The 115,343-nt window shown below is 38.9% G+C and carries 106 protein-coding genes and 4 tRNA genes (1 of these 110 running past the window's edge); 101 read left to right on the top strand and 9 right to left on the bottom strand.

The window, feature by feature from the left end:
• From BLP50_RS14435 to BLP50_RS00260, 52 genes are all read left to right on the top strand, one after another.
• The coding region (locus tag BLP50_RS14435) for a hypothetical protein (RefSeq protein WP_207645732.1) at positions 1 to 204 on the top strand (204 nt) is incomplete at its 5' end.
• Positions 205 to 215: 11 nt separating this feature from the next.
• Positions 216 to 584: a DUF5082 family protein gene (locus tag BLP50_RS00010; RefSeq protein WP_090149069.1), complete on the top strand. Its 369-nt coding sequence runs from the start codon at positions 216 to 218 to the stop codon at positions 582 to 584.
• A gap of 128 nt (positions 585 to 712) precedes the next feature.
• The gene (locus BLP50_RS00015) at positions 713 to 2,161 is read left to right on the top strand and encodes an aminotransferase class I/II-fold pyridoxal phosphate-dependent enzyme (RefSeq protein WP_090149072.1); all 1,449 of its coding nucleotides are present in this window, start codon (positions 713 to 715) and stop codon (positions 2,159 to 2,161) included.
• The gene (gene speE / locus BLP50_RS00020; protein WP_090149985.1) at positions 2,161 to 3,033 is read left to right on the top strand and encodes a polyamine aminopropyltransferase; all 873 of its coding nucleotides are present in this window, start codon (positions 2,161 to 2,163) and stop codon (positions 3,031 to 3,033) included. Before BLP50_RS00015 ends, speE begins: the two co-directional genes overlap by 1 nt.
• Before the next feature lie 15 nt (positions 3,034 to 3,048).
• Positions 3,049 to 4,308, top strand: a complete 1,260-nt coding sequence (locus BLP50_RS00025; RefSeq protein ID WP_090149075.1) for a saccharopine dehydrogenase family protein — start codon at positions 3,049 to 3,051, stop codon at positions 4,306 to 4,308.
• 19 nt (positions 4,309 to 4,327) lie between these two features.
• A complete protein-coding gene (gene nspC / locus BLP50_RS00030) occupies positions 4,328 to 5,473 on the top strand; it encodes a carboxynorspermidine decarboxylase (RefSeq protein WP_090149989.1) in 1,146 nt (381 codons plus the stop codon).
• 9 nt (positions 5,474 to 5,482) lie between these two features.
• A complete protein-coding gene (gene aguA, locus BLP50_RS00035) occupies positions 5,483 to 6,586 on the top strand; it encodes an agmatine deiminase (RefSeq protein ID WP_090149079.1) in 1,104 nt (367 codons plus the stop codon).
• Positions 6,587 to 6,606: 20 nt separating this feature from the next.
• Complete coding sequence (gene aguB / locus BLP50_RS00040) at positions 6,607 to 7,482, top strand: N-carbamoylputrescine amidase (RefSeq protein WP_090149083.1); 876 nt, start codon at positions 6,607 to 6,609, stop codon at positions 7,480 to 7,482.
• Positions 7,483 to 7,576: 94 nt separating this feature from the next.
• On the top strand, positions 7,577 to 8,701 hold the full coding sequence (gene hemA, locus BLP50_RS00045; protein ID WP_090149086.1) for a glutamyl-tRNA reductase: 1,125 nt from the start codon (positions 7,577 to 7,579) through the stop codon (positions 8,699 to 8,701).
• Positions 8,688 to 9,659, top strand: a complete 972-nt coding sequence (gene hemB / locus BLP50_RS00050; RefSeq protein WP_090149090.1) for a porphobilinogen synthase — start codon at positions 8,688 to 8,690, stop codon at positions 9,657 to 9,659. The genes hemA and hemB overlap by 14 nt, the downstream gene beginning before the upstream one ends.
• 1 nt (position 9,660) lies before the next feature.
• Complete coding sequence (gene hemL / locus BLP50_RS00055) at positions 9,661 to 10,917, top strand: glutamate-1-semialdehyde 2,1-aminomutase (protein ID WP_090149992.1); 1,257 nt, start codon at positions 9,661 to 9,663, stop codon at positions 10,915 to 10,917.
• Between the two features lie 146 nt (positions 10,918 to 11,063).
• Positions 11,064 to 12,143, top strand: a complete 1,080-nt coding sequence (locus BLP50_RS00060) for a sulfate ABC transporter substrate-binding protein (protein WP_330386028.1) — start codon at positions 11,064 to 11,066, stop codon at positions 12,141 to 12,143.
• A 62-nt stretch (positions 12,144 to 12,205) separates the two neighbouring features.
• Positions 12,206 to 13,039 (top strand): sulfate ABC transporter permease subunit CysT, encoded by an 834-nt coding sequence (gene cysT, locus BLP50_RS00065; protein ID WP_090149095.1) that lies wholly within the window; start codon positions 12,206 to 12,208, stop codon positions 13,037 to 13,039.
• 11 nt (positions 13,040 to 13,050) lie between these two features.
• Positions 13,051 to 13,881 (top strand): sulfate ABC transporter permease subunit CysW, encoded by an 831-nt coding sequence (cysW, locus tag BLP50_RS00070; RefSeq protein WP_090149099.1) that lies wholly within the window; start codon positions 13,051 to 13,053, stop codon positions 13,879 to 13,881.
• A gap of 14 nt (positions 13,882 to 13,895) precedes the next feature.
• Positions 13,896 to 14,957 carry a sulfate/molybdate ABC transporter ATP-binding protein gene (locus tag BLP50_RS00075; protein ID WP_090149101.1) on the top strand — a complete coding sequence of 354 codons (1,062 nt, stop codon included), beginning with the start codon at positions 13,896 to 13,898 and terminating at the stop codon, positions 14,955 to 14,957.
• A gap of 11 nt (positions 14,958 to 14,968) precedes the next feature.
• Positions 14,969 to 16,699 (top strand): adenylyl-sulfate reductase subunit alpha, encoded by a 1,731-nt coding sequence (locus BLP50_RS00080; RefSeq protein ID WP_090149104.1) that lies wholly within the window; start codon positions 14,969 to 14,971, stop codon positions 16,697 to 16,699.
• Positions 16,696 to 17,007 (top strand): indolepyruvate ferredoxin oxidoreductase subunit alpha, encoded by a 312-nt coding sequence (locus BLP50_RS00085; protein ID WP_090149106.1) that lies wholly within the window; start codon positions 16,696 to 16,698, stop codon positions 17,005 to 17,007. Before BLP50_RS00080 ends, BLP50_RS00085 begins: the two co-directional genes overlap by 4 nt.
• 13 nt (positions 17,008 to 17,020) lie before the next feature.
• Positions 17,021 to 17,926, top strand: coding sequence for a sulfate adenylyltransferase subunit CysD (gene cysD / locus BLP50_RS00090; protein ID WP_090149109.1), 906 nt, complete (start codon positions 17,021 to 17,023; stop codon positions 17,924 to 17,926).
• Positions 17,927 to 19,561 carry a sulfate adenylyltransferase subunit 1 gene (locus tag BLP50_RS00095; RefSeq protein WP_090149112.1) on the top strand — a complete coding sequence of 545 codons (1,635 nt, stop codon included), beginning with the start codon at positions 17,927 to 17,929 and terminating at the stop codon, positions 19,559 to 19,561.
• 139 nt (positions 19,562 to 19,700) lie between these two features.
• On the top strand, positions 19,701 to 20,921 hold the full coding sequence (locus tag BLP50_RS00100) for an O-acetylhomoserine aminocarboxypropyltransferase/cysteine synthase family protein (RefSeq protein ID WP_090149115.1): 1,221 nt from the start codon (positions 19,701 to 19,703) through the stop codon (positions 20,919 to 20,921).
• A 44-nt stretch (positions 20,922 to 20,965) separates the two neighbouring features.
• Positions 20,966 to 21,832 (top strand): 4Fe-4S binding protein, encoded by an 867-nt coding sequence (locus BLP50_RS00105; protein WP_090149118.1) that lies wholly within the window; start codon positions 20,966 to 20,968, stop codon positions 21,830 to 21,832.
• A 118-nt stretch (positions 21,833 to 21,950) separates the two neighbouring features.
• Positions 21,951 to 22,199 carry a sulfurtransferase TusA family protein gene (locus tag BLP50_RS00110; RefSeq protein WP_090149121.1) on the top strand — a complete coding sequence of 83 codons (249 nt, stop codon included), beginning with the start codon at positions 21,951 to 21,953 and terminating at the stop codon, positions 22,197 to 22,199.
• A gap of 1 nt (position 22,200) precedes the next feature.
• On the top strand, positions 22,201 to 22,518 hold the full coding sequence (locus BLP50_RS00115; RefSeq protein WP_090149124.1) for a thioredoxin family protein: 318 nt from the start codon (positions 22,201 to 22,203) through the stop codon (positions 22,516 to 22,518).
• 16 nt (positions 22,519 to 22,534) lie between these two features.
• Positions 22,535 to 22,741: a sulfur carrier protein ThiS gene (thiS, locus tag BLP50_RS00120; RefSeq protein ID WP_090149127.1), complete on the top strand. Its 207-nt coding sequence runs from the start codon at positions 22,535 to 22,537 to the stop codon at positions 22,739 to 22,741.
• Positions 22,741 to 23,577, top strand: a complete 837-nt coding sequence (gene thiF, locus BLP50_RS00125; RefSeq protein WP_090149130.1) for a thiazole biosynthesis adenylyltransferase ThiF — start codon at positions 22,741 to 22,743, stop codon at positions 23,575 to 23,577. The genes thiS and thiF overlap by 1 nt, the downstream gene beginning before the upstream one ends.
• Complete coding sequence (locus BLP50_RS00130; protein WP_090149133.1) at positions 23,577 to 24,011, top strand: M67 family metallopeptidase; 435 nt, start codon at positions 23,577 to 23,579, stop codon at positions 24,009 to 24,011. The genes thiF and BLP50_RS00130 overlap by 1 nt, the downstream gene beginning before the upstream one ends.
• A gap of 105 nt (positions 24,012 to 24,116) precedes the next feature.
• Positions 24,117 to 25,022 (top strand): hydroxymethylbilane synthase, encoded by a 906-nt coding sequence (gene hemC, locus BLP50_RS00135; protein WP_090149135.1) that lies wholly within the window; start codon positions 24,117 to 24,119, stop codon positions 25,020 to 25,022.
• A gap of 3 nt (positions 25,023 to 25,025) precedes the next feature.
• Positions 25,026 to 26,552, top strand: coding sequence for a uroporphyrinogen-III C-methyltransferase (cobA, locus tag BLP50_RS00140; protein WP_090149139.1), 1,527 nt, complete (start codon positions 25,026 to 25,028; stop codon positions 26,550 to 26,552).
• A gap of 138 nt (positions 26,553 to 26,690) precedes the next feature.
• Positions 26,691 to 27,620, top strand: a complete 930-nt coding sequence (locus BLP50_RS00145; RefSeq protein ID WP_090149142.1) for an ABC transporter substrate-binding protein — start codon at positions 26,691 to 26,693, stop codon at positions 27,618 to 27,620.
• Between the two features lie 27 nt (positions 27,621 to 27,647).
• Positions 27,648 to 28,409, top strand: coding sequence for an ABC transporter permease (locus BLP50_RS00150; protein ID WP_090149144.1), 762 nt, complete (start codon positions 27,648 to 27,650; stop codon positions 28,407 to 28,409).
• The gene (locus BLP50_RS00155) at positions 28,409 to 29,182 is read left to right on the top strand and encodes an ABC transporter ATP-binding protein (protein WP_090149147.1); all 774 of its coding nucleotides are present in this window, start codon (positions 28,409 to 28,411) and stop codon (positions 29,180 to 29,182) included. Before BLP50_RS00150 ends, BLP50_RS00155 begins: the two co-directional genes overlap by 1 nt.
• Positions 29,183 to 29,214: 32 nt before the next feature.
• Positions 29,215 to 31,344 carry an anaerobic carbon-monoxide dehydrogenase catalytic subunit gene (gene cooS / locus BLP50_RS00160; RefSeq protein ID WP_090149150.1) on the top strand — a complete coding sequence of 710 codons (2,130 nt, stop codon included), beginning with the start codon at positions 29,215 to 29,217 and terminating at the stop codon, positions 31,342 to 31,344.
• Between the two features lie 137 nt (positions 31,345 to 31,481).
• Positions 31,482 to 32,174 carry a DUF975 family protein gene (locus tag BLP50_RS00165; protein WP_176753642.1) on the top strand — a complete coding sequence of 231 codons (693 nt, stop codon included), beginning with the start codon at positions 31,482 to 31,484 and terminating at the stop codon, positions 32,172 to 32,174.
• A 315-nt stretch (positions 32,175 to 32,489) separates the two neighbouring features.
• Positions 32,490 to 33,821: an O-acetylhomoserine aminocarboxypropyltransferase/cysteine synthase family protein gene (locus tag BLP50_RS00170; RefSeq protein ID WP_090149157.1), complete on the top strand. Its 1,332-nt coding sequence runs from the start codon at positions 32,490 to 32,492 to the stop codon at positions 33,819 to 33,821.
• 66 nt (positions 33,822 to 33,887) lie between these two features.
• Positions 33,888 to 34,820, top strand: a complete 933-nt coding sequence (gene cysK / locus BLP50_RS00175; RefSeq protein ID WP_090149160.1) for a cysteine synthase A — start codon at positions 33,888 to 33,890, stop codon at positions 34,818 to 34,820.
• Between the two features lie 288 nt (positions 34,821 to 35,108).
• Positions 35,109 to 37,481 (top strand): ferrous iron transport protein B, encoded by a 2,373-nt coding sequence (gene feoB, locus BLP50_RS00180; protein ID WP_090149163.1) that lies wholly within the window; start codon positions 35,109 to 35,111, stop codon positions 37,479 to 37,481.
• 118 nt (positions 37,482 to 37,599) lie between these two features.
• Positions 37,600 to 38,502, top strand: coding sequence for a LysR family transcriptional regulator (locus BLP50_RS00185; RefSeq protein ID WP_090149166.1), 903 nt, complete (start codon positions 37,600 to 37,602; stop codon positions 38,500 to 38,502).
• A gap of 5 nt (positions 38,503 to 38,507) precedes the next feature.
• The gene (locus BLP50_RS00190) at positions 38,508 to 40,952 is read left to right on the top strand and encodes a homocysteine S-methyltransferase family protein (protein WP_090149168.1); all 2,445 of its coding nucleotides are present in this window, start codon (positions 38,508 to 38,510) and stop codon (positions 40,950 to 40,952) included.
• Positions 40,953 to 40,970: 18 nt separating this feature from the next.
• The gene (gene rsmH / locus BLP50_RS00195) at positions 40,971 to 42,014 is read left to right on the top strand and encodes a 16S rRNA (cytosine(1402)-N(4))-methyltransferase RsmH (protein WP_090149172.1); all 1,044 of its coding nucleotides are present in this window, start codon (positions 40,971 to 40,973) and stop codon (positions 42,012 to 42,014) included.
• 159 nt (positions 42,015 to 42,173) lie between these two features.
• A complete protein-coding gene (locus BLP50_RS00200) occupies positions 42,174 to 43,331 on the top strand; it encodes an SPFH domain-containing protein (RefSeq protein WP_090149174.1) in 1,158 nt (385 codons plus the stop codon).
• A 21-nt stretch (positions 43,332 to 43,352) separates the two neighbouring features.
• Positions 43,353 to 45,020: a hypothetical protein gene (locus BLP50_RS00205; RefSeq protein ID WP_090149176.1), complete on the top strand. Its 1,668-nt coding sequence runs from the start codon at positions 43,353 to 43,355 to the stop codon at positions 45,018 to 45,020.
• On the top strand, positions 45,007 to 45,780 hold the full coding sequence (locus BLP50_RS14245) for a TPM domain-containing protein (RefSeq protein WP_176753643.1): 774 nt from the start codon (positions 45,007 to 45,009) through the stop codon (positions 45,778 to 45,780). Before BLP50_RS00205 ends, BLP50_RS14245 begins: the two co-directional genes overlap by 14 nt.
• 197 nt (positions 45,781 to 45,977) lie before the next feature.
• Positions 45,978 to 46,050 (top strand) — tRNA-Val (locus BLP50_RS00215).
• Between the two features lie 26 nt (positions 46,051 to 46,076).
• Positions 46,077 to 46,150: transfer RNA gene (locus BLP50_RS00220), tRNA-Met, on the top strand.
• 339 nt (positions 46,151 to 46,489) lie between these two features.
• Entirely contained in the window at positions 46,490 to 47,032 is a 543-nt protein-coding gene (locus BLP50_RS00225; RefSeq protein WP_090149181.1) for a GNAT family N-acetyltransferase, read from the top strand.
• 77 nt (positions 47,033 to 47,109) lie between these two features.
• Positions 47,110 to 47,487: a VOC family protein gene (locus tag BLP50_RS00230; protein WP_242869188.1), complete on the top strand. Its 378-nt coding sequence runs from the start codon at positions 47,110 to 47,112 to the stop codon at positions 47,485 to 47,487.
• Positions 47,488 to 47,579: 92 nt separating this feature from the next.
• Positions 47,580 to 48,374, top strand: a complete 795-nt coding sequence (locus tag BLP50_RS00235; RefSeq protein WP_090149187.1) for a hypothetical protein — start codon at positions 47,580 to 47,582, stop codon at positions 48,372 to 48,374.
• Positions 48,375 to 48,386: 12 nt separating this feature from the next.
• Positions 48,387 to 49,133, top strand: coding sequence for a sce7726 family protein (locus BLP50_RS00240; RefSeq protein ID WP_090149193.1), 747 nt, complete (start codon positions 48,387 to 48,389; stop codon positions 49,131 to 49,133).
• A 126-nt stretch (positions 49,134 to 49,259) separates the two neighbouring features.
• On the top strand, positions 49,260 to 50,765 hold the full coding sequence (locus BLP50_RS00245; RefSeq protein ID WP_090149195.1) for an ABC transporter substrate-binding protein/permease: 1,506 nt from the start codon (positions 49,260 to 49,262) through the stop codon (positions 50,763 to 50,765).
• 19 nt (positions 50,766 to 50,784) lie between these two features.
• The gene (locus BLP50_RS00250) at positions 50,785 to 51,522 is read left to right on the top strand and encodes an amino acid ABC transporter ATP-binding protein (protein ID WP_163927162.1); all 738 of its coding nucleotides are present in this window, start codon (positions 50,785 to 50,787) and stop codon (positions 51,520 to 51,522) included.
• A gap of 104 nt (positions 51,523 to 51,626) precedes the next feature.
• Complete coding sequence (gene alr / locus BLP50_RS00255) at positions 51,627 to 52,796, top strand: alanine racemase (protein ID WP_090149198.1); 1,170 nt, start codon at positions 51,627 to 51,629, stop codon at positions 52,794 to 52,796.
• Positions 52,797 to 52,823: 27 nt separating this feature from the next.
• Entirely contained in the window at positions 52,824 to 54,038 is a 1,215-nt protein-coding gene (locus tag BLP50_RS00260; protein WP_090149201.1) for an EAL domain-containing protein, read from the top strand.
• Here the strand turns inward: BLP50_RS00260 and BLP50_RS00265 are convergent.
• Positions 53,982 to 54,494 (bottom strand): YgjV family protein, encoded by a 513-nt coding sequence (locus BLP50_RS00265; protein ID WP_090149204.1) that lies wholly within the window; start codon positions 54,492 to 54,494, stop codon positions 53,982 to 53,984. The genes BLP50_RS00260 and BLP50_RS00265 overlap by 57 nt on opposite strands.
• Positions 54,495 to 54,649: 155 nt before the next feature.
• On the opposite strand from BLP50_RS00265, the gene BLP50_RS00270 reads away from it, so the two are divergent.
• The 4 genes from BLP50_RS00270 to BLP50_RS00285 all read left to right on the top strand — a co-directional run bounded on the left by BLP50_RS00270 (position 54,650) and on the right by BLP50_RS00285 (position 58,253).
• Positions 54,650 to 55,117, top strand: coding sequence for a LeuD/DmdB family oxidoreductase small subunit (locus tag BLP50_RS00270; protein ID WP_090149208.1), 468 nt, complete (start codon positions 54,650 to 54,652; stop codon positions 55,115 to 55,117).
• 154 nt (positions 55,118 to 55,271) lie between these two features.
• Positions 55,272 to 56,516, top strand: a complete 1,245-nt coding sequence (locus BLP50_RS00275; protein WP_090149210.1) for a 3-isopropylmalate dehydratase large subunit — start codon at positions 55,272 to 55,274, stop codon at positions 56,514 to 56,516.
• A gap of 1 nt (position 56,517) precedes the next feature.
• Positions 56,518 to 56,997, top strand: a complete 480-nt coding sequence (locus BLP50_RS00280; RefSeq protein ID WP_090149213.1) for a LeuD/DmdB family oxidoreductase small subunit — start codon at positions 56,518 to 56,520, stop codon at positions 56,995 to 56,997.
• 14 nt (positions 56,998 to 57,011) lie between these two features.
• Positions 57,012 to 58,253 carry an aconitase/3-isopropylmalate dehydratase large subunit family protein gene (locus tag BLP50_RS00285; protein WP_090149216.1) on the top strand — a complete coding sequence of 414 codons (1,242 nt, stop codon included), beginning with the start codon at positions 57,012 to 57,014 and terminating at the stop codon, positions 58,251 to 58,253.
• Positions 58,254 to 58,367: 114 nt separating this feature from the next.
• Here the strand turns inward: BLP50_RS00285 and BLP50_RS00290 are convergent, their stop codons facing one another.
• Positions 58,368 to 59,645 (bottom strand): chloride channel protein, encoded by a 1,278-nt coding sequence (locus tag BLP50_RS00290; RefSeq protein ID WP_090149218.1) that lies wholly within the window; start codon positions 59,643 to 59,645, stop codon positions 58,368 to 58,370.
• A gap of 80 nt (positions 59,646 to 59,725) precedes the next feature.
• Between BLP50_RS00290 and BLP50_RS00295 the strand changes: the two genes are divergently transcribed.
• The 17 genes from BLP50_RS00295 (at position 59,726) to BLP50_RS00370 (ending at position 78,787) form a co-directional block, all read left to right on the top strand.
• The gene (locus tag BLP50_RS00295; protein ID WP_176753644.1) at positions 59,726 to 60,652 is read left to right on the top strand and encodes a diacylglycerol/lipid kinase family protein; all 927 of its coding nucleotides are present in this window, start codon (positions 59,726 to 59,728) and stop codon (positions 60,650 to 60,652) included.
• 143 nt (positions 60,653 to 60,795) lie between these two features.
• Positions 60,796 to 61,908 (top strand): DUF5692 family protein, encoded by a 1,113-nt coding sequence (locus tag BLP50_RS00300; RefSeq protein WP_090149224.1) that lies wholly within the window; start codon positions 60,796 to 60,798, stop codon positions 61,906 to 61,908.
• Positions 61,909 to 62,000: 92 nt separating this feature from the next.
• A complete protein-coding gene (locus BLP50_RS00305; RefSeq protein WP_090149226.1) occupies positions 62,001 to 62,762 on the top strand; it encodes an MBL fold metallo-hydrolase in 762 nt (253 codons plus the stop codon).
• A 1-nt stretch (position 62,763) separates the two neighbouring features.
• On the top strand, positions 62,764 to 63,603 hold the full coding sequence (locus tag BLP50_RS00310; protein ID WP_090149229.1) for a DNA-3-methyladenine glycosylase 2: 840 nt from the start codon (positions 62,764 to 62,766) through the stop codon (positions 63,601 to 63,603).
• Between the two features lie 2 nt (positions 63,604 to 63,605).
• Positions 63,606 to 64,325 (top strand): adenosylcobinamide-GDP ribazoletransferase, encoded by a 720-nt coding sequence (locus tag BLP50_RS00315; RefSeq protein WP_090149232.1) that lies wholly within the window; start codon positions 63,606 to 63,608, stop codon positions 64,323 to 64,325.
• 17 nt (positions 64,326 to 64,342) lie between these two features.
• On the top strand, positions 64,343 to 65,257 hold the full coding sequence (locus BLP50_RS00320; protein ID WP_090149235.1) for a cobalamin biosynthesis protein CobD/CbiB: 915 nt from the start codon (positions 64,343 to 64,345) through the stop codon (positions 65,255 to 65,257).
• A gap of 82 nt (positions 65,258 to 65,339) precedes the next feature.
• Entirely contained in the window at positions 65,340 to 65,495 is a 156-nt protein-coding gene (locus BLP50_RS14250; protein WP_176753645.1) for a hypothetical protein, read from the top strand.
• 19 nt (positions 65,496 to 65,514) lie between these two features.
• Complete coding sequence (gene alaS / locus BLP50_RS00325) at positions 65,515 to 68,166, top strand: alanine--tRNA ligase (RefSeq protein ID WP_090149238.1); 2,652 nt, start codon at positions 65,515 to 65,517, stop codon at positions 68,164 to 68,166.
• A 102-nt stretch (positions 68,167 to 68,268) separates the two neighbouring features.
• Positions 68,269 to 69,081, top strand: a complete 813-nt coding sequence (locus BLP50_RS00330; RefSeq protein WP_090149240.1) for a nitroreductase family protein — start codon at positions 68,269 to 68,271, stop codon at positions 69,079 to 69,081.
• A 107-nt stretch (positions 69,082 to 69,188) separates the two neighbouring features.
• A complete protein-coding gene (gene rpsU / locus BLP50_RS00335) occupies positions 69,189 to 69,362 on the top strand; it encodes a 30S ribosomal protein S21 (protein ID WP_015549455.1) in 174 nt (57 codons plus the stop codon).
• A 224-nt stretch (positions 69,363 to 69,586) separates the two neighbouring features.
• Positions 69,587 to 71,176 carry a peptide chain release factor 3 gene (locus BLP50_RS00340; RefSeq protein WP_090149243.1) on the top strand — a complete coding sequence of 530 codons (1,590 nt, stop codon included), beginning with the start codon at positions 69,587 to 69,589 and terminating at the stop codon, positions 71,174 to 71,176.
• 172 nt (positions 71,177 to 71,348) lie between these two features.
• Positions 71,349 to 72,404 carry a recombinase RecA gene (gene recA / locus BLP50_RS00345; protein ID WP_090149247.1) on the top strand — a complete coding sequence of 352 codons (1,056 nt, stop codon included), beginning with the start codon at positions 71,349 to 71,351 and terminating at the stop codon, positions 72,402 to 72,404.
• Positions 72,405 to 72,406: 2 nt separating this feature from the next.
• The gene (locus BLP50_RS00350) at positions 72,407 to 73,000 is read left to right on the top strand and encodes a regulatory protein RecX (RefSeq protein ID WP_090149249.1); all 594 of its coding nucleotides are present in this window, start codon (positions 72,407 to 72,409) and stop codon (positions 72,998 to 73,000) included.
• Between the two features lie 205 nt (positions 73,001 to 73,205).
• Complete coding sequence (gene rny, locus BLP50_RS00355; protein WP_330386029.1) at positions 73,206 to 74,756, top strand: ribonuclease Y; 1,551 nt, start codon at positions 73,206 to 73,208, stop codon at positions 74,754 to 74,756.
• Positions 74,757 to 75,516: 760 nt separating this feature from the next.
• Positions 75,517 to 77,850 carry a DUF2339 domain-containing protein gene (locus BLP50_RS00360; RefSeq protein ID WP_090149252.1) on the top strand — a complete coding sequence of 778 codons (2,334 nt, stop codon included), beginning with the start codon at positions 75,517 to 75,519 and terminating at the stop codon, positions 77,848 to 77,850.
• Between the two features lie 27 nt (positions 77,851 to 77,877).
• Complete coding sequence (locus tag BLP50_RS00365) at positions 77,878 to 78,414, top strand: NUDIX hydrolase (RefSeq protein ID WP_090149254.1); 537 nt, start codon at positions 77,878 to 77,880, stop codon at positions 78,412 to 78,414.
• Between the two features lie 13 nt (positions 78,415 to 78,427).
• Entirely contained in the window at positions 78,428 to 78,787 is a 360-nt protein-coding gene (locus BLP50_RS00370) for a hypothetical protein (RefSeq protein ID WP_090149257.1), read from the top strand.
• A 103-nt stretch (positions 78,788 to 78,890) separates the two neighbouring features.
• On the opposite strand, the gene BLP50_RS00375 is transcribed toward BLP50_RS00370, so the two are convergent.
• Together BLP50_RS00375 and BLP50_RS00380 are read right to left on the bottom strand one after the other, a co-directional pair.
• Positions 78,891 to 79,922, bottom strand: a complete 1,032-nt coding sequence (locus BLP50_RS00375; RefSeq protein ID WP_090149259.1) for a 3-deoxy-7-phosphoheptulonate synthase — start codon at positions 79,920 to 79,922, stop codon at positions 78,891 to 78,893.
• Position 79,923: 1 nt separating this feature from the next.
• Entirely contained in the window at positions 79,924 to 80,784 is an 861-nt protein-coding gene (locus BLP50_RS00380; RefSeq protein WP_090149262.1) for a shikimate dehydrogenase, read from the bottom strand.
• A 145-nt stretch (positions 80,785 to 80,929) separates the two neighbouring features.
• On the opposite strand from BLP50_RS00380, the gene aroD reads away from it, so the two are divergent.
• From aroD to BLP50_RS00465, 17 genes are all read left to right on the top strand, one after another.
• Positions 80,930 to 81,685: a type I 3-dehydroquinate dehydratase gene (gene aroD, locus BLP50_RS00385; RefSeq protein ID WP_090149264.1), complete on the top strand. Its 756-nt coding sequence runs from the start codon at positions 80,930 to 80,932 to the stop codon at positions 81,683 to 81,685.
• A 12-nt stretch (positions 81,686 to 81,697) separates the two neighbouring features.
• Positions 81,698 to 82,216 carry a shikimate kinase gene (locus tag BLP50_RS00390; RefSeq protein ID WP_090149267.1) on the top strand — a complete coding sequence of 173 codons (519 nt, stop codon included), beginning with the start codon at positions 81,698 to 81,700 and terminating at the stop codon, positions 82,214 to 82,216.
• 43 nt (positions 82,217 to 82,259) lie between these two features.
• Positions 82,260 to 82,333, top strand: a tRNA-Arg gene (locus tag BLP50_RS00395).
• 21 nt (positions 82,334 to 82,354) lie between these two features.
• Positions 82,355 to 83,632 carry an SH3 domain-containing protein gene (locus BLP50_RS00400; protein ID WP_090149269.1) on the top strand — a complete coding sequence of 426 codons (1,278 nt, stop codon included), beginning with the start codon at positions 82,355 to 82,357 and terminating at the stop codon, positions 83,630 to 83,632.
• Positions 83,633 to 83,702: 70 nt separating this feature from the next.
• Positions 83,703 to 84,425, top strand: a complete 723-nt coding sequence (locus BLP50_RS00405) for a pseudouridine synthase (protein WP_090149272.1) — start codon at positions 83,703 to 83,705, stop codon at positions 84,423 to 84,425.
• Positions 84,426 to 84,462: 37 nt separating this feature from the next.
• The gene (gene ligA / locus BLP50_RS00410) at positions 84,463 to 86,466 is read left to right on the top strand and encodes an NAD-dependent DNA ligase LigA (protein ID WP_090149275.1); all 2,004 of its coding nucleotides are present in this window, start codon (positions 84,463 to 84,465) and stop codon (positions 86,464 to 86,466) included.
• A gap of 37 nt (positions 86,467 to 86,503) precedes the next feature.
• Positions 86,504 to 87,427 carry a homoserine O-acetyltransferase MetA gene (gene metA / locus BLP50_RS00415; RefSeq protein ID WP_090149277.1) on the top strand — a complete coding sequence of 308 codons (924 nt, stop codon included), beginning with the start codon at positions 86,504 to 86,506 and terminating at the stop codon, positions 87,425 to 87,427.
• A gap of 123 nt (positions 87,428 to 87,550) precedes the next feature.
• Positions 87,551 to 88,183 (top strand): GyrI-like domain-containing protein, encoded by a 633-nt coding sequence (locus BLP50_RS00420; RefSeq protein WP_090149280.1) that lies wholly within the window; start codon positions 87,551 to 87,553, stop codon positions 88,181 to 88,183.
• A gap of 32 nt (positions 88,184 to 88,215) precedes the next feature.
• Complete coding sequence (locus BLP50_RS00425; protein WP_090149282.1) at positions 88,216 to 88,530, top strand: TfoX/Sxy family protein; 315 nt, start codon at positions 88,216 to 88,218, stop codon at positions 88,528 to 88,530.
• Positions 88,531 to 88,599: 69 nt separating this feature from the next.
• Complete coding sequence (locus BLP50_RS00430) at positions 88,600 to 88,962, top strand: RidA family protein (RefSeq protein ID WP_090149284.1); 363 nt, start codon at positions 88,600 to 88,602, stop codon at positions 88,960 to 88,962.
• Positions 88,963 to 89,240: 278 nt separating this feature from the next.
• Positions 89,241 to 89,867, top strand: coding sequence for a GNAT family N-acetyltransferase (locus BLP50_RS00435; protein WP_090149287.1), 627 nt, complete (start codon positions 89,241 to 89,243; stop codon positions 89,865 to 89,867).
• A gap of 226 nt (positions 89,868 to 90,093) precedes the next feature.
• On the top strand, positions 90,094 to 90,390 hold the full coding sequence (locus BLP50_RS00440; protein WP_090149290.1) for a hypothetical protein: 297 nt from the start codon (positions 90,094 to 90,096) through the stop codon (positions 90,388 to 90,390).
• 175 nt (positions 90,391 to 90,565) lie between these two features.
• Entirely contained in the window at positions 90,566 to 91,288 is a 723-nt protein-coding gene (locus tag BLP50_RS00445) for a hypothetical protein (protein ID WP_090149292.1), read from the top strand.
• Positions 91,289 to 91,339: 51 nt separating this feature from the next.
• Positions 91,340 to 92,122, top strand: a complete 783-nt coding sequence (locus BLP50_RS00450) for an AlkZ-related protein (protein ID WP_090149293.1) — start codon at positions 91,340 to 91,342, stop codon at positions 92,120 to 92,122.
• Positions 92,123 to 92,510: 388 nt separating this feature from the next.
• A complete protein-coding gene (locus tag BLP50_RS00455; RefSeq protein ID WP_090149297.1) occupies positions 92,511 to 93,806 on the top strand; it encodes a hypothetical protein in 1,296 nt (431 codons plus the stop codon).
• A gap of 176 nt (positions 93,807 to 93,982) precedes the next feature.
• Positions 93,983 to 94,165: a hypothetical protein gene (locus BLP50_RS00460; protein ID WP_090149300.1), complete on the top strand. Its 183-nt coding sequence runs from the start codon at positions 93,983 to 93,985 to the stop codon at positions 94,163 to 94,165.
• Positions 94,166 to 94,265: 100 nt separating this feature from the next.
• Positions 94,266 to 94,736, top strand: coding sequence for a flavin reductase family protein (locus BLP50_RS00465; protein WP_090149303.1), 471 nt, complete (start codon positions 94,266 to 94,268; stop codon positions 94,734 to 94,736).
• A 46-nt stretch (positions 94,737 to 94,782) separates the two neighbouring features.
• On the opposite strand, the gene BLP50_RS00470 is transcribed toward BLP50_RS00465, so the two are convergent.
• The 5 genes from BLP50_RS00470 to BLP50_RS00490 all read right to left on the bottom strand — a co-directional run bounded on the left by BLP50_RS00470 (position 94,783) and on the right by BLP50_RS00490 (position 98,655).
• Positions 94,783 to 95,850, bottom strand: a complete 1,068-nt coding sequence (locus tag BLP50_RS00470) for an ABC transporter substrate-binding protein (RefSeq protein WP_090149306.1) — start codon at positions 95,848 to 95,850, stop codon at positions 94,783 to 94,785.
• Positions 95,850 to 96,638, bottom strand: a complete 789-nt coding sequence (locus tag BLP50_RS00475; RefSeq protein WP_090149309.1) for an ABC transporter permease — start codon at positions 96,636 to 96,638, stop codon at positions 95,850 to 95,852. The genes BLP50_RS00470 and BLP50_RS00475 overlap by 1 nt, the downstream gene beginning before the upstream one ends.
• Positions 96,635 to 97,462 carry an ABC transporter permease gene (locus tag BLP50_RS00480; RefSeq protein ID WP_090149313.1) on the bottom strand — a complete coding sequence of 276 codons (828 nt, stop codon included), beginning with the start codon at positions 97,460 to 97,462 and terminating at the stop codon, positions 96,635 to 96,637. The genes BLP50_RS00475 and BLP50_RS00480 overlap by 4 nt, the downstream gene beginning before the upstream one ends.
• On the bottom strand, positions 97,455 to 98,522 hold the full coding sequence (locus BLP50_RS00485; RefSeq protein WP_205467953.1) for an ABC transporter ATP-binding protein: 1,068 nt from the start codon (positions 98,520 to 98,522) through the stop codon (positions 97,455 to 97,457). The genes BLP50_RS00480 and BLP50_RS00485 overlap by 8 nt, the downstream gene beginning before the upstream one ends.
• Positions 98,523 to 98,582: 60 nt before the next feature.
• Positions 98,583 to 98,655 (bottom strand) — tRNA-Thr (locus BLP50_RS00490).
• A gap of 201 nt (positions 98,656 to 98,856) precedes the next feature.
• On the opposite strand from BLP50_RS00490, the gene BLP50_RS00495 reads away from it, so the two are divergent.
• The 11 genes from BLP50_RS00495 to BLP50_RS00545 form a co-directional block, all read left to right on the top strand.
• Positions 98,857 to 99,204, top strand: coding sequence for a hypothetical protein (locus tag BLP50_RS00495; protein ID WP_090149317.1), 348 nt, complete (start codon positions 98,857 to 98,859; stop codon positions 99,202 to 99,204).
• On the top strand, positions 99,204 to 99,848 hold the full coding sequence (locus BLP50_RS00500) for an epoxyqueuosine reductase QueH (RefSeq protein WP_090149320.1): 645 nt from the start codon (positions 99,204 to 99,206) through the stop codon (positions 99,846 to 99,848). The genes BLP50_RS00495 and BLP50_RS00500 overlap by 1 nt, the downstream gene beginning before the upstream one ends.
• Positions 99,849 to 99,850: 2 nt before the next feature.
• Entirely contained in the window at positions 99,851 to 101,224 is a 1,374-nt protein-coding gene (argH, locus tag BLP50_RS00505) for an argininosuccinate lyase (protein WP_090149324.1), read from the top strand.
• A 157-nt stretch (positions 101,225 to 101,381) separates the two neighbouring features.
• Positions 101,382 to 102,467: an aspartate-semialdehyde dehydrogenase gene (gene asd, locus BLP50_RS00510; RefSeq protein ID WP_090149329.1), complete on the top strand. Its 1,086-nt coding sequence runs from the start codon at positions 101,382 to 101,384 to the stop codon at positions 102,465 to 102,467.
• A 116-nt stretch (positions 102,468 to 102,583) separates the two neighbouring features.
• The gene (locus BLP50_RS00515) at positions 102,584 to 105,553 is read left to right on the top strand and encodes a response regulator (protein WP_242869189.1); all 2,970 of its coding nucleotides are present in this window, start codon (positions 102,584 to 102,586) and stop codon (positions 105,551 to 105,553) included.
• Between the two features lie 24 nt (positions 105,554 to 105,577).
• The gene (locus BLP50_RS00520) at positions 105,578 to 106,342 is read left to right on the top strand and encodes a response regulator (protein WP_090149332.1); all 765 of its coding nucleotides are present in this window, start codon (positions 105,578 to 105,580) and stop codon (positions 106,340 to 106,342) included.
• 104 nt (positions 106,343 to 106,446) lie between these two features.
• A complete protein-coding gene (locus BLP50_RS00525; protein WP_090149335.1) occupies positions 106,447 to 107,808 on the top strand; it encodes an ATP-binding protein in 1,362 nt (453 codons plus the stop codon).
• Positions 107,809 to 107,896: 88 nt separating this feature from the next.
• Positions 107,897 to 111,403 (top strand): DNA topoisomerase, encoded by a 3,507-nt coding sequence (locus BLP50_RS00530; RefSeq protein WP_090149338.1) that lies wholly within the window; start codon positions 107,897 to 107,899, stop codon positions 111,401 to 111,403.
• 22 nt (positions 111,404 to 111,425) lie between these two features.
• Entirely contained in the window at positions 111,426 to 112,094 is a 669-nt protein-coding gene (locus tag BLP50_RS00535) for an LbetaH domain-containing protein (RefSeq protein ID WP_090149341.1), read from the top strand.
• Between the two features lie 127 nt (positions 112,095 to 112,221).
• Positions 112,222 to 114,354 (top strand): HD domain-containing phosphohydrolase, encoded by a 2,133-nt coding sequence (locus BLP50_RS00540; protein WP_176753646.1) that lies wholly within the window; start codon positions 112,222 to 112,224, stop codon positions 114,352 to 114,354.
• A 23-nt stretch (positions 114,355 to 114,377) separates the two neighbouring features.
• Positions 114,378 to 115,343, top strand: the 5' portion of a protein-coding gene (locus BLP50_RS00545; protein WP_090149349.1) for a hybrid sensor histidine kinase/response regulator. Its footprint extends 3,264 nt past the window's final position; the window shows 966 of its 4,230 coding nt (coding positions 1-966); its start codon is at positions 114,378 to 114,380; its stop codon lies off the right edge, out of view.

A 115,343-nucleotide genomic window follows, 5' to 3' on the forward strand; every position in this document is an offset into this window, starting at 1 on the left:
GCTGCCGAGGTATCTGAGCCGACATTGAATAAAAGCACAAGTATAATGGAATTATTAGAAGATAATTCTGAAGAGTTAAATCATTTGGTGAATAAACACAGAACACATTCTGGGTGTATTTTGCCGGAGTCGTTAGATAAACTGAAGCAGTCGTTGATAAATGCTGATCAAGCGTCAGCAGATGCATTGCATTATATGCAGTAGGGAGTTGTAGTGTGGGAAGAAAAAGTGATTTAAGAGCAGAAATAGGTAGATTAAGAGGACGAATCAGCGAGTATCAGAGGAATATTTCTGATTTGTTATCTAGGAGTGAACGTATAAGGAGTAAGTATAACGAAATAGATTTCACTAATAGAAGAGAAAGTGTTCATGATTCAGCGGGTTCTGGTGCATGGACAGGACAACTTAATGATGAAATGCAACAGAGGCAGGCGGTAATGGTTCAAAGCACATCAGGTAGATTGAATGAAGTGGTTAGCCTGCAGCAGGATATACAAAATGCTGTTAACAAGTTGAGGCATATGATAGATGAGTGCAACGCACAGATTTCAAACCTAGAAGCGATTATAGCTAGCTTGGATTAATATAGATTTTGAGGGAGGATAGATATATTAAGTGATAATATATTCTAAATATGAACAACAATTGACATGAAACCCCGTGCAAAGTATACTTTTACTTGCATTTTTTAGTGTTAAAAGGGGTCAATTTAGTGAAAAAATATGAACAAAAGGCAGCTCCAATATGCGAGGCATTGGAGCGTTTTAAAAGAAGAAGGGTGGTCCCATTTGATGTACCTGGTCACAAGCGTGGCCGTGGCAACCCGGAGCTCGTAGAATTACTTGGCAAACAGTGTGTTGGCCTGGATGTTAATTCTATGAAACCTCTGGACAATTTGGGACACCCTATTTCTGTTATTAAGGAGGCTGAGGAGCTTACAGCAGATGCTTTTGGAGCGGCTAATGCTTTTCTTATGGTAAATGGAACCACAAGCTCAGTTCAGACAATGATTCTTTCTGTATGTAAGGCTGGGGACAAGATTCTCATTCCAAGAAATGTGCACAAGAGTGTAATCAATGCCTTGGTGCTTTGTGGTGCGGTTCCAGTATATGTTGAGGTAAAAGTTAATCCAGAGATAGGTATTGCTCTAGGAGTTGAGGTGGATGAGGTCAGACGCGTGATGGATGCCAATCCTGATGCCAAGGCTATATTCATTAACAATCCTACATATTATGGAATCTGTTCTAACCTTACAGAGATTGTAAAGCTTGCACATGAGCGAGGCATGAAGGTGCTTGTAGATGAGGCTCATGGAACACATCTTTATTTTAGTGACAAGCTTCCAATTTCTGGTATGGCGGCAGGGGCTGATATGGCGGCAGTTTCCATGCACAAGTCCGGAGGTTCTTTGACACAGAGTTCCATTTTACTTTGCGGGCCAGACATGGATGCAGAATATGTTCGTCAAATTATTAATTTAACTCAGACCACTAGTGCATCTTATTTGCTTTTATCAAGCCTTGATTTGTCTAGAAGAAATCTTGCTCTTAGAGGTCAGGAGTCTTTTGAGAGAGTTGCTCATATGGCAGAGTACGCCAGAAATGAGATAAATGAAATCGGGGGCTTCTATGCATATGGTAAGGAGTTGATTGACGGAGATAGCGTTTACGATTTTGATGTAACAAAACTTTCAATATACACTCAGGGAATTGGTCTTACCGGTATTGAGGTTTACGATTTACTTAGAGATGAATATGACATTCAAATAGAGTTTGGCGACATTGGAAATATCCTAGCTTACATTTCAATAGGAGATAGAATTCAGGATATTGAGCGACTTGTAGGAGCGCTTGAGGATATAAAGCGTCTCTATGAGAAGGATTCTAGCAATTTATATTGCGGAGAATTTATTCAACCGGAGAACGTGATGACTCCTCAGCAGGCATTTTACGCAGATAAAGTACAGCTCCCTCTTGAGCAGACTGACGGAAAAATCTGCGCAGAGCTTGTTATGTGTTATCCACCAGGAATACCTATTCTTACTCCTGGAGAGAGAATCACTACGGAAATTATTGATTATATTGAATTTGCAAAGGAAAAGGGATGTAGCTTACAGGGCACAAAGGACCCTACAGTTGAGCTCATAAGTGTGATTAGATGATGGATTTTTGGTTTTCACAATTAGAGACTGAGGATGTTAAAACTAGCATTCGTGTCAACAAGCAGCTCTATAGTGCACAAAGCGAATATCAGCGTATAGATGTCTTTGAAACCAAGGAGCTTGGAAAGATGATTGTTCTAGATGGTGAAATCATTTTTTCAGATGCAGATGAGTTTATCTATAACGAGATGATTGTTCATGTGCCTATGGCTGTTCATCCAAATGTAAAGAATGTGCTTATCATCGGTGGAGGCGATGGTGGAGTGGCTAGAGTTCTCACAGAGTATCCAGAGATTGAGCACATCGATGTGGTAGAGCAGGATGAGATGTTCCTTGAGATAAGTAAGCAGTTTTTCCCTGAGACAGCTAAGGGCTTTGACGATGAGAGGGTAACTGTTTCTCATATGGATGGTCTGAGGTTTCTTCGTCGATGCACTGACAAATATGACTTGATTATAAATGATACAACTGACCCGTTTGGTTACGCAGAAGGTCTTTTTACAAGAGAATTTTACGGTAGCTGTTACAGAGCCCTAAAGGAGGATGGCATCATGGTTTATCAGCATGGTAGTCCATTCTACGACGAGGATGAGGAAGCTTTTAGAGCCATGCATCGCAAGGCTTATAAGAGTTTTCCAATTAACAGAGTATATCAGGCCCATATTCCAACTTGTCCATCAGGATATTGGATGTTTGGATTTGCCTCTAAGAAATATCATCCACTTAAGGATTTAAATGCTAAGAGGTGGAAGGCCAGAGATATAAAGACATGGTATTACACAACCAATCTCCATAAGGGAGCTTTTATGCTGCCTAAGTATGTGGAGGATTTACTTGTTGAAGAAGAAAAAGCAGCAAAGAAAGAAGTTTAAATAGGAGAGTATAAAATGGCAAGATTATTAATTATTGGATGTGGTGGCGTAGCACAGGTTGCAATTTCAAAGTGCTGCCAGAATAGCGACGTTTTCGAAGAAATCATGATCGCAAGCAGAACGGTCTCTAAGTGTGAGGCAATGAAAGAAAAGCTTCAGGGCACAACAAAGACTGTTATTAAGACAGCTCAGATTGATGCAGATGATGTTGATGCTCTTACAAAGCTTATTAAGGATTATGCTCCTGATGCTGTGCTTAATGTGGCACTTCCTTATCAGGATCTTACAATCATGGATGCATGCCTTGCAGCCGGAGTTGATTATATCGATACTGCAAACTATGAGCCAGAGGATACTGACGACCCTCAGTGGAGAGCAATCTATGAGAAGAGATGCAAGGATTTAGGATTTTCAGCATATTTTGATTACAGCTGGCAGTGGGCTTATGAGGATAAATTTAAAAATGCAGGACTTACTGCGCTTTTAGGAACAGGCTTTGATCCTGGTGTTACATCAGTATTTGCAGCCTATGCTAAGAAGCATTATTTTGATGAGATTCATACAATAGACATTCTGGATTGCAATGGTGGAGACCACGGTTATCCATTTGCAACAAACTTTAACCCAGAGATTAATCTTCGTGAGGTTTCAGCACCTGGTTCATATATGGAAAATGGTAAGTGGGTTGAGATCCCAGCCATGAGCATTAAGAGAGAATACGATTTTGAGGGAGTGGGCAAGAAGGATATGTATCTTCTTCATCATGAGGAAATTGAGGCCCTCGGCCGCAATATGCCAGAGGTTAAGAGAATTCGTTTCTTTATGACCTTTGGTCAGAGCTACCTTACTCATATGAATTGTCTTGAGAATGTTGGTATGCTTTCTACAACTCCAATCAATTTCAATGGGCAGGAAATTGTTCCAATTCAGTTTTTAAAGGCACTTCTTCCAGATCCAGCATCACTTGGTCCTAGAACTGTTGGTAAGACAAATATTGGTTGTATCTTTACAGGTATCAAGGATGGTAAGGAGCGCTCTATTTACATTTATAATGTATGCGATCATCAGGAGTGCTACAAGGAGGTTGGCTCACAGGCAATTTCCTATACAACAGGTGTTCCAGCTATGATTGGTGCAATGATGGTTGTTACAGGACAGTGGAAGAATCCAGGTGTATTTACAACTGATGAGTTCGATCCAGATCCATACATGGAGGCACTTAATAAGTGGGGCTTGCCATGGCAGGTTGTAGAGAATCCAGTGCTTGTTGATTAATTATTTGACTGAGGTAGAGATGTTTATTTCAAAAGTTGAGACTCCATCTTATGTTATAGATGGGGGGAAATTAATTGAAAATCTAAGGGTTTTAGAGCGAGTTCAGACTGAGGCTGGATGCAAGATTTTGCTTGCACAAAAGGCGTTTTCCAATTTTGCTGTATACCCATTGATTGGAAAATTTCTTGCTGGCACTACTGCCAGCGGAATTTACGAAGCCCGCCTTGGCAAGGAGGAGATGGGCAAGGAAAATCATGTTTTTGCTCCTGCTTACAAGGAAGCGGATATGGCAGAGCTTGTTCAGATTTGTGACCATATAATCTTTAATTCTTCGGCTCAGCTTATGAAATATAAAAATCTGTGCCTGGACAATGGGGTGGAGATAGGACTTCGTGTTAATCCTGAGATGTCTACCCAGAAGGACCATGCTATCTATGACCCATGTGCCAAGGGTTCGAGACTTGGTGTTACTGCAGTTAAGCTGAAGGAGGCACTTGAGGCTGATTCTACTGTTTTAGATGGGGTTACAGGACTTCATTTTCACACACTTTGCGAGCAGAATTCCGACGACTTAGAGACCACACTTTCTGCCTTTGAAGAAAAGTTTGGAGATTATCTACCACAGATGAAATGGCTTAATATGGGAGGCGGTCATCATATAAGTAGAGCTGACTATGATGTTGACAAACTTATTTCTCTGATTAAGCATGTTAAGACCACTTATGACCTGCAGGTGTATTTGGAGCCTGGTGAGGCAATTGCTCTTGATGCAGGATATTTTGTGACTGAGGTTTTAGATATCGTAGATAATGATATTAAGACATTGATTTTGGACGGTTCGGCAGCTTGTCATATGCCTGATGTTTTAGAGATGCCATATCGTCCACCACTTATGGATTCAGGTCAGTGGGGGGAGAAGCCTTTTGAATATAGGCTTAGTTCCTATACTTGTCTGGCTGGAGATATTATAGGAGATTATTCTTTTGACCATGAGATTAAAGTAGGAGATAGACTTGTGTTTGAAGATATGGCTATCTATTCAATGGTTAAGAATAATACATTTAATGGAATTCCATTGCCTAGCATTTACCTGCTGAAGGCAGATGGCAGTCTAGAATTAATAAAGAAGTTTGGATACGAGGATTTTAAAAATCGATTATCGTAAATACGAATCATGAAATTAAAGACGACACCTAGAAATGATAAATTTCATATGCCGGCAGAGTATGATTCTCACAGAGGCTGCGTGATGATTTGGCCAGTACGACCTGGCTCTTGGCCTTATGAGGGCAGGGCAGCTAAAAAGGTTTTTACTGAGGTAGCTACGGCTATATCCGAAAGTGAAAAACTATGGATGCTTGCTGATGAGGAGCATATTCATCAGGTGGAGGAGGCGTTTTCAGGAAATGATAATGTAATACCTCTTTTGATTCAAACAGATGATGCTTGGGCCAGAGACGTGGGACCAACCTGCGTTGTAGATGGTAATTGTGTCAGAGGGATTGACTGGCAGTTCAATGCCTGGGGCGGTGAGTACGATGGACTATACGCCCACTGGCAGAGGGATGACGAGGCAGCTGGCGCTATATGTCAGGCCCTTGAAATGGATATCTATGATGCTCATCCTTTTGTATTAGAAGGCGGTAGTATCCATTCAGATGGTGAGGGCACTATACTTGTTACAGAAGCTTGCTTACTTAGTAAGGGGCGCAATCCTAAGATGAGCAAGGATGAAATCACCGACAAATTATGCGAATACCTAGGAGCTACAAAAGTCATCTGGCTTCCTAGTGGAATATATAATGATGAGACCAATGAGCATGTGGATAATGTATGTGCTTTTACAGGACCAGCAGAGGTGGTGCTAGCCTGGACTGATGACAGGTCAGACCCACAGTATGACATGAGTAAGGCTTGTCTTGATGTTTTGGAGAATGAGGTGGATGCTAAGGGCAGACATTTTACCGTTCACAAGCTTCCTATTCCAAAGCAGCCAGTTTGTATTACTGAAGAAGAGCTTAAGGGTTACGAATTTGAAGATGGTGAAGATGTTAGAGAGGTAGGAGAGCGACTCGCTGCATCCTATGTGAATTTTTACATTTCAAATGGCGGTGTGATAGTGCCTCAGTTTTCAGATGAGAATGACAAGGTGGCAGTAGATATTTTAGGTAAGCTTTTTCCAACCAGGAGGGTTTATCCTATTTATGCAAGAGATATAATTGTTGGCGGTGGCAATATTCACTGCATAACACAGCAGATACCAGAATGTAACTGTTAATCGTAGATTTGGAGTTAATTATGAGAAAAATTACTGTAGCAGCTATTCAGATGAGCTGCACCAAAATCGTAAAAGAGAATATCGAAAAGGCGGATGCCATGGTAAGAAAGGCAGCCAGTGAGGGGGCTCAGATTATTCTTCTCCCAGAGCTTTTCGAGCGACAGTATTTCTGCCAAGAGCGCCAGTATGAGTATTATGATTTTGCAAAATCAGTGGAAGAAAATGATGCTGTAAAACATTTTCAGGCTGTGGCAAAGGAATTGTCAGTAGTTATTCCTGTTAGCTTCTACGAAAAAGATGGAAATGTACTCTATAATAGTGTGGCTATCATAGACGCTGATGGTGCAGTTCTTGGAGTATACAGAAAGACCCATATTCCTGATGACCATTTCTATCAGGAGAAATTCTATTTCACACCTGGCAATACTGGTTTTAAGGTATGGGATACTAGGTATGGCAAAATCGGTGTGGGCATTTGCTGGGATCAGTGGTTTCCTGAGACAGCTCGCTGTATGGCTCTTCAGGGAGCAGAGCTTCTATTTTACCCAACTGCAATCGGAAGCGAGCCTATTATCGAGTGCGACAGCATGCCTCATTGGAGAAGATGCATGCAGGGACATGCTGGAAGCAATCTGATGCCTGTTATTGCAGCCAACCGCATCGGCCTTGAGGAGGTTACTCCTTCCAAGGAAAATGGAGGCCAGTCCTCTAGCCTTAATTTTTACGGCAGTTCATTCATGACAGATGAAACAGGAGATATTGTTGCCGATGCATCCCGCGACAAGGAAGAAATACTCCTTCACACCTACGATTTAGACGAAATCGCAGTTAATCGAATGAGCTGGGGCATCTTTAGAGACCGCAGACCAGAGTGCTACGGCAAGATAACTAAATAGATAAATCCTATTGACCATGTAGGTAATTATAATTATAGTAAAAACAAACTTTATCTGATGATGGAGTTTGTTTTTATGTATAGAGGAAAATGTTATGTTTGTAGTTTCGTTGAATCATAAGAAGGCTATGGCTGAGTTTAGGGAGAAGCTTTCTTTTGATGATGAAAAGAGAATATTACTATTAGAGAGATTAAAGGAAATAGGCTTCGAGCAGATTGTATATCTAAATACTTGCAACAGATGTGAGATATATGGTGTTGGTAAGGCATCGAAGGTTATATCTGTTTGGGCTGATATGGCTGGGGTGGATATAGATGAGCTTAAGGAACAGCTTTTATTCTTTGATGGAAATGGAGCGGTTTCTCATCTATTTCATGTTACAGCTGGTTTTGATTCCATGGTTCTTGGAGAGGATGAGATACTAGGTCAGATTAAAACTGCCTATTCTTTTTCTAAGGATAACGGATATACGAATTATGAATTAAATACTATCTTCCAGGCGGCCATTAGTTGCGCCAAGAAAATAAAGACAAGGACAAAGCTTTCTAAGACCTCAGTGTCCATAGCATCTCTTGCGGCCACTAAAATTCATAACTATAAGCGTGGCAAGAAAAAGGTCATGATAATGGGAGCTACTGGGGATACAGGCAACAAGGTGCTTTTGAATTTGTTGTCCTACGGTGATTGCGAGATATATGCTACAAAGCATATTCATCACATCAGCAATCCTAATGCCAAGTCCATTCCTTATTCAGAAAGATATGATTATGTTAAGGATATGGATGTGATTGTATCAGCTACTAGAGGTCCTCACTATACCATCACCTATGGAGCTCTAAAGAAACTTGGGTTAGGTGAAAAAAAGATACTTTTTGTAGACTTAGCAGTTCCAAGAGATATAGATGAGGATGTTGTAAATATTAAAGGGAGTCAGCTGATTTCAATTGATGATTTTACAGCTATAGCAAAAGAAAATAATAAACTTAAATCAAAGGAAAAAGAAAGCGGAGAAGCAATCATAGAAGATGAGATGGATTCTTTACTAAAAGATTTAACATTTCATAATAACAGAGAGGCTTTTGAAGCAATGAAGAAATCGCGAAAGGAAGACTTTGAACACTTTGTTTACAAGTATAGAGATGTTGCTTCTTCTGATGAATTTGAGAGCTTTATAAATGTTTTAAATAAGATGCAGGAAGTGGAAAATGAGACGATTTAGAAGACTAAGACAGACAAAAGAGATGAGAAGCTTCGTTAGGGAGCACGAAGTAAGTGTTAAGGATTTGATTTATCCTATGTTTGTGGCAGAGGGGGATGGAATAAAAAATGAGGTTCCATCTATGCCAGGTATATATCAGTATTCTCTAGATAGGATTGATGAGGAACTGGATAGAGTTACTGCTGCCAAAATCCCTGCTGTTTTACTTTTTGGAATTCCAAAGCACAAGGATGAAAAAGGAACAGGAGCTTACGATGACAATGGCATCACACAAAGATGCATAAGACACATAAAAGAAAAATATCCTACTTTAATCGTAATTGCGGATGTTTGTCTCTGTGAATATACTTCTCATGGTCACTGCGGACTAGTATGTGAGGGGCATATATTAAATGACGAGACCTTGCCACTTCTTGCAAAGATGGCAGTTTCAATGGCTAAGGCTGGAGCTGATATTGTGGCTCCTTCTGATATGATGGATGGCAGAGTTGCCGCTATTAGAGCTGCTCTTGATGAGGCTTCATTTATCAATACACCAATCCTTAGCTACAGTGCTAAATTTGCTTCAGGTTACTATGGACCATTTAGAGATGCAGCTGGTTCTGCTCCTCATTTTGGAGACAGAAAGTCATACCAGATGGATCCGGCAAATGGTCGTGAGGCTATGCGCGAGATAGAGGATGATTTGGAAGAGGGAGCAGATATGATTATCGTAAAGCCTGCTCTTGCATATCTTGATATTATGAAAGAGGCAAGAGAGTGTTTTGATGTTCCTTTTATCACTTACAATGTAAGTGGCGAGTACTCAATGGTTAAGGCAGCTGCTGCCAATGGCTGGATTGATGAAAAGAGAATTGTCCTTGAGAATATGATAGCAATGAAGAGAGCTGGTGCTGATAGGATTATCACATATCATGCTCTTGATGTAGCTAAGTTTTTGGAAGAAGAGGATGCTTAAGATGGGTAACAAATCTGAGACTTTATTTGATGATGCAAAAACTGTGATACCAGGAGGTGTTAATTCTCCTGTCAGAGCATTTAGGGCTGTTGATAGAAATCCCCTATTTATAAATCATGCAAAGGGCAGCCATATCTTTGATGAAGATGGCGGTGAATATATAGACTATGTATGTTCCTGGGGTCCTATGATACTAGGACATGCCTATCAGCCAGTGATTGATGCGGTAAAGGCAGCTTGTGAGAATGGTCTTTCTTACGGAGCTCCTACAGAAAAGGAGACAGTTCTTGCGAAGCTTATCCTTGAGGCAGTGCCATTTATGGACAAGGTTAGACTTGTTAATTCTGGTACAGAGGCTGTTATGAGTGCTATAAGAGTGGCTCGAGGCTACACCAAAAGAGATAAGATAATCAAATTTAGAGGTAATTACCATGGCCACAGTGATGGTCTTCTTGTTACCGCAGGTTCTGGATTATTGACCGAATCCAATCCAGATTCGGCAGGTGTTCCAAAGGGATATACAGCCACCACACTTCTTGCTGATTATAACGACAGGGCTTCGGTAGAGGCGTTGTTTGAGGCTAATAAGGGACAGATAGCTGCTGTTATAGTGGAGCCTGTCAGTGCTAATATGGGTGTTGTCCCACCTAAGGAGGGATTTCTTGAGTTCCTTCGCCAGATTACAAAAGACAATGGCAGCTTACTTATATTCGATGAGGTAATTACAGGATTTAGACTGGCATACGGTGGTGCCAGTGAGTACTATGGAATACAGCCAGATATGATTACTTTTGGCAAGATTGTAGGCGGCGGAATGCCACTTGCAGCCTATGTTTCCACATCAGAGATTATGGATGTGGTGGCACCTGTCGGCAGTGTTTACCAGGCAGGAACTCTTTCAGGTAATCCAATAGCAGTTACTGCTGGAATAGAGCAACTTAAGGCACTTAAAAATGATAAGGATATATATATTCGTATAGACGAATTTGCTTCTAAGCTAGAAGCCACCTACAAGGAACTGGGGGTAACAGTCAATAGAGTAGGGTCTTTGCTTTCTCCTTTTTTCACTGATGGAGGTGTGGCTTCTTACAGCGATGTGCTTAAATGTGATACGAAAAAGTTTGCTGCATACTTTAGGAAAATGCTTGAAAATGGCGTTTATGTAGCACCTAGTCAATTTGAAGCCATGTTTGTATCAGATGCCCATTCTCAGGACGATTTAGACAAAACCATAAAAGCAATTAAAAATAGTATTTAAAGCATTAGTGCTAGTTATAGAATTCACCTATAACTAGCACTAATTTTTTCCTTGAACGTAGGGGATTGTGCAGCAATATTAGTTCTGTTAATATACCTACTAACCTATTAGGTATGTATGTTTTATATTTAACGGAGGTAATGGAAATGAAGAAAGTAATTACACTAGGGTTAGTCTTAACACTTGCGGCATCGGTGGTTACTGGTTGTGGTAAAACATCTTCTGCAAAGGAAAATGAGGGAAGTTCTTCAAATGGAGTTATTGAATTAACAAATGTTTCCTACGATCCAACAAGAGAGCTTTATGCATCATACAATGAGTTATTTGCAAAGCACTATGAAGAAGAGTTTGGACAGAAAGTTGAAATCACACAGTCACACGGTGGTTCAGGTAAGCAGGCACTTGAGGTAGCAAATGGACTTGAGGCAGATGTTGTTACACTTGCACTTGAGGGAGATGTTCAGGTAGTAGCTGATGCAGGACTTATTGATGATGGATTCACATCTGAGTTCGATGTAGATAGCTCACCTTACACATCAACAATCGTATTCTTAGTTCGTTCTGGAAATCCAAAGGAGATTTATGACTGGGATGACTTGATTAGAAGTGATGTAGGAGTTATTACTCCAAATCCAAAGACATCAGGTGGTGCTATGTGGAACTATCTTGCAGCTTGGTATTATTTTGAGCAGCAGGGTCAGAGCGAAGAGGAAATCCTTGATTCTATCAAGCAACTTTATGCCAATGTAGTAGTACTCGATTCTGGAGCAAGAGGTGCAACAACATCATTTGTTGAGAACAAACAGGGTGATGTACTTATTGCATGGGAGAATGAGGCATTCCTTTCACTTCAGGAGTATCCAGGAGAGTATGAAATCGTAGTTCCTTCAGTATCTATTCTTTGCCAGCCAACTGTTGCAGTAGTTGATGAAGTTGCTAAGAAGCACGGAACAACAGATGTGGCTACAGAGTACTTAAGCTACTTGTACTCAGATGAGGCTCAGGAGATTGAGGCACAGAATTACTACAGACCTAGCACAAAATCAATCTATGACAAGTATGTATCATCTGATTCATCAAATACTATTACAGAGGTTCCTGCTGATGGTAAGTGGATTAATGACAACATTTCACTTACAGATATCAACCACTTTGGTGGTTGGGCTAAGGCTAGAGCAGATCACTTCGCTGACGGAGCTAACTTCGACAGCATTTATGAACAGTAAACAGTAAAACATTTTGGAATGGGAAATCCCCATTCCAAAATTTTGTAGAGAGGACTAGAAGAATGAAAAAGAGAAAAAGTGTAATACCGGGTTTTGGAATTTCATTAGGAATAACGTTAACAATACTTAGCATTGTAGTGTTGATTCCACTTTGTTCACTTGTAGTCTTTTCTGCAAAGTTGAGCTTTTCGGAATTCGTATATACGGTAACAAGACCCAGGGTGCTATCTGGATATTTTGTCAGCATTTCCACTGCTTTTATAGCATCGTTAATAAATGTTGTAATGGGACTTATATTGGCATTTGTTTTAGTGAGATATGACTTCAAGGGCAAGAGATTTATTGATGGAATAATTGAACTTCCATTTGCTTTGCCAACAGCGGTAGCAGGTATTTCTCTGACACACCTTACAACCACTAATGGCTGGGTGGGAAGTATATTTTACAAGCTATTTGGAGTAAAGATTGCCTACACAAGAATAGGTATTACAATAGCCCTTATTTTTATAGGAATACCATTTGTAGTGCGAAGCGTGCAGCCGGTATTAGAAAAAATAGACATTCAATATGAGGAGGCAGCATTTATTCTTGGTGCCAATTCTAGGACTACATTTTTCAAGGTTATTTTCCCTGAAATACTACCAGCAATTATTTCAGGATTTACACTTGCATTTGCGAGAAGTATTGGGGAGTACGGAAGTGTTGTATTTATAGCAGGAAATACTCCTTATGAAACCGAGATAGCACCACTTCTCATTATGTCAGAGCTACAGGAATATGATTATTCAGCAGCTACATCAATAGCTCTTGTAATGCTTGCTATAGCGGTGGTTATTCTATTGATAAATGCCATAGTCCAAAGCATTGTTTCAAGAAGAGTTAATGGACTTGCATAGGAGGTGAAGAAATGGAGCTTAGAAAAGAAAACAAAGCACTAAAAACAATTTTAATCATTATAAGCTTTCTGTTTTTAGGTATATTTTTGATTTTGCCTCTAATCTATATTTTGGTAACAGCATTTAGATATGGAATCTCTGAATATATAAATGCGGTTACTGATGAATATGCAATTAAGGCCGCATTACTTACTTTGGAGGCTACACTTTTTGCTGTTGTAATCAATACACTTTTTGGTATTGCTGCGGCATGGCTTATAACAAAATATGCATTTAAAGGAAAGAAGCTTTTATCCACATTTATTGATTTGCCTGTAACCGTATCTCCGATTATAGCAGGTCTTATATACGTTCTTACATTTGGAAGACAGAGTTTCTTATATCCGATTTTAGATTCCTATGGAATACAGATTATATTTGCAGTTCCTGGTATTGTCCTTGCAACAATATTTGTTACTTTCCCATTTATTTCTCGCGAGTTGATTCCGGTTCTAACAGCCCAGGGAAGTGATGAGGAGGAGGCAGCTGCATTAATGGGAGCAGGTACTTTTCATATTTTCAAGAAAGTAACATTTCCTCATATTAAGTGGGCTTTACTATATGGCGTGGTTCTTTGTACGGCAAGAGCCATGGGAGAGTTTGGCGCAGTATCTGTTCTCTCAGGACACTTGAGAGGCAAGACCAACACACTTCCACTGTACATTGAGCTTTTGTATCAGGGATATGATTTCACAGGAGCTTTTGCAGCTTCTTCAATTTTAGTTGTACTGGCAATCGTTGTATTGATACTTCGTCTTGTAATTGAAAAGAAAGGCAAGAAGGAGTTGGATTTAAATAAGTAAAGGGTGGATAAATTATGGCATACGTAGAGCTTCATGATATAAATAAGCATTTTAAAAAATTTCATGCTTCAAAGGATATTAATATTTCTATCGAAAAGGGCAAGCTTGTAGCATTGCTTGGTCCATCAGGAAGTGGCAAGACAACAATCCTTAGAATGATTGCTGGTCTTGAGAATCCTGATTCAGGAGAAATAGTCATCGATGGGAAAGTTGTAAATGACGTTCCAGGAAGTGAGAGAGGAATTGGCTTTGTATTTCAGAGCTACGCACTTTTTAGATACATGACTGTATATGACAATATCGCATTTGGTCTTAGGGTTAAAAAGACTCCAGAAAATGAGATAAAAGAGCGAGTAACAGAATTGCTAGAATTAATCGGTTGTTCTGGACTTGAAAAAAGATTTCCAAGTCAGCTTTCTGGTGGTCAGAGACAGAGAGTGGCATTTGCTAGAGCTCTTGCTCCAAATCCTCAGATATTGCTTTTGGATGAGCCTTTTGCAGCAATCGATGCAAAGGTACGTCTGGAGCTTCGTTCATGGCTTAGACAGATGATTACAAAGCTTAACATTACAAGTATTTTTGTAACTCATGATCAGGATGAAGCCATAGAAGTAGCTGATGAAATCATAGTTACAAATCAGGGTAGAGTGGAGCAGACTGGCACACCTCAGGAGCTTTATAAGAATCCAGCTACACCATTTGTAGCTCAGTTCATTGGACAGTCAACTGAGGTTCAAAACTTCGATGAATTCAAGTGCTTTGAAAAGGAAGATGAGAGTCAGACATCTTTTATCAGACCAGAATTTGTAAGTATTTTCAAAAAAGGCGAAAGTCTTCAGTTTGAAAAATCTGCAGAGGAAGCAATTGTCGAAGACATTATATTCAGAGGAAGCAATCTGGAGGTAAAAACAAGAATTCACGGCAATCTCATTTCTGCTGTTAGAAGCATTAATGATCCTGCTGTGGAAATTGGAGAGGAAGTTTTTGTATTCATATACAGATTGTATGTAGTTACAAATGACGAAGTATCTCTTTTAATTAACAGTTCAATTGCAGAGGAAGCAATTGTTATTTAATAGGAGTTTTAATGGGCAAAAATATTACAGTAGAAGAATTAAATACTGATGTACTTATAATCGGCGGAGGTACTGCAGGATGCTATGGCGCCTATATTCTAGGTCAGAATGGCAAATATAAGGTACTTATTGCTGAAAAGGCGAATATCAAGCGCAGTGGTTGCCTTGCTGCAGGTGTAAATGCAATTAATGCATACATTACTAAGGGGCGAGTGCCACAGGATTATGTGGACTACTGCAAGAATGATGCAAAGGGAATAGTCAGAGAAGATTTGCTTTTATCTATTTCAGAAGGACTTAATGAGGCCACCAAAACCCTTGAGGATAACGGACTTGTAATTCTCAAGGATGAGAATGGTGATTATGTTACCAGAGGAAATAGAAATATAAAAATAAACGGAGAAAACATTAAGCCTATACTTGCTAAGATGGCAAAGGATTCAAAAAATGTCAGCATAATTAATCATATCAATATCACTGATTTGCTGGTAAAGGAAAATAGAGTTCTTGGTGCTGTTGGATTTGATGTAAATGATGAGAAGGCCTATGTGATTAAGGCTAAGGCAGTTTTGATGGCAACAGGTGGCGCCGCTGGTTTATACAGAACAAATAATCCTGGCTTTTCTAGACATAAGATGTGGTACCCACCATTTAACACTGGGGCAGGATACGCCATGGGCATTAATGCAGGCGCAGAAATGACCACCCTTGAGATGCGCTTTATTGCCCTTAGATGCAAGGATACTATAGCACCAACTGGCACAATCGCTCAGGGTGTTAGAGCAAAGCAGATGAATGGTGTAGGTCAGATATATGAGACTAAATACGGTGTGGCTACATGTGAGAGAGTTTATGGCACCACTGTGGAAAATATGGAAGGCCGTGGACCTTGCTATTTAAAAACTGATGAGATTTCAAATGAACAACAGGAGGATTTATACAAGGCATACCTGAATATGGCTCCTTCTCAGACCCTTAAATGGATAGAAGGTGGTCAGGGTCCTGCTGAGCAAAATGTAGAAATAGAAGGCACTGAGCCATACATTGTAGGCGGTCATACAGCAAGCGGCTACTGGATTGACGATGACAGAGCCACAACAGTTAAGGGGCTTTATGCAGCTGGTGATGTGGCAGGTGGCGCTCCTCAAAAGTATGTTACAGGAGCACTTGTAGAAGGAAAGATAGCAGCTGAGGGCATTCTTAAATTGTTAGATGATGACAATGGTGCAGATTTTGAGACCTCATATGAAGCAATCATTAACAACTACAATAAACATCTTAATAATTCAGATTCTGATATCTCAATCGAGCAGGTTGAGGAAGCTATGCAAAAGATAATGGATGAATATGCAGGAGGTATATCAAAGCATTATCAGTTCAATGACACAGGTCTTGTCATAGCAAGAAAGCTTATCCTAGGTCTCTTTGAAGTATTTGAAAAGCTTAGAGCAAATGATTCCGATGAGCTACTTCAGATATACGAATTAAGGGACAGGCTGATTGTATGCTTATCTTTGATTGAGCATTTGCATGCCAGAAAAGAGACAAGATGGCATAGCTTTGCAGAAAATATGACTCATGAAAATGAAGACGATAACTACAGGCTATATATTAATTCGATTAAAGAAGCTGACGGAATTAAAATCATAAAACGACCTCTTGTGGTAGATGAATACAAGCCACTTAAGTTTACCTTTAATGAGGATAACAGTATTAACTATGCAGGAGGTGTGGTTCTTTGAGTATCAAAATAAATCAGGATAAATGTATTGGCTGTAGGAAATGTATAGAGGCATGTCCTGGAAATCTAATAAAGCTAGATAATAAAAAAGCTTTTATAAAAAGGGAGAGAGACTGCTGGGGTTGCACATCATGTCTTAAGGAATGCAAGGCACAGGCTATTGAGTTTTTCCTTGGTGCAGATGTGGGTGGACGTGGTACAATTCTTACCTTCAAGGAAGAGGGGCCAATAAAGCATTGGATTTTTTCTTCAGGGGAAAAAGAAATAAGGACAATAGACATCAATTCCCTTGAATCAAATAAGTATTAAAGAGAGGATTAACATGAGCAATTTGACACATTTAGACAAACTAGAAGCAGAAGCAATTTATATCATAAGGGAAGTTGCGGCTGAATGTGAAAAGCCAGTTATGCTTTACTCAATTGGCAAAGACAGTTCGGTTATGCTTCATTTGGCTCTTAAGGCATTCTATCCTGAAAAGCCACCATTTCCATTTTTGCATGTAAACACAACATGGAAATTTAGAGAAATGATTGAGTTCAGAGACCATGTAGCAGAAAAATATGGTCTTAATATGCTTGAATACATTAACGAAGAAGGTGTAAAGGCTGGTATTAATCCTTTCGACCATGGTAGCGCATATACGGATATTATGAAGACTCAAGCTCTTAAACAGGCTCTTGATAAATACGGATTTACTGCAGCTTTCGGCGGTGGACGTCGAGACGAGGAGAAATCCAGAGCCAAGGAGAGAATCTTCTCATTTAGAAATACTGAGCATGCTTGGGATCCCAAAAATCAGCGTCCAGAAATGTGGAAGCTCTACAACACAAAGCTATTTAAGGGCGAAGAGGTAAGAGTTTTCCCACTTTCAAACTGGACTGAGAAAGATATTTGGCAGTATATCAAAAGAGAAAATATAGAGATTCCTTCCCTTTATTTTGCAAAGGAACGCCCTGTTATTTACAGGGATGGCAACATCATCATGGTAGATGATGACAGATTGAAGGATAGACTTTTACCAGGTGAGGAAATTGTAAATAAAAAGGTGAGATTTAGAACACTTGGATGTTATCCCCTTACTGGTGGCGTTGAATCTGATGCAGACACACTTGATGAGATTATCGATGAGACATTAAGTGCCATCTCAAGTGAGCGTACTACCCGTGTAATTGACAACGAGGCAGCAGGCTCAATGGAAAGAAGAAAAAGGGAGGGCTATTTCTAAATGCAATTACTTAAATTTATTACTTGCGGTAGTGTTGATGATGGAAAATCAACACTTATCGGTCATATTTTATATGATTCTAAGCTTTTATATGCGGATCAGGAGAAGGCCCTTGAACTTGATTCAAAAGTAGGAAGCCGCGAAGGTAAAATTGACTATTCACTTTTGCTTGATGGTCTTATGGCAGAGCGTGAGCAGGGCATCACAATTGACGTGGCATATAGATATTTTACAACTGATAAGCGAAGCTTTATTGTTGCTGATACACCAGGCCATGAAGAGTACACAAGAAACATGGCGGTAGGAGCATCATTTGCAGACCTTGCAATTATTCTTATTGATGCAAAGCAGGGAGTGCTTGTGCAGACAAAACGCCATGCCAGAATCTGTTCACTAATGGGTATCAAGCACTTCGTATTTGCGGTAAATAAAATGGATTTGGTTAGATACAGCAAGGAGCGATTTGATGAGATTACAGATCAGATTAATGAGCTTGTAGATGAGCTGAGCCTTCCTAATGTTGTGGTAATCCCTGTTTCTGCTACAGAGGGTGACAATGTGACAGAGGCTTCAAACAATATTCCTTGGTATGAGGGTCCTGTACTTTTAGACTATCTTGAGACAGTTCCTATCGATGAAGAAAAAGAAGAAGGTTTTTACCTACCTGTACAGAGAGTGTGCCGTCCAAATCATACATTTAGAGGATTTCAGGGACAGATTGAAGCTGGCAGTGTAAATGTGGGAGATGAAATCACTGTTTTACCTAGCAACGAAAAGGCCAATGTAAAAAGTATTCATCTTTTAAATAAGACAGTAGATGAGGCAGCTATAGGTCAGCCTGTTACCATCCAGCTTGATAGAGAGGTTGATGTATCAAGAGGCTGTGTCCTTACAAAGGATACATCCCTTCAGGTTGCCACATCATTTGAAGTAACACTTCTATGGATGGATGATGAGAGGCTGGAGCTTGGCAAGAACTTCTTTGTAAAGCTTGGCACAAAGCTTATTCCAGGTGTAGTGACAAGCATTAGATATGCTATAGATGTAAATACTGGTGAAAAGAGAGAGGTCAATTCTTTAAATAAAAACGAGATTGCCGTATGTGAGCTGAAGCTAGCGGACAGTATTGTAATTGATGTATTTAAAAAGCATAGGACTCTAGGTGAGCTTATCCTCATTGATAGAGTTTCTAATATGACATCTGCCTGTGGTGTGGTTACACAGCTATATAAGTCAGATAATGCCAATACAGTTACAGAAATCGACAGAGAGACTAGAAGTCAGTGGAAGGGCCAGAGAGCTATCACTGTGGAAATTCCTCTTTCTGAAGATGGATTTGATTTAGAGTTTGTCAAAAAGGTTGAAAGAGAATTATCTAATCAGGGACGCCATACATATTTGTACGCGCCAGATAGTTCTCATGGGGTTAAGGGTGTAATCAGACATCTTAATGATGCAGGAATTTTAGTTCTTTTTGCAGCTAACAGCAGTATAGATACATCTGTATTTGATACCACAAGAGGCTATTATTCAAACTGGTTTGATAAGAATATGACAGTTGAAGAGGTGGCTTCATTTATCTACAGAGCATCTTCAATCCACGGAGATACGGCAATTTTAGGAGATTATATCTAGAAAATGGCCAGTTATAAATTTAGTTTATAGCTGGCTATCATTTATTGTAGGAGCTACATTTATTGACCGGGCAACTATGTTTTGATAATATCCTACTAACCCAATAGGTAAATAGTTCAAAGGAAAAGAGGTGACATGGGTGGGATTCAACACAGATCTTTTACATGCAGGAAAAATCAAAGACTCCAAAGGTGCAACATTGCCACCTATATATCAAAGCAGTGCTTTTGAACAAGAAACCTCTGAGGACTTGGCAGGTATTTTTGGCGGAAGAAAGATGGGGTTTTGTTATACACGAGTTGCGAACCCAACGGTTTCAGCTTTTGAAGAGCGAATCAATAAATTAGAAGGTGGTCTTGCATCTGTGGCTTGCGCCAGCGGAATGGCTGCCATATCAATGGCTCTTTTAAATATTTTGCAGGCTGGAGATGAGATTATCTCAAGTGCCAGTTTGTACGGTGGTTCCATTGATTTGTTTAGAGATATAGAGGCCTTTGGAATAAAGACAATATATGTAAAAAACAATGATTGGGATGAGATTGAAAACGCATTTACGGATAAAACCAAGGTGGTATTTGCAGAGACCATCGGGAATCCCTGTTTGGACGTAACTGATATTGATAAGCTGGCAGAGATTGCCCATAGCCATGGTGTTCCGTTAGTTCTTGATAACACAACAGCAACACCTTATTTGGTAAAAGCAATAGAGCATGGAGCAGACATTGTAGTCAATTCTTCTTCTAAATATATAAATGGCAGCAGTAATTCAATAAGCGGCATTCTAACAGATAGTGGCAATTTCAAGTGGACCAAGGACAGATATCCAGTGCTGGGAGAGTATCTTAAGTTTGGAAAGTTTGCCTTTGTAAGTAAGCTTAGAAATGGTTTGTACAGAAATGTAGGTGTTTGTTTATCACCTCTTAATGCATATCTTAATATTATAGGCCTTGAGACGCTGGGACTTCGAATGGATAGACAATCTGATAATGCATATCAATTGGCTAAATGGTTTGAAGAGAACTATAAGGATATTAAAGTCAATTATCCTGGACTTGAATCAAGTGATTGGCATGATGTAGCAAAAAGGGTTTTGAAAAATGGATACGGTGGAATACTTACCATTCGCGTTGGTTCAAAGGAACGAGCATTTGAAATAATGAATAAGCTTCAAATACCATATATTCTTTCGAATATTGGAGATACAAAGACTCTGGTGGTACATCCATCATCAACCATTTCTCTTCATAGCACTGAAAAAGAGCTTGAAGATTCCGGAGTATATGATGACTTGATACGTATTTCCGTAGGTATTGAGGATATAGAAGATTTGATTGCTGATTTCAAGCAGGCAATAAATTAATTTTTTATTCAGCTGGTTTAACCAGCAATGTAAAGGAGTATAAGATGGCAGAAAAAATTGATTACAAGGCTCTTAAAGCTGGCGGATTTATGAGTCAGGTACAGAAAGGCTATGGTTCACTTAGACTTGCTGTAGTAGGTGGCAATCTTGATGCAAATCAGATTAAGGTTGTGGCTGAGGTTGCAGAGAAATATGGACATGGATATATCCATATGACATCTCGTCAAGGTATTGAGATTCCATTTATACATGTCAATGACTTGGAGCAAGTAAAAAAGGAGCTTGAAGAAGGCGGTGTTTACACTGGTGTCTGCGGTCCTAGAGTTAGAACAATTACAGCCTGTCAGGGCTCAGAAATATGTCCTTCAGGATGTATAGATACATATACTTTGGCAAAGGAATTAAATGACAGATATTTTGGTAGACAGCTTCCACACAAGTTTAAGTTTGGCGTTACAGGTTGTCAGAACAACTGTCTTAAGGCAGAAGAAAATGATGTGGGAATCAAAGGTGGCATGACAGTTGAATACAAGGAAGATGCATGTATTTCATGTGGTGTATGCGTAAAGGCCTGTCGAGAAAATGCTCTTAAGATGGAAGATGGAAAAGTTATTATCGACAATGCGAAGTGCAACAACTGTGCTAGATGCGTAAAGAGCTGTCCTACAGATGCTTGGGAAGGCACACCGGGATATATCGTATCCTTTGGTGGAACCTTTGGAAATAAGATTTATAAGGCTGAGGAGTATCTTCCAATCCTTCGTGATAAGGAGACTCTTTTCAGAGTTACTGATGCAGCTATTGATTACTTTGAAGAAAATGCTAATCCAAGCGAGCGCTTTAGAGCAACACTTACACGTCTTGGTGTAGATGACCTACTTAAGAGACTTGAAAAGGCATATCAAGGATAAATAAAAATTTAGATGAGCTGATAGGTAACAAGCTCTTAGCTCTCCCAAGGGAAGCTTTTTATGCTGAGTCTGGGAGAGTTTAAGGCTTGTAACCGTAATCAGCTAGAGGAGGATTAATATGGCAGAGATTTTAGAGTTTGATGAGAGTATTGATATTACTGATAAGGTTTGCCCTTTGACCTTTGTTACTGCAAAGGTGGCAATCGAGGAGCTTGATGACGGACAGGTTCTTGCTATTCGCCTAAATGATGGTGAGCCAGTGCAGAATGTTCCTCGTTCATTCAAAGAGGATGGTCATCAGGTGCTTAAGTTAGATGACAATGGAGATGGAACATACACATTGTATGTAAGAAAAGTGGAGGAGTAATATGGCCGCTAGAATTTATGCAGATGATTTCAAGTCAAAAGTTTTGGATAGCGAAATCCCAGTATTGGTAGATTTCTATTCTGATTCTTGTGTAGCTTGCAAAAAGCTTGCGCCAGTGTTGTGTGAGCTTGAAGAAGATTATGAAGGCAAGCTAAACATTTATAAAGTAAATACTAACTATGAGGGTGATCTGGCCAAAGAGTTTAACATACTTTCAAATCCTACACTTGTGCTATTCAAGGGTGGTAAGGATATTGATAAGCAAATTGGCGCCAAGGATTACGATGATTTATCCGATTGGATTGATTCAAATATTTAACAGGGAGGATTAGAAAATGACAATCACAGTTGCAGGAGAAAAGAAAGAATACAAAGATGGCTTAACACTTCCAGAGCTTATTGAACTTGAAAATGTTGAGACACCACAGTATGTAACAGTTTCTATCAACGACGAATTCATTGAGACAGAGAACAAAGATAAAACTGTTCTTAAGGAAGGCGACTCAGTAGAATTCCTTTATTTCATGGGAGGCGGACAGTAATGGCAATGACAGATCAGCAGATAGAACGCTACAGCCGCCACATTATTCTTAAGGAAGTTGGAGCAAAGGGCCAGAAGAAGCTTTTAAATGCTAAGGTTCTTATTATTGGAGCCGGCGGACTTGGAGCTCCAGCAGCTATGTATTTAGCTGCGGCAGGTGTAGGTACAATAGGTATCGTTGATGCTGATGAGGTTGATTTATCAAATCTTCAGCGTCAGATTATTCATAGCACAGCTGATATTGGAAAACCAAAGGTAAAATCAGCAAAGGAAACTATGAATGCAATGAATCCAGATGTGGAAGTTAAGACTTATCACATGTTTGTAGATTCAACAAATATTAGAGAGTTAATTCGTGAATACGATTTTGTAATTGATGGAACTGATAATTTCCCAGCAAAGTTTTTGATTAATGATGCTTGTGTAATGGAGAAGAAGCCATTTTCACATGCTGGTATTATCAGATTCAAGGGTCAGCTCATGACATACGTGCCAGGAGAGGGACCATGCTACAGATGTGTATTTAAGAACCCACCACCAAAGGATGCAGTGCCAACATGTAAGCAGGCAGGTGTAATCGGTGCCATGGGTGGTGTTATCGGTTCACTTCAGGCAATGGAGGCAGTTAAATATATTGTAGGAGTTGGAAAGCTTCTCACAGGTCATCTTCTTACTTATGATGCTGTAAATCAGGAGTTTAGAAAGGTTAAGCTTCCTTCTGACACAAGCAAATGTCCAGTGTGCGGTAGCCATCCTACAATTACAGAACTTATCGATTATGAGCAGGAGGTTTGCGAGGAGACAGCAGGCCGCTTTGAGACAAAGGAAAATCAATAATGAGAATAATAAGATTAGATTATCGTATATACGATGATATAGTTAAATACGCTAGGGAGCATCTTCCTGAAGAGGCATGTGGACTCATTGCAGGAGAGGAAGAAGAGGATGGAACTAGACTTATAAAAAAGGTATATTTTCTTGAAAACATTGACCACGCTCAGGACCATTTTACTCTAGATCCCAAGGACCAGATGCAGGCCATCAAGGACATGCGAGCAAATGGCCTTAAGCCTCTTGGAAATTGGCATTCTCATCCAGAATCTCCATCAAGGCCATCAGAGGAGGATATCAGACTTTCCTTTGATTCCAAGGCGAGCTATATGATTTTATCTCTTATGGCAGAAAATCCAGTTCTTAATAGTTACCATGTGGAAAATGGCATCTATGAAAAGGAAGATTTAAGAATTATTTCTCAAGATTATTTTTATTAAAGAGTAAAAAGCCTTTTAATTTTTTGATAAAAGTTAAAAGGCTTTTATAATACTTTTGGATATGATAATTTTAAGAGAGAAAATTCTTAAAAAGGATATTTTGCTATGAAAATAAAAGTAGGAACTCGAGGTTCAAAGCTTGCACTGGCTCAGACCAATTATGTAATTGATAGATTAAGGCAGGCTTTTCCTGAAAATGAATATGAGGTAGTTATCATTAAAACTACTGGTGATATAGATCAAGTTAGACCGCTAGATCAAATTGGCTCTAAGGGGCTTTTTGTTGATGAGATAGAAAGAGCACTCCTTGCTGATGAGATACAGCTTGCGGTTCATTCTATGAAAGACATGCCATCAGAACAGCCTAAGGGGCTTATTTTTGCTAAGGCATGGCTGAGAGAAGACCCAAGAGATGTTTTGATATTGAAAAATGGTAATAAATTATCTGACTTGCCAGAAGGAGCCAATGTAGCCACAGGAAGCAAGAGACGAAGCTTTCAGCTTCTTGCACTTCGTCCTGACCTTCACATTTTCCCAATAAGAGGCAACATCGATACTAGAATAAAAAAGCTTCATGAAGGACTAGCAGATGGGACAGAGTTGGACGGAATAGTTCTTGCTGCTGCAGGCCTTAAGAGGCTTCACATTGAAAATGACAATTATTATTTCTTTGATATAGATGAGATGATTCCATCCCCAGCTCAGGGTACTTTGGCTCTTGAGCTTAATGAGTCAAATACCAAGCTGCTTGAGATGGTCAACTCTCTTTCAAGTGAAGAGTCAGACAGCATAGCATATTTAGAGCGAGGTTTTTTACAAAAGATAGATGGTGATTGTCATTTGCCTATAGGAGCTTTTGCTTCAAAGACAGATACAGGCTATAACCTAAAGGCACTGTTTGGTGATGAAAATGGAACTAAGCTTGCAAAGGTTTCTGTAGATGGAACCGAGGCGGATGATAGCTTGATTGAATTGGCTATTAAAGAAATAAGAAAGCAACTGGAGAATTAATAGATGAATGAATTAGGTAAGGTGGTACTTGTTGGTGCCGGTCCAGGTGAAAAAGGGCTTCTTACATTAAAGGGATATGAATATCTAAAGCAGGCAGATTGCATTGTATACGATAGGCTTTTAAATAGTGATTTTCTTGAGCTTGTACCCCTGGATTGTGAAAAGATTTATGTGGGAAAGGCCAACCACTGTCATACAGTTCCACAGGATGAGATAAATCAGTTGCTTTACGACAATGCTAAAAAGCATAAGCTTGTTGTTAGATTGAAGGGTGGAGATCCTTATGTTTTTGGTCGTGGAGGAGAAGAGGCTCTTTTTCTTCAGGTTAGAAATGTAGAAGTAGAGGTGGTTCCAGGTATTAGTTCATCTATAGCGGCTCTTTCAAGTGCTGGTATTCCAATTACTCACAGAGGGCTTTCTAAGGGATTTCAGGTTATTACTGCACACAGTAAAAAGGACAGGATATCTGATATAGATTATAGCCAGCTACTTGATGAGGACATCACATACGTATTTCTCATGGGACTTGCTCATGTAGGAGATATTGCAAGAGGTCTAATAGCAGCTGGAAGAGCAGAGGATACTCCTGCAGCTGTAATTTCAAGTGGCACCACAAATCATCAAAAGAAGGTTGTTGGAATTCTTTCTACAATTGAAAATCAGGTCAAGGAGGCTGGCCTTTTATCTCCTGCGATTATAGTTGTTGGAAAAGTGGTTACACTTTCTAATGACCTTAGTTTTTTTGAGAAGAGACCTTTATTTGGTAAAAAGTTTTTCCTTCCAGTTATCGATAGATTTGAATACAGTATTCTAGGTGGAAGACAGCAGAGTCGACCTAATGAACTTAAGGAGAGGCTGATTTCATATGGAGCAGATGTGATCACTGCAAAGGCAGGAGCGATTGAGCCAATCAAATGTGATTTGAGTTTTATTTCAGATGCGAAGCTTGGGGACTATGTGGTGTTTACCACTCCAAATGGAGTGAAGTCATTTTTCTGGAATTGGTATGAGAATGTAGGTCTTGATGTTAGGTCTTTGGCCGGCTATAGATTTGCATGTATTGGAAAGAAGACCGCCAACACTCTTATGGAATTTGGTATAAAAGCTGACGTGATTTCTGAGGTTCAAAATGGTAAGGATTTAGCATTAAAGCTAAATCAGGTAATGGAGCCAGGTGCTAGCATTTATTGGCTCTGTCAAAATAACACATCTGAGGATTTTGAAAATACAGTTTCAAAGGAGCATGTGATAACTAAAATTGTCTGCTATGAGAATGTAGAGGTTGAGTGCGATAGGGATGAAAACTATCTATCTGAAATCCAAAATTGTGATGCCTCAATATTCACAAGCGGAAGTAATGTAAGATTTGCTGTAAAAAATTTTGGAAATTTTCTTCCGAAGGATGTTATTTCAATAGGACCAGCATGTTCTAGAACAATAAGAGAGCTAGGATTTGAGGTGGCTGCAGAGGCTGATATTTCTTCTTATGAAGGAATAGTTGAATGTATATTTAATTCGTATATGTGTTAGCTATAAATTTAGTTGATAACGTGCTATCATTAAATGTGGGAACTAGGTTTATTGACCTAGTTCTTTTGTTTTGCTAAAATCCTATCAACCTAGTAGGTGAGAGGAAGATTAATAACGTAAATACGGAGGATAAGAAATATGAAAAAATACTTACTATTAACATTGCTAGTTTTATCAACATTTTTACTTGTTGGCTGTGGCAAGGCCAAAGCCAGTGAATCAAAAGAGACTGTGAAGATTGCTTATCTTCCAATTACTCATTCACTTGCTGCTCTTGAGGAAGCTAAGGAACTTGAAGCTAGCACAGATGGAAACATTCAGGTAGAGCTTGTTAAATATGGTTCTTGGCCAGAGCTTTTAGATGCCCTTAATTCAGGTCAGGTAGACGGTGCATCAGTACTTATCGAGCTTGCTATGAAATCAAAGTCAGAGGGCGTTGGAATTAAGGCAGTTGCACTTGGACATAAGGATGGCAATGTAATTGTTGTTTCGAATGATGTAAAAGATGGTGCTGATTTAAAGGGACGCACAATTGCAATCCCTCACAGACAGTCATCACACAATATTTTGGTTAATCTAGCCTTAGAGGAAAATGGCTTAACCATAGATGATATCAATGTAGTGGAGCTCGCTCCTACAGAGATGCCTTCAGCACTTGCTGCAGGAACAATTGATGGATATTGCGTTGCAGAACCATTTGGCGCTATGGGCGTATCAATTGGAGCTGGCAAGGTTTTATATGAATCAAATGAACTTTGGGAAGATAGTGCATGCTGCGCACTTGTCCTCACTGACAAGTTTATAGATGAGAGACCAGAAGCAGCCAAGGAATACGTAGAGCAGTACAAGGCAGCTGGAAATGCTCTCACTGAGGAAGAGGCCAAGGCAGTTGCAAAAGAGTATTTAAATCAGAAGGATGATGTTCTTGATATTTCACTTCAGTGGATTTCTTATGATGACCTTGAGATAACAGAGGAAGTATATGATTCACTTGTTGAAAAGGTTAAGAAATATGGATTGAGCGATAATCCACCAGCTTACGAAGATTTTGTATTAAGTGATTTCTAGAAGATTCAAAGGTAAGGGAGAATAAAAATGAAAAAGATTCTTTCAGTTAGATATGTAATAGTATCCATTCTAATATTAATAGGAATTTGGCAGGTATTGTTTTTAGTTAGTGATTACAGTGATGCCTTGTTTCCATCACCATTTATGGCATTTTCGGCCTTAATAGAGATGATTACATCAGGTCAGCTTTTTGAATCAATACTTACAAGTATGGGAAGATTCATAATTGGTTATGGATTGTCTGTAATTATTGCTGTAGTTCTTGGGCTTATTCTTGGAAGTCTTCCAAAGGTTTTCAATTATGTTAATCCAACACTTCAGTTGCTTAGACCTATTTCTCCAACAGCATGGATGCCATTTGTAGTTCTGCTGTTTGGTATTGGCGATTTGCCAGCTATAGTGATTATTTTTATTGCAGCATTTTTCCCAGTATTACTTTCTACTGTATCAGCTGTAATGAAGATAGATGATATCTATTTTAGAGTATCTGAGAATTTTGGAATAAAGCAGCCAAAACTTATGTGGAAGGTTATTCTTCCTGCTGCATTTCCGCAGATTGCAAATTCAATTCATCTAGCCCTAGGAAGTGCATGGATTTTTCTTGTAGCTGGTGAGATGGTAGGAGCCCAGTCGGGACTTGGATATCAGATTATCGATGCGAGAAATAATGTTAGGGCAGATATTTTGCTTGCAACAATTCTAGTTATTGGACTGATTGGATTATTATTAGACTTTTTGATTGGACTTTTGGAAAAGAGAATTCTTAGAGCGTGGGGAGGTGAAAACTAATGTCATATATTCATATTGAAAATGCAGGTAAGACATTTACGGAAAATGGACAGGAGTTTACAGCTCTTTCAGGTGTAAATCTTGATATTGAAAAGGGCGAGTTCATTTGCCTTTTAGGACCTTCTGGATGTGGTAAAAGTACACTTTTAAATGCCATTGCAGGATTTGATCTTGCTAATCAAGGTAAGGTACAGATTGATGGTGTGGATGTCACATCGCCTAGCCCAAAGAACGTCACAATTTTCCAAAACTATGGCCTATTGCCATGGAGAACAGTTATTAAAAATATAGAACTTGGACTTGAGTCAAAGGGAATTGATAAGAAAACAAGAAGAGAGATAGCTCTTAAATATTTAAAGCTTGTAAAGCTTGAGGATTTTGCAAATAGTTTTCCGAGACAGTTGTCAGGTGGAATGAAGCAGCGTGTTGCCATTGCAAGAGCCCTTGCGGTTGAGCCAGATATCATTTTCATGGATGAGCCTTTTGGAGCGTTGGATGCAATCACTCGAATGAAGCTTCAGGATGATATTTTGGATATATGCAAAAGCGAAAAGAAGACAATTATTTTTGTTACCCATGATATTGAAGAGGCAGTATATCTTGCTGATAGAGTTGTAGTTATGACACCTAATCCTGGCAAAGTAAAGGGTGTTTTGACTGTGCCACTTCATCATTTCAGAGATAGAACAAGTGGAGATTTTCTTCTTGTTAGAGATAAGATTTTTGATTTACTTAACATGAAGATGGAAGACAATATTGAATACACAATCTAATAGTTTTTAGTTTAGTAAAGGGAGATAGAAAAATGAGCGAAACAAATTCAAAAGAACACTGTCACAATCATTCACATGAACACGACCATTCACATGAACATAATCATTCTCATAAGCATGGGGTGGACCATATCCATTCTCACAGAAATTTAATTGGTTTTGATGCGCACGGTATTCCAACTGTCACACTTAAAGCAAGCGACCATGGTGGAGAAAGCGATCCTGCTGATTTTACAAAGGATTATATGAATGCTGTGCAGGAATACAGAAAGACATTCCCATCTAAGCAGGATGTTATCGAGCAGACACCAGACCCTGCAGTAAGAGAGATGCTTCTAAGAATGGAGCAGTTAGGAATTGATACTGCCTTTGATAGATTCGATGCACAAAAACCACAGTGTAACTTTGGTCTTTGTGGTACTTGCTGCAAAATTTGTAATATGGGCCCATGCCGTATTACTCCAAAGGCTTCTAAGGGTGTGTGCGGTGCTGACGCGGACTTAATCGTTGCAAGAAATCTTCTTCGTTCTGCTGCGGCAGGTGCAGCTCAGCATGGTATGCATGCTAGAGAGGTAATGCTTGCACTTAAAAAGGCAGCAGAGGGTGAGCTTGATGTGCCAATTTTAGGTGAGCAGAAAATCAGAGCTACAGCTGAGGCCTTTGGTATCAGGCAAAAGAATAGACAGATTAAAAATGTGGCAAAGGATTTGGCAGATGCACTTTTAGAGGATTTGTCTAGAACAGTCCCAGCTAAATATAAGACTATAGAGGCCTGCGCATTGCCTGAGAGAAAAAAGGTGTGGAAGGACCTTGATATTTTACCTATCAGTGCTTACCACGAAGTCTTTGAAGCTTATCATAAATCAGGCTGCGCCACTGACGGAGACTGGAAGAGTATCATGCAGCAATTTTTGCGTTGTGGACTTGCATTTACATTCTCAGGTGTTGTTGGTGCATCAATTGCTACAGACTCACTTTTTGGTGTTGGAGATAGAGTAACATCAAAGGTCAATATAGGAGCTCTCAAGAAGGGCTATGTAAATATAGCTGTTCATGGTCATTTGCCACTTCTTGTAAGTGAGATTGTAAAGGCTGGAAAGCGTGAAGATTTAATTGAGCTTGCTAAGTCAAAGGGGGCAAAGGGAATTCGTTTTTACGGCATTTGCTGTTCAGGACTTTCAGCTATGTATAGAGATAGTGGTGTTATTCCTCTTTCTAATGCGGTATCTGCAGAGCTTGTTCTTGGAACAGGTGCTCTTGACCTTTGGGTGGCAGATGTGCAGGATGTTTTCCCATCTATTATGGATGTGGCAAAGTGCTTTAAGACTGCAGTTATTACTACAAGTGAATCAGCAAGACTTCCTGGTGCAGAGAGATTTGAATACGATCATCATCATAGCAATCTTTCTGAGACTAAGTCACTTGCAGAGAGAATTGTTCGCCGCGCTATTGAAAGCTTTGAGGAGAGAAAGGGCATCCCTGTATTTATCCCTCCATTTGAAGTAGAGGCTGAAGTAGGATTTTCAGTTGAATATATTCACAAGAGATTTGGCAGCATGAAGCCCCTTGCTGAGGCTATCAAGTCGGGACAGATTCTTGGTGTTGTAAATATGGTTGGATGTAACAATCCAAAGGTACTATATGAAAAGTGTATTGTAGATGTAGCTGATGAGCTTCTCAAGAATAATGTGCTTATCATAACAAATGGATGTGCGTCATTCCCTCTTATGAAGCTTGGCTATTGTGCTATTTCTGGAAAGGAAAAAGCAGGGGAATCTCTAAGAGAGTTCTTAGAGCCTGATTTGCCACCAGTATGGCATGTGGGAGAATGTATCGATAATACTCGTTCTACTGGAATTTTTGCAGGAATTGCAGGTGAGCTTAAGAAAGATTTATATGAGCTTCCATTTGCATTCTCCTCTCCAGAATGGGGCAATGAAAAGGGTATAGATGCGGCACTTGGATTTAGACTTAATGGTATAAATTCTTATCATTGTGTTGAGGCGCCAATATATGGTTCTCAAAATGTAATCGAGTTCTTAAAGCATGGAACAAAGGAATTATTAGGTTCTACTATGAACGTAAATACGGATCCAGTAGCTCTTGCAAAGCAAATTGTTGCTGATATGAAGGAAAAACGAAAGGCTCTTGGCTGGGATTAGTGAAAAATCAGTGAATTTTGTAAAAGAAATGTGAATTAATACGTGATACGACGCTGATGGGTTATAATTATTACCAGTGAAAGATGATATGTGATATTTCTATAACGAAATATTATTGCTTTGAAAGGAGACCTGTTATGTGGACTATTGGGGAAGTTAAAAGTATAGGAAAGGCAGCCTTTAAGGCTAACTATTGGAAATGTGTTTTAGTAGCATTGATTCTAGGTGCTGTATCAGGGGCAGCAACTTACTCTATAAGGGAAAGAAGCGAGTATGATCCTAAAGAAGTTGCTACAGCATTTATTTATGGATTATCCGCTGAGGAATTGAGGGCGATTATTGCATTTTTCGCAGGATTAATAGGGCTTGTTCTTTTAATAGGTTTCTTAATCCAGATTTTTATTAAGAATCCACTTCAAGTTGGATGCTATAGATTCTTTAAAAAGAATGTAGAAGATGGTCAGGCTGAGCTAGGAATTATTGGTGAAGGCTTTGGGGATTACGGACGTGTTTTTGTCACTCTTTTATTGAGAGATATATTCTTGTGCCTATGGTCATTGTTATTCTTAATTCCTGGAATCATCAAGATGTACTCTTACAGAATGGTTCCATATATTGTAAAGGATAATCCAGAACTTTCTGCAACAGAGGTTATTACAAAATCTCGTGAGATGATGAATGGCCATAAATGGAAAGCATTTCTACTTGATTTATCATTTATTGGTTGGATTTTCTTAGGTTTAATTACATGTGGTATTGTGTTTGTTTTCTGGACAGCACCTTATATGGAAAGCGCAGATGCAGCACTTTATGTTGAGCTTTCTAAATAACAATTTGTAGGTGTTAAGAACAATTGTTAAATAAGGATTTATAAGAACTATAGCTGGTTATAAATTCTATTGATAGCCGGCTATAGTTTTTTGTTATCGTTAAACCTATTGACCTAGTAGGTAATAACGTTTATGATTACATCAACATAAAACAAAAGCAAACAAAAAGAAAGGCAGGCAGTACAAATGAAGCAGTTATTAATTGATTTTGTAAGACATAATTTTAGAGTAGAGCGAATGCAGTTTTGTTGCTGTAGTCGATGTTGTTAATAAAAAGAAAATAAAAATTGATTGATTTGAAAAGGAGAAAATATTATGAGCAATTATAGATTTGAAACATTAGCACTTCACGTAGGACAGGAAAATCCAGATCCAGCATCTGATGCAAGAGCAGTACCTATTTACCAGACAACTTCATACGTATTTAGAAATTCACAGCATGCAGCTGATAGATTTGGACTTGCAGATGCAGGTAACATTTACGGAAGACTTACTAATTCAACACAGGGTGTTTTAGAAGAGAGAGTTGCAGCAATCGAAGGTGGTACAGCAGCACTTGCAGTTGCATCTGGAGCAGCAGCTATCACATATACAATCGAGGCACTTGCTGCAGGCGGCGGACACATCGTAGCACAGAAGACAATCTATGGTGGCAGCTACAACCTCTTGGCTCACACACTTCCACAGTATGGAGTATCAGCTACATTCGTAGATGCTCACAACCTTAAGGAAGTTGAGGATGCTATTAAGGAAGACACAAAGGCAATCTACATTGAGACACTTGGAAATCCAAATTCAGATATTCCTGATATTGATGCACTTGCAGAAATCGCTCATCGCCATGACCTTCCACTTGTTGTTGATAACACATTTGGCGCAGCTTACTGGGTACGTCCAATCGAGCACGGTGCAGACATCGTAGTTCACTCAGCAACAAAGTTCTTTGGTGGTCACGGAACAACACTTGGTGGCGTTATCGTTGAGGCTGGTACATATGATTGGAAGAAGAGCGGAAAGTTCCCTGCAATCGCAGAGCCAAATCCAAGCTATCATGGTATTTCATTTGCAGATGCTACAGCACCAGCTGCATTTGTAACATATATCAGAGCAATCCTTCTTCGTGATACAGGAGCTACAATTTCTCCATTTAATGCATTCCTTCTTCTTCAGGGAATCGAGACACTTCCACTTCGTCTCGACAGACATGCAGAGAATACAGCAAAGGTTGTTGAGTTCCTTAAGAATCATCCAAAGGTTGCTAAGGTAAATCATCCATCACTTGAGGATCATCCAGATCACGAGCTTTATAAGAAGTACTTCCCTAAGAATGGTGGTAGTATCTTCACATTCGAAATCAAGGGCGGCAAGGAAGCAGCATACAAGTTTATTGACAATCTTGAGATTTTCTCAATCCTTGCAAATGTAGCAGACGTTAAGAGCCTTGTTATTCATCCTGCAACAACTACTCATTCTCAGCTTACAGAGGAAGAGCTTTTAGATCAGGGTATTACACAGTCTACAATCAGACTTTCAATTGGTACAGAGCATATTGATGATATCATCGAGGATCTTGAGAAGGGCTTTGCAGCCATCGATGGTGTTAGCAGCGTAGGTACAGATTCAAATTCAAATACAAAGGCCGTTTAATTTAAATAGCGGATAAACACATTAAGTTGTATACTAAAAATAGTTTTTTTACACGGAGGTTATGTTATGGCAAACATTTACAAGAGCGCATCAGAGCTCATCGGCAACACACCACTTGTAGAGGTGACAAATATTGAGAAGGAACTTGGCCTTGAGGCAAAGGTTTTAGTTAAGCTTGAGTACTTCAATCCAGCAGGTTCAGTAAAGGATAGAGTAGCACTTGCTATGATCGAGGATGCTGAGCAGAAGGGCCAGCTCAAGGAGGGTTCAGTTATCATCGAGCCTACATCAGGTAACACAGGTATCGGTCTTGCAGCTATCGCAGCAGCAAAGGGATACAGAGCTATCCTTACAATGCCTGAGACAATGTCAGTAGAGCGTAGAAATATTCTTAAGGCTTACGGTGCAGAAATCGTTCTCACAGAGGGCTCAAAGGGTATGAAGGGCGCTATCGCAAAGGCTGAGGAGCTTGCTGCTGAAATCGAAGGCAGCTTCATCCCAGGTCAGTTCGTTAACCCTGCAAACTCAGCTGCTCATCGCAGCACAACTGGTCCAGAAATCTGGAAGGATACAGATGGACAGGTTGATCTTTTCATCGCAGGTGTAGGTACAGGCGGTACTGTAACAGGTGTTGGCGAGTACTTAAAGAGCCAGAATCCTAACGTTAAGGTAGTAGCACTTGAGCCAAAGGATTCTCCAGTTCTTTCAGAAGGCAAGGCTGGCGCTCACAAGATTCAGGGTATCGGTGCTGGTTTCGTTCCAGATGTACTTAATACAAAGATTTATGATGAAGTATTTGTAGCAGAGTCTGATGATGCATTTAAGGCTGCTAAGCTTCTTGCAAAGAAGGAAGGTATCTCAGTTGGTATTTCTTCAGGTGCTGCACTTCACGGTGCTATCGAGTACGCAAAGAAGCCAGAGAATAAGGGCAAGACAATCGTAGCTCTTCTTCCAGACTCAGGAGACCGTTACTATTCAACACCACTTTTCACTGAATAAAAAATATAAAGCCCACTTCTAGTTTTACATGCTCCCGCAGGGCACCCTTCATACTCGGCCATGGGGCCCACCCGCCCGGTGTAGGTCCCTCCCATGACCGGCATGACGCTTCCCTGCTTGCGCTTGCCTAGACTGGTGTGTGGGCTTTTTTTGTGTCCTAAACGATTGGTGGAGGCTCTTTTTACGCCCTAAACGATTGGTGTGTGGGCTTTTTTTATGCCCTAAACCACGGTTAGTATGCTATAATAGGAGGCGTTTATAACTAACTATGATTAGAGGAGTCGAAACTTGGATTTAAGTAAACTTAATATTGGCAAAACTGCTACGGTTAAGGCAGTTGGAGGAAGCGGTGCCCTAAGGCAACATTTCCTTGATATGGGCATTATCCCCGGTTCAGATGTGTCCATGATTAAGTATGCACCAATGGGAGACCCTATAGAAATTCGTATTTCCGGATATGAGCTTACCATCAGACTGGCAGATGCTAAGCAAATAGAAATCGATAATATTAGGGATATATCTGGTGCGGATAGTGAGGCTATTCATGACCACGAGAAGCAAATAAAAGAAATACCTCATCCAGCCCTTGGCGAGGAGGCAGGCACCCATGATTATGAGGTGGAGCACAAGGCAAAGGCTGTTAACACAGGTATGCTTACTTTTGCCCTTGTAGGCAATCAGAATTGCGGTAAGACTACACTTTTTAATCAGCTGACAGGGGCTAACCAGCACGTGGGCAATTTCCCTGGAGTTACAGTTGATAGAAAAAGCGGTTCAATAAAGGGGCATCCTAATACTGAGGTGGTGGACTTACCTGGTATTTATTCTATGAGCCCTTATACCAGTGAGGAGATTGTCTCTCGTAGATTTGTCCTTGAAGAAAAGCCTACAGCTATTATTAATATTGTTGATGCCACAAATATAGAGAGAAATCTGTACCTTACTATGCAGCTTTTAGAGCTTGAAATACCTACTATTTTAGCTCTCAATATGATGGATGAAATGGCTGGTAATGGTGGTTCGGTACTTATAAATAAGCTGGAGGATTTGTTACAGATTCCTGTAGTTCCAATTTCTGCAGCTAAAAATGAGGGTATAGCAGAGCTCGTTTCCCATGCTATTCATATTGCAAAATATAATGAAAAGCCAGGTCGCACGGATTTCTGTGGTAAGGAAGACCACAATGGAGCAGTTCACAGAGCCATTCATGGTGTCATGAGCCTTATAGAGGATCATGCAGAAAAGGCAGATATACCAATTCGTTTTGCTGCCACAAAGCTTTTAGAGGGGGATATGCTTGTATCTAAGGCACTGGGCCTAGATGAAAATGAGCAAGATACCCTTGAAAAAATAGTCCTTCAAATGGAAAAGGAACGTGGTCTTGATAGAGCCGCAGCGATGGCTGATATGCGATTTACATTCATAAACCGTATATGCGAAGAGACAGTTGTTAAGCCAAAGGAAAGTAGAGAGCATATCAGAAGTAGAAATCTTGATAGATTTTTCACCGGTAAGTGGACTGCAATCCCTGCGTTTATAGGTATAATGGCTCTTGTTTTTTATTTGACATTCAATGTTATAGGAGCATTTTTGCAGGGATTACTGGAAGACGGAATAGGAGTGCTAACTGAGGCAGTGGATAAATTGCTTACTGCAGGTGATGTGGCGGCGCCTATTCATTCTCTTGTGATAGATGCCATATTTACAGGTGTTGGTTCTGTACTTAGCTTCGTACCTATTATTGTGGTACTTTATTTCTTTCTATCAATGCTTGAGGACAGTGGCTACATGGCACGAGTTGCCTTTGTGATGGATAAGCTTTTAAGAAGAATCGGTCTATCTGGTCGAAGCATTGTGCCAATGCTTATCGGTTTTGGATGTTCTGTTCCTGCTATTATGTCTACAAGAACACTTCCTTCTGATAGAGATAGAAAAATGACGCAGCTTTTGATTCCATTTATGAGTTGTAGTGCCAAGATGCCAATTTATGCATTTTTTGCGGCAGCATTTTTCCCTAATAGAGCAGCCCTTGTAATGGTGGGCCTATATATTATTGGAATAGTTGTTGCTGTGGTTGTTGCTCTTTGCAGCAAGAACACCTTATTTAAAGGCGAGGCGGTGCCATTTGTTATGGAACTTCCAAACTATCGTCTACCAGGACTTAAAAGCGTGTTAATGCTTATGTGGGATAAGGCTAAGGATTTCATACAAAGGGCCTTTACAGTTATTTTCCTTGGTACAATAGCAGTATGGTTCCTACAGAACTTTAATTTCTATTTCCATATGGTTGAGTCATCTGAGGATAGTATTTTAGCAGCACTTTCCGGAGTGCTTGCACCGATATTTATCCCGCTTGGCTTCGGAAGTTGGAAGATGGTTACTTCTTTGATTTCAGGATTCCTGGCAAAAGAAAGTGTGGTTTCAATGATAACTGTACTTTATGGTGGGATGTCTGGCATGCAATCAGAGATTACTCCGCTGACAGCGTTTGTATTTTTAATTTTCTGCTTGCTCTACACACCATGTGTGGCAGCTATAGCAGCAGAAAAAAGAGAGGCTGGCCGCAAGGCCGCACTGAAGATGGTCATTTTTCAATGTGCAGTAGCATGGCTTGTAGCTTTCCTGGTTAGAGCAGTAGGACTTGCGCTAGGGTTTAATTAGAAAATATTGATATCACTATTTTTAAGGGCGGTTCATCTTGGACTGCCCTTATTATTATGTTAAAATCTTTAGCAGAGTAAAGTGAGGATATAAATCTATATCAAGTAGGAGAGTATAAATGGAGATTAAGCAATTAAAATATTTTGTTGTCTCTGCGGATGTGGGCTCTTTTAGTGAGGCGGCCAAGGTGCTTTTTACAACACAGTCAAGTGTAAGCAAGGTGGTGTCTTCGCTTGAAAGTGAGCTAGAGTATCCTCTATTTAAGAGGGAGAGCAGAGGTATATCTCTTACAGAAAAGGGCAAAGCATTTTATCAGAAGGCTAGCCATATAGTTCTTGATTTTGACAGGTTAGAGAGTGAAAATTCCAATTTACAAAAAAATGTTGTTAGGATTGGAATGAATCATAGCTCTTGGCTCTCAAATTGTTTTTCCAAGTTCTATGATAATCATAGGGGTGATGATGCTTGTTTTTATATTCATGCTGATAGCACTATGAATTTAATTGAGCGAATCCGTCAAGATGATGATGAAATAGGATTTATATACGTATTTCCGGATTCGCGACCACAGATTGAATACATGATTAAGAAGTACAATCTTAGATTCGTTAGCTTAAAGGCAATGAATGGTATGGTTTACTTGCAACCAGAGGATATGGTAAATACGAATATACCACAGGCTCAGAGTCTGAAGGGACTTAAGTTTATTCAGTCTGAGAATGATGAATATCTTAGATATGGTAAATGGACTACCTCTGATGGTGAGCTTATAGATATAAGTCAGGATATATCGGTTGTCACTAATAGTGATTATGTCATGCATTACATGCTTGAGAAGAATCACTTGGCTAATCTTAGCGCGGCTTCCTTTAACAGCTACGAAAGTGGCTATGGGCCAGGATTAGAGTTATTTAATGAGGGTGGCCAGATTGAGTTTGGATATTTGATAAATAGGGAATATACACCAGGGACTCTTGCACTAGAGTTTTTGGATTATGTTAGACATGCAATTGAGGAGTAGTATTAATGACGAGAAATGATTTTAGACAGTTACTTGAAATGAGAACGGTATTTATTGATGGGGCTACAGGAACTGAGCTTCAAAAGAGGGGGATGCCCGCAGGAGTTTGTCCAGAAAAATGGATTCTTGATAATCCATGGGCAATTCAGGAGATTCAAAAGGCATATTATGAGGCTGGCTCAGATATAGTCCTTGCACCTACATTTACCGCTTCACCTATTAAGTTGGCTGAGTATGGTCTTGAAGATGACATGGTAGAAATGAATAGGGGACTTATTCGTCTTACAAGACAGGTGGCACCTGAGGGTAAGTTTGTAGCTGCAGATATTTCAATGACTGGCAAGCAGCTTTATCCTCTTGGAGATTTGATGTTTGAGGATTTGGTCGACTGTTATAAGGCTCAGGTAGAGGCGATTCTCTTAGAGGGAGTTGATCTTTTTGTAGTGGAGACAATGATGAGTCTTCAGGAGTGCCGAGCAGCTGTTCTTGCCATTAAGGAGTTATGTGATTTACCTATTATTGTATCTCTTACATATAATCCTGATGGAAAGACTCTATACGGCACATCTCCAGATACAGCCACTATTGTTTTGCAATCAATGGGTGTTGACTGCGTGGGAATGAACTGTAGTACAGGACCAGATGCTATGCTTGAGCTAGTTCAGCAGATGGCAAAGGTTGCAACAGTTCCTATCATTGTAAAGCCAAATGCAGGTCTTCCTGAGCTTGAAAATGGTAAGACTGTATATAAGATGACTCCAGAGGAGTTTACAGATGCTAGTGAGAAATTATATGAGGCAGGAGCGTCCCTTTTTGGTGGATGCTGTGGCTCTACACCAGACCATATTAGAGCACTTGTATCTAGACTTAAGGACAAGCCTGTTCATGAAATTATAGATAGACCACTTCGTGTAGTTACATCAGAGAGAAAAAATACATGGATTGATTTAGATGGTCCATTTATGGTTATTGGCGAGAGAATTAATCCTACTGGTAAGAAAAAGTTCCAGGAGACTCTTAAGAATGGTTCGCTTTCTATGGTTGTTGATTTTGCCAGAGAGCAGGAAGAAAGAGGCGCCAACATTCTCGATGTCAACATGGGTATGAATGGCATCGATGAAAAGCAGATGATGATTGATAGTATATATGAGGTTACATCAGCGGTTGATTTACCTCTTTGCCTTGATACTAGCCATGTGGATGTTATGGAGGCAGCACTTCGTATATATCCAGGTCGTGCTCTTATTAATTCTATTTCAGCAGAGGAAGAGAAAATGATTCCTATGCTAAAGTTGGCTAAGAAATATGGAGCTATGTTTATCACACTTCCTCTTTCAGGGGCAGGACTTCCAAAGGATATAGAGGAAAAGAAGCAGCATATTAATACAGTTCTTACTAATGCTGTAGAGCTAGGACTTAAAAAAGAGGATGCTGTTGTTGATGTACTTGTACAGACAGTAGGTGCTGAGGGTACAGCAGGCTTACAGTGCTTTGAGACAATAGAATATTGTAAATACGAATTGGGACTTCCTACTGTTTGTGGCCTTTCAAACATTTCATTTGGTATGCCTAATAGACAGTTTGTTAATACAACATACCTTACTATAGCTGTTAGTAAGGGACTTACTATGGCTATTGCAAACCCAAATCAGGAAATGCTTATGTATTGCGCTGCAGCTGCAGATACACTTATGAATAAGGCAGGGGCTCTAGAGAAGTATTCTTCGCTTCCTGTTGTTGAGACTAAGGCTGCGACTGCTTCTGCAGGAGCTGGTGCTCAGGCTTCAGGTGGAGGACTATCTGTTGCCAATGCCTGCGATGGTGTGAGCCCAATAGCAGAGTGTGTAATTAAGGGTAAAAAGGACCAGATTGTTTCAGAGATTCAAAAGGTTTTGGATGAAGGCATGGATCCTCAGGTTATTATAGAGGAGCACTTAATCAAGGGAATCAATGTGGTAGGCGAGCTCTACGATAAAAAGAAATATTTCCTTCCACAGCTTATAGCTGGTGCTAATGCTATGGAACTTGGCATGAAACATATTGAACCACTTCTTGCCAGTGCGGATGGGGAGTCAAAGGCTACAATAGTTATAGCTACAGTAGAGGGTGATATACACGATATTGGTAAGAACCTTGTGGCGCTTATGCTTAAGAACTACGGCTACAATGTTATTGACCTAGGAAAAGATGTACCTGCTGAGACTATCATAGATAAGGCAGTAGAAGTTAATGCTGATATTATCGGGCTATCTGCTCTTATGACTACTACTATGATGCGTATGGATGATGTGGTTAAGCTTGCTAAGGAAAAGGGCTGCCATGCTCAGATTATTATTGGAGGAGCATGTATCAATGAATCATTTAAGGATGAGATAAATGCAGATGGTTATTCTGCAGATGCAGCAGAGGCTGTAAAGCTTGTGCAGAATCTAATGACCAAGTTTGCATAGTTAACAATAGGAGAGTTAATGGAAGAAATTAAGCACAAAAGAAGGGTAAGATACTCTGGAAAATATCCTAAGAAATTCGAGGAGAAATACAAAGAACACAATCCTGAAAAATACAAGGATACAATAGAGCGTGTTATCAGTAAGGGCTCCACTCCTGCTGGTATGCATATTTCTATTATGGTAAATGAGATACTTGAGTTTTTACAGATTAAGCCTGGACAACAGGGCCTTGATTGTACTTTAGGATATGGTGGACATACTAGAAAGATGCTAGAGCAGCTTGATGGTAATGGATGTATCTATGGACTGGATGTGGATCCTATTGAATCTAAAAAGACTGTGGAGAGGCTTAGAAATGCCGGCTTTGGAGAGGATAAATTTCAGTTTAGGCTCATTAATTTTGCAAATATAGACAAGGTGGCAGAAGAAGCAGGCCAATTTGATTTTGTCTTAGCCGACCTTGGAGTATCATCTATGCAGATAGATAATCCGCAGAGGGGTTTTTCATACAAGATAGATGGACCATTAGATTTGCGACTTGACCCTGAACATGGTGAGAGTGCGGCTCAGCGTCTTCGCAGTATTACTGAGGAAGAGTTCATAGGGATGATGATTGAAAACTCTGATGAGCCTTATGCAGAGGAGATAGCTCACAAGGTATTTACGCTTATGTCAAAGGGCAATCCTATGGATACAACAACAGCCCTTCGTGAGGCAATAACAGAGGCTCTTTGGAAGGTTCCTAAGGAGGAAAAGGACCAGGCGATTAAGAAGAGCTGTGCCAGAGTATTTCAGGCGTTACGTATAGACGTTAACAGTGAGTTCGAGGTGCTTTATTCATTCCTAGAAAAGCTACCTGGTGTACTAAAGCCAGGAGGAAGAGCAGCCATCCTTACTTTCCATTCAGGAGAGGATAGACTTGTGAAAAAGTCATTTAAAGAGCTTGCCCGTCAGGGAGTGTATTCAGAGGTATCATCAGATGTGATTCGTCCATCGGCAGAGGAGTGTAGAATTAATCCTCGTAGTAAATCTACTAAGATGCGTTGGGCGATTAAGAAATAATTAGGGATATTAAATGGGAATACATATTTCTTTTAAAAAATTACAAAAATATTACGGCTTGTACTTTAATGTGCAGGCCTTTTTTGTTAAAATTATAAAGGTTATGTAAATACCCAATAATGATAAAAACAATAATTTAGATGTGAGGGAGGAAAAGTCATGGGATTAATTAAGGCTTTTACAGGCTCAGTTTCAGGAGAACTAGCTAACCAGTGGAAGGAACTTTTTGTATGCGACTCTATGGATAACAGTGTGTTATTAAAGAGAGCAGAGCACAAGGTTTCTGGTCGTAGTACAAATACTAAAGGAGATCAGGATGTTATTACAAAGGGGTCAGTAGTTATCGTTAACGAAGGACAGTGTGCTCTTTTAGTAGATAGCGGTAAGATTATTGATTTAGCTGCAGAGCCAGGTGCATACGAGTGGGAGGACAATGGTTCAGCTTCTATTTTTGCAGGCAATTTTGCAGCAGTATTTAAGGAGTTTGGCAGAAGATTCACATTTGGTGGAGAGAAGCCAGTGCAGCAGCGTGTATATTTTGTTAATACAAAGGATATTATTGGTCTTAAGTTCGGTACACCAAGCCCAATCCTTTTTAGAATTTTAGATCAGAATATTGGTCTTGATATGGATACAAACCTCAAGTGCAATGGTAACTACAGCCTTCAGGTTACAGATCCTACTCAGCTTTATTCTACACTTGCTGGTAATGTTAAGGATGAGTACACTATCGAGGATGTTCAGGATCAGCTTAGAGCTACATTTATTCAGGCTCTTCAGCCAGCTCTTGGCAAGCTTTCTGCAATGGGAATCAGACCGTCAGGTATTCCTAGCTACACTAAGGAAATCTCTGAGGCAATGGCAGATGAGCTTGATCATGATTGGACAGAAAAATACGGTCTTGCTATTACATCTGTTCAGATTCTTTCTACAACAATTCCAGAAGAGGATGCAGCAACTCTTAAGGAGCTTCAGAAGACAGGTGCACTTCGTTCTCAGGCAATGGCAGGTGCTACACTTGTACAGGCTCAGGCTGAGGCTATGAAGGCAGCAGCTTCTAATGAAAATGGTGCAGCTATGGGATTCTTTGGAATGAACATGGCTATGCAGGCAGGTGGAGCTAATGGTGCAGATTTATTAAATGCAGGTGCACAGTCTGGTCAGCCACAGGGACAGCCTATGCCACAGGCTCAGCCAGGCCAGTTCAATGAGGTTCAGTCACAGGGCCAGGCACCAGCCGGTAGATGGTTCTGTCCAAATTGCGGTAATGAAAACTTTGGCAATTTCTGTGTAAATTGTGGAACAAAGAGACCATAGATTATTCGGGGAGATTGATTTATGGCTACAATGTTTCCTTGCCCTAATTGCGGAGGGCAACTTAGATATTCAATTAAGGACAAGCAATTAAAATGTATGTCGTGTGGTGAGCTTACTGATGTTGAGCAGTACAAGCCTGATGACAGGATAAATGCTGATTCTGTTAACACCAAAATCTACACATGTCCTACATGTAATGGCGAGATCCAGTTAATTGATAATGATGGTATGGAATTTTGTCCGTTTTGCGGCAATCAGGTAACTATGCAGGAGCATTTCTCTACTGAGGGTGCTCCTAAGTATGTGTTGCCTTTTATGATTGATAAACAGGAAGCAAAGCAGAGTTACGTTAGAAATACAATTGATATTTCATTTGCCCCTACAGGGTTAAATGATGATGCTAATGTAGAAAAACTGGTTCCTCTTTATACTCCATATTATCTCTATGATTACAATATTCATGACAAAATAAGTTATAAAGCAGAGAGATATGAGACCACTTCTCAGTACTATGTTACCTACAAAGCCAACATAAAGGTAGACATGGATCTTGATCATTTAAAGGTACCTTTCGATGCTTCACAAGCTTTAGATGATGAGATCGCAGAAAAGCTTGAACCATTTCCTATGGAGAAGCTCAAGCCTTTTAATCCAAATTATTTGGCTGGTTTTTTTGTAGAGAATTCAACGGTTGAGAAGGATTTGTATAAGGATGATTCTGAACACAAGGCGGTGGATTATCTCACATATAAATCTCTAGATAATAGTAATAATTACAGTCCTGAGTTTGGTTCTAAAAACGAAATTAAGAACAATATCTCATCAAGTATTAAATACAATGATACTGAAGGGGCTTATTTACCACTTTATTTCATGACCACGCGATACGGTGATAGAGTGGCGTATTCTATTATAAATGGAGCTACTGGTCAGACATATCTTGATATGCCTATTGAGAAGCGAAAGATGTTTATAGCAGGTGCATTTGCTTCTCTAGGTATATTTGCATTACTGGTTTGTCTCAGTTTCCTCTTTAACTTTAGTTTCAAAGTTAAGACTCTTTGTTTGTTTAGTGCCTTTATGTCATCTGTGATTGCATATATTGGAGCAGGTCTAGCTAATAAGACCTATCGCTCTGACAATCATTTGGACGATAAGGGATACTACATGAATAATGCCAATCTGGATGAAGAGCACAGAGTAAATGGTAAAAAAGAATACTATGCAGATAAAATGAGAAAGTCAAAGCCTTTTGGTCATCCGGGCCAGATTTTAGGATTAGTTGCGTCTGCTATAGCCATTTTTGTAGTTTTTCAGCTTGCTACAGGAAATTTTGGATTTATAGAGTGGTTATTTTATGGCTTGTCACAGGTTAGTTCTGGTGGAACTAATTATCTTGGTATAATTGGTTATATTGCAACCGGTGTAATCATACTTATAGCTCTGTTTAAAGTTGGCAAGGGCAAAAAGACAGTTTTGTTTTTAGGTATTTTAAGTTGGATATTGGCAGTTGCAATTAGAATAATTAATAATCCTGATGACTTATTTTATTATGGAGCGCTGATTATCGTATTTACGATACTTGTTATTTCTATAAATGCAATAGTAGATGAGTACAATAGATCAGCGACTCATCCATCTCCTCATTTTGAGAGAAAAGGAGGTGGCCTTGAAAATGCGAGAAATTAAAAGAATTTTAATGATAGTTGCAGTTGCTCTTGTATTTGCAATGCCTCTTTCTGTAAGGGCTGCATCAGACAATGTAGCTATTCAGGATGACGCTAACCTTCTTTCAGAATCAGAAGAGCAGGAATTATATGATTATCTTTCTTCATTAGATGATGGAATAAATTATATTGCAGTTACAGCTGAAGACTCAAATTTCAATGATACTGATTCTACTTTAGAGTATTATTATTCAAATACTTTCTCAAAATATGAAGATGGAATCGCATTCATTATTGATATGTATCATCGCGAGGTATATATCCAGGGATATGGAGATGTGCAGAAGCAGTTAAGAAGTGATGATTGTACAGATATCACGGATAATATATATCGCTATGCTTCAAGGCAAGAGTATTTTGACTGTATCAAAATGGCTTTTACCCAGGCAGATACAATTGTAAATAAGGGATTTATCTTAAGACCTATGAGATTTATTGTTTCATTCCTTATTTCTATTATCTTGGGATACTTCTTTGTATTTAGAAGAGCTATGAGGCAAAGAGCTAAGTTTGCTCCTTATGGAGATATTGCTTCTACAGTTGTTACGGTAGGTGCGCCTATTGCTGGCACTGTTATGGTTTATGATACTATTCGCAGACATCGAAGCAGTGATAGCGGAGGAAGCTCCGGAGGCTTTGGTGGCGGTGGCTTCAGTGGAGGCGGAGGCGGCTTCAGCGGCGGAGGTGGCGGTGGCCACTCCGGTGGAGGACACAGCTTCTAAAAGGATGTATTTAATGGTAATATGGTGGGCGCAGGCATTGTCCTGCGCCTTTAATAATCTAAAAGTTAAACGTGATTTTCAGCCAATTATACAAATAAAAAAAAGTATTGCGAATATTAAATATTTGGTTGACAATACAGGCACCCTTTGTTATATTTATCTAGTCGCTTGAAGCGGTAACAATCGCGAAAAGCTCTGGGATCTTAGCTCAGCTGGGAGAGCATCTGCCTTACAAGCAGAGGGTCACAGGTTCGAGCCCTGTAGGTCCCATTCAAAATCAAATATTTAGTTATTGAGGCGAGATAGCTCAGTTGGCTAGAGCACGCGGTTCATACCCGCGGTGTCGAGGGTTCGAATCCCCCTCTCGCTACGAAAAATAAAAGCTAGACCAAAGGGTCTAGCTTTTATTTTTGTATCTCGAGGGAGCTTCGAATTGAGCCTGACCCGCGGGTACCGCGGTGGCGAGGTTGCTGGCGTCCAGTGGACGCCGTTCAGCAACGACCGAGCCGGCAGGCGAGAATTCGAATCCCCCTCTCTCGCGAAGAATAAAAGCTTAGGCCTTTTTTATTGGATTTTGTTCCTTAATACTATATACTCTTCCTAAAAGATTTGTTGCAAATTAGGGCAATGTATAACAAGTAGCAAATATGCACTCTATAACTAATGTGTCGGGGATGTTTATGATGTTGTGGTTTTGGAGGGAATAAGAATGATATTACATACAGACAGATTAATTCTTAGATCTTGGGAAGAGAAAGACGCTGAGGATTTATATAAATATGCTAGTCATCCAGAGGTTGGACCAATTGCTGGCTGGCCAGTACATACTAGTGTGGAAAATAGTCGCGAAATAATTCGAGATGTTTTATCTGCACCTGATACCTATGCAATGGTATTAAAGGAAACAGGTCATCCTGTTGGAAGCATAGGTCTTATGGTTGGTGAAGCAAGTAACCTTCGTGTACCTGATAATGAAGGTGAAATTGGTTATTGGATTGGTGTACCTTACTGGGGGCAGGGATTAGTGCCTGAAGCTGTACGGGAGATAATGAGATACGGCTTTGAAGATAAGCAGCTTGATAAGATATGGTGCGGATATTTTGAGGGAAATACAAAGTCTAAACGTGTTCAAGAAAAATGTGGATTTCATTTTCATCACACAGCAGATAATGTTCCTTGTGCAATCGAGGGTGTATTTAGAACTGAGCATGTTAATTGTATTTCTAAAGAGGAATGGAATTTGCAAAACTAGGCATTATATTGGTCAAAGATACCAGAGTTTTTATAGTATGTTGGAGATAAGAAATGTTACAAAAGGAGAGTAGTGGCTTGATTAAAGGAATTCATCATATTTCTATGAAGTGTGAAACAGAAGAAGAACTAGTGAGAGTTAAAGAGTTTTATATGGACATTTTAGGTTTAAAAATCTGCCGTGAATGGGATGGTGGATTGATGCTTGATACTGGTAATGGATTGATTGAGATATTTACAAATCAAGCTGGTGAGCATCAGCTTGGTGTCATAAGACACATAGCCTTACTTACAGAGGATGTTGATGGCATCGTTATAAAAGTAAGAGAGGCTGGCTATGAAGTATTTGTTGAGCCTAATGATGTGGACATTCCAGCAAACCCTGTATATCCAATTAGAATGGCGTTTTGCTATGGACCATTAGGGGAGCAGATAGAGTTCTTTTGTGAGAGATAGAATGAAAACAATATACAAGTCCTCAGTAACTTTCCCAATCCCTCTTATTGAGGTATACTATACAGGTATATAAAGTGTATTGGAGAGATATCATGAAGAAGAGATTATTATCATTTATATTATTAGGAACAGTTTGCTTTTCATTTGTGGCATGTGGACAAAAGAGCAAGAAGGCAGATTCTGACAAAGCAGAAGAGACAGCTACTGAGGCATCTAGCGATGATGAGGCTGAAAAAGTAGAGGAAGATGCAGATGCTGTTGTAGAAGTAATTGAGGGTTATAGTCATACGCCAGAGTATGATGAGGCACTTGCTAATGCAGATGTGTACGGCGGTACAGATGGAAAGACGTATGATGATTATAAGAGTGCTTATACTGCGGCTATAGCTGATGTGGAGGCTAATTCTCCTCAGTATAGTTTTACATATTCGCTTATTTATGTGAATGAAGATGATATTCCTGAATTAGTATGTAACTCTAATGATGAGACATTTGGTGTTTACCTTATTTCATATCACGAGGGAAGCCTTAACTATGCACTTACTAGCGGAACAGAGTTTACCTATATAGAAAAGGAGAATATTGTAGACAATACAGGCGTTGTGCTTGGAGCATATTATGATAATCTTCTTGCTATAAGAGATGGACAGTGGGTACTTCTTGGGTATGGTGAGAAGGGGACTTCTGATCCATGGGCAGAGGATAGCTTTGATGAAAACGGTGATCCTATTGTAGATACCTGGACATGGGATGACGATTATCTTAAAAATGATGCTGATTATAATGCAACCTTAGAGCTTTATTACGCTTCTGATGCTGCCAAGTCAGTGGATAATTATGTATCAAAGGACGAAATATTAAAGCAAATCAACGGTGAGCAGGAATAGATTATTTAGATTATGCTAAAGGACAAGGATATTAGAGAGTCACTTTTTGACTATCTTGAAAACGAATATAAAAAAGCAAGATTTTTCGAAGAGAAAATGATTGGTAAATCGAGAGCGGATGTGGTTATGGTAATTACATCCGCTTTAGTTGGTATAGAGATTAAATCTGACGCAGACACATACGCTAGACTTGAGAGTCAGATAAAGGATTATGATAAGTACTTTGATTACAATATTGTAGTGGCAGGAGGTAGCCATGGCCTTCATGTGGGCGAGCATGTGCCTGAGCACTGGGGAATTATCACAGTGGATGAAGTGGATGGAAAGCCTGATTTTTATTTTTTAAGAAGACCTGAAATAAACAAAAAGGCAAAGCTTCAAAGAAAGCTTGAACTGCTGTGGAGACCAGAGCTAGGGGTTATTCTTGAAAAATTTGGATTGCCTAAATATGCAAATCAAAGCAAGCCTTTTGTCAGAAAAAAACTTATAGAGTTCACTAAGATGCCACTTACTAATGCTGAGATAACTAGAATAAAAAGGGCGGCTAAATTAGAAGGGGTAGAGCCTGTTATACCTGAGAGCAGACTAGATGAAAATGAATTGTCTGCTGCCATAAGTGAGCTTTTGTTTGAAAGAGATTATGAGAAGCTGTTATCGGAAATTAATGAATTTAGAAAAGCAAGGAATCCAAGGCGTAGGGGAGCCAAGAAATCCACTAGTGTGAAAAGGATTAGAAGACGAAATAAGAGTAGCAAATAAAGGCGCGAGAATTGTCAGAATGCTGTTTAAATAAAAAGATAAATAATCTTTTAATTTTTGCTTTTCATTTGTAAATTGATGTGTTATTATCTATGCATAAAAATTCAGCAAAGGGAATAAATATACATGAAGAAGAAACTATCATTATTACTCTTAGGCCTAATGGCTGCCCTTTTTATAGGATGTGGCAACAAGGCTGAGAGCACAGGCAAACAAGTTAATACTATTGATGATTTGGAAGGAGCTAGAATCGGTGTTCAGTTAGGAACAATCGGTGATATTTATGCTTCTGATTACGAAGGTGATAAGGCTGGCACAACAATCGATAGATATAACAAGATTACAGATGCTGTACAGGCTTTGAAGCAGGACAAGGTAGACTGCGTTATTGTTGACGAACAGCCAGCTATAGCTACTACTAAAGATGAGCCTTCTCTTGTAATCCTTGATGAGCCTTTTGCTCTTGAGGAATATGCAATTTGTATCGCAAAGGATAATGAGGAGCTTCTCGATTCTGTAAATGGTGCTCTTGCAGAACTTAAGGAAGAGGGCGTTATTGAACAGATTATTGAAAACTATATTGGTGATGAAACAAAGGGAACATACCCTTATGTAACACCAGAGGGAACTGAGTATCCTAATGGGACACTAGTTGTTGCTACAAACGTGGCTTTCCCTCCTTATGAATACTATGAGGATGCTACTCCTGTTGGTATTGATATGGAAATCATCAAAGCTATTGGTGATAAGCTGGGCATGGATGTTCAGATTGAGGATATTGAGTTTGATAGTATTATCAATGCTGTAGATTCTCACAAGGCGGATGTGGGTATCGCAGGTATGACTATGACAGAGGAGAGACTTAAATCTATTAACTTCTCTGATCCTTACACTACATCTAAGCAGGTTATCATTTCCCGTGATCCTGAAAAATCAGGAGAGGGCATTGGCTTTGTAGAAAACTTTAAGCGTTGCTTTATTACCGATGGTCGTTACAAGTATATGCTCAAGGGTCTTGTTAATACTCTTATTATTGCTCTTTGTGCCGTACTTGCTGGTATGTTTATCGGTTTTATTGTTGCAATTATTCGTGTTACACATGATAAGACAGGTTCGCTTACAGTTCTTAATTCGATTTGTAAAGTGTATCTTACAATTATCCGTGGAACACCAATGATGATTCAACTTTTGATTATTTACTATGTAGTATTTAAGGCGGTTGTAGTACCAAAGGTTATTGTTTCTATTATCGCATTTGCGATAAACTCAGGCGCCTATGTAGCTGAAATCATGCGTGGCGGTATTATGTCGGTTGATGGAGGACAGATGGAGGCTGGACGAAGCCTTGGTCTTTCATATAAGCAGACAATGATATCTATTGTTCTTCCACAGGCTATAAAGACAGTGCTTCCTTCACTATTAAATGAGTTTATCTCATTGATTAAGGAGACATCTATCTGTGGTTACATCGGTCTTATAGATCTTACTCGAGGCGGTGATATCATCAGAAGTATTACATACGAGGCATTTATGCCACTTATTGCTGTAGCATTTATTTATCTTGCAATTGTTCAGCTTCTCACTATAGGTGTAGGCAAGCTTGAGAAGAATCTTAGAAAGAGCGAGAAATAATTAGAAAGAGGATAGAATAATGGGTAACGAAATTTTGATAAAAGTTGAGAATCTTTCTAAGTCATTTGGTGACAATGAGGTTCTTTCAAATGTAAATATGCAAATTGAAAAAGGCGAGGTTATCGCTATTATCGGACCTTCTGGTTGTGGTAAGTCTACATTTATTCGTACACTTAACCAGCTTGAGGAGGCAACTAGCGGAGCTATATATGTTGATGGCGAGGATATAACAGCAAAGGGAGTTGATATAAACGATGTTCGCCGTCGTGTGGGAATGGTTTTCCAGCATTTTAATTTATTCCCACATTTAACTATCAAAAAGAATTTAACACTGGCTCCTGTTAAGCTTGGAATCATGAGCGAGTCTGAGGCTGATGCAAAGGCTGTTGAGCTTTTAGAGAGAGTTGGTCTTTCTGACAAGGCGGATGCATATCCAGATAGCCTTTCAGGTGGACAAAAGCAGCGTATAGCAATTGCCCGTACACTTGCTATGAATCCAGAGGTTATTCTTTTTGATGAGCCTACTAGTGCTCTTGATCCAGAGATGGTTGGCGAGGTACTTTCTCTTATGAAGGAGCTTGCTGATGACGGTATGACAATGGTAGTAGTCACACATGAGATGGGATTTGCAAAAGAAGTTGCTGACAGAGTTATGTTCTTCGATGAGAAGGGAATTAAAGAAGAGGGAACACCTGCTGAAATCTTTAATTTTCCACAGAGCCAGCGCTTGAAAGATTTCCTCTCAAAAGTATTGTAATAATATGACTTAAACTAACCCTCTAAGGTTGCATTAGAGGGTTTCGTTTTTTTTATAAATGATTATAATAAGTATTGTTACAATTTATTAGGAGATGATTTATAATGGAATCAACATTGAGAAGGACATGGGCCGAGATAAAATTGGACTCCATTGCCTATAACTATAAAAAGATTCGTGAAAAAATAGGACCAGATGTAAAGTTCCTTGGAGTTGTTAAGGCGGATGCCTATGGTCATGGTAGCATTCAGGTGAGCAAGCTACTTCAGGATCTTGGAGCTGATTATTTGGCTGTAAGCTCAGCAGACGAGGCTCTTGAGCTTAGAGTTAACGGAATAGATATGCCTATCCTTATTCTGGGACACACTCCTAAGGAGCAGGTGGGCCGTTTAATTGAATATCACATTACACAGGCTATCACTTGTAAGGCCAAGGCGGACGAATATAGCGAAGAGGCTGTCAGATGTGGCGGCAAGCTAAAGGTACACATTAAGGTGGATACCGGCATGTCTCGTCTGGGATATTTATGTGATGATGGTTATTTTGATACTGGTGTAGAGGGCATTGTAGAGGCTTGCAATATGCCGGGACTTGATGCAGAGGGTATATTTACTCATTTCGCAGAGGCAGATGAGTTTGGTGACGAGAACGATGCCTATACTAAGCATCAGTTTGAATTATTTACTAGCGTGATTTCTTCGGTAGAGGAAAAGCTTGGTCGTAAATTTGCCATTAGACATTGCGCAAATACTGGAGCGGTAGCTAGATTTGAGAATACTTATCTGGATATGGTTCGCCCAGGACTTTTACTCTATGGCTATGGCGAGTTTGCCAGACAGATGGGGCTCAAGCCAGCCATGACTATGAAGACAACTGTCAGCACTATCAAGATTTATCCAGAGGGCACAGCCATAAGTTACGGTGGTGTGTACGTTACAGATAAGACTACTAGAATAGGCGTATTACCATACGGCTATGCAGACGGTTTCTTGCGTAGCCTTTCCAACAAATGCAGTCTATACACAAAAGAAGGTCCAGCAAAGCTTCGTGGAAAGATTTGTATGGATATGTGCATGATAGATATTACAGATATGCCTTCAGTTGATGTGGGCAGTGAGGTAGAGATTTTTGGCGAGAAGAACTCGATAGATGAGCTTGCAAGCATTGCCGGCACGATACCTTACGAATTAACTTGCGCAGTTAGTAAGCGCGTTCCACGTGTTTACTATCGAGACGGACAGATTATTGAAAAAGAATTAATGTTGCGTATGTGATGTTTATTTTTTTAGAACGAGGAGTATATGAATTCATCATTTATCAACGAGGTCATAGCTGCTATAGAGAGCCGCGAGATTAAGGCCTATTATCAGCCACAGTACGACGCTAATACAGGGCGACTTGTGAGTGCAGAGGCTTTAGTTCGTTGGGAAAAAGCTAATGGGGAAATTGTGAGCCCGGATAGTTTTATTCCTGAGCTTGAAAAGACAGAAGCTATCAACCTTTTGGATTGGTTCATGGCAGAGGAAGTTTGTAGGACTATACATGAACTTGGTGAAGCAGCAGTACCTATCGCTGTAAATTTTTCTAGATGGCATATAAGGGAACGAGATTTTAGCCGCAAGCTCAATTCTTTACTTTCTACCTATGGCATTCAGCCTAGGATGTTTGAGGTGGAGATTACTGAGTCAGCCATGGCTGCAGTAGAGTTTAACGTAATTCAAGAGTGGGCCTACAATGTGGCAGACATAGGTGTTAGCATTGCGATTGATGATTTTGGAGCAGGTTTTACATCATTACAGTTTGTTAAGGATTTACCTGTTAATTTCCTGAAGATTGACAAGGCTTTTCTTGCAGACAACTGTCAGGATGACAGAGGTCGAGGCACACTTGAGACAGTTTTCTTCTTTGCTAACAAGCTTAACTTAAGCACTATTGCCGAGGGGGTTGAGACAATCGAGCAGTTAAAATTCATGCAGAATATGGATTGCGACAGAGTGCAGGGTTATCTTTTTTCTAAGCCCCTTAAAAAAGAAGATTTTCTTGTAATAGCACTTATGGATAATCAGCCAACTGTAGACGACGATAATTTCCTTAAGAAACAGGGAACATTCAGTACTCATAGTTTGCTTTTGAAGGCAATTAGAGATGAGTATGACATGATTATCTTTGGAAATCTTTATAAGAATAGCTATTATCTTATGCATCAGAGAGATGGTGTGAAATTTAAAGCTGCTACAGCTGGTGTTATTGATGATATGTCAGAAGCTACAATAGCTATGAGCGCTGATTATGATAGCGGCAAGAAATACAGAGATACTTTATCCCGTCCTGCCTTAATTAAAGCATTTAACGAAGGCAAGACGAGAGTAGAGTGTGAGGTTAAAATTAAAACTGAACTAGGTGTTCATGAATTCATAACAGTAGTTCATTTAATGAAACATCCTTATAGAGATGATATTTTAATGATCGGCATGTCTAGAACTGTAAAGAATCCTGTAGACACCAATCCAGCTTGATACAAAGGTAAATACGTCAAAGGCAAATACTAGCCAGTTGCGTAAATTAAAATCATATATACCAAAACAAAGAGTACTTCCGATGCAGCCAAGCTTGATTACTAGGTCTTTTTTCGAACTGAGAGTAACAGTTAAGGCGGTGGCTGCTAAAAATGGAAGCCAATCTACCCATGTGTTTTGAGTAGTAAAGTATGTGAATACACCCTGGAATCCAATGAAAAAGATTTTCAGCGGTGTATTTAGATTCCATTTTAAACAAATAAGATTTCTTATGAGGCTGACTATGTTACTGACAACAGCTGCCATACCGCCTAAAAATGCATAAGAAATGGTAAACAATATAAGTTGAACATTCTGAGCTAATAGCACAGTTCTTTTGTGGCGAATATATCCGATTACAACCATAAGGATACATGCCAACACAGAAAAAATTCTTCCAATTAAAATATAATTCATATTTAATACTCCTAAAATTAATTGCAGAACATTATATTAAGCCATATTCTTCCTCTTTTAAAGTTTAAAAATGAATACAGTGTGATTTACCCCTTTAAATCACTAAAGAATTGGGGTACAATGTTTGAATAATTATATTGGCAACAGGAGGAATTATGGGTAAGGTATTTCGATTTCACAAAGATGTAGATACAGATCAAATTATCGCTTCTCAGTATCTACTATTCCCAACAATAGATGAAATGAAGGTTCATACATTTGAGTCTCTAAACTCAGATTTTGCATCACAGGTGAAGCCAGGAGATTTTGTTGTAGCTGATGAGAATTTTGGCTGCGGTTCATCTCGTGAGCAGGCGCCTAGCGTGCTAAAGGCACTTGGGGTCAAGGCTGTTATCGCAAAATCATTTGCTCGTATTTTCTATAGAAATTCTATAAATATTGGCATGCCTGTTATAGTCAGCAAGGAGCTCTATGATGTGGTAAAGGACGGAGATGAGATGGAGCTTGATTTACAGGAAGGCGTGATTACTGTTGATGGTAAGACATACTCATGCACCAAACTTCCAGCGAAGATGCAGGAGATTTTAGACCAGGGCGGTCTAATCGCTTCGTTAAATCAATAATCTTATTACTGTTAGATTATTATTTTTTGAAATTATTTATATGAGCTTTGTAGCTATCAAGCTCTGAGTGTTACTGGAAGTCACATGTTAGTGACTGTAAGTGATACTCAGGCTTGAGAGCGTAACAAAGCGGACTACAAGGAGATAATAAATTATGGGAATGACTATGGCTGAAAAGATTATTGCTGCTGCCGCAGGCAAGGAATCCTGCAAAGCTGGCGATATTGAGACAGTTACTTTAGATAGATTGATGAGTAATGATGGTACAACACATCTTACTATTGATATGTACAATAATTTAAAAAATCCACACATTGCAGATGTGGATAAGCTGGTTTGGATTATCGACCACAATATTCCTGCAGATAGCCCAAAGACAGCTGCATCTCATAAAAAAATGCGTGATTTCGCTAGAGAACATGGGATTACATTTTATGAGGGCGAGGGTGTGTGTCATCAGGTTATGATGGAGAACCATGTGCGTCCAGGTGAGCTTATTTTTGGTGCAGATTCACACACATGTGCTTACGGTGCCCTTGGTGCCTTTGGAACAGGTGTAGGATGTACAGATTACCTATATGCTATGGTTACAGGTACTTCTTGGCTTTTAGTTCCTGAGACAATTCGTTTTAATCTCCATGGAAAGCTTAAAAAGGGTGTATATGCAAGAGATTTAATCCTTAGCATTATAGGCAAGATTTCTGCAAATGGTGCCAACTACAAGGCTATGGAGTTTGCCGGAGATGGTCTTAAGGATTTGTCTATTGCTGATAGAATTGCTATTTGTAATCTCTGTGTAGAGGCAGGTGCCAAGACAGCATTAATGGAAGTAGATGAGGTGGCCCTTGATTATCTTAAGGAGCATGGTAGAGAGCCTAAGGCGCTGTTTAAATCAGACGAGGATGCTGTATTTTCACAGGTAATTGATATTAATTTAGATGAGATTGAGCCAATCGTTGCTAAGCCTCATTTTGTAGACAATATTGTTACTGTTAAGGAATGTGAGGGAACTAAAATTGATGAGGCATTCCTTGGTAGCTGTAACAATGGTCGAATCGAGGATTTACGTGTAGGAGCTGCAGTTATTAAGGGCAAAAAGGTAGCTCCAAAGGTTCGTTTCTTAGTTGTTCCAGCTAGCCGCAGCGTATACAAGCAGGCCCTTAAAGAGGGACTTCTTGATATATTTATGGAAGCAGGTGCTATGGTTATGAATCCTAACTGTTCTGTATGTTGGGGCGCATGCCAGGGCGTTATCGGTGAGGGCGAGACACTTATCTCAACTGGTACTAGAAACTTTAAGGGACGTGCAGGCCACAAGGATTCATTCGTATACTTGGCGAGTGCAGCTACAGTAACGGCATCAGCTATTGCTGGCTATATCACATCTGCGGAGGTGTAAAATGAGCAAGATTTGGAAATTAGACAATGATATAGATACAGATATTATTTTGCCTACAGAATATTTGGCTTTTGAGACAGTAGAGCAGATGAAGCCATATGCTTTTTCTCCACTTAGACCAGAGTTGGCGGGCAAGATTCAGCCGGGAGATATGATTGTAGCTGGCAACAATTTTGGTTGCGGTTCATCTCGTGAGCAGGCCCCAGAGGTTGTTAAGGCTCTTGGAATTTCATGCATAGTTGCCAAATCATTTGCCAGAATTTTCTTTAGAAATGCAATTAACAATGGATTGCTTCTTATTGAGCAGCCTGATTTATATGATGAGGTAAGCGAAGGAGACGAGGCAGAAGTAATCCCTGGCAAGGAAATAAAGGTAAATGGTAAATCATACCCAATTGCCAGCTTACCAGAGAATCTTACTGAGATTCTTGAAGCAGGTGGCCTTGTAAAGGCAATGAGAAAGCGCAACGGATTAGATTAATTTTGGAGAGTACAATGGGACACACACTTATTGAAAAGATAATCGGAAACAAGGTTGGCCATGAGGTTAAGCCTGGTGATATAGTTACTGTAGATGTTGATTGGTGCATGATTGATGACATCATGGTTCCTTTTGCAGTGCAGAAATTCGAAGAAATGGGATTTGATAAGGTTGCAAATCCAGATAGTGTTGTTTTGATTTATGATCACTTCCTTCCTGCAACACAGGTGGATGACAGTAGACACTTTAGAGCTGGCGATGAATTTGCTGACAAATATGGAATTAAGAGAGTTCATCGTACAGATGGTATTTGCCATCAGCTTATGACTGAGGCAGGCTATGTAAAGCCTGGTGATATCGCATTTGGTACAGATAGCCACACTGTGACTTATGGATGTGTAGGTGCTTTTTCTACTGGTATAGGGTATACAGAGATGGCTGGTATTTTAGGTACAGGTCAGCTTTGGATAAAGGTACCAGAGACAATTCGAGTAGAAATCGATGGAACACTTCCTGGAAATGTTACATCAAAAGATGTAATCCTTAGAATTATTGGTGACTTAACTGCTTCGGGAGCTACATATCAGGCACTTGAGTTTGGCGGTTCCACAGTAGATGCTATGAGTGTCGCTAGTCGTATGACCATGTCTAATATGTCTGTTGAGGCTGGTGCTAAATGCGGCGTATTTGTTCCAGATGAGAAGACATGCGATTACTGCAGGATTCCTTATGATGATTCAGTGAAAGCGCTTCAGCCAGACGGAGGTGCTACATATACAAAAGTTATGAGATATAGAGCTGAGGATTTTGTTCCTGTATGCGCTTGTCCATCTCTTGTTGATAATATTAAGCCAGTTTCTGAAATTAAGGGTACAAAGGTAAATCAGGTATTCCTTGGTTCTTGTACTAATGGAAGATTAGAAGATTTGAGAACTGCTGCAGCCTACATGAAGGGCAAGCATGTAGCTCCATTTGTAAAGATGATTGTTACACCTGCTAGCCGCAAAATATACCGCGAGGCTCTTGCGGATGGCACTCTTGAGATTTTATCTGATGCAGGTGCTATTATAACAACACCTGGATGTGGACTTTGCTGTGGACGTGGTGGCGGAATCCTCTCTGATGATGAGGTAGTGGTAGCCACTAACAATCGTAATTTCCTTGGTCGAATGGGTACCAGCAAAGTACAGATTTACTTGGCTAGTCCAGCAACTGCCGCAGCAACTGCCGTGGCAGGCTACATTACCGAAGCATAAAATAAGCCTAAGTTACACCCAAAATGTATGCCTGCGGGAGCATAATAGTATTATGGAATGTAACTTAGGCTCTTTTATTGCGTAATGGACCACTGACCCCGTCCCCTAGGGTCATTATTGTACGTGCTTGTCGATATAGTTGCTCTTGTATTTGCTGTAGACGATTTTTTGTGCGCGGTAGAGTCCTGAATATCCGGAAACCCAATAGCTGAAGGATACGCCAAGCAGGAAATATGGCATTGGTTCATATCCAAAGAGCTCGAAGCAAATCAGAAGGCTGGCTACAGGACAATTGGTTACGCCACAGAAAAGGGCGCCCATTCCAACTGCAGCAAGCAATGCTGGAGATAGGCCCAGGATTGGTCCCATTGCTGCGCCTAATGTGGCGCCTATGAAAAGAGTAGGAACGATTTCACCACCTTTGTATCCACAGGATAATGTGAGGGTGGTGAATATTATTTTAAGGACGAATACTTCAAGTCCAATAGTAGCACCAGTGAAACAAGACTCAATGATGGCTGAACCTGTACTGTTGTAAGTTTGTGAGCCGACTATAAGTGTGAGTAGTAATACGGATGTACCACCAACTAATCCTTTGATGTATGGATTTTTAAGCTTGTTAGATAAGAAACTCTCGTATTTGTGCATAAAGAGGCAAAATACGATGGATACAAATCCGCATAATATAGCAAATAGGCATATAATGATGGCGTTTTTAATTCCGAATTTAGGAATAGCTCCAATTGGGTATTGCTCTGCGTGCAGTCCCAAATATGAGGCGATAGCTCTGGCTACTAGTGATGAGATTACACAAGGAACTAATGCTGCATAATGCATGATTCCAACCGAGATAACCTCCATTGAAAAAATGGCAGCAGCCATAGGGGTACCAAAGAGTGCAGAGAATGCGGCACTCATACCACACATTATCATTGTTTTCTTGTCTGTTGAGTTAAGCTTGAAAGCACGTCCGATGCCATTTCCAATGGCACCACCCATTTGAAGGGCAGCACCCTCTCGACCGGCAGAACCACCTACAAGATGAGTGATTAGAGTGGATATATAAATCAATGGAGCAAGTCTAAGTGGAAGTACCTCGTCAGACTGGATGGCTGCGATGACTGTGTTTGTTCCACTGTCCTTGACCTTGAGAATCTTTTTATATATGAAAGTGATTATGATTGCACCAACTGGCAATAGATAGATAAGCCATGGGTAAGTCTCGCGAGTTTTTATAACATATCTCATAGAAAGGCCGAAAGAACCGGCGAATAATCCAACAATTATTCCTACTAAAATTGCTCCTATAGTCCAATTAACAACCGAAAGAGCACGAGTTCCGTTGTGTTGTACCTTGTGAGCGTAGTATTGTTTCTTTTCTTGAGTGATCATTTTCTTTAGCACCTTTCATTTATTTTCGCTATTATGCTATCATTTAAATATGAAATGTAAAAGAAAAAATGAGGATAATTATGAAAAATATTTTTATTGTCAATAAAGCATCTCGTACTGGAAGGGCTGCAGATGTTTGGGATGAGCTGGAGGCTTATCTTAAGTCTGAGAATATTGAGTATGAGGCTCATTTTACTGCAGGGGCCAATGACGCAACTGAATTTGCAAAGGCAGCTACTAGCTCAGGCCAGAAGGTGGCTTTGTTTGTTATGGGCGGTGATGGCACTTTAAATGAGGCTTTGAATGGAATAGTGGACTTTGAAAATACATTGTATACACCACTTCCTTCCGGTTCTGCCAATGATTTTGTTAGTGGAATCGGCCTTGAAGGGGATGCCCTTGAAATATTAAAAAGGGCATTAGCTACAGAAGAGTACAAAATTTTTGATATGGGAAAGGTCATTTATGATGGTGGCCAGCGTCTATTTGGCGTGAGCTCTGGAATTGGAGTGGATGCCTATGTATGCTTGCAGGCCCTCACTAGTAAGCTAAAAAAATTCCTTAATAAATTTGGCCTTGGTTCTGCTACTTATGGATTACTTACAGTTGGAGATATCTTTACAATGCCATTTTCTGATGCTCACATTACTAGATGGTTTAAAGATGAGGTAGAGGAGAAGGATGTAAAGGGAACCATTTTTGCTGCGGCTATGAATTGTAGGGCAGAAGGAGGCGGTATCCCTATGGCTCCAAATGCTAAACCGGATTCTGGATATCTTACAGCTTTTTATGCCCATGATATTAGCAGATTAAAATGTCTTACACTTTTGCCTGTTTTAGTTGCAGGTAAGCATGAGGGGAAGGACGGATTTGATTTATTAAATTTTGATAAAATCCGAATTCAAATGAAAGATAAGATGTGTGTTCATGTGGATGGGGAACATGTTGGATTTTTTGAGGATATTACCTTTGAATGTATACCACATGCCCTTAAGATTAGAGGCTGATGCGAATACAAATTATTAAAAAAGTATAAAAAATTTCACAATTGAAACATTGTTATTAATGCCACACAAGGATATAATAAAAACTGAGGTGTGAGAATTTAGTTTCTCAAAAAGTATAAATAATTAAATAAGGAGGACACATTATGTTGTTCCAAATTACAAATCTTTGGCAGATCCTTGGCTGGTGCCTTGTATTTGCGGGATTAATTCTTATGAACGAGCTTGGTCGTCGTACTAAGGTCGGTGGTATGATTATCTTTGTAATCATTCCAGCTATTCTTACTCTTTACTTTATCCTTGCTCATGTTGGCATGTTTGGTGGCAGCGCTAATCCAACTGTTGCTTACATGGATGGATGGTTCCACTACTTCAAACTTTACGCAGCTGATATCGGATGTGTAGGTTTCATGATGATTAAGTACAAGTGGGGCATTGGTAAGGAAAAATGGTTTGCTTGGTGGCCATGGTTCATCGTTGCAGCCAATATCATGATTGCTAATGTTTCTGACATGGAGTCTGCTCTTGCAGCTTACTCAATCACAGGCGACTTCTCAGGTGCTTGGTGGTGCTCTAATGAGGGTGTATTCATCTATGGTGGATGGTGGAACGTTGTTAACGCTATCGCTGGTATGATTAACATCTTCTGTATGACAGGTTGCGTACATCTTTATACATCAAAGGACAAGAACCAGTCAGATATGCTTTGGCCAGATATGACAATCTGGTTCATCATTGCATATGATGTATGGAATTTCGAGTACACATACCTTAACCTTCCAACACATACATGGTACTGTGGTGTTGCACTTCTTCTTGCTCCTACATTTGCTAATGCACTTTGGAACAAGGGTGCTTGGATTCAGAACCGTGCAAATACACTTGCTATTTGGTGCATGTGGGCACAGGTAGTACCTCTTTTCCAGTTAAAGGGAACATTTGCAGCTGTTCTTCCTCGTGTATACGGTGGAGCAACAGAGGCTGGTATCACAACTATGGATCTCTATGAGAAGGCTATCGCTCTTTATAATGCTGGTCAGGGTAAGACAGCAGCTGCAGGCGATGCAATTGCAGCAATGGGTATCACAGCTGATCCTACAATGCAGGGCTTCGTTGCTATGGCAGCTCTTGCAGCTAACGTAATTTGTATTTCAGTAATTATCAGAAATGCAATCAGAATCGGTGGCAACCCATACTCTAACGAAGTATTCGTTGGAACAAGAGATTACGAAGAGGCACTTGCACGTGCAGCTAAATAGTCTATATTAGATTTTTATTGCTCAGGCAGTTTAACTGCCTGGGCTTTTTTGTTAAACTAGAACTATACAATATATAGTATGGGGATAGAATAATGATCAAAGTATATTACATAATGCATAGCTGCTTCATGGTGGAGCTGGATGATAGATACTTGCTTTTTGATTATTTTGATAAGAGTGTAGTAAGTGATGTGGTGGAGTTCTCTGGATGCTTGCCAGAGCTTGATCCAAATAAATATCTGTATGTATTCGCCAGCCACAGTCACAAGGACCACTGGTGTCTGGAGAATCTTAGATGGGCTGATTCAAGAGACAATATTAAGTACATTTTGTCAAAGGATATTCGTCTTGGCAGAAATTATCTCCTTCGAAATGGATTTGATTTATCTATAAAGGACAAAATTCAGTTCGTTGGCTCTATGAAGACCTACAAGGTAGATGATATGGTAATTGAGACATTGCGTTCTACTGATGCGGGTGTGGCTTTTATTGTGCAGGTTAATGGACTTAATATTTACCACGCAGGAGATTTAAACTGGTGGAATGCGGAGGGCAAAGGCGAGCTCTATGGCGAGGTTTACGGAAGAGAGTACAAGAGAATGCTTAAGCCTATTTTGAATCGTCATTTTGATTTAGGTTTTGTGGTTATGGATGCCAGAATGGGTGAGGATGGATATTTCCTTGGCATGGAATATTTCGTTAAGAATATCGAATGTGACCACATTTTCCCAATGCATATGTGGGGTCAATATCAGTGGATTGAGAGATTTAAAAAGCGTCCTGGCATTGCCAATTTAAGGGATAGAATCATAGATATTGATAGAGAAAATGTTATTTTTGAAATAGAGGACTAAAATGGTTTTTAGCAAAAGCCTTTCGGCAGAAGAGTTTAACCCAGAGGTTATTATGAATTCTGGACAGGTTTTCAGAATGAAAAGAGAGACACCTGGGGCCCATGGCATGCCTGATACTTACAGCGCATGTTCTGGTGATAATGACGTATATTTTTATTTAAATAAAGATAATTACACTTGGGATTTTGTATGCAAAGAAGCCCAGTGGGATTTCTGGCAGAGATATTTTGACTTTGAGACAGATTATGTTTCATTTAACGATAGTGTAAGGGCAAGCAGTGACAAGTTCCTGAAAGAGTCTCTAATGGACTCATTTGGCATGAGGATTTTGAGACAGGATTTGTGGGAAGTATTCATTTCTTACATTATTTCTCAAAACAATAATATTCCTAAGATTAAAAAGTCCATTCAGGTGCTTTGCGATAGATATTCGGATGGTATTCATTTTCCAAAGCCAGATGTGTTGGCCTTTATACCAGAGACTGAATTGATGGATGGTACAGCCCTTGGATACAGAGCTGATTATATTATTGGAGTTTCAAAAGGTGTACTAGATGGTTCTATTGATTTAGAGAAAATATCATCTCTTCAATATGACGAGGCTTACAATGCACTGATTAAGATAAAGGGAATAGGCCCAAAGGTGGCCAACTGTATCATGCTTTATGGCTTTCATTTTATGGAGAGTTATCCTATTGATACATGGATGAAAAAGATTATAACTGAGGACTATAGTTCGTACTCTAAGGATGAGTATTTGAATTATATAAATGAAAGCTACAGCGGCTTTCAGGGGTATATTCAGCAGCTTCAATTCTATCATAAGAGAAAGAAGAAATAGGTATGATTAATTTTTTTAAGTCATTTGTAAATGCTTTTTCAGCTCATTCCTTTATTCCTCTTCCTTACTATGAGGATGAGGGGGATAAATACAAGGCGGCATTTGTGCCTTTAATTGGAGTGATTATTTACCATTTGCTTTATTGGTGGTCCATGCTTAGCTGGTACCGTTTTTATAATGACGTAGTAGAAGCCCTTGGTATGATTCTCATTGTGATAATTGTTACAGGGGGCAGACAGGCTCTTGGTTTTATTTCTTATGTGGATAGCATTCCTACTTACAAATATAGATTTAGAAGTTGGAGCGAGAGTAGAGATAGAGGGGTACTTAGATTTCTTTTGGTGATAATCGTCTGGACCATCGCTATGGCTAATACCTACGATTATATTTTCCCACTTGTATGGTTTGGATTTATTGCTTCGAGAATTACAGTGGGGCTTCTTTCATCAATCTTTAATGAGAATTCTAACCAATCAAAAGTTACTATTGGGATTCTTGTTGTTGAATTTATATACCTTGTATACTACGTGTGTGATGAATATGAGACCCTTGCGATTTGTCCAATTATAGCAACAGTGATATTATTTTTATTGTTCATGAATAATTTCAGGAGAAGTACAGCAGAGAATCTTGATTTATTAGAGGATGATTATGTTGTTTCATTTGAGACGGCTTGGATTATGTCGGTAGCTATAATAAGTCTTATTAGGTCTATTGGATAAGGGAGCGTTTGAGAATAATGTTTAGATATCATATGATAGCACTTCTTTTGGCCACAATATTAGAAGTGTTTATTGGAAGGATTTATAGCATATGGAGTCCATTTGATTCGGTGAAAAAATGGATTAAGCATCTAGATAGAGCTCTACTGGGTGATGAATTGATTCTCCTAGAGCCTGCCAAGCAAAAGAGTTTTGGTATGTGGCTGGTTGTTTTGGTACTTACACCGGTTTTTGTGCTTAGCGTATTTTTTACTGTGCTAGCCTATGATATTTCTCCAATTATTGGAGTTATATTTGAGATAATCTGCAGCTACTTATGTTTAGATGCAAATTACAATTATTACACTTCAAGAGAGATAGTTTCTGCTTATTATGGAGATGGAATAGAAGAGGCTAGAAAAGAAGCTTCTACATTTACGGGGGTGGATGCAAGTGATATGGATGAGAAGAAACTGTCAGAGCTTGTGACTACAAAAGTTGCAAACGAGGCAGCTGATTCATCTGTTTCCCCACTTTTTGTTATGTTCTTGTTTGGTCCTGTAGGAGGATTTTTGTATAGGACTATTGATTTGATGGATTCAATTGTGGGACATCATGATAAGAGATATGAGTATTTTGGATATTATCCAGCTAGGTTAAATCAGATAGTAGATTATATTCCTGGCAGATTTTCTGGAATGGTTGCTCTGTTTTGCGCACGTCATACATTTGGCGGATTTAATGGAAGAAATGCCAGATACATACATCTTAGAGATAAGTATAAGGCGATATCAGCTTTTGCTGGTGCGCTAGAAGTTTCTTTGAAAAATGGAACTATTGGAGATGAGGACAAGACTATTGATCCAAAGGATATCAAAAAGGCTGCTGGTCTCCACAGAAATATGTTCATAACTTGCCAAATAATTTTCATTATTTTATTAGTATTTTTCTGAAATACTGGTGGAATTTGGCTGGGCTTTGGATTATAATTTAAGCAAGTATGCAATAAAAATTTGGAAATTAGGAGGAATTGCCATGTCTGCATTTTTATCTAGTTTTGCAAGTTATTTAGTAAAGATGATCATACTCGTTGCCTTAGGCATCATGGGAGGCTTCATCGGAGTTAAGCTTCGTCAATCTAAGAATAGAAAAGAAGCTGATTCTGTATCAGAGGTTTCTTCCGAGGAATAATATTTGGAGGAATTTTGTTTTGAATAACGGTGTTAATGATTTAAGACGCGCCTACTTGGAGTTCTTTGAGAGCAAAGACCATCTTTGTCTCAACAGTTTTTCTCTTGTACCACACAATGATAACAGCTTATTGCTTATCAATGCTGGTATGGCACCATTAAAGCCATACTTCACAGGACAGGAGATTCCACCAAGAAAGCGCGTTACTACATGTCAAAAATGTGTTAGAACAGGTGATATTGATAATGTAGGTAAGACAGCTCGTCATCTTACATTCTTTGAGATGTTAGGTAACTTTTCATTTGGTGACTATTTCAAGCACGAGGCAATTGCATGGTCTTGGGAGTTCTTAACAGAAGTTCTTGGATTAGATCCTGATCGTCTTTATCCATCTATTTACGGTGAGGATGAAGAGGCATTTGAAATCTGGACTAAGGAAGTTGGAGTTGCGCCTGAGCGCATCACTAGATTCTACAGAGATCCAGAGACAGGTGAGTGTGATAATTTCTGGGAGCATGGTGCAGGTCCTTGCGGTCCTTGCTCTGAGATTTACTATGACCGTGGTGAGAAATATGGCTGTGGCAAGCCAGACTGTAAGGTGGGCTGTGATTGCGACCGTTACATGGAGGTTTGGAACAACGTATTTACTCAGTTCAATGGCGATGGTCATGGCGGTTATGAGGAGCTTGCTCAGAAGAATATCGATACAGGTATGGGACTTGAGCGTCTTGCTGTAGTTATGCAGGATGTGGACTCTGTATTTGATATTGATACTATGAAGGCTATTCGTGACAAGATTTGTGAGATGTCTGGTAAGCAGTATCAGGTTGATGCTCTTGATGATGTTTCTATTCGTCTTATCACTGATCATATTCGTTCATCTACTTTCCTTGTATCTGATGGTGTTACACCTTCTAACGAGGGTAGAGGATATGTTCTTCGTCGTCTTATTCGTCGTGCTGCTAAGCATGGTCGTGCACTTGGAATTAAGGGCACATTTATGGCTAAGCTTTCTGAGACAGTTATTAACGAATGTAAGGACGGCTATCCAGAGCTTTGGGAGAAGAGAGAGTTTATCTTCAAGACTCTCACAGCAGAGGAAGAGCAGTTTAACAAGACAATCGATAAGGGACTTGAGATTCTTGCAAAGATGGAAGAGGAGCTTGTGGCATCTGGTGCTAAGGAGCTTTCAGGCGAGAATACATTCAAGCTTTACGATACATACGGATTCCCTGTTGATCTTACAGCAGAGATTCTTGAGGAAAAAGGATTCGGTTATGACGCTGAGGGATTTGAGGCTTGCATGGAGAAGCAGCGTCAGACAGCACGTGCAGCTCGTAAAGAGACTAACTACATGGGTGCTGATGCATCAGTATATGATGACATCGATTTAGCTGTTACATCTGAGTTCGTTGGATATGACAAGACTACATCTGAGTCTACTGTTACTGTTCTTACAACAGAGACTGAGATAGTTGATACACTTGCTGAGGGCATGATTGGTACAATCATCGTTCCAGAGACTCCATTCTACGCTACTATGGGTGGTCAGATTGGTGATACAGGTGTGATTTCTACTGCTAATGGAGAGTTTGAGGTTAAGGATACAATCAAGCTTAAGGGTGGCAAGATTGGCCATGTTGGACAGATGGTATCTGGCATGATCAAGGTAGGAGAGAAAGTTACTCTTACTGTTGATGCTGCTCGCAGAAGCCGTATCTGCAAGAACCACTCAGCTACTCACCTTATGCAGAAGGCTCTTCGCGAGGTACTTGGTACACACGTAGAGCAGAAGGGTTCATATCAGGATGCTGATAGAACACGTTTTGACTTTTCTCATTTCTCAGCAATGACTGCAGAGGAAATTGCTAAGGTTGAGAAGATGGTTAATGACAAGATTGCTGAGGGACTTGCAGTGGAGACAGCTATCATGTCAATTGACGAGGCTAAGAAGTCTGGTGCTATGGCTCTCTTCGGTGAGAAATATGGCGAGACAGTTCGCGTAGTTAAGATGGGAGATTTCTCAGTAGAGCTTTGTGGTGGTACTCACGTATCAAATACTTCTGAGATTTCTGCATTCAAGATTTTATCTGAGTCTGGTGTAGCTGCTGGTACACGTCGTATCGAGGCTATCACAGGACAGGCAGTATTTGAGTATTACGCAGATATAGAAGCTAAGCTTAATGCTGCAGCTGCAGCACTTAAGTGCCAGCCAGCTGATGTTGAAGAGAAGATCGCACATCTTCAGAAGCAGCTTAAGGAAGCTAATTCTGAGCTTGATTCATTAAAGGCTAAGGCAGCTCAGGCAGCCGTTGGTGATGTTATGGATTCAGTTGTAGAGGTTAAGGGTGTTAAGCTCCTTGCTACTTCAGTTGCTGGTGTAGATATGAATGGCCTTCGTGATCTTGGCGATGATCTTAAGGGCAAGCTCGGTGAGGGCGTTATTGTTCTTGCATCTGACTGCGATGGCAAGGTTAACCTTGTTGTTATGGCAACAGATGATGCTCAGGCTAAGGGCGCACACGCAGGTAATCTTGTTAAGGCTATCGCACCAAAGGTTGGCGGTGGCGGCGGCGGTCGTCCTAATATGGCTCAGGCCGGCGGCAAGAACCCAGCAGGTATTGCTGATGCATTAGCAGAAGCTAAGACAGTTCTCGAGGGAATGTTATAAGATATTTAAGCCTTAAAGCATAGCTTTAGGGCTTTTTATTTAATTGTATTGATTTTGCACAATTAAATAATGTATAATCTAAATTATCAAGGAGGTATTAAAATGTATTTTGATGATGTTAAAAATAGAAGAAGTGTAAGAACATTTGATGGTTTAGGAATAACTGATAAGCTTTTAGAGGATTTGAAGGAATATGCAGCATCAGTTTCTAATCCTTATGGGATTCCTGTTACTTTTGATTTTTTAGATGCTAAGGATAATGACCTTTCTAGCCCTGTTTTAAAAGGCGAAGAATTATATGTAACAGCCAAGGTAAAAAAGGTCGAGAATGCTGATGTAGCTTATGGCTATAGCTTTGAATCTTTATTGATGCATGCAGTAAATAAAGGATTAGGTACAGTATGGATTGGCGGAACTATGCCAAGAGACAAGTTTGAAAAGGCTTGTAATTTGGCTGACGATGAGATTATGCCTTGCGTTAGCCCAATTGGTTTTGCTGCTGATAAAATGGGTGTAAAGGAAGTTCTCATGAGAAAAGGTGTTAAGGCTGATTCTAGATATGCTTTTGAAGAACTTTTCTTTAAAAATGATTTCAACACACCATTAACTGAGGATGAGGCTGAAAAGATGGGCATTTTCTCGGCTCTTGAGGCTGTTCGACTTGCACCATCGGCAGTAAATAAGCAACCATGGAGAGTTGTAGTTACTGATAATGCAGTACATTTTTATGAGAAAAAGGATAGAGGATATGATAATGGTACCTATGATTTACAAAAAGTAGATTTGGGAATAGCTATTAATCATTTTGATTTTGAATGTAAAGATGGCGGAAAGACCTTATCATTCAAGGTTTCTAATCCAGGTATTGCTATGCCGGGAGATAATTACGAATATATTGCTAGCTTTGAATTTTAATTAAATAGAAAGTAGTTGACAAATATTGATTATATGCTAAAATACACGTTAGTGCTTTTAGATTAATGAGTACAAGTCCCCAAATGGAGGGAGGTTAGGATTAGACTATGTCATATGTTACAGTTAAAGAAAACGAGTCATTAGACAGCGCTCTTCGTAGATTTAAGAGAAACTGTGCTAAGGCTGGCATCCAGCAGGAGATTCGTAAGCGTGAGCACTATGAGAAGCCTTCAGTAAAGCGTAAGAAGAAGTCTGAGGCTGCTAGAAAGCGTAAATACTAATCAGTTTTACAGCTTACAAACTATGAAGTTATGGCCTATATCGTCGCGGCGATATAGGCTATTTTTCGGTTTGTATGTGATAAATTTATTTTTGCATCTTAAAGTATTTTAATGAGCTTGTAACTATCATGCTCTGAGTGCTGCTGTAGTTCACTTTTTAGTGAACGTAAGCAATATCAGGCTTGAGAGAGTAACAAGCGGACTTAGGTTGTTTGGAGGTATAGATGGCTTATACAGTTGAGCAAGAGATAAAGAGACGTCGTACATTTGCGATTATTTCCCATCCGGATGCTGGTAAGACTACTCTTACAGAGAAGTTCCTATTGTACGGTGGACAGATTAATTTGGCTGGTTCTGTTAAGGGTAAGGCCACAGCTAGACACGCAGTTTCTGACTGGATGGAAATCGAGAAGGAGAGAGGTATTTCTGTTACTTCTTCGGTTCTTCAGTTTGAATATGACGGTTATTGCATCAATATCCTTGATACACCTGGACATCAGGATTTCTCAGAGGATACATATCGTACACTTATGGCTGCAGATTCTGCAGTAATGGTTATTGATGCATCTAAGGGTGTTGAGGCACAGACTAGAAAGCTTTTCAAGGTCTGCGTTATGAGACATATTCCTATTTTTACATTTATCAACAAGATGGATAGAGATGCTAATGATACATTTGAGCTTCTTGATGATATTGAAAATGAGCTTGGTATTGCTACTGTGCCTGTTAACTGGCCAATTGGTTCCGGCAAGGAATTCAAGGGTGTATACGACAGAAATGAGCGTACAGTTCGCATGTTCTCTGACACTCAGAAGGGTACAAAACAGGGCGAAGAGCGTATCCTTTCAATCGATGATCCTGCCCTTAAGGAAGAAATCGGTGACGAGAAATACGAACAGTTAATGGAAGAGCTTGAGCTTTTAGATGGTGCTGGAGCTGAGTTTAATCAGGACCTTGTTACTAAGGGTGAGCTTTCACCTGTATTCTTTGGTTCGGCCCTTACTAACTTTGGTGTAGAGACATTCCTTGAACATTTCCTTAAGATGACATATAGCCCACTGCCACGTATGAGTGATGCAGGTGAGATTAGTCCATTTTCTGAGGATTTCTCTGCATTTGTATTTAAGATTCAGGCCAATATGAACAAGGCACACAGAGATAGAGTGGCATTTTTACGTATTTGTTCCGGTACATTTGATGCTACTAAGGAATACACTCATGTGCAGGGAGGCCGTAAGTCTAAGCTTTCTGCTCCACAGCAGATGATGGCTGATGAGCGCAAGATAGTAGACAAGGCTTATGCGGGAGATATTATTGGTGTGTTTGATCCAGGTCTTTACAGCATTGGTGATACATTTACTTCTGCTAAAAAGACATTCAAGTTCGAGGGAATTCCTACATTCGCTCCTGAGCATTTTGCACGTGTTCGACAGATTGATACTATGAAGCGTAAGCAGTTCATGAAGGGAATTACACAGATTGCACAGGAAGGTGCTATCCAGATTTTCCAAGAGTACAATACAGGTATGGAAGAGATTATTGTAGGTGTTGTTGGTGTGCTTCAGTTTGATGTGCTTAAGTACCGTCTTAACAATGAATACAATGTAGAGATAGGCCTTGAGAACCTTCCTTATGAGCATATTAGATGGATTGAGGGGGACTATGATATCAACAAGATTTCTGGTACCTCAGACATGAAGAAGATTAAAGATCTAAAGGATAGACCACTTCTTTTGTTTGTTAATTCTTGGTCAGTTGGTATGGTTCAGGATAGAAATGAAGGACTTGTTCTTTCTGAGTTTGGTCGAGACTAATTTAGACTTGACGATATTGATAATCACATGTATATTAATGGGCAGTGGCAGTCGCCACTGTCTTTTTTGTTTTTTTCTTATTTTTCCCAAATTTATTGTTGACTTTTATTATGTGTTTATCTATTATTATATTTAAAGAACGAACAGTTGTTCCGAACGGAGGTTTTATAAAATGGCAAACGAAGATAAATTAAGAGCATTAGATGCGGCTATTTCACAGATTGAGAAGCAGTACGGTAAGGGTTCAGTTATGAAGCTCGGCGAGGGAGCTAATATTCAGGTAGAGACAGTTCCTACTGGTTCTATCAGCCTTGATATTGCTCTTGGTCAGGGAGGATTCCCTAAGGGCCGTATTATTGAGATATATGGACCAGAATCATCTGGTAAGACTACACTTGCACTTCATGCAGTAGCAGAGGTTCAGAAGGCAGGCGGTATTGCAGGTTTCATCGATGCTGAGCATGCCCTTGATCCTAAATACGCTAAGGCAATTGGTGTTAATATTGACGACTTATACATTTCACAGCCTGATAATGGTGAGCAGGCTCTTGAGATTACAGAGACTATGGTTCGTTCAGGAGCTATGGATATTATCGTAGTCGACTCAGTTGCAGCCCTTGTACCAAAGGCAGAGATTGATGGCGATATGGGTGATTCTCATGTTGGTCTTCATGCACGTCTTATGTCTCAGGCGATGAGAAAGCTTACAGGTATTGTAGCTAAGACTAACTGCGTAGTTATCTTTATCAACCAGCTTCGTGAGAAGGTAGGCGTTATGTTTGGTAATCCAGAGACTACAACTGGTGGTCGTGCTCTTAAGTTCTATGCTTCAGTACGTATCGATGTTCGTCGTATCGAGGCATTAAAGCAGAGCGGCGAGGTTATCGGTAACAGAACTCGTGCAAAGATTGTAAAGAACAAGATCGCACCTCCTTTCAGAGAGGCAGAGTTTGATATTATGTTTGGTGAGGGTATCTCTCGTGAGGGTGATATTCTTGATGTAGCTACTAATTTGGATATCGTTCAGAAGTCTGGTGCTTGGTATGCTTATCTTGGTGAGAAGATTGGCCAGGGCCGTGAGAATGCTAAGCTTTATCTCAAGCAGAATCCTGATGTATGCGAGGAGATCGCATCTGCTATTCGCGATCATTATGCTGAGGCAGATGAGACTGAAATCGGTTTAGTTGGTGGAGAAAAGGAAGATATTCCAGCAGAGGTTATTGAATAATCATGTATGTTAAGTCTCTTGTTAAGTTAACAAAGGGAAGAGCGAAAATCTGTCTCGATAGCGGGACAGATTTTGTTCTATATAAAAAAGAATATGAAAGCTATGGTATAGAGGAGGGGGCTGAGTTATCTTCATCAGATTATCAGCAGATATGTACAGATATTTTGATACCTCGTTGTAAAAAGAGGGCGCTTCATCTTTTAGAAAAGCAGGATCGCTCTGAGAAGAACCTTAGAGACAAGCTGAAAGAGGGAGGATATCCTTCGGATATAATTGATATTGCTATAGCCTACATAGATGATTATGGATATTTAGATGACTATAGGATGGCATGTAGTCATATTCGTTTTTATATGGAGTCTCGCAGTAAGCGACGTATACAGCAGGACTTGATGAATAAGGGCATTAAATCTGATGTAATAGAGCGGGCTCTTGAGGACGAATATACCTGTGATGAGACCGACCAGATTCAGCGCCTATTAGAGAAAAAGGAATACAATCCTGATGAGGCTACCTATGAACAGAAGGCAAAGATGTATCGTTTTTTAGCAGGACGAGGATACTCATCGGATGCTATAAATAGAGCTCTAAATTAGCTGTCGCTTTATGGACAAATACCCATAGTATATTACTTATTGTATGAAAGTATTGTAAAGCCCTTGCCTGACTACTATATCTAGTATACTAGTCTTGACAGACGTACTTTAGACAGTTAAACTAAATATGTTGAAGTTTATAAATGAGAGCATTATAGCTTTTATTTTATATTCCAATTAGAAAATTAAATAAGGAGGTGCTCCTGTGGACGTAGTAACGATTATTGTTGCAATTGTCGTTGCTGTTGTAGCAGTTGTGGGTACTCTTATTGTTTCTAATAATATTCACGAGAAACAAGGCCAAAGAAAGATTGGCTCGGCTGAGGAAAAGGCTCGTGAGATTATTGATGAGGCAGTTAAGAGCGCGGAGGCTAAAAAGAGAGAGGCCATGCTCGAGGCAAAAGAAGATGCCATGAGACAGAAGAACGATCTCGATAAGGAAATCCGTGAGCGCCGAGCAGAGATTCAGAGAAGTGAGCATAGAATTTCACAGAAGGAAGATAACCTTGAAAAGAAATTAGATGCATGCGAGAAAAAGGAAGCTGAATTTGCTCGTCAGGAACAGCAGCTTAACAAGCAGCGTGAAGAGGTTGCTAAGCTTAATCAACAGCGTATACAGGAACTAGAGAGAATCTCAGGACTTACCTCCGAACAAGCAAAAGAACAACTTTTAAAATCTGTAGAAGAAGACGTCAAATTAGACGCAGCAAAGCTTATTAAGGAAAGCCTTGCACAGGCAAAAGATGAAGCTGATAAAAAGGCACGTGACATTGTTGTTAGTGCCATTCAGAAATGTTCAGCAGATCATGTTGCAGAGACTACAATCTCTGTTGTGCAGCTTCCTAATGATGAGATGAAGGGACGTATCATTGGTCGTGAGGGACGAAATATTCGTACTTTAGAGACAATGACAGGTGTTGAGCTTATCATTGATGATACTCCTGAGGCAGTTATTTTATCAGCATTTGATCCAGTGAGACGTGAGATTGCACGTATCGCACTTGAAAAGCTCATTGTAGATGGACGAATTCATCCAGCTAGAATCGAGGAGACAGTAGAGAAGGCTAAGAAAGAAGTTGAGCAGCAAATTAGAGAAGAAGGCGATGCAGCCGCTCTTGAGGTTGGTGTTCAGGGTATTCACCCAGAGCTTCTTAGACTTTTAGGTAAGATGAAATTTAGAACCAGCTACGGACAGAATGTGCTTAAGCATTCTATCGAGGTTGCTCAATTATCAGGCTTACTTGCAGCTGAGCTTGGACTTGATGTCCGCATGGCTAAGCGCGCCGGATTACTCCATGATATCGGTAAGGCTGTAGATAGAGAGCAAGAGGGTACTCATGTACAGCTTGGTGCTGATTTATGTCGCAAGTATAAGGAGTCACAGACAGTTATTAACGCTGTTGAGGCACATCATGGTGATGTTGAGCCAGAGACACTTATTGCTTGTATTGTACAGGCAGCTGATACTATTAGCGCAGCTAGACCTGGTGCTCGTCGCGAGGCGATGGAGACATATACTAACAGATTAAAAGAACTTGAAGAAATTTCAAACGGATTTAAGGGTGTTGAGAAATCTTTTGCTATTCAGGCAGGTAGAGAGATTCGAATCATGGTTGTTCCTGAACAGGTAACAGATGCCGATATGGTAATCATGGCTAGAGATATTTCAAAGCAGATTGAGTCACAGCTTGAATATCCTGGACAGATTAAGGTTAATGTTATTCGTGAGTCACGAGTTACTGATTACGCAAAGTAAAATTTAGCGGGTGGTTATCCACCCGCTTTTTTTGAACCCATTTTTAGGGGATTTTTACTGAGCTGAGTGAGTTTTTTAGGAAAGCTACTGCCTGTAGAGGATTTTTGGATTTAGGCAGTAGGGGAATCTGGGGAGGCTACTGCCTGAAATGAAATATGTGATATAGGCAGTAGTAAATTTGAGAAATGATACTGCTTAAATAGGAATACTCGATTTAAGCAGTAGGGATATTGGAAAATACTACTGCCTGAGCTGAAATATGTGATATAAGCAGTAGTAAACTTAAGAAATGTTACTGCTTAAATAGGATTGCTCGATTTAAGCAGTAGGGATATTGGAAAATAATACTGCCTGAAAGGGAATATGCGATATAGGCAGTAGTAAATCTGAGAAATGTTACTGCTTAAATAGGAATACTCGATTTAAGCAGTAGGGATATTGGAAAATAATACTGCCTGAAATGAAATATGCGATATAGGCAGTAGAAAATTTAAAAAAAGGTACTGCCTTATTTGGATTATTTAATATAAGCAGTAGTAGGCTATGACAATATTACTGCCGAGAGAGAGATTTTAGTAATAAGCAGTAGAAATATTAAATATGGGTACTGCCAAATTTAGAAATAGTGAATTAAGCAGTAGTTAGAGGGGAGTTGAGACGGTTGTTGGTGTTTTTTAAGAAAGGACTTGCAATATAGTACTAAGAGTAGTAGAATACTACCTATATGAACGGTTGCATATAGTAAGAAAAGGGAGAAGCTATGATGGAACAGGTTAATACGAGATTGGATGAAATGGAAGAAAGAATAGACGCTATTGTTAGAACGCTTTCTTCTGCAAGTATTGAGCTTTCAAATCTCAAGCAAGATATCAAGGTTATGAAAGCTAATGAGATAGAACGTTCAATTGATAATTCGTTAATAAAATCCAAAGAGGTTGAGCAATCAATTGCTAATTCGGATGATATGGTATTCACTAGTAAGATAACTGATAATACTTTGAATCAAGCAATATCAGTTGAAGAGCAGCTGGATGCTCAGTCTCAGGTATTTACTTCAAATACAAGTATTTCTCAGCCGGAAGTTAACAATGATGACCAGAATACAGTAGAATATAAAGCTGTAGATTCAACACAGAATAAAGAGGAAGTTTTTGATAATGCTGTAAATATGCATGAGTCAATTTCTCCTATTATACAGCAGGGAACAATTACAATTGAGACAGTTGGTCCAGAAGAAAAGATTGTTGAGCCTGTTGTTAGTAAGAATCAGCAGCAGACTGGCAAGTTGGAAAGGTTCATTGGTAAAAACACTATGGCTGCTGGAGCATCTATTTTGATTTTTATTGCTCTTGCTATGTTTGCGACAGTTATTGTACCTGTGCTTACAAATGAGATTAAAATGGTTGCAATGTTCCTATTTAGTTTTGGGCTTATAGGAGTTGGAGAAAAGTTCACTAGCAAAAATAAAGGATTTATTGCGCTTACTGCCTGCGGTGTTGGTTCGCTTTTGATATCTGCAATTATTTCCTATTCGTATTTTGAATTCTATAATTTCATAGTACTTTATATTCTTCTATTACTATGGGATATTTTTGTAAGTTATCTTGGCATTAAAAGATCTCTTATCTTTTCTGCTATAGGCCAAATAGGTATCTTAGTGTCTATGTGTCTTACAATTGATTTTCTGGGAAGCGACTTTAATTTAACTTTTATGATGATTCTTTTCCTGTTAACGGAATTGCCATTTATCATTGCAAATTTTGTAAATAAGCAGTATTACGGCTATTTTATTACATGGTGCGGCGCAGTAGTTATCACTTCGATAATTACATTGTATGCTTTGATTGTTTATAAATTTGCTAATCTTGAATATTATCCAATGGGAATTGATTGGATTGGATTTATCCTTGCAATTTTCCTTGTAGCTTTCACTGGTTTAGTTGCGGATAGATATGTGAAGTCTGATACTGAGAAAACATTTTCTTTTATACAGTTATTGATTACAACCTTCGTTGTAAATCATGTATTACTAGCGCAGATTACTTGCATGGAGGAAGGTTTTCACCTGATGAAGGAAGTGTGGATTCTTTCTATAGCTTTCGATTTGGTCGCTATTGCTTTGTTTGAAAAATATCTTCAGGGTTATAATGACAAAACAATGGGAATTATTTTCCAGGCCTTTTGTGTGGTAAGTATTTTAGGAACAATATTAATAAATAGTTATATAGAAGGATTTGTTTTGATCCCAATTATAGCTGCTGGATTATTATATTTTGGCCACAAATTACACCATATTCATTTTAGAATATTTGCAGGAATATTGGCATTATATCCACTGATATACTTCGTAAGAGATTCATGGCCTAGAATCATTTGTGAATTAGTATGTCTTGGTCTTTTAATTGCTGATTCTGTTGTAGAGAATAAGCAACATAAAGTGATTAAATATAATAATGTGGTCTATGCGATTGGATATATTGTTTTCTTAGATCTGATTTATGTAATTGATAGCAAACTCTTCCTAGATACTGATGTGAGAAATATTATTATTCTTGCCATTAGTTTGGTGGTTCAACTTGTTGTTTTAAATAGAAAATGGACAACCATCGTTGATGAAGATAATGTGTTATTTTTTGTGATTAATTCACTTTTGATGGTTGGCGCGATAGCGGCTCTTGTTGTAGCTGAAGGGGCTATTTCAACTACATTGTTATCACTTATTATGCTAGGATTGTTTGGAGTAAATACTACAAATCTTCTGAGGATTAATCCGGGATTTGGTTTGTATATTGTAATTAAATATACTGTAGCAGCGATTATTATATTAGGAGTTTGCTCTGCACCAGGATTTGTATTTTCTATAACATACTTATTGATTGCTATTACATCAATTATTATTGGCTTCAAAAAGGAAAATAAGCCGATTCGTATTTACGGATTAATATTATCTATGTTTAGTATTGTGAAGCTTATCCTATGGGATATTAGTTACAACAGCTTGCCTATAAGAGCTCTTGGCTTCTTGGTATGTGGTATGCTTTGCTTCGCAATTAGTTTTATCTATCACAAGCTTGATGTGAGCGATAAAGCATAAATAAATAAAAACGAGGAGAATAAGGACTTGAACAATTTAAAAAGAATTAATAGGGAGCTAATCCATTCGGGAACAATTCTTGATATTTATGTGGACACAATGCAGCTTCCAAATGGAAAGACAGAAGAGTGGGATTTTGTGAGCCACAGAATGGGGGCAGCGTGTGTGCTTGCAGTTAAGCCTAATGGCAAAATCCTTATGGTACGTCAGTACAGAAATGCAATTGACAGGGAGACTCTAGAGGTACCTGCCGGTAAGCGAGATTCAGTAGATGAAGATACTAGAATTTGCGCAGAGCGCGAACTGGAGGAGGAGACAGGATACAGAGCAGGAAAGCTTGAAAAGCTCTTATCTTTGAAATCTACAGTTGCTTTCTGTGATGAGTTTATTGATGTTTATTTGGCTACAGAACTTGAAAAAGTAGGTGAGCAACACCTTGATGAATCTGAAGAAATTGACATTGAGGAATGGGATTTAAAGGATCTTATGGATATGTGCTATGAAGGAAAACTTCAGGATTCAAAGACTGTAGCAGCTATTATGGCATACGCAGCTAGGAGATAAAGGGAGGTATATAATGCCAGAAGATAAAAAAGCAAAGTCTAAAAAATGTTCCATTATTGCACTTGTATTGATACCGGTTAATTTAATTGCTGCGGTCATTTTTTACGAAATTTGCAGTTCTTTGGGAGCACCTAGTAAGGTATATAATATATTAGCGATTATCTGTCTTGGATTTTTAGTTGCAGGTATAATAAATATGATTATGGCCATGGTTTATAACTCAAAGAATCCATTAGCTATCGTTGCACTGGTTTTGTACTGCATTTTGATAATTATAGCTATTATGGTGATTTCGATTGTTTTTTTTATCGTGGAATTTTTTGCGAACTCAGGAATTGGATGTTCTGGAATGGGAGCAATGTTATTTTATTAGTGCTTAAGATGATTTGCAGAAAAAGATGGGATGTAGTGGCATTTCAAAAGAGGTTAAACGAATTAAGAAAGGTCCTTGAGTGTTTGACTCAAGGACCTTATTTTTAATTTCGCTCTGCAATTGTGTAGAGTAAGTGTCTGGTATCTTCCCAACCAAGGCATGGATCTGTGATTGACTGACCGTATGTCTGGTGGTCTGAAATAGGCTGATTGCCCTCCACTAAGTAACTCTCTATCATGACACCCTTAACAAGCTTTTTGATATCGTCTGAATGATTTCTGTTGTGCATTACCTCTTTTACGATTCGAATTTGTTCCTTGAACTGCTTGTTTGAATTTGAGTGGTTCGCATCGATGATGCAAGCTGGATTAACAAGGTCCATTTCCTCGTACATGTTATGAAGACGAATAAGGTCCTCATAGTGGTAGTTCTGAGTGCTGTTGCCGTGCTTTGAAACAGCGCCACGAAGAATAGTGTGAGCCAGTGGATTTCCGCTGGTCTTAACCTCGTAGCCAGAGAAAGTGAAGTGGTGTGGATGCTGAGCCGCATATACGGAATTAAGCATTACACTGAAATCTCCTGAAGTAGGATTCTTCATACCTGATGCTACATCAAATCCAGAAACTGTAAGGCGGTGATGCTGATCCTCAACAGAACGCGCGCCAATTGCTACATATGAAAGTAAATCATCTACATAGCCCCAGTTCTCAGGGTAGAGCATCTCGTCAGCAGATGTAAGCTCAGATTCAGTCATAGCGCGGATATGCATTTTTCTCATGGCAATAAGTCCGGCAACCATATCAGGTGCCTCGTTTGGATCTGGCTGAGAAGCAATGCCCTTATAGCCGCTGCCTGTAGTACGTGGTTTGTTAGTGTATATTCTAGGTACTACTAATACCTTATCTTTTATATCCTCGGCAACACGAGAAAGCTTGTTGATATATTCGCATACAGCATCCTCATTGTCAGCTGAACAAGGTCCGATGATACATAAAAATCTGTCATCCTTTCCGGTGATGATATCAGCGATTTCCTTGTCGCGCTGCTTTTTTATCTCTTGAATCTTTTCAGAAACAGGAAGCTGTTTTTTGATTTCCTCAGGTGTTGGCATTTTCTTTAAGTAATTGAAGCTCATTTTATTCCTCCGCGAAGCATTTTTCTTTAATTAGGTCAATTGGCATGTCTTTTTGGGTCCAAAGCTTGAAAGCAGCAGCACCTTGATATAAAAGCATGTATTTTCCATTCATAACCTTGCATCCAACTTTTTGAGCGTCCTGTAATAGACGGGTGTAAGCTGGATGATAAATAACATCAGTAACAATTAGTTCCTTGTAAAGGAACTCAGGTGGAATGAGAGAAGAGTCGTCATCACCCATTCCTACATTAGTGGCATTAATAAGAATGTCACTTTCTTGTAAGCAAAACTCAAGTGTGGTCATGTCTGCGATATCGAATACGAATACATCACAATCAGTAGCTCTAGTAATTCTGTCTGCAAAATCTACTACCTTGTCAAATGATACATTTTTTCTCTTGAAAATATTGATTTTGCTAACACCGTCAATGGCAGCTTGAACAATGATAGATGTGGCAGCTCCACCTGCTCCAAGAACAGTAAGAACTTTTTCTTTATATTCAATTCCGCTGTCTATCATGGCTTGCAAAAATCCAATACCATCTGTGGTATGTCCGATTAATTTGCCATCTTCGATTACGCAGGTATTAACAGAGTGGGATAATCTAGCGGCCTCTGACATCTCATCCAAATATGGAATGACGGCAGTTTTTAAAGGCATAGTAAGATTAAAGCCTCTGCAATTGAAAAGGCGTAGTCCATCAACTGCTGTTTTAATATTTTCCTCAGAAACATCAAATGCCATGTAGGTGTAATCTAGGCCTAGGGCATCAAATGCTGTATTGTGCATTGCAGGGGAAATACTATGGCTGACTGGACTGCCAAGAAGACATGTAAGTCGAGTAGTACCTGAAGGATTCATAACATTTTCCTCCTACTAAATAGTATGAAAACTTTGTATTATTGTATTTAATTAGAACGCTTTAGTCAACTAAACTATTGCTTATAATTTCCCCTTGAATTATACTTTTATATGTTAGTTTTTATGTTTTAACTGGGAGATTATAATGTCTAAAGAACTTATCATAAAGACACAGGAGCTTTCTTCGCAGAAAGTTAGTATCTGTGTGCCAGTGGTTGCATCCACTGTAGATTCAGTCCTTCAGCAAGTTACTAACTGCGTAGAGGCTAGTGTTCCAATGATTGAGCTTCGAGCTGATTATTTTGATTTCTTAGAAGATAGGGATGTGCTTGAAGACACTCTTAGGAGAGTAGCTGAGATTACAGATTCTACAATGGTTCTGTTTACTATCAGAACAGATGTAGAGGGTGGAGAGATAGCTATTGCAGAGGAACTATACCGTGATATTATTTCTTTTGTATCAACTACAGGATATGTTGATATAATTGATTTGGAGATTTCTCATGTTGATGATGCAGCGGATTTCATCAATATACTTCATAATAATGGAGCCTATGTATTGGCTTCTCATCATGATTTCCATGAGACACCAGAGCTTCTTGATATGATTGATTTATATGGTCAGATGCATAATACAGGAGCGGATATTTTAAAACTAGCGGTTATGCCAAATACTAGAGATGACGTGGTTCGTTCTTTGCAGGCGGCTAACATGGTTAATGAAGAGATTGAGGATGCTCTTATCTGTTCTATTTCCATGGGTTCTCTTGGCAAGGTTTCTAGAATTGCTGGTTCTTTGGTTGGGTCATGTATTTCATTTGCGGCTTTGGATGCAGCATCTGCACCAGGGCAGCTTAGCTATGATGATATGAATACTATCATCAAAATTTTAGAGAAATAATGGAGAATAATTATGAATAACATATATTTGATTGGCTTCATGGGCACAGGTAAGTCCACTGTTGCAAAGAAGCTTCAGAGATTTTTACCTTTTCAGGTGGTAGAAATGGATGAAGCTATCGAGAGAGTTGAGGCTATGAGTATCCCTGAGATTTTTGAAAAAAAGGGAGAAGATGGCTTTAGAAATGCAGAAAGCCAGTTGTTATCAATAATAGCCAAGGAAAATAATCAAATCATTTCCTGTGGTGGTGGAATAGTTCTTCGGCAGGAGAATGTAGATACAATGAAAAATAGTGGCACCGTAGTTAGATTAGATGCGACTCCAGAGGTGATTTTTGATAGAGTCAACAGAAATGATAAGCGGCCACTGGTTAAGGGGAAGACTCTAGAGGACATTAAAAAGATGATTTCCGATAGAGAAGAAGCATATAAAAACGCAGCAGATATTACAGTTGATGCAAGCACTTTAAATGTGGATGAAGTTACTTCAGAAATCGTTAAACAGCTTGCTTTAGCGGGTCGCTTAAATTGACTTATTGCCGCGCCTTTGTTACAATAATTCGGCAAGTTAATTAGTAGGCGTAGCGTAGCTGGATAACGCATCGGACTCCGACTCCGAAGATCGCCGGTTCGAATCCGGCCGTCTACAGTAATTAAGTTTGGAGGGCACATGAATTTTCAAGATTTAAAAACAAAATTTAAAAATATAGTAGATATTTGCGTAGAGTTCGTAATTAAAAATAAAAGATATTTCTTGGCAGGTTGTATTTTTATAGCAATGGCATTGGTGTTATTTTTAGGAACCAGCCCATATACAGGCGATAACGGGACATCAGGTGTATACAAGAAATTCAAATCTAATAAGAATACAGAGTTAGATAAGTTAATTAATGATTACTACACTGCATTTGCAAATGGTGATATAGATACACTTAAGGCTATAGCAGTTCCTATGTGTGATAAGGAAGTTAGCTATACTGCATTATATAGCCAGTACATAGAGAGCTTTAATGATGTTAAGATTTACACTAAGCCAGGCCTTACAAAGGATTCATATTTAGTTACTACTGAAGTTTCTTTGAAATATGCCAATATCGATACACTTGTACCTGGTCTTGATTTCTTCTATGTTGAGAAGAATGATCAGGGTAAGCTCTACATAAATAATACATACGGCACTTTTAACCGTAATAACAACGTATATGAACTCGACCCACAGGTTTCTGAATTATATGAGCTTTTCATCCGTCAGGACGATTTGCGAGATATGAGAAATGATGTTCAGGATAGCTATGATGAGGCTATTAAAAAGGATCCTGCTCTTGCAACTCTTATGAATGAGACACTTCACGAGGCAATTGTTCAGTGGAACAAGGATTACGATGAGCAGGCTGCCGCAGCGGCAGAAGCTGAGGCACAGGCTGAGCAGGAAGCAGCAGAGGCCGCAGCAGCAGAAGCTGAGGAAGCAGAAGATGAGGCAGCTGAGGAGGAAGCTCCAGCAGAGGCTGAGGCTAGCACATCTACAGGTAGAACTAATGCTAGAGCAAATGTTAGAGCAGAGGCTGATAAAGACAGCGAAAAGCTTGGTTCAGTAGAGCAAGGTACAACAGTTACTATTTACGGCGAAGAAGGTGACTTCTACAAGTTCGATTACAACGGAACTCAGGCATATATCACAAAGTCGGCTATTGATCTTGATTCTGAAGCAGGTGCTGATGATTCTTCTGATGAAGAGGCTACAACAGGCGGAAGTGTTGCTGAGGGTACAGTTATTACTCTTACTTCTACTACTAATATTCGTGCTCAGATGGATCAGTCATCATCAAAGGTTGCAGTTGCTTATTCAGGTGAAAAGGTAACAGTTATTATGAGCTATGCTGAGGGCTGGACAAAGGTTAAATATGGCAACAAGGAAGGCTATATCAGAACTGATTTGTTACAGCAATAGAATAGATTTAATATGAGCTTTATGGAGACCATGTATTTGGTCTCCATTGTAGTATAAATGGAGGCTTTTTGTGGAAGAGCTTTATAGATTAAACAAGTATTTGTCTGACGCGGGAGTGTGTAGCCGTAGGGCTGCAGATGCTGCGATAGAGGCTGGAGAAGTGACAGTTAATGGAGAGCCGGCTGTTATGGGGATGAAAGTCACTGTGTCAGATGAGGTCCGCTACAAGGGGCAGATAGTTTCAAATGTTGGCAAAAAAGATATTCTTCTAGCATACAACAAGCCTGCAGGTATCGTATGTACTGCCGAAAAGCGTGAGAAGAATAATATTATAGAACATATCAATTATCCTGAAAGAATTTATCCAATTGGAAGGTTGGATAAGGACAGTACAGGACTTATCCTTTTGACTAATCAAGGTGATTTAGTTAACAAGATTATGAAGGCGGTAAACGCCCATGAAAAAGAATATATTGTCACGGTAGATAAGGATATTACAGCGGATTTTATCAAAGACATGTCTAGCGGTGTCTACCTAGAAGAGTTAGATGTGACCACTAGGAAATGTAGAGTGACTAAAACTGGATCTAGAGAGTTTAGGATTATTTTGACCCAGGGGTTGAATCGCCAGATTCGACGTATGTGTCAAACTTTTGGATATAGGGTTAGGACGTTAAAAAGAATTCGCATTATGAATATTGAATTAGGCAACCTTAAAGAGGATACCTATCGAGACGTAAATTCAAAAGAAATAAAAGAACTTACGAAGATGTTAGAAGGTTCTAAGAACTAGAATGTTTTTTATGAGTTCTAATGTATAAGGAGTAGTAATGTTATTAGAAGAATACAAGAAGTTAGTTGATACAATCGACTATCATATGGATAAATATTATAACGAGGATGAGCCAGAAATCAGCGACTTCGAGTATGACCAGTTGATGCAACAATTAAAGGCTGCTGAAAAGGAGCATCCTGAATGGATTACACCTGATTCTCCAACTCAAAAAATAGGTGGAGTTGCTAAGCGTGAGGCAGGTGTAAAGGTGACACATGATGTCCCTATGCTTTCAATTGAGGATGTTTTTAACAAGGAAGATGTGGTCGCATGGGTTGATAAAGTTAAATCAGTTCATCCTGATGCTAAATTTTCTGTGGAGGCAAAAATAGACGGCCTTAGTATGACTCTTCGATATGAGAGGGATTCGGCTGGCAAGCTTAAGATGACTCTTGCAGAGACTAGAGGAGATGGATTGATCGGTGAGGATGTTACCGTAAATGCGTTAGTTATTCCAGATGTTAACAAGTATCTTGATTTTCCATATGAATCACTTCAGCTTCGTGGAGAGGTTTATATGTCTCATGAAGATTTTGATAGATATAACGAGCAGCAGGAATTAAGCGGTGGTAAGCTGGCTGCTAATCCTCGTAATTTGGCAGCAGGAACTCTTAGACAGCTTGATGCTAGCATTACTAAGGAACGTGGCCTTAGGATGTTTGTATTTAATGTACAGCAGGGACCTGAGGAGCTTACTAATAGCCACTGCGCTGGAATGGATGTTCTAGAGGCACATGGGGTACCTACAGCATTTCACAGACTGTGCGTTAATGCAGATGAAATTATTGCAGCAATAGATGAGATTGGGGATAAGCGTGCTGATTTTGATTTTGATATAGACGGCGCTGTTGTGAAAATAGATCAGGTTTCCTACAGAGGTGATTTTTCCACTAGTGCTAAATATACTAGCGGTCATATCGCTTATAAGTACCCACCAGAGGAAAAGGAGACAAAGCTTCTTGATATAGAGCTTTCTGTTGGTAGAACTGGAAGAGTGACTCCTACAGCTGTATTTGAGCCAATACGTCTATGCGGTACATCTGTAAGCCGTGCTACACTTCATAATCAGGATTTTATCAATGATTTGGATGTAGGCATAGGAGATACCATTGTAGTATATAAATCAGGCGAGATTATTCCAAAGGTCAAGGAAGTTAAGCATGATAAGAGACCAGCAGGTGTTAGCACTTTTGTGATTCCAAGTGTTTGTCCTGTGTGTGGTGGGCCTGTATTGAGAGATGCGGACACTGCTGATATGAAATGTACCAATCCTAGCTGTCCAGCCCAATTGGAGCGGCATATTATCAATTTCGTTTCCAGAGATGCTATGGACATAAAAGGCTTTGGCGAAGTATATATTATCGACCTTGTTAGAAGGGGATATATTAAAGATATAGCAGATGTCTTTTCTTTGAAGGATAAGCGAGATGAGCTTATTAGCGAGGGCATTATCGGTAAGGAAAAAAATACAGATAAGCTTCTTGCGGCTATCGAGGCTTCTAAAGGAAATGATGCATTTAGAGTTTTTACAGGCTTTGGTATTCCAAATGTAGGAAAAGCTGCAGCAAAAGCGTTGCTTAGTCAGTTCAAAGATATCAAGAAAATAATGAATCTTACTGAAGAGGAGCTTGTTCAGGTCAATGATATTGGTGAAATAAGTGCAAAATCTATATACGATTATTTGCACGATAGTGTTAATATGGATATTATTAATCGACTTGCAGATGCAGGCGTTAATATGATAGAGCAAGAAAAGGAAGGGGCTTCTGATAAGCTGGCTGGGCTTACATTTGTTATTACAGGAACGCTTCCGACAATGGGAAGAAAAGAGGCGCAGGAGCTTATTGAGCTAAATGGAGGCAAATGTGCTGGCTCTGTTTCAAAGAAGACTAACTATCTAGTGGCTGGTGAAGCTGCTGGTAGCAAGCTAGATAAGGCAAATTCCCTTGGAGTTACAGTTCTTGATGAGGCTGGCTTGCTTGCTCTTATTAACAATTAGAACTAGAGAAGAATGACGGATTGGATGGGAGATTGTTATGCCAATTAGAACACAAAATGATTTGCCTGCAAAGGCTATACTTGAACATGAAAATATATTTGTAATGGATGAGAATAGGTCAACACATCAGGATATCAGACCTATTAGTATCGGTATTTTAAATCTTATGCCACTTAAGGAGGCTACAGAGCTTCAGCTGTTGCGTTCCCTTTCAAATACCCCACTTCAGGTGGATGTGACATTCCTTACTGTAGGCAGTCACGAAAGTAAAAATACCAGCAAGACTCATTTGGATACATTCTACGAAAAGATTGAGGATGTATATGATAGATATTTTGATGGCCTTATTATAACAGGTGCACCTCTTGAGCAGATGCCTTTTGAGGAAGTTGATTATTGGGATGAACTCTGCAAGGTGTTCGAGTGGACTAAAACACATGTAACTTCTACGCTTCATTTGTGTTGGGGATGCCAGGCTGGTCTTTACTATCGTTATGGCATTAATAAATACGATTTGGATGCCAAGAAATTTGGCGTATTCCCACATCGTGTTCAGAATCGTAAGATACCACTTGTTCGTGGATTTGATGATATTTTTTATGCTCCACATAGCCGTCATACAGGCGTTAGCACTGAGGCTATTGAGGCTTGCGAGGATTTAGTTGTATGTGCCAAAGGCGATGAAGCAGGTGTATTCCTCTGCATGTCAAAGGATGGTAGCAATATTTTCGTGATGGGGCATCCTGAGTATGACCGCTACACACTTGATAGTGAATACAAGCGCGACAGAGATAAGGGCCTTGAAATAGCTCTGCCTGTCAACTATTACCCAGGGGATGACCCAGAGCAGAGACCACTATTACAGTGGAGAAGCCACGGCAATATTTTGTATTCTAATTGGTTGAATTACTACGTATACCAGAATACACCTTATGAGTGGAATAAGATTAGTGAAAAATAGGACTGGCGCAAAGTTTGCGACAGTTCAAAAGGAAGCTTCTGTCGGATTTTCCGATAGAAGTTTTTTATTTCTAACGTAAATACGATATAATATTGAAGATGAATTATTAAGGGGGAAAATATCATGGCATTTGACTTTAAGAAAGAATACAAGGAATACTACATGCCTAAGAATATACCTCAGATTGTGGATGTTCCTAAGGTTAATTATATAGCTGTTAGAGGCAAAGGTAATCCAAATGAAGTGGATGGTGCATATCAAAAGGCGATTAGTGTATTGTATGCAATTGCATATACATTGAAAATGAGCTACAAAACTGATTATAAAATTGACGGTTTCATTGAATATGTAGTTCCTCCTCTTGAAGGTTTTTGGTGGCAGGATGATGTTGAGGGAGTAGATTATACTGATAAATCAGCTTTTAATTGGATTTCGGTTATAAGATTACCTGATTTCATTTCGGAGAAAGATTTTGCTTGGGCAGTAGAAACAGCAACCAAAAAGAAAAAGCTTGATTGCTCCACTGCTGAGTTTTTGACACTTGAGGAAGGATTGTGTGTTCAGATTATGCATTTAGGTTCATTTGATGATGAGCCAGCAACTGTCGCTCTTATGGATTCATACTTAGCTGAAAATGGATATGTTAATGATTTCACTGATACAAGACTTCATCACGAGATTTACATGTCAGACGCTCGAAAGGTTGCGCCGGAGAAATGGAAGACAGTAATTAGACATCCAATTAAGAAAGTGTAACAATTTGGAGTTTTAGTAGGAGGATTGTTGCAATGGCTTCAAGTAAAGAGTATTTGGAATTTGTTTTAGACCAGTTATCATTACTTGATGAAATATCATACAGGTCAATGATGGGGGAATATATCATCTATTATCAGGGGAAGATTGTCGGTGGAATATATGATGATAGATTTCATATAAAACCAACGAAATCTGCAAAAGAGATGATGCCGAAAGCGCAATATGAAACACCCTATGATGGTGCTAAAGAAATGCTTTTGGTTGATGATATAGATAACAAAGATTTTATGAACGAACTATTGAATGTTATTGTTGATGAGTTACCTGCTCCAAGGAAAAAGAAATAAACCAATTCGAGTTTGTTGACACTTTATGGTTAAGGATAATATGGCAAGAAGATAAATAGGAGAATGAACGTGTCAGAGATAAAAAGAATTGAAATAGATGAATTATGGGCAGATTCCACAGTTATTGAAGCTGGCGACTACATCTTTGTAGGATACTGTATGGGAAATGAGGGCAAGTCAATTGAAGAACAGATTCACGGAGCTATTGACGTATTGGAAAAGCGCTTGAAGATGGTTGGATTAACTTTGGAATGTGTTGTGAAAATGGATTGTCTTTTTAAGAACATTGAAGACTTGAACATTTTACCGAAAGTTTTAAAAGAAAGATTTGCAGGTAAATATCCAACAAGGAAAGCATATACATCTGATTTTATTCGAGAGGGAATTATATTTCAGATTGACGCTATAGCTTATAAAAATGCATGTGGCTGAAAATGTAATTAGTTTTGCTAGATTGGTTTTAACAGAGTTGCCAGCATTGATTATGTGAAAGCTAGAAAATTGATGAAGTTTTTTTACTTTATGCCAAAATCTGTTATATTAATATCAAAGCTGAGGCTTGATTAGTATTTTTATTTTAAAGGAGTAGTGCTGTTTGACAAAGTACAACACACGAGAGATTGTCGGCTAACCGGGAGGTTTGTAGACAATCACACGAACCTCCCGCTGAAAAGCAACTTTTGGTCATAAGTTTTCAGGAGGAAAAAATAATGAATAAAAAGGACTATATTATTCGATTAGAAGAAAAGAAAGACTACAGAGAAGTAGAGAACTTAGTAAGAGAAGCATTTTGGAATGTATATCGTCCGGGGTGCAGCGAGCACTACGTGATTCATGTGCTTAGAGATGATCCAGCTTTTATTCCAGAGCTTGATTTTGTCATGGAAAAAGATGGTACATTGATTGGACAAAATATGTTTATGAGAACCATCATTGAAGCAGATGATGGTAGAGTAATTGATGTTCTTACTATGGGACCAATTGGCATCACTCCAGGACTTAAGCGTAGAGGATATGGCAAGGTGATTCTGGATTATTCCCTTGAAAAGGCCACTAAGATGGGCTTCGGAGCAGTTTTGTTTGAAGGCAACATCGATTTCTATGGAAAGAGTGGCTTTGATTATGCTAACAAATTTGGCATCAGATATCATGATTTGCCTGATGGGGCTGATGTATCATTCTTTCTTGGTAAGGAGCTAATCCCAGGTTATTTGGATGGCATCACAGGTGTTTATCAGACGCCTACGGGATATTACGTTAGTGATGAAGACGTGGAAGAGTTTGATAAATTATTTCCACCAAAGGAGAAGCTAAAACTACCAGGCCAGATTTTCTAATTGAAGATAAGGAGACTTCTACCGACTCCGGCAGAAGTCTCTTTCTATTTTTGTGTATAGGTGGTTATAGTGGCAAAGAATAACCGAAGTCAAATTAAGTAAGAAAAGTTATTGGTGGAATAAGATTTCCGAGAAATCTGGGTCATGTATTCTGCTCCTAAGTGGGTTATAATGGAACAAGACATTTGATAGATTATTTTATTAAGACTATTTATGAGGTGACTAAATGGGATTTTTTTCAGAGATAGATGGTGAACTTAAGCCATCAGATGAATACTTATCAAGCCATCAACTGGAGGGGTATGAAGATGGAGATATGGAGCATGATGATTACGAGGTTGAGGATGATGAGGTTGCCATGTCCCTTATGAGAAAATGCAAGGACTGTGGCAAGGCCTTTACTCTAGAAGGAGCAATAAAGGATTTTGACGCATATTTTGATGGCGAGTTTTTTTACATGGAAGAATTTGTAGGTCAGATATGTGGTAAGTGCGCAATTATGGAGATTGAGGAAGAGTTTTAAAATTATAATTGATATATGTAATTTGTGAATTCGAACTATTAAGAATTAGTGATGATGTGAAATATACATATTGTTATAATTTATTTAGTAATATAGCTTGTGATGTGTTTGAGATTAATAGGAAATTATTTGAATAATATGGCAGGCTATTCTTATAATACGGAGAATAATTAGAATGAAAAGTTTCAAATGCGGAATTTTGTTAATAAGTTGCATAGTTCCAATTATGTTATTTAGTTGCGGTAAAAATGAAAAGGCTATTGAAGAGAATAATCTTGCAGGACAAGAAACACTAGAGAATTTGGATAACTCTTCAACAGTATCGAATAAAGAAGAATCATTCAAAATCGATTGGCAGAAATATGAAAATCAAATGGATGAAGAGGAAAAGGAAGATTTTCAAGAATATATTGCGGTATTGAATGATGAGAATACCTTTTATTGCTTTAATTGGCTAGACAAAGACATATGTTTTTCGGAATATTTGGAATCTATAGAGTCAGAAGAACAACCTGAAATAGCAGGGGTTGCGTTGGTAGATTTAGATAACCAAAATGGAAAAGAATTAGTCATTCATTTTTTTGAAGGTGGAGGTAATTATCTAATACTAACTCGTGATGATGGAAAGTTCTACGGGACAAATATGGGAGAAAGACTATTCGAAGAATTGCAAAATAATGGCAAGTATTTGGGTAGTGGAGGCGCCGGAGATTTATATTTCTATAGAATGTCAATCGATAGTGATGGGGTAATAGAAAATAAAATCGGAGAACTTCACGGGATAGAAAACGAAGATGGTTCTGTAACAGATGAGCTTGAGATAGATGGAAAAGTAACGCATAATGGTCAAGAATGGGTGGATGAAAACTATTCTGATCCAGTAAGTTGGATTGAGTAGGGACAGATGCTATTTAAATTTACGAGAAGTTTTATTTCTGGGGGATAGGATATGCCAAATGAAAATGGGACATGGATTATGTATGGGGTTGATTGGGATGATCCTGAGTGCTTACATACTGTGGATGAAGCAATTGACTATATCAATGAAATAGGGTTTTTGCCATTATTTAAGAATGACATTCCGGGATTTTCGCTGGAAGAAAGAACTGTTCCTGAGTATTGGTGGTCAGAGGATTCACTTCTTGACCCATGGGAGTGGAGAGAGATTATAGCTCGTCGTGGAGAAATTGCATACGGCAAGTTCTTTGATAAAAAAGCAGGGTTTATATCTAAGGAGTGGTTGCCGTATTTTGTTAACTACCGTAGAGATGGCTACGATTTTGATGCTCTCTGGGAGGATGGTAAAGCATCAGCTAGGCAAAAGAAAATCATGGATCTTTTTTCTGAGGAGCTGATGGATGAGGAGTATTATTCAAATGAGTTAAAGAAAAAAGCTGGCTTTGGAAAAGGCGGTGAAAAAGGCTTTGAGGGTACAATAACAGGTCTTCAGATGCAGATGTATATGTGTGTGCGAGACTTTCGTCAACGCAAGAATAAGAAGGGGGAAAGTTATGGGTGGCCATTAGCCGTTTATACAGTTCCTGAGCACTTATGGGGATACGATTATGTGACATCTGCTTATAAGGAAGATCCGGATGACTCTGCTAGAAGAATAGCGAATCATATTATGGAGGTGTATCCTATTGCAACTAATGAGCAGATAAAAAATGTGATTGGATTAAAGCCAGGAGAGCGTAAATTGAATAAAAAGACGCCCAGTGCTACCGAGTAGTGGGATTAACGTCATTCCTTTACCGTTAGGTCTTAGCAGGTAAAGGAATGGCGTATTTTAATATAAGGAGGCTTTTTAACGAAAAATTATCGATACCCCAAATTGTTTGTGTGTTGCTTATTGTAATTGGTATTGTTGGATTAAAGCTGTTGACAAGGGAATAAAAAACTATGAAGGTTTCATGTGATTGAAGCCTTTTTTTCTGCATATAAGCAGGGATTTATAACAGATTTATACTCTGATAAAAATAATAATTAAATTATTTTAAGGAATTTATTAAATACTATTGAAGTTTTTATTTAATTATGCGAAAATACTAGTTGCGCGCGAGAGTTTTTTTATGAAACATTAAGGTAGAGCATTTCGTTATTAAGGGAGGATAAGAATAATGAAAAAAAGAAATCTTTTTGTACTAGCTATTATGATGGGAATTACAGCAGGTACAATCGGAGCAACTACAATTGATTCAGAGGCTAAGACTATCACAGTAGCACAGGACGCTTCACAGGTAACTTATGGAACACTTACAGCTGAGCAGAAGGAAATCATTGCTACACTGTTTGATGCAGATTATTATGCATATACTAACTATGACGTTGTTGAAGCACTTGGTACAGATTACGATGCTTTATTTAATCATTTCTGTGATTGTGGTATTTGGGAAGGTCGTAAGGGATGGCCAGATTTTGATCCATCAGCATACGCTAGTGCATATCCACAGCTTAGAGAAGCATATGGAACTAATATCCTTGCATACTATTTAGATTATTATAACACTGGTATTGCAGAGGGTAGATATCTCACAACAGTTGAGAAGTGTGAGGAGAATGGAATTCAGGTTCAGTCATTATTTGGTGAATGGCAGTTCCTTGATTTAAATATTTATCAGGCGGCTAGTTACCTTAGCAGTTCTAGTGGTAGCAACGGCGGCGGTGGAGCAGTTGTAGTAAATACAGAAGATGGAAATACAGCAGTTGTTGTAAATGCAGAGGATACAGAGACAATTGCGCTTCTTGAAAAGTGTAAGGGATTAAACTATGCTGGTACAGTTAAAGTTGTCTATGACTACTTTTATATTTTGATTGCTAAAACAGAGCCAGGTTATGATGTTTATAGAGAAATTGATACTAATAATTATAATTATGCCTCAGAAATAAATCCACAGTCTTCAAAGTTTGTATTTCTTGATTCAACATATGCTAAGGATGCGAATGGAAACTTAGATCCATCAAAAGTGGTAGCTAATTATAAGGACAGTGAATTAATTACTTGTGGTGCAGCTATTAATGATTTTGACAATTATCCAGTATCAAGTTTTGTTGCTTCTGATGAAGAAATTGTGAGTGCAACTGGGGATGGATTAGACGCTGTTGGAACAGGAATTGTTCTTTTTCATGATGATAGTTATCCCAGAACTGACTTTGATATTGAGTATAAGCCTGTTGAATCAACATCTACGTATGCTGATGTTGTAACTAAATATGAATCACAGTCTTTTTTAATGCATACTATTAATAATAGATTCGGATTTATACAGGATCCACTGTATAATGGAGATAGCGAATATACAGTAGGAGTTAGCATCAGTGAAGATGAAAATGGTGTTGTAGACTTTACTATTGGAGCATACAACGAGGAGAATGAATTCGCAGCAACTACTGGATTAACAATTCAGGAAAACTAATATTATATGAAAATTGAAGGCTTGGCATTTTTTGCCAAGTCTTTTTCTATAATTTCAGTTATCGTTTTTGTATTTATATTGAAAGATATATGCTAAAATTTATAGAAACAAATAATGAAAGCAAACCGGATTAGAAGCTTTCATTTTTGAGGAGTATCTAATAAGGGGGAATAATAATGAATAAGAGAGATCAACTGGCAGTGGAGAATTTTGTGAGTACAGGCATGGATTTAGAGACCCTATATTCCTGTTTTCAGGATTTTTCAAGAGAAGAGATAGCAGAGATTTATAATAGCTATCAAGGCAATAAGCAGGGAGCAGGAGAAACAAGTAATTCGATGAGTATTAATTGTTCTTAGCCAGATTTATTGCAAAATCATAGGCAATATCTTTATAATAGACAAAGATTGCACATGGCAATGGCATAGATGACAATTAATAATACTGGAGGATAATGAAATGGAATTTAATACAGATATTTTTGCCCAGTACAATAAAAAGTGGGCTTTGCTAACAGCAGGAGATAATGATAGTTTTAACACTATGACAATCAGCTGGGGCGGTCTTGGTACTCTTTGGAACAAGCCAGTTGTTACAGCTTATGTTAGAACATCTCGTTATACACATGAGTTCTTAGATAATAATGATTACTTTACTGTTTCATTCTTCCCTGAGGAATACAAAAAGCAGCTTGGACTTTTAGGTTCTAAATCAGGACGAGATATGGACAAGATACATGACTCAGGACTTACTCCTAAGTCTGTTGATGGTTCAGTTACTTTTGAAGAGGCAGAGGTTACACTTTTATGTAAAAAGCTTATGAGACAGCGTCTTGAGCCATCTAGCATGAATCCAGAGATTGCAAAGCAGTTCTATGAAGGCGAGGCGGAGCATGACATGTATATTGGTGAAGTGGTAGAGATTCTTTAATACACTAGAAAAAAAGCCCAGATGGTTATCCATCTGGGCTTTAGTATTAGTAAGCTTTTAATTTTTTCCAAAGAGTAGTGGTGTAATCTAAGGTGTCATTGTCGTAGGCCTCGTAGAGCTTACAACGCTCTAAGGTCTCTTTGGTAGGAAATACTGTCTCGTCAGCGAGAGTCTCTTCATCCTCGTGCTTGGCTACTTCCATATTTGGAGTGGCATACCATACATACTCGAAATTCTCTGTGGCAGCTTCCTCTTCACACATGAAATCTATCCATTTCATAGCTGCGTCGTAATGCTTGCAGGTACGAGGCACAAACCAGGAATCAATCCAGAGATTGCCGCCTTCCTTAGGAACCGTATAGGCCAAATCCTCGTTGTATTCCATACCCATAGCTGCTTCGCCAGAGTAGCATACAGCCATTGCTGCGTCTTCTGAAATCATACACTCGTAGGTCTCATCCTGAAGATACGCATATACGTATTGCTTTTCATCACACAAGAGATTAAATGTATCATCTAACTGTTCTTTATCAGTGGTGTTGATATCGTATCCCAAAACTTCCTGAGCAACCATAAAAGCATCTCTTTGAGAGTTGATCATAACAATTTGATTCTTATATGCCGGATCCCAAAGTGATTTCCATGAGGAAACAGTTTCTTCATCCACCATTTTAGTATTATAAAGAATACCTACTGTGCCGTAGAAATATGGAACAGTGTATTTGTGGCTTGGGTCAAATGCTTCTGAAGCCTCAATTATAGCTGGGTCAATATTTTTATAATTAGGAAGAGAGTTGTAATCGATAGGAATAAGCTCTCCCTCATTACGCATTGTCTCTATCATGTAATCAGATGTGCAAATAACGTCATAATTGATAGAGCCTGCCTTGTACTTGGCGTACATGTCTTCTACAGATTCATATTCTTCGTATTTAACCTTAATTCCGGTTTCTTTTTCGAAGCGCTTTAATACATCTGCCTCGATGTATTTACCATAGTTTAAAACAACGAGAGTATCTGTGCTTTCTGCATCACTACCACAGCCAGTTAAGAAGAAACAATTGGCAAGTAAAACTGTAAAAATATTTAAAAGGATAATCGCTTTCTTTTTCATTATTTCTCAGCCACCTCCTTTTTAGAATTGCCCTTGAAGTTGGTAGCTAAAAGCATCACAAAGGCAAGTAGGAAAAGGATAGTAGACAAAGCATAAAGCTCTGGCTGGATGCCCTTTCTAAGCTGAGTGTAAAGCATAGTTGAAAGGGTATTTACACCGGCACCCTTTGTAAAATATGTGATTGTAAAATCATCAAGCGACATAGTAAGCGCCATTAAAAATCCTGATAAAACACCAGGGAATATTTCTGGCCAAACCACCTTGTAAAAAGCGTACCAAGGTGTGGCGCCTAAATCCATTGCAGCCTCAAAACAAGCCTCTGACAAGGACTGTAATCGTGGCAGCACATTGAAAATAACATACGGTACTGAAAAAGCTATATGAGCAAGCACCACCGAGAATTCTCCTAGTGGAGTAAATCTTGTAAATAAAAGCATAAGTGAAATACCAGTTACAATATCTGCATTCAAAAGCGGGATATTGGTGGCACCAAGCATAATTGCCGCATGGCGCTTCTTCATGTAGTGGATACCAATAGCTGCTGATGTTCCAAGTACTGTTGCAAGTATTGATGACGCAAGCGTAATTCTGATGGTAGTGCCTAAAGCATCCATAATGCTGTCATTGGAGGTTAAATTGGCATACCATTTAAATGTAAATCCGCCCCAAATTGTTCTAGACATTGAGTCGTTAAAGGATAGCACAATGAGAACAAGGATTGGTGCATATAAGAATAAAAATATAAGCCCAAGATAGAGATAAGAGGCTGTGTCTTTAACTTTTTTCATACAAGCATACCTCCATTCTCTGAATCATCAAGTCTGTTCATGATTGACATAGAAACAAGTACGAAAATCATGAGAATAATTGAAAGACCTGAACCCAAATTCCAGTTTCTTGCAAGTGTAAATTCCTGCTCAATAACATTACCTATAAGGAGAACCTTACCGCCTCCTAAAAGGTTTGAAACAACGAATGATGACAGGGCTGGAACAAATACCATAATAATGCCTGAAAGAATGCCATCTCTTGAAAGTGGAATAGTAATTTTGGTGAATGTTGTCCACCAGTTGGCACCTAAATCAGCGGCAGCCTCGATGACTGAATCGTTGATTTTAGAAAGTGCATTATAAATAGGCAAAATCATATATGGCAAAAAGTCGTAAACCATTCCAAGTGTAACAGCAGCCTTGGTGTAAAGGATGTGAACTGTTGGAAGCCCAATAGCAGAAAGAATGCTATTTAAGATTCCATTGTTGGAAAGGATTATCTGCCATGCAAGTATTCGAAGCATAAAATTCATCCACATTGGAAGAATAAAAAGAAAAACTACAAAGCCCTTATTGCTGATTTTAAGGTTGTGCAAAATCAAAGCAACAGGGTATGCAAGTACTAGGCAAATAACTGTAGTTACAAAGGCAACCTTAATAGACAGCCATAAGGATGACAGATGAACTGGATCTGCAATGGCTGTAAGATTGCTTAAGGTGAAGCTTCCTTCGGAAGTAGTGATTGCGTAGCCTAGGATATAAAAAAGTGGAAGAATAGTGCAAATTAAAATCCAAACAGCGTATGGTGTAGCCAGGAAGCTGGTTCTTAATCTATTAATCATCTTCCTTCATTACCTCCTCATCCTCTGATTCAGGCTTGTTCATAATCTGAATATTGAATGGAATAACATTAAGTGATACGTGCTGACCGATTTCAAAGTATTTTGTAGTATGTACAAGCCACTCATAACCGCCACATTGAACATCAAGCTCATAATGAACACCCTTGAAGAGACAATCGGTGATGACACCATCCATAAATCCCTTGCCTGGCGCTAAAAGCTCCACGTCCTCTGGACGAATAACTACGTCAACAGGCTTCATTGTACCGAATCCCTTATCAACGCAAGGTACCTGAACTCCAAGGAATGAAACTAGCTCATCCTTAATCATGATACCCTCGATGATATTACTTTCGCCGATAAAGTCCGCTACAAAAGCATTTTCAGGCTCGTTGTAGATATCCTCAGGAGTACCAATCTGCTGGATATAACCCTGGTTCATTACAACGATTGTATCAGACATGGTAAGAGCCTCTTCCTGGTCATGTGTAACATAAAGGAAAGTGATACCGAGCTCCTGCTTGATTTTCATAAGCTCATACTGCATGTTCTGGCGAAGCTTTAAATCTAGTGCTCCAAGTGGCTCATCTAATAAAAGAACCTTTGGCTCGTTGACAATGGCCCTGGCAATAGCGATACGCTGTTGCTGTCCTCCAGATAATGAGTCGATAGAGCGCTTTTCAAAGCCATCAAGATTAACAAGCTTAAGTGCGTATTTAATCTTGTCGTTTATGTATTCTTTTGATTTCTTTTGAATGTTGAGACCAAAAGCGATATTTTCTTCAATTGTCATGTGTGGGAAAAGTGCGTACTTCTGAAAGACCGTATTAATAGGTCGTAAGTTGGCAGGTAATGCAGTGATGTCATTACCATTGAGATAGATTTTGCCAGAGTCTGGCTTTTCAAAACCTCCAAGAAGCCTAAGAGTAGTAGTCTTGCCGCAACCAGAAGGGCCAAGTAGGGTCACAAAGGTGTTCTCCTTGATGTAGAGATCAAGCTCGTCAAGAACTAGCTGCTTTTCATAGCTTTTTGACACGTGGTCAAATTGAATAAATTCCAATATATTTTCCTCCTTTTGATATAGCAACTGAAAAGTCAAATAACAGTTACATATAAGAAAAGCTCCGAATCAGACTCGAACTGACGACCCCCTCATTACGAGTGAGGTGCTCTACCAACTGAGCTATCGGAGCGTATATACCGGTTTTCTTGTGGTTATATAGTTTATTTCGCGAAGTTAAGTGTAATATATTGATAGGGAAAAATCAATTAAAATTGTTGAGAAATCCATAGGGTTTTATTATAATGACACATGTAAAAAGAAGGACTTATGAAGACGATTACATCCATGTCTGAGTGAGTTAGATTATATAATAGATAGTTAGGAGAAGTTTATGGCAGACAACAAGAGAAAAGCTGCACCAGCTTTCGATATTAGAGACTTATTTTCAAAGGAGAATTTACCACTTATTAGCCTTATTGTGCTTGGCATATTTGCGGTAGTATCTCTTATTGTTACAATTGCAGTATTTCACATTAATCCAATTATTGCTTGCGTTATGGTTATTTTAGAGGCGGTACTTGCAGCTTGCCTAAATCAGATTCCTATTTGGATTCATGGCCTTGTATTCATCGCTCAGATTGTAATTGGCATCATGGCTTCACAGGTTCCATTTATGATTTTCATGGCATTTATTTATGTCCTTGGCGTGGCATTTTTATATGTATGGGCTAATAGATAATGAATAAGATTAATTACCAAAGAGAATTGGATAAATTAATAGCTGAATTTGAAAAAGAAGGCCGTGTGCCTTCTTTATTGTTACATAGCTGTTGTGGGCCATGTAGCAGTTATTGTATTGAGTATTTATCTCAGTATTTCAATATTACTGTATTCTATTACAATCCCAATATTTATCCAGATGAGGAATACTATCATAGGGTTAAGGAGCAACAGCGCTTTATAAGTCAGTTTCCGACAAAGCACAAGGTCTCTTTTATAGAGGGAGACTTTGATACTGACAGGTTCTATGAAATAGCGAAGGGACTTGAGAATGAACCTGAAAAGGGTGCTAGATGTCACAAGTGTTATGACCTTCGTTTGAGGCGCACAGCAGAGGTTGCTTTAGAAAAAGGGTTTGACTTTTTCACAACAACACTTACAATATCTCCAATGAAAGATTCTCAGATTCTTAATGAAATAGGATTGGCAATTGCTGATGAATTAGGAGTAAAATGGCTTCCTAGTGATTTCAAAAAGAGAGAGGGCTACAAGCGCTCAACGGAACTTTCTAGAGAATACAATATGTACAGACAAGATTATTGCGGTTGTGTTTATTCATATAGAGATAGACAACAGCAAAAAGCACATGAAATGGAGGATTAGTTATGGCACAGTTGTGGGGAGGTAGATTTACAAAGTCTACCGATCAGATGGTTTATGATTTCAATGCATCAATTGGATTCGATCAAAAGCTTTTTGCACAGGACGTTAGAGGAAGTAGAGCACATGTTAAGATGCTTGCTTCTGTAGGCGTTATCACTGATGCAGAAAGAGATGAGATTCTTGCAGGGCTTGATAGCATCGAGGCAGATGTTAATTCAGGAAAGCTTGAAATCACTTCTGAATATGAGGATGTACACAGCTTTGTGGAGGCTAATCTTATTGATAGAATCGGCGATGCTGGTAAAAAGCTTCACACAGGTCGCAGTCGTAATGACCAGGTCGCTCTTGATATGAGACTTTATACAAGAGATGCTGTTGAGACTACAGCAGAGGATTTGAAGCACCTCCTTGGCACTATTTGCGGCATTATGGAAGAGCATATTGACACAATTATGCCTGGTTTTACTCATTTACAGAAGGCACAGCCTATTACACTTGCTCACCACATGGGAGCATATTTTGAAATGTTTAAGAGAGATGTTCTTCGCTTAAATGATATTAGAGAGCGTATGAATTATTGTCCACTTGGCTCTGGAGCCCTTGCTGGCACTACATATCCACTTGATAGAAATATGACAGCCCAGCTTCTTGATTTCTACGGACCTACTTTGAATTCTATGGACGGTGTGTCAGATAGAGATTATTTGATTGAGTTCTTATCGGCTCTTTGCACTATTCAGATGCATCTTTCTCGTTTTTCTGAGGAAGTTATTATTTGGAACAGTAATGAATACAGATTTGTTGAAATAGATGACGGATTTTCAACAGGTAGCTCTATTATGCCTCAGAAAAAGAACCCAGATATTGCTGAGCTTGTTAGAGGAAAGACTGGCCGTGTTTACGGTGCCCTTATGTCACTTCTTACAACAATGAAGGGTATTCCACTTGCATACAACAAGGATATGCAGGAGGATAAGGAAATGGCATTTGATGCTATGAAGACAGTTCAGGATTGTATTGTTTTATTTGACGGAATGCTTGCTACAATGACATTCAACAAGGATGTAATGGCAAACAGTGCTAAAAACGGATTTACAAATGCTACAGATGCTGCTGATTATCTTGTAAATCATGGTGTTCCATTTAGAGATGCTCACGGTATTATTGGCCAGGTTGTTCTTTACTGTATCGATAAGGGCATTGCCATTGATGATATGTCATTAGAAGAATTAAAAGCTATTTCTCCAGCTTTTGAAGAGGATATTTTTGATGCTATTTCAATGGAAACATGTGTAAATAAGCGACTTACAATTGGTGCTCCTGGACATGATGCCATGGTAAATGAAATCAAAGAATGTAAGGCATTTTTGGCTTAAAATAATTAATTGTAAATTTAATTCAAGAAAAAGCGAGGAGTTTGTGATAAATATTCAAAAACTGCTTGCTTTTTTTATTTATTTTTATTATAATGCCACTTAGTACACGGACAAATGTCCGCGAGAGAAAAACATGACAGAGAAGGAGTAGTTTGAAATGAGCGAGAAGTTAAAAGTCGGTATTCTTGGTGGAACAGGTATGGTAGGCCAGAGATTTATTTCTCTCCTTGAGAATCATCCATGGTTTGAGGTAACAACAATTGCTGCCAGCCCACGTTCAGCAGGACAGAAATATGTTGATGCTGTAGGTGATAGATGGAAGATGGATACTCCAATGCCTGAGGCCGTTAAAAATATTATTGTTAAGAATGTTAATGAAGTTGAGGAAGTAGCTTCTGAAGTTGATTTTGTATTCTCAGCAGTTGATATGTCTAAGGACGAGATTAAGGCTATCGAGGAGGCATACGCTAAGACAGAGACTCCAGTTGTTTCAAACAACTCAGCACATAGATGGACACCAGATGTACCTATGGTAGTGCCTGAAATCAATCCACAGCACATGCAGGTTATCGATTTCCAGAAGAAGAGACTTGGTACTACAAGAGGATTTGTTGCTGTTAAGCCTAACTGCTCAATCCAGTCTTATGCACCTGTTCTTACAGCTTGGAAAGAGTTTGAGCCATATGAGGTTGTTGTTACAACATACCAGGCTATTTCTGGTGCTGGTAAGACATTTAAGGATTGGCCAGAGATGGAGCACAACATCATACCATTTATCTCAGGTGAGGAAGAGAAGTCTGAGAAGGAGCCACTTAGAATTTGGGGCGAGATTAAGGACGGCGTAATCGTACCTGCTGATGATGTTAAGATTACAAGCCAGTGTATTCGTGTTCCAGTTCTCAATGGACACACAGCAGCTGTATTTGTTAAGTTCAAGAAGCAGCCTACAAAGCAGCAGCTTATTGATGCAATTAATAATTTCTCAGGTGTACCACAGGAGCTTAATCTTCCTTCTGCACCAAAGCAGTTTATCCGTTACATGGAAGAGGATAACAGACCTCAGGTATCACTTGATGTTGACTATGAGCACGGCATGGGCGTATCAGTTGGCCGTATCCGTGAGGATAGCATCTATGATTGGAAGTTTGTAGGACTTTCACACAACACTGTTCGTGGTGCTGCAGGTGGTGCTGTACTTTGCGCAGAGCTTCTTAAGGCTCAGGGTTATATAACAAAGAAATAATGTTATACAACACAAAGATATAACAGTTAGTTCATAAAATAGCTATGATTTGGCGTCTTTTCTTATGCTAGTATAAGAAGGGACGCTTTTTTATTTGTTAGTTTCGGGGGTAACTTATGAATAAAGTACAGGCGGAAAAATTAAAAAAAACACCAACCTGGAGAAAAATTCTAAACGCTGTTGTATTTTGTACTGTATTATTGGTGGCATCTGGCTCATTCTTTAATATTGCTGCCAATTATAATGGCATTAATATTTTTATTCCAGAAGATGGAGTTGTTTTAGGTCTTAGAATGGTTCCAATTCTTCTTATAGCTGGACTATACGGATATCTTGTATCCTCTATAGTCTTTAGCATCGCGTTTATCATATCCCTTATTTTTAACATGGAATATTCATATACGATGATTATATATATGGCATCTATGGCATGTTTTTCTCTTTGTGCACAATTTCGCATGTTAGCAACGAAATTAAAAACATTTATTATGTGCACAGTTACAATACTGGCAATTCTGTTTAACGAATATCTTTGTTATGTAGTAGTAGATGGTCTTAGTTCAAGTGAGTTTTATTTTAAAGAAATTTCTTTTTTTAATTATAAAGTGATTTTTTCCGTTTATTTTGTAGGGATTATTCTGTATTTATATTTTAAGTATTCAAAGGATGAATATAAAAGCCCATTTCCAATTAGCTATTTATATACCGAGAGTTATGCCAAAGATTTGAAACTTAACAAGAAACATAAGCAAACTAAAATTAGTGCTAAAATCACAACTATTATTATACTTTTACTTTTTGTGTTGGGGGTATCAGTGGCATTTTTTATGATGGTGCTTTTTTCTGATATGAAAAAAATATTTGTTAATTATTCATTGGCTACAACTCCTTCATATGGAGGTTATCATGAGTACATACAGCAAGATGCAATAAATAATATTCGGAAGATGGAATATGTGGCGGATGATACCATGTTAGCCTTTGATTTAAAAATGATTATTCTTATGGTAAATGTAGGAATTCCTATTGCTGGAATAGCTACCTTTTACACTAAGATGACTATATGTGCGCCTGTTGGAACAATGTCAGATTTTATGGAGCATTATGCCACTGCAACAGATGAAGATAAAATTCTATATGGTCATAATATAGAAGATATTGAGGTGAAAACACATGATGAACTTCAAGTGCTATATGAAGCTATTAATGAAACTGTTTATGCAGTGGAGGCATATATCCAGAGAATAGAAGAAAAGCAGCGTCTTGAGGTTGATTTAGAGATTGCTAAAAAAGCTAGTGTGGCTAAATCTTCTTTTTTATCTAATATGTCTCATGAAATCAGGACTCCAATAAATGCTATTCTTGGTATGAATGAGATGATTTTAAGGGAATCAGAGGAGGAGAATACTAGAGAGTATGCTGTCAACATAAAGTCGGCTGGAAGCTCATTACTTAGTCTAGTTAATGATATTTTAGATTTCTCTAAAATCGAAGCAGGTAAAATGGAAATATTACCGGTTCAATATAATTTAGGCTCATTAATTAATGATTTGGTAAATATGGTTTCCTCTAGAGCAAAGGAAAAGGGACTTGAGCTGATAGTGGAGGTTGATAAGGAAATTCCAGCAAATCTAGTGGGGGATGAAATTCGGCTAAAGCAGGTGGTAACAAACCTTCTCACAAATTCTGTGAAATATACAGAGAAAGGAAAAGTAATTCTTTCTGTATCTTACGATATAGTTGATGAGGAAAATATTAAACTACGTTTTGAAGTGGCAGATACAGGTATGGGAATAAAAAATGAAGATTTGCGGAAGCTGTTTTCTCCTTTTGAGCGAATAGATGAAACCCGAAATAGAACTATTGAGGGAACTGGCCTTGGAATGAGCATTGTAAAGAAAACACTTGAAATGATGGACTCTAGTCTTGTGGTTGATAGTAAATATGGCTTTGGTTCTATCTTTACATTTGGCGTTAACCAAAAGGTGATTTCTTGGAATCCAATTGGGGATTTTAAGGAAATGTATAGAGAATATATTGATAGCGTTGAAAGATATCATGAGAGCTTTACTGCGCCTGAAGCTGAAATTTTAGTTGTTGATGATACAGAAATGAATCTAACGGTCATTAAAAATCTTCTCAAGCGAACACAGATAAAAATTACCACATTAAACAGTGGCAGAGAGACTATAGATTTAGTTACTAAAAAAAGGTTTGATGTTATATTTTTAGATCATAGAATGCCAAATATGGATGGTATAGAGACATATGAGGTGATGAAGGTACTTCCAAACAATAAAAATAAAGACGTGCCAGTAATTGCATTAACAGCCAATGCAGTTTCAGGAGCTAGAGAAGAATATATGAAGCATGGCTTTACTGATTATTTGTCAAAACCAATTAATAGTATTCAGCTAGAAAAAATGCTTTTACACTATTTGCCACCAGAAAAAATTCAATCCGTCTCTATTTCTAACGGCAAAGATGATTATGAACAACAATCCATGGCGGATATAGCAGGGGATAGTCTTTTGACAAGATTAAAAGATGTTGATTTAAAAGCTGGTATTAATAACTGCGGCGATGTTGATACATATACTCAAGTTGTAAAGGATTTTTATATATCTATTGATGGTAAGGCAGACGCAATTGAGGGGTTCCTAAAGGAAAAGGATTTAAGGAATTATACTGTGCTTGTACATGCTTTAAAAAGCTCAGCAAGGCTAATAGGAGCTTTGGATCTTTCAAAAATGGCTGAGGAGCTAGAAGAATTAGGTAACAAGGGTGATTATATAGCTATACAAGAGAAAAATGATGTGATGATAGCAAAATATCTCTCTTATAAAGATTCTTTAGCAGCTATAGATGATTCGGGAGTTGATAAACAGCCTATATCTAAGGATGAGGTAGAAAATGCATTTAAAGATATAAAAGAACTTGTTGAAGCTTATGATTATGATACTGCCGATTCCATTATGAATATGTTAGAAGGATACAATATTCCTGATGATATAAAGGAAAAATACATGGAAGTGAAGAAGGTTATGGTGGATGTTAATAGAGATAAGTTGCTAGAGATACTGTAAAGTAATTAAGAAAAGGAGCCAATTATGGATAAACGAATCGTATTAGTTGGGGATCCCAAAAGCTTTATGGTGGGCTCGATTGTTAAGGAGTTAAGGGATAGAGAATTTGAGGTCCTTCAAGCCTCTGGAAACGTGGATGAGATTGAAAATTTAGAGAATAAGCCATCGGTCTATCTTGTGTATATTGATGAGATGGCTGTAATGAGGGATTTATTTATTTATCTTAAAGACCATTCTATTGAAGAGGATATCTCTCTTTCTGTTGTAGGGTCTAAAAATGACTTGGAGCAGGTTAAAGAGATTATGCCGAATTTCAGACTGGCTGAGACTTTTATGCGCCCAATTAACGTGAAGGATATGGCAGAAAAGATGGGATGGATTGTGGAAGCAGAGGACGAACGCCTTCAGAAAAAGAAGATTTTGCTTGTAGATGATGACGGAACCATGCTTAGAACACTTAAAAGCTGGCTGGAGACTCATTACCAAGTATTTATGGTTAATTCCGGAATGGCCGCCATTACATTTTTGGCGAAAAATGAAATAGATTTGATTCTTCTTGATTATGAAATGCCAATCACCACTGGTCCGCAAGTTCTTGAAATGCTTCGTTCAGAGGAAAATACAGCTAAAATTCCCGTTATGTTTTTGACAAATAAAGGGGATAAAGAGTCTGTTATGAATGTGCTTGGATTGAAACCTGAAAAATATTTATTAAAAACAATGTCCAAATCTGCATTATTGGGGCAGATTGATGAGTTTTTCGAAAAAGAAAAGGCAAAGCAATATTAATTAAATTTGAATAAAATTCTTTTTTACTGTAGCAAGCTAAAGTAAAGTATGTTATGATAGTAGCCGTATCATTGTTAAGACGCAGTTTTTTATGGAGAATTGTTATGGTTGCTAGAACAAACGAACTTAAGAAGCTTGACTCAATTTATCAAAGTAATGCCAATAATTTGGTACTCATGTATGGCAGAAGCGGATCTGCTAAGGAAGGACTTATAGATTCCTTTACTACAGGGAAGCCTTATTTTTACTATAGAAGCCGTCAGTGTTCTGATGCAAAGCAACTCAATTATGTAAGCAAACAGGTAGCATCAACTTACAACACAGCTGGAGAGTATGAATCTTTTGAAGCATGCTTTAAGGATTTAAAATCTAAGGATGGTTCAAAGCTTGTAATTATTATAGATGAGGCACAATATGCTATTAAGAAGACCAACGAGCTTTTTAGTGCATTAGTAGCTCTTAAGAATAAAAAGCTAATTTCAGGCCAGGTTATGATTATTGTAGCTAGCTCATCGATTGTTTGGTCTGAGAATACTTTCTACGATATTGTAGGCAGTCAGAAGTCTGTTGTTGATGAGACTATTAAGTTAGAGAATTTATCATTCCTTGATGTTGTTAGAGCTTTTCCTAGCTATTCAGTAGCTCAGTGTGTTAGTACCTATGGTATTATCGGTGGTGTTGCTGATTACTTAGATAGATGGGATAGCAGAAAGACTATCAAGCAGAATGTTTGTGAGAATATTCTTTCTCCTTCTGGATTTCTTTACAGTGAGGCGGAGGATTATATAGCATCAGAGCTTAGAGAGCTTTCTTGCTATAATACAATCTTAGGTTCCATTGCAGCTGGCAATGAAAAGCTTAATGATCTATTTGAAGATACTGGATATTCTAGAGCAAAGATATCTGTCTATATGAAGAATCTTGCTGCTTTTGATGTAGTTAATAAGGTGGTTTCATTTGAGACTGGCGGTTGGGACAACGCTAAAAAGGGTATCTACAGAATCTCAGAACCATACGTCAATTTCTGGTTCACATTTGTATATCCTAATTTGTCAGAGCTTATTTCTATGACACCTGAGAAATTCTACGATAAATTTATCGAGCCAGAGCTTGATGCATACTTACAATCATATTTTGTTGATGTATGTAGAGAGTATCTCCACCTTTTAAATATGGTAGGACAGCTTCCTATTAAGCTTGAGAAAATTGGTACTTGGCTTGGTAAGGAGGGTTCTATCGATGTAATCGGTCAGAGCTCAAATAGAGAAAATGTTGTAGGTATTTGCAACTGGACAAAAAAGTATATGAGCTTTGATGCCTATGATAAATTGCTTGAATTGATGAAGCTGGCACGTATTACTGCTAATACAGTTTTCCTCTTTTCAGCTACCAGATTTGATCCAAAACTTACACAGTTATCAAAGGAAAATAAATCAGTTGTGTTGGTAGACATGACCGAATTATAAAGTTATAATTATTAGAGCTCCTTGCCATAGGTGAGGGGCTCTATATTATTTTAATCTAAAATTAATTTTCTTAAAGGGAGTTTTAAGTTTGGGAAAAAAGCTAATCATCACAGAGAAACCATCAGTTGCTAGAGACTTTGCCCGTGTGTTAAAAGTCAGCGGTAATAATAATGGCTTCATTGAGAATAATGAATATGTAGTTAGCTGGTGTTACGGCCATTTGGTTCAGATGGTTTATCCTGAGGAGTACGATGCTAAGTATAAATCATGGAATCTAGAGGATTTACCTTTCCTTCCAAAGGATTATAAATACGGTGTTGTAGAGAGTGCTAAGGATCAGTATAAGATTGTAAATGGTCTTCTTCATAGAGAGGATATAGACACTGTTTATTGGGCAGGTGACTCGGGAAAAGAAGGTCAGACTATTGAGGAGAACATCAGAAATTATGGTGGTGTTCGAGAGGGGATGACAGAGCTTAGAGTTTGGATTGATTCCCAGACTGACGAGGAGATTTTACGAGGTATTCGCGAGGCTAAGCCGATGTCAGAATATGCTAAGCTTGGAGCCTCTGGCATTATGCGTACTATTGAAGATTATAGTCTTGGTATTAATTTTTCGCGAGCCCTTTCTGTTAAATATGGAAAGTTAATTAATGATGCTGCTGCCACAACCAAATACGCTGCAATTGCAATTGGTCGAGTTATGACATGTGTGCTTGGAATGGTTGTTGAGCGAGAGCGTGAGATAAGAGGATTCAACGAGGATCCTTTCTTTAAAGTTGTAGGGAAGTTTTCTGATGTTAATTTTCCGGCTGAATGGAAGGCTGTTGAGTCTTCTAAGTATTTTGAATCTCCATTATTGTATGGAGATAAGGGGAATGGCTTTAAAGAAAAGGCTGGCGCTGAGAAGTTAATTCAAGAATTAACTAATAAAGACGCGACGATTTCTGATAAGGAATCAGGAATTTCAAAGAAAAAAGCTCCGCTTTTATTTAACTTGGCAGAACTTCAGTCTGAATGTTCTAAGAGATTTAAAATATCTCCAGCCCAGACTCTAGATATAATTCAGGAATTATACGAAAAGAAATATACGACCTATCCACGTACAGATGCCAGAGTTTTGACTACTGCAGTGGCTAAGGAAATTAATAAAAATCTCAATAGATTACAGAACTATGGTCCAACTGCCAAGTATGTGCATGAGATTTTAGGTGAGAAGAAATATATTGGCATAGAAAAGACTGCCTATACAGATGATAGTAAGGTTACTGATCACTATGCAATAATTCCTACTGGTCAGTGCAACGGAATCGAGAATCTTTCTGCTCTTAGCCAGAGAGTCTATGATTTGATTGTTCGTAGATTTTTATCTATTTTTTATCCTCCAGCTGAGTACAAAAACGTTAAGGTCACAGTACAGGTAGGTGATGAAAAGTTTTTTGCAGGTGCCAAGCTACTGGTTAAGCCAGGATATCTTGAGATTGCCGGCATTCCAAAGGCTAAGGATTCTTCCGATGGGGAAGCTGAGGATGGAGAGGATGCAGAAGATAAGTTCTCAAAAGAGGATTTTGTTAAGTTTATTGAGGCTGCTAATATTGGAGACTCAATAGATGTTAATGGATTTGAGCTGAAAGAGGGTAAGACATCGCCTCCAAAGCGATATACTTCAGGTTCTCTTATTCTTGCAATGGAAAATGCTGGAAAGCTCATTGAGGACGAAGAGCTTCGAGAGCAGATTAAGACCACGGGTATTGGTACTTCTGCTACTAGAGGAGAAATCCTTGAAAAGCTTGTTAGAATCGGCTATTTGAATCAAAACAATAAGACTCAGGTCATTACCCCAGAGCGATTGGGAGAGATGATATACGAGGTTGTTCTACTTACAACCCCATCATTGCTTAAGCCAGAGCAGACAGCCAACTGGGAAAAGGGGCTTGAGGGCATTATTAATGGAACAGTCGATTTCACTGAGTATAGAGGTAAGCTAGAGGACTATATCAGAAAAGAAACTACTAATATGATAGAGCAGGATTTGACTCAGACTATTGCTCTTAATATTAATCAGTTTACTGGCAAGGATTCAAAGGGCCTTGCTACTAAAAAGCCTCTTGGAATTAAATGTCCTGCTTGTGGAGGCGAGCTGACTACAACATCTTTTGGTTATGGATGTAGTAATTACTCTGATGATTCTATTAAATGTAAGTTCAGTGTAGGCCAGATTGCCGGTGTAGATTTGGATGAGACACAGTTTAAAAAGCTTGTCACAGAAGGCAAGACAGATTTAATCGAAGGTTTCAAAAGTAAATCAGGCAAAACTTTCAAGTCTGTTCTTAAAATGGAAAAGAACGAGGATGGAGAGTATAGAGCAAGCTTTGATTTTTCTGAAACTCCTACGGAGTATGTCCCTGACCTTAAGTGTCCTGTTTGCCAGGGACGCATTGTGGAGACTGGCTACGGATTTGCCTGTGAAAACAGATTTAAGGAAGAAGATCAGTGCTATTTTTCTATAGGTGAAATAGCAGGAAGAAAGCTTAATCTAGATGAGTTTTCTGCTCTTTTAAATAATGGTGTTACAGAAGTGCTTTCAGGCTTCAAGTCAAAGACCAATCAAAAGTTTTCTGCAAGGCTCAGACTTAAGGACAACGAAGAGGGAAAAAAGGCTATTGTATTTGATTTTGATGGTATTGAAAGAGAAAAGCTTGAGGGCGTAAAATGTCCTGATTGCGGCGGCGATATGGTTAAGACACCATTTGGTTACGGCTGCAGTAATTATAATAAGGACGAGCCTGAAAAGGGCTGCCGCTTTATGATTGGAAAGATTGCTGGTAAGCAGCTTTCTAAAAATGACTGCATCAAGCTACTCTCAGAAAGCAAAACTGACACTATCAGAGGATTTAAGGGTAAGTCAGGAAAGAAATTTGACGCATGCCTTTTGCTTAAGAAAAATGAGGAAACTGGCAAGCATGAAATAGCTTTTGATTTTGATAATGTAGAAGCTAAAGAGGTGAAGGATGTAGTTTGCCCAGTTTGTGGTGGCAAAATAGTTGTTACACCTTTTGGCTATGGATGTAGCAACTACAATAAAGAGGACCCTGAGAACTCATGCAAGTTTAATATTGGCCAGATTGCCGGTATAAAACTAAAAGAAGCTCAGGTCAAGGAGCTTTTAAAAGACGGTATCACATCTACTATTTCTGGGTTTAAATCTAAAAAGGGTACAAAGTTTGATGCAAAACTTGCACTTTCTAAAGATGATGAAGGAAAAGTATCAGGTGTTAAATTTGTCTTTGAGGACAATGAAACCGAGCTTAAAAATGTAAAGTGTCCAAAGTGCGGCTCGCCGATAATAAAGAACCATTTTGGATACAGATGTAAGAATAATATCAGAGATAATCAGGACAGTTGCCCATTCTTCCTTGGCAAGGTGGCTGGAGTAGATATTCCTGAGGACCAGTTTGTAAAGCTTATTACTGAAAAGAAGACTGATGTTATTACTGGATTTTTAAGCAAAAAAGGGTTATATTTTGATGCGAGACTAAAGCTCAATGATGAGTGTAGGACAGAATTTGAGTTTGAAAACTATAATGGTCAATAATTAATAAAGATAGGAGTTTACAATGGAACAAGCTAAAATTAAATCTATGTATAATTTAAATGAGACTATCGCTGCAGATCTTTTCCAAGGGAAGGATTATCCATGGGAAGTACTTCCTGAGATATCTGAGTTCATTAAGAAGTTAGGTCCAACACTTGATCCTGAAAAGTTTGAAAAAAGAGGAGAGGATGTATGGGTTGCCAAGTCAGCTAAGGTATTTGATTCTGCATATTTAAATGGTCCACTTATAATTGATGAGGATGCTGAGGTAAGACAGTGCGCATTTGTAAGAGGTTCTGCTATAGTTGGTAAGAATTGCGTTGTTGGTAATTCTACAGAGCTTAAGAACGTAGTTCTATTTAATAATGTTCAGGTTCCTCACTACAATTATGTAGGCGACTCAGTCCTTGGCTACAAATCTCATATGGGTGCTGGTTCAATCACATCTAATGTTAAGTCTGATAAGACTCTTGTAGTTGTTAAATCTAGAGATGGAGAGGAAATTGAAACAGGATTAAAGAAATTTGGAGCTATGCTTGGCGATAATGTTGAGGTTGGTTGTAACTCAGTTTTAAATCCTGGTACAGTTGTTTGTCCTCGCTCAAACATTTATCCACTTTCTCCAGTACGTGGTGTGGTGGAAGCTGACAGTATTTTTAAGAGTCAGGATAATATTGTAAAAAAGAATTAATGAACATATAGTGAAATCTTTGTGAAGGCCTATGAATATAGGCCTTTTTTTATTGTTTAGATACAAAATGGACATATTCTTCAGCTATGATTATAAATATCTATTTTTAAAATGTGGGGGGCATAGGGTGAGTTTCCATTTTAAGAAGAGAAAATATGGAATTATATATCGATATGTGGTGATTGCAATTGGTATTATTATCAATATTACTTTTGGTCTGATTGTAAATAGTTTTCTTAATCTACCATTATATCTAGATATTACCGGCACAGTATTTGTTGCTTCTGTGGCGGGATTGCTTCCTGCTGTTCTGACAGGATTACTGACTAATGTCATCATCAGTTTTATTATCCCAAATGCTTTTTATTTTGCTCTGCTAAGTGTTTTAGCGGCGATTGTTGCTGCCTACTTTGTGAGATATGACAAGCTTCATAATATCAAAGGGTTAATAATTTATTTTATTATTTTGGCCCTCCTTGGCGGAAATCTCACAACTTTAATTCACTGGCTCCTATTAGGTGAGCCTCAATATAAAGCTGTGGCAGATTTGGCTCATGCTATAACTTCAACCGCTAGTAATGGTGTGGTTTTTTATTTAGGAGTTATTTTAGTTAATACAATTATTCAAGGAATTGATAAGTCATTAGCATCTGCTATAGGTTTTGGCCTAGCAAGATTTATACCAAATAAGATAAAAGAAGATATATATAATTCTGGTTGGCGTCAGAAGCCTATTCCAAAGGAAGAGATAATTGCTTCAAAAATAGAAGGCTATAGAAATACTCTTTTAAAGAAGATTATTGTAATGTTAGTAGTTGTTGCTTCTTCCTTTGTAGCTATTATTTCTCTTGTCAGTATTAACATATATTTCGAAGATCGCAAGGAAGAATATTCAATAAATGCGATGAATGCAGCTACATTTGCTTCAGAAGTTATTGATGGCGATAGGATTACTGATTACATAAAATGGGGAGAAGATACTTCTGATTACAGGGATACTCAAGATTTATTGCAAAAAATACTTAAAAATTCCCAGGGAGTTCACTACCTATATGTTATAAGGGTAGAACGTAATAATTTGGTCTATCTATTTGATATGGATACTGGAAAAGAACAAGGATATACTGCCGGGGCGGTTAAGCCTATTGATGAATCTTTTTCTTCATATTCAGATCAACTAGTAAAGGGAGAGGAGGTTGGAACTGTTATTGGAAAAGAAGGTTCAGAAATGGTTCTTACCGCATTTGCTCCAATAAAAAACTCGGCGGATAAAACAGTGGCATATGCCTGTGCAGATATATATTTTGGGTATATGTCGAAATTTGCTGAAGAATTTTTGGTTAAGTCATTGTTGATTTTCTCTGGATTTTTGATTTTGGCCATTCAATGGGCTTTGTCGGTAACTGGCTTTGGTCTTGTTTATCCTATAAGTAAAATTACTGAGGCTGCTAGAGGCTTTATAGATAGCATGGGAGACCAAAAAGCTATTGATGAAAGTGTGAGAAAGACTAGAGCTCTTGATATTAGGACTAATGATGAGGTCCAAGAATTATATGAGGCTATTTGCAAGATGGAATTAGAAATGGCTGAACAGGTACGAGACCTGAGACACTATGCTGATTCTACTGCCAAAATGCAAAATGGATTGATTATTACCATGGCGGACATGGTTGAAAATAGAGACTCTGATACTGGAGCTCATATTCAAAAGACAGCTGCCTATGTGAGAGTTATTCTAAATGGATTAAAAAACAAGGGCTACTACGCTGAAAAGCTTACAGAGAAATATATGAGTGATGTGGAAATGTCCGCACCACTTCACGATATTGGTAAGATTCATATTTCTGACACTATTTTAAATAAACCTGGAAAACTTACAGAAGAAGAGTTTGAAATAATGAAAACTCATACCATTTATGGTAGAGAAATTATGGAAAATGCCATAGGAACTGTAAAAGGCGAGAATTACTTAAAAGAAGCTAGAAATATGGCTGCTTATCATCATGAAAGATGGGATGGAAAGGGCTATCCAGAGGGACTACATGGAGAAGTTATCCCACTTTCTGCTCGAATTATGGCGGTGGCTGATGTATTTGATGCGCTTACTTCGCCAAGAGTATACAAACCTGCATTTTCTTTGGAGAAGGCACTTTCTATTTTAGAGGAAGAGTCTGGCAAACAATTTGATCCAAAATGTGTTGAAGCATTTATGGATTCACTGACTGATGTAAAACGTATTCTAAAGAAATACAACGGTTAATTAGTGCTGGGGGGCACTGTTTTATGAAATATAGGGGCATTAGTTTAGCAGTAAAAATTGTTTTGATTTTCTCAGTTGGCTTTTTATACGCCAGCCCTACTTTGAGTGCCCGAAGTGTTGAAGAGACAGGCGAAAAGGAAGTATCTCAAATTGCTCTTGGTGGAGGCTATGCTGCATCAAATCAATTGGAGGGCTTTGGCTATTCTGCTCAGCTTTATGATGCTACTAATGGTTTGCCTACATCGGATGCTAATTATATTTTAGGCTCAAGAGATGGTTATATTTGGATTGGTGGATATAGCGGAATAATTAAATACGATGGTTCCACATTTGAGCACCTAGATAATAGCGAAGGACTTACCAGTGGACGTGGTCTTTTTGAGGATAGCAAGGGCCGCATATGGGTTGGAACAAATGACAATGGAGTTGTTGTCCTTGATGGCAATAACAGATTTCATATTACATATAAAGAAGGCCTCCCTTCTTCATCAATCCGAGCATTTACAGAGGATAGTGAGGGAAATATCTATGTGGGTACTACCGACGGAGTTGCTCGCGTAGATTCTAATATGAATGTAAGCATCATAGATGATAAAAGAATTAATACAGAAAGAGTTTTGAAACTTCAGTGTGATGCAAATGATGTTATATATGGCTTTACTCAAAGTGGTAGCGCATTTGCTATTCACAATGATATGGTGACTAATATTTTTTCTGGAGAAGATATTGGAGTGGGGACTATTACAGCCCTTCTTATAGATCCTCATAGTGTGGGAAAAGTTTATTATGGCACACGCGGAAATATTATTTACTATGGAAATTTCGGGGATAATATTAAGAATCTCAAGCAGATAGATGTGTCGCCAACAGAAAATATACATTGCATTACTTATGAATGTGGTAGAGTGTGGGCATCTTCGCTTGAAGTAGTAGGATTTATCGATGGAAACGATAAGTATCAAATTCTCGAAGATGTACCTATGAATAGC

Origin of the sequence: Pseudobutyrivibrio sp. AR14 (assembly GCF_900101325.1) — a bacterium.
Taxonomy (GTDB): domain Bacteria; phylum Bacillota; class Clostridia; order Lachnospirales; family Lachnospiraceae; genus Pseudobutyrivibrio.

What these genes read in the sequence shown, in the direction of transcription:
- BLP50_RS00060 (WP_330386028.1), top strand. Translation starts at nt 11,064, where the DNA reads ATGAAGAAAGTAATTACACTAGGGTTAGTCTTAACACTTGCGGCATCG.
- BLP50_RS14250 (WP_176753645.1), top strand. Translation starts at nt 65,340, where the DNA reads ATGTCTGCATTTTTATCTAGTTTTGCAAGTTATTTAGTAAAGATGATC.
- BLP50_RS00450 (WP_090149293.1), top strand. Translation starts at nt 91,340, where the DNA reads ATGCCAAATGAAAATGGGACATGGATTATGTATGGGGTTGATTGGGAT.
- BLP50_RS00250 (WP_163927162.1), top strand. Translation starts at nt 50,785, where the DNA reads ATGGGTAACGAAATTTTGATAAAAGTTGAGAATCTTTCTAAGTCATTT.
- BLP50_RS00400 (WP_090149269.1), top strand. Translation starts at nt 82,355, where the DNA reads ATGAATTTTCAAGATTTAAAAACAAAATTTAAAAATATAGTAGATATT.
- BLP50_RS00440 (WP_090149290.1), top strand. Translation starts at nt 90,094, where the DNA reads ATGGGATTTTTTTCAGAGATAGATGGTGAACTTAAGCCATCAGATGAA.
- BLP50_RS00290 (WP_090149218.1), bottom strand. Translation starts at nt 59,645, where the DNA reads ATGATCACTCAAGAAAAGAAACAATACTACGCTCACAAGGTACAACAC.
- BLP50_RS00165 (WP_176753642.1), top strand. Translation starts at nt 31,482, where the DNA reads ATGTGGACTATTGGGGAAGTTAAAAGTATAGGAAAGGCAGCCTTTAAG.
- BLP50_RS00150 (WP_090149144.1), top strand. Translation starts at nt 27,648, where the DNA reads ATGAAAAAGATTCTTTCAGTTAGATATGTAATAGTATCCATTCTAATA.
- BLP50_RS00380 (WP_090149262.1), bottom strand. Translation starts at nt 80,784, where the DNA reads ATGAATCCTTCAGGTACTACTCGACTTACATGTCTTCTTGGCAGTCCA.
- BLP50_RS00285 (WP_090149216.1), top strand. Translation starts at nt 57,012, where the DNA reads ATGGGACACACACTTATTGAAAAGATAATCGGAAACAAGGTTGGCCAT.
- BLP50_RS00240 (WP_090149193.1), top strand. Translation starts at nt 48,387, where the DNA reads ATGCTAAAGGACAAGGATATTAGAGAGTCACTTTTTGACTATCTTGAA.
- BLP50_RS00340 (WP_090149243.1), top strand. Translation starts at nt 69,587, where the DNA reads ATGGCTTATACAGTTGAGCAAGAGATAAAGAGACGTCGTACATTTGCG.
- BLP50_RS00170 (WP_090149157.1), top strand. Translation starts at nt 32,490, where the DNA reads ATGAGCAATTATAGATTTGAAACATTAGCACTTCACGTAGGACAGGAA.
- cobA (WP_090149139.1), top strand. Translation starts at nt 25,026, where the DNA reads ATGAATGAATTAGGTAAGGTGGTACTTGTTGGTGCCGGTCCAGGTGAA.
- BLP50_RS00330 (WP_090149240.1), top strand. Translation starts at nt 68,269, where the DNA reads ATGTATTTTGATGATGTTAAAAATAGAAGAAGTGTAAGAACATTTGAT.
- BLP50_RS00480 (WP_090149313.1), bottom strand. Translation starts at nt 97,462, where the DNA reads ATGATTAATAGATTAAGAACCAGCTTCCTGGCTACACCATACGCTGTT.
- BLP50_RS00145 (WP_090149142.1), top strand. Translation starts at nt 26,691, where the DNA reads ATGAAAAAATACTTACTATTAACATTGCTAGTTTTATCAACATTTTTA.
- BLP50_RS00190 (WP_090149168.1), top strand. Translation starts at nt 38,508, where the DNA reads ATGACGAGAAATGATTTTAGACAGTTACTTGAAATGAGAACGGTATTT.
- BLP50_RS00455 (WP_090149297.1), top strand. Translation starts at nt 92,511, where the DNA reads ATGAAAAAAAGAAATCTTTTTGTACTAGCTATTATGATGGGAATTACA.
- cysW (WP_090149099.1), top strand. Translation starts at nt 13,051, where the DNA reads ATGGAGCTTAGAAAAGAAAACAAAGCACTAAAAACAATTTTAATCATT.
- speE (WP_090149985.1), top strand. Translation starts at nt 2,161, where the DNA reads ATGGATTTTTGGTTTTCACAATTAGAGACTGAGGATGTTAAAACTAGC.
- BLP50_RS00075 (WP_090149101.1), top strand. Translation starts at nt 13,896, where the DNA reads ATGGCATACGTAGAGCTTCATGATATAAATAAGCATTTTAAAAAATTT.
- BLP50_RS00110 (WP_090149121.1), top strand. Translation starts at nt 21,951, where the DNA reads ATGGCAGAGATTTTAGAGTTTGATGAGAGTATTGATATTACTGATAAG.
- BLP50_RS00225 (WP_090149181.1), top strand. Translation starts at nt 46,490, where the DNA reads ATGATATTACATACAGACAGATTAATTCTTAGATCTTGGGAAGAGAAA.
- BLP50_RS00360 (WP_090149252.1), top strand. Translation starts at nt 75,517, where the DNA reads ATGATGGAACAGGTTAATACGAGATTGGATGAAATGGAAGAAAGAATA.
- BLP50_RS00185 (WP_090149166.1), top strand. Translation starts at nt 37,600, where the DNA reads ATGGAGATTAAGCAATTAAAATATTTTGTTGTCTCTGCGGATGTGGGC.
- aroD (WP_090149264.1), top strand. Translation starts at nt 80,930, where the DNA reads ATGTCTAAAGAACTTATCATAAAGACACAGGAGCTTTCTTCGCAGAAA.
- BLP50_RS00280 (WP_090149213.1), top strand. Translation starts at nt 56,518, where the DNA reads ATGAGCAAGATTTGGAAATTAGACAATGATATAGATACAGATATTATT.
- BLP50_RS00025 (WP_090149075.1), top strand. Translation starts at nt 3,049, where the DNA reads ATGGCAAGATTATTAATTATTGGATGTGGTGGCGTAGCACAGGTTGCA.
- BLP50_RS00425 (WP_090149282.1), top strand. Translation starts at nt 88,216, where the DNA reads ATGGCTTCAAGTAAAGAGTATTTGGAATTTGTTTTAGACCAGTTATCA.
- BLP50_RS00105 (WP_090149118.1), top strand. Translation starts at nt 20,966, where the DNA reads ATGGCAGAAAAAATTGATTACAAGGCTCTTAAAGCTGGCGGATTTATG.
- asd (WP_090149329.1), top strand. Translation starts at nt 101,382, where the DNA reads ATGAGCGAGAAGTTAAAAGTCGGTATTCTTGGTGGAACAGGTATGGTA.
- BLP50_RS00495 (WP_090149317.1), top strand. Translation starts at nt 98,857, where the DNA reads ATGGCAGACAACAAGAGAAAAGCTGCACCAGCTTTCGATATTAGAGAC.
- BLP50_RS00080 (WP_090149104.1), top strand. Translation starts at nt 14,969, where the DNA reads ATGGGCAAAAATATTACAGTAGAAGAATTAAATACTGATGTACTTATA.
- BLP50_RS00525 (WP_090149335.1), top strand. Translation starts at nt 106,447, where the DNA reads ATGGTTGCTAGAACAAACGAACTTAAGAAGCTTGACTCAATTTATCAA.
- BLP50_RS00445 (WP_090149292.1), top strand. Translation starts at nt 90,566, where the DNA reads ATGAAAAGTTTCAAATGCGGAATTTTGTTAATAAGTTGCATAGTTCCA.
- BLP50_RS00260 (WP_090149201.1), top strand. Translation starts at nt 52,824, where the DNA reads ATGAATTCATCATTTATCAACGAGGTCATAGCTGCTATAGAGAGCCGC.
- BLP50_RS00320 (WP_090149235.1), top strand. Translation starts at nt 64,343, where the DNA reads ATGTTTAGATATCATATGATAGCACTTCTTTTGGCCACAATATTAGAA.
- aguA (WP_090149079.1), top strand. Translation starts at nt 5,483, where the DNA reads ATGAAATTAAAGACGACACCTAGAAATGATAAATTTCATATGCCGGCA.
- BLP50_RS00370 (WP_090149257.1), top strand. Translation starts at nt 78,428, where the DNA reads ATGCCAGAAGATAAAAAAGCAAAGTCTAAAAAATGTTCCATTATTGCA.
- BLP50_RS00130 (WP_090149133.1), top strand. Translation starts at nt 23,577, where the DNA reads ATGAGAATAATAAGATTAGATTATCGTATATACGATGATATAGTTAAA.
- BLP50_RS00275 (WP_090149210.1), top strand. Translation starts at nt 55,272, where the DNA reads ATGGGAATGACTATGGCTGAAAAGATTATTGCTGCTGCCGCAGGCAAG.
- cysT (WP_090149095.1), top strand. Translation starts at nt 12,206, where the DNA reads ATGAAAAAGAGAAAAAGTGTAATACCGGGTTTTGGAATTTCATTAGGA.
- alr (WP_090149198.1), top strand. Translation starts at nt 51,627, where the DNA reads ATGGAATCAACATTGAGAAGGACATGGGCCGAGATAAAATTGGACTCC.
- BLP50_RS00270 (WP_090149208.1), top strand. Translation starts at nt 54,650, where the DNA reads ATGGGTAAGGTATTTCGATTTCACAAAGATGTAGATACAGATCAAATT.
- hemA (WP_090149086.1), top strand. Translation starts at nt 7,577, where the DNA reads ATGTTTGTAGTTTCGTTGAATCATAAGAAGGCTATGGCTGAGTTTAGG.
- BLP50_RS00435 (WP_090149287.1), top strand. Translation starts at nt 89,241, where the DNA reads ATGAATAAAAAGGACTATATTATTCGATTAGAAGAAAAGAAAGACTAC.
- thiS (WP_090149127.1), top strand. Translation starts at nt 22,535, where the DNA reads ATGACAATCACAGTTGCAGGAGAAAAGAAAGAATACAAAGATGGCTTA.
- BLP50_RS00305 (WP_090149226.1), top strand. Translation starts at nt 62,001, where the DNA reads ATGATCAAAGTATATTACATAATGCATAGCTGCTTCATGGTGGAGCTG.
- BLP50_RS00300 (WP_090149224.1), top strand. Translation starts at nt 60,796, where the DNA reads ATGTTGTTCCAAATTACAAATCTTTGGCAGATCCTTGGCTGGTGCCTT.
- cysK (WP_090149160.1), top strand. Translation starts at nt 33,888, where the DNA reads ATGGCAAACATTTACAAGAGCGCATCAGAGCTCATCGGCAACACACCA.
- BLP50_RS00350 (WP_090149249.1), top strand. Translation starts at nt 72,407, where the DNA reads ATGTATGTTAAGTCTCTTGTTAAGTTAACAAAGGGAAGAGCGAAAATC.
- BLP50_RS00390 (WP_090149267.1), top strand. Translation starts at nt 81,698, where the DNA reads ATGAATAACATATATTTGATTGGCTTCATGGGCACAGGTAAGTCCACT.
- rpsU (WP_015549455.1), top strand. Translation starts at nt 69,189, where the DNA reads ATGTCATATGTTACAGTTAAAGAAAACGAGTCATTAGACAGCGCTCTT.
- BLP50_RS00375 (WP_090149259.1), bottom strand. Translation starts at nt 79,922, where the DNA reads ATGAGCTTCAATTACTTAAAGAAAATGCCAACACCTGAGGAAATCAAA.
- BLP50_RS00475 (WP_090149309.1), bottom strand. Translation starts at nt 96,638, where the DNA reads ATGAAAAAAGTTAAAGACACAGCCTCTTATCTCTATCTTGGGCTTATA.
- BLP50_RS00315 (WP_090149232.1), top strand. Translation starts at nt 63,606, where the DNA reads ATGATTAATTTTTTTAAGTCATTTGTAAATGCTTTTTCAGCTCATTCC.
- BLP50_RS00515 (WP_242869189.1), top strand. Translation starts at nt 102,584, where the DNA reads ATGAATAAAGTACAGGCGGAAAAATTAAAAAAAACACCAACCTGGAGA.
- metA (WP_090149277.1), top strand. Translation starts at nt 86,504, where the DNA reads ATGCCAATTAGAACACAAAATGATTTGCCTGCAAAGGCTATACTTGAA.
- BLP50_RS00245 (WP_090149195.1), top strand. Translation starts at nt 49,260, where the DNA reads ATGAAGAAGAAACTATCATTATTACTCTTAGGCCTAATGGCTGCCCTT.
- BLP50_RS00235 (WP_090149187.1), top strand. Translation starts at nt 47,580, where the DNA reads ATGAAGAAGAGATTATTATCATTTATATTATTAGGAACAGTTTGCTTT.
- BLP50_RS00265 (WP_090149204.1), bottom strand. Translation starts at nt 54,494, where the DNA reads ATGAATTATATTTTAATTGGAAGAATTTTTTCTGTGTTGGCATGTATC.
- hemC (WP_090149135.1), top strand. Translation starts at nt 24,117, where the DNA reads ATGAAAATAAAAGTAGGAACTCGAGGTTCAAAGCTTGCACTGGCTCAG.
- BLP50_RS00310 (WP_090149229.1), top strand. Translation starts at nt 62,764, where the DNA reads ATGGTTTTTAGCAAAAGCCTTTCGGCAGAAGAGTTTAACCCAGAGGTT.
- argH (WP_090149324.1), top strand. Translation starts at nt 99,851, where the DNA reads ATGGCACAGTTGTGGGGAGGTAGATTTACAAAGTCTACCGATCAGATG.
- ligA (WP_090149275.1), top strand. Translation starts at nt 84,463, where the DNA reads ATGTTATTAGAAGAATACAAGAAGTTAGTTGATACAATCGACTATCAT.
- BLP50_RS00295 (WP_176753644.1), top strand. Translation starts at nt 59,726, where the DNA reads ATGAAAAATATTTTTATTGTCAATAAAGCATCTCGTACTGGAAGGGCT.
- BLP50_RS00460 (WP_090149300.1), top strand. Translation starts at nt 93,983, where the DNA reads ATGAATAAGAGAGATCAACTGGCAGTGGAGAATTTTGTGAGTACAGGC.
- hemB (WP_090149090.1), top strand. Translation starts at nt 8,688, where the DNA reads ATGAGACGATTTAGAAGACTAAGACAGACAAAAGAGATGAGAAGCTTC.
- BLP50_RS00115 (WP_090149124.1), top strand. Translation starts at nt 22,201, where the DNA reads ATGGCCGCTAGAATTTATGCAGATGATTTCAAGTCAAAAGTTTTGGAT.
- BLP50_RS00500 (WP_090149320.1), top strand. Translation starts at nt 99,204, where the DNA reads ATGAATAAGATTAATTACCAAAGAGAATTGGATAAATTAATAGCTGAA.
- BLP50_RS00535 (WP_090149341.1), top strand. Translation starts at nt 111,426, where the DNA reads ATGGAACAAGCTAAAATTAAATCTATGTATAATTTAAATGAGACTATC.
- BLP50_RS14245 (WP_176753643.1), top strand. Translation starts at nt 45,007, where the DNA reads ATGCGAGAAATTAAAAGAATTTTAATGATAGTTGCAGTTGCTCTTGTA.
- BLP50_RS00520 (WP_090149332.1), top strand. Translation starts at nt 105,578, where the DNA reads ATGGATAAACGAATCGTATTAGTTGGGGATCCCAAAAGCTTTATGGTG.
- thiF (WP_090149130.1), top strand. Translation starts at nt 22,741, where the DNA reads ATGGCAATGACAGATCAGCAGATAGAACGCTACAGCCGCCACATTATT.
- cooS (WP_090149150.1), top strand. Translation starts at nt 29,215, where the DNA reads ATGAGCGAAACAAATTCAAAAGAACACTGTCACAATCATTCACATGAA.
- aguB (WP_090149083.1), top strand. Translation starts at nt 6,607, where the DNA reads ATGAGAAAAATTACTGTAGCAGCTATTCAGATGAGCTGCACCAAAATC.
- BLP50_RS00200 (WP_090149174.1), top strand. Translation starts at nt 42,174, where the DNA reads ATGGGATTAATTAAGGCTTTTACAGGCTCAGTTTCAGGAGAACTAGCT.
- BLP50_RS00465 (WP_090149303.1), top strand. Translation starts at nt 94,266, where the DNA reads ATGGAATTTAATACAGATATTTTTGCCCAGTACAATAAAAAGTGGGCT.
- BLP50_RS00095 (WP_090149112.1), top strand. Translation starts at nt 17,927, where the DNA reads ATGCAATTACTTAAATTTATTACTTGCGGTAGTGTTGATGATGGAAAA.
- BLP50_RS00420 (WP_090149280.1), top strand. Translation starts at nt 87,551, where the DNA reads ATGGCATTTGACTTTAAGAAAGAATACAAGGAATACTACATGCCTAAG.
- nspC (WP_090149989.1), top strand. Translation starts at nt 4,328, where the DNA reads ATGTTTATTTCAAAAGTTGAGACTCCATCTTATGTTATAGATGGGGGG.
- BLP50_RS00205 (WP_090149176.1), top strand. Translation starts at nt 43,353, where the DNA reads ATGGCTACAATGTTTCCTTGCCCTAATTGCGGAGGGCAACTTAGATAT.
- cysD (WP_090149109.1), top strand. Translation starts at nt 17,021, where the DNA reads ATGAGCAATTTGACACATTTAGACAAACTAGAAGCAGAAGCAATTTAT.
- recA (WP_090149247.1), top strand. Translation starts at nt 71,349, where the DNA reads ATGGCAAACGAAGATAAATTAAGAGCATTAGATGCGGCTATTTCACAG.
- BLP50_RS00155 (WP_090149147.1), top strand. Translation starts at nt 28,409, where the DNA reads ATGTCATATATTCATATTGAAAATGCAGGTAAGACATTTACGGAAAAT.
- hemL (WP_090149992.1), top strand. Translation starts at nt 9,661, where the DNA reads ATGGGTAACAAATCTGAGACTTTATTTGATGATGCAAAAACTGTGATA.
- BLP50_RS00470 (WP_090149306.1), bottom strand. Translation starts at nt 95,850, where the DNA reads ATGAAAAAGAAAGCGATTATCCTTTTAAATATTTTTACAGTTTTACTT.
- rsmH (WP_090149172.1), top strand. Translation starts at nt 40,971, where the DNA reads ATGGAAGAAATTAAGCACAAAAGAAGGGTAAGATACTCTGGAAAATAT.